The sequence below is a fragment of the Terriglobia bacterium genome (assembly GCA_020072645.1).
Lineage (GTDB): Bacteria > Acidobacteriota > Terriglobia > Terriglobales > Acidobacteriaceae > Angelobacter.
Genome location: JAIQGK010000008.1, coordinates 1 through 115343, shown reverse-complemented (window position 1 = coordinate 115343; position 115343 = coordinate 1). Strand labels below are relative to the sequence as shown.

General features: G+C 55.6%; 90 protein-coding genes. 50 read left to right on the top strand and 40 right to left on the bottom strand.

All coding sequences use genetic code 11. From position 1 onward, the window contains the following. Positions 1-26: 26 nt before the first annotated feature. The 4 genes from LAO76_12890 (at position 27) to LAO76_12875 (ending at position 10168) form a co-directional block, all read left to right on the top strand. Complete coding sequence (locus tag LAO76_12890; protein ID MBZ5491820.1) at positions 27-2324, top strand: hypothetical protein; 2298 nt, start codon at positions 27-29, stop codon at positions 2322-2324. A 719-nt stretch (positions 2325-3043) separates the two neighbouring features. Beyond that, complete coding sequence (locus tag LAO76_12885) at positions 3044-3772, top strand: sigma-70 family RNA polymerase sigma factor (protein ID MBZ5491819.1); 729 nt, start codon at positions 3044-3046, stop codon at positions 3770-3772. A 625-nt stretch (positions 3773-4397) separates the two neighbouring features. Then, a complete protein-coding gene (locus tag LAO76_12880; GenBank protein ID MBZ5491818.1) occupies positions 4398-6887 on the top strand; it encodes a fibronectin type III domain-containing protein in 2490 nt (829 codons plus the stop codon). A 770-nt stretch (positions 6888-7657) separates the two neighbouring features. After that, positions 7658-10168, top strand: coding sequence for a fibronectin type III domain-containing protein (locus LAO76_12875; protein MBZ5491817.1), 2511 nt, complete (start codon positions 7658-7660; stop codon positions 10166-10168). Between the two features lie 64 nt (positions 10169-10232). Here LAO76_12875 and LAO76_12870 read toward each other — a convergent pair whose 3' ends face one another. From LAO76_12870 to LAO76_12855, 4 genes are all read right to left on the bottom strand, one after another. Next, positions 10233-12599 carry a hypothetical protein gene (locus LAO76_12870; protein MBZ5491816.1) on the bottom strand — a complete coding sequence of 789 codons (2367 nt, stop codon included), beginning with the start codon at positions 12597-12599 and terminating at the stop codon, positions 10233-10235. A 101-nt stretch (positions 12600-12700) separates the two neighbouring features. Continuing rightward, entirely contained in the window at positions 12701-13501 is an 801-nt protein-coding gene (locus LAO76_12865) for a hypothetical protein (GenBank protein MBZ5491815.1), read from the bottom strand. A gap of 124 nt (positions 13502-13625) precedes the next feature. Beyond that, complete coding sequence (locus LAO76_12860; GenBank protein ID MBZ5491814.1) at positions 13626-14492, bottom strand: nucleoside 2-deoxyribosyltransferase domain-containing protein; 867 nt, start codon at positions 14490-14492, stop codon at positions 13626-13628. Between the two features lie 4 nt (positions 14493-14496). Beyond that, positions 14497-16857 carry a hypothetical protein gene (locus LAO76_12855; protein ID MBZ5491813.1) on the bottom strand — a complete coding sequence of 787 codons (2361 nt, stop codon included), beginning with the start codon at positions 16855-16857 and terminating at the stop codon, positions 14497-14499. Positions 16858-17830: 973 nt separating this feature from the next. Here LAO76_12855 and LAO76_12850 point away from each other — a divergent pair. Then, the gene (locus LAO76_12850; GenBank protein MBZ5491812.1) at positions 17831-18595 is read left to right on the top strand and encodes a M15 family metallopeptidase; all 765 of its coding nucleotides are present in this window, start codon (positions 17831-17833) and stop codon (positions 18593-18595) included. Positions 18596-18608: 13 nt separating this feature from the next. Here the strand turns inward: LAO76_12850 and LAO76_12845 are convergent, their stop codons facing one another. From LAO76_12845 to LAO76_12815, 7 genes are all read right to left on the bottom strand, one after another. Beyond that, positions 18609-19196, bottom strand: a complete 588-nt coding sequence (locus LAO76_12845) for a TMEM175 family protein (GenBank protein ID MBZ5491811.1) — start codon at positions 19194-19196, stop codon at positions 18609-18611. 106 nt (positions 19197-19302) lie between these two features. Then, positions 19303-19785 carry a GNAT family N-acetyltransferase gene (locus tag LAO76_12840; GenBank protein MBZ5491810.1) on the bottom strand — a complete coding sequence of 161 codons (483 nt, stop codon included), beginning with the start codon at positions 19783-19785 and terminating at the stop codon, positions 19303-19305. Between the two features lie 37 nt (positions 19786-19822). Beyond that, the gene (locus tag LAO76_12835; GenBank protein MBZ5491809.1) at positions 19823-21436 is read right to left on the bottom strand and encodes an SAM-dependent methyltransferase; all 1614 of its coding nucleotides are present in this window, start codon (positions 21434-21436) and stop codon (positions 19823-19825) included. 71 nt (positions 21437-21507) lie between these two features. After that, a complete protein-coding gene (locus tag LAO76_12830; protein MBZ5491808.1) occupies positions 21508-22035 on the bottom strand; it encodes a tail fiber protein in 528 nt (175 codons plus the stop codon). Positions 22036-22050: 15 nt separating this feature from the next. Beyond that, positions 22051-22548, bottom strand: a complete 498-nt coding sequence (locus LAO76_12825) for a tail fiber protein (GenBank protein MBZ5491807.1) — start codon at positions 22546-22548, stop codon at positions 22051-22053. Between the two features lie 68 nt (positions 22549-22616). Beyond that, positions 22617-23132 (bottom strand): tail fiber protein, encoded by a 516-nt coding sequence (locus LAO76_12820; protein ID MBZ5491806.1) that lies wholly within the window; start codon positions 23130-23132, stop codon positions 22617-22619. An 82-nt stretch (positions 23133-23214) separates the two neighbouring features. Continuing rightward, positions 23215-31812, bottom strand: a complete 8598-nt coding sequence (locus tag LAO76_12815) for a DUF11 domain-containing protein (GenBank protein ID MBZ5491805.1) — start codon at positions 31810-31812, stop codon at positions 23215-23217. A 434-nt stretch (positions 31813-32246) separates the two neighbouring features. On the opposite strand from LAO76_12815, the gene LAO76_12810 reads away from it, so the two are divergent. Then, entirely contained in the window at positions 32247-32816 is a 570-nt protein-coding gene (locus tag LAO76_12810; GenBank protein MBZ5491804.1) for a hypothetical protein, read from the top strand. Here the strand turns inward: LAO76_12810 and LAO76_12805 are convergent. From LAO76_12805 to argS, 5 genes are all read right to left on the bottom strand, one after another. Next, positions 32813-33472 (bottom strand): Ig-like domain-containing protein, encoded by a 660-nt coding sequence (locus tag LAO76_12805; GenBank protein ID MBZ5491803.1) that lies wholly within the window; start codon positions 33470-33472, stop codon positions 32813-32815. The genes LAO76_12810 and LAO76_12805 overlap by 4 nt on opposite strands. 164 nt (positions 33473-33636) lie before the next feature. Further along, complete coding sequence (locus LAO76_12800; GenBank protein ID MBZ5491802.1) at positions 33637-34110, bottom strand: GNAT family N-acetyltransferase; 474 nt, start codon at positions 34108-34110, stop codon at positions 33637-33639. Further along, a complete protein-coding gene (locus LAO76_12795; protein MBZ5491801.1) occupies positions 34110-34424 on the bottom strand; it encodes a hypothetical protein in 315 nt (104 codons plus the stop codon). Before LAO76_12795 ends, LAO76_12800 begins: the two co-directional genes overlap by 1 nt. Positions 34425-34464: 40 nt before the next feature. Continuing rightward, the gene (locus tag LAO76_12790; protein ID MBZ5491800.1) at positions 34465-35253 is read right to left on the bottom strand and encodes a hypothetical protein; all 789 of its coding nucleotides are present in this window, start codon (positions 35251-35253) and stop codon (positions 34465-34467) included. Between the two features lie 199 nt (positions 35254-35452). Continuing rightward, positions 35453-37468, bottom strand: a complete 2016-nt coding sequence (argS, locus tag LAO76_12785; protein MBZ5491799.1) for an arginine--tRNA ligase — start codon at positions 37466-37468, stop codon at positions 35453-35455. A gap of 188 nt (positions 37469-37656) precedes the next feature. On the opposite strand from argS, the gene larC reads away from it, so the two are divergent. Further along, positions 37657-39129 carry a nickel pincer cofactor biosynthesis protein LarC gene (gene larC, locus LAO76_12780; protein ID MBZ5491798.1) on the top strand — a complete coding sequence of 491 codons (1473 nt, stop codon included), beginning with the start codon at positions 37657-37659 and terminating at the stop codon, positions 39127-39129. Next, positions 39122-41218, top strand: a complete 2097-nt coding sequence (gene metG / locus LAO76_12775; protein ID MBZ5491797.1) for a methionine--tRNA ligase — start codon at positions 39122-39124, stop codon at positions 41216-41218. The genes larC and metG overlap by 8 nt, the downstream gene beginning before the upstream one ends. A 121-nt stretch (positions 41219-41339) precedes the next feature. Here metG and LAO76_12770 read toward each other — a convergent pair whose 3' ends face one another. Both LAO76_12770 and LAO76_12765 read right to left on the bottom strand, forming a co-directional pair. Continuing rightward, entirely contained in the window at positions 41340-42458 is a 1119-nt protein-coding gene (locus tag LAO76_12770; GenBank protein ID MBZ5491796.1) for a hypothetical protein, read from the bottom strand. Continuing rightward, positions 42448-42849, bottom strand: coding sequence for a hypothetical protein (locus LAO76_12765; protein ID MBZ5491795.1), 402 nt, complete (start codon positions 42847-42849; stop codon positions 42448-42450). The genes LAO76_12770 and LAO76_12765 overlap by 11 nt, the downstream gene beginning before the upstream one ends. Positions 42850-43079: 230 nt before the next feature. Between LAO76_12765 and LAO76_12760 the strand changes: the two genes are divergently transcribed. Then, a complete protein-coding gene (locus tag LAO76_12760) occupies positions 43080-43877 on the top strand; it encodes a TatD family hydrolase (protein ID MBZ5491794.1) in 798 nt (265 codons plus the stop codon). Positions 43878-43884: 7 nt separating this feature from the next. Here the strand turns inward: LAO76_12760 and LAO76_12755 are convergent, their stop codons facing one another. Then, positions 43885-46005: a prolyl oligopeptidase family serine peptidase gene (locus tag LAO76_12755; protein MBZ5491793.1), complete on the bottom strand. Its 2121-nt coding sequence runs from the start codon at positions 46003-46005 to the stop codon at positions 43885-43887. Between the two features lie 2 nt (positions 46006-46007). After that, entirely contained in the window at positions 46008-47018 is a 1011-nt protein-coding gene (locus tag LAO76_12750; protein ID MBZ5491792.1) for an MBL fold metallo-hydrolase, read from the bottom strand. A gap of 133 nt (positions 47019-47151) precedes the next feature. Here LAO76_12750 and LAO76_12745 point away from each other — a divergent pair, with 133 nt between their 5' ends. The 17 genes from LAO76_12745 (at position 47152) to LAO76_12665 (ending at position 66895) form a co-directional block, all read left to right on the top strand. Next, entirely contained in the window at positions 47152-47703 is a 552-nt protein-coding gene (locus tag LAO76_12745; GenBank protein MBZ5491791.1) for a sigma-70 family RNA polymerase sigma factor, read from the top strand. Further along, positions 47700-48509, top strand: a complete 810-nt coding sequence (locus LAO76_12740; protein MBZ5491790.1) for an anti-sigma factor — start codon at positions 47700-47702, stop codon at positions 48507-48509. Before LAO76_12745 ends, LAO76_12740 begins: the two co-directional genes overlap by 4 nt. A gap of 377 nt (positions 48510-48886) precedes the next feature. Continuing rightward, positions 48887-50002: a hypothetical protein gene (locus LAO76_12735; GenBank protein MBZ5491789.1), complete on the top strand. Its 1116-nt coding sequence runs from the start codon at positions 48887-48889 to the stop codon at positions 50000-50002. Between the two features lie 21 nt (positions 50003-50023). After that, complete coding sequence (locus LAO76_12730) at positions 50024-50764, top strand: TlpA family protein disulfide reductase (GenBank protein ID MBZ5491788.1); 741 nt, start codon at positions 50024-50026, stop codon at positions 50762-50764. A gap of 272 nt (positions 50765-51036) precedes the next feature. Continuing rightward, entirely contained in the window at positions 51037-51477 is a 441-nt protein-coding gene (gene argR / locus LAO76_12725; protein ID MBZ5491787.1) for an arginine repressor, read from the top strand. Further along, positions 51477-52523, top strand: coding sequence for an N-acetyl-gamma-glutamyl-phosphate reductase (gene argC / locus LAO76_12720; GenBank protein ID MBZ5491786.1), 1047 nt, complete (start codon positions 51477-51479; stop codon positions 52521-52523). Before argR ends, argC begins: the two co-directional genes overlap by 1 nt. Continuing rightward, positions 52520-53302, top strand: a complete 783-nt coding sequence (argB, locus tag LAO76_12715; GenBank protein MBZ5491785.1) for an acetylglutamate kinase — start codon at positions 52520-52522, stop codon at positions 53300-53302. The genes argC and argB overlap by 4 nt, the downstream gene beginning before the upstream one ends. Continuing rightward, the gene (locus LAO76_12710) at positions 53299-54537 is read left to right on the top strand and encodes an aspartate aminotransferase family protein (GenBank protein MBZ5491784.1); all 1239 of its coding nucleotides are present in this window, start codon (positions 53299-53301) and stop codon (positions 54535-54537) included. The genes argB and LAO76_12710 overlap by 4 nt, the downstream gene beginning before the upstream one ends. A 5-nt stretch (positions 54538-54542) precedes the next feature. Beyond that, positions 54543-55553: an ornithine carbamoyltransferase gene (argF, locus tag LAO76_12705; GenBank protein ID MBZ5491783.1), complete on the top strand. Its 1011-nt coding sequence runs from the start codon at positions 54543-54545 to the stop codon at positions 55551-55553. Between the two features lie 141 nt (positions 55554-55694). After that, positions 55695-56945, top strand: coding sequence for an argininosuccinate synthase (locus tag LAO76_12700; protein MBZ5491782.1), 1251 nt, complete (start codon positions 55695-55697; stop codon positions 56943-56945). A gap of 2 nt (positions 56946-56947) precedes the next feature. Further along, positions 56948-58345: an argininosuccinate lyase gene (gene argH, locus LAO76_12695; GenBank protein MBZ5491781.1), complete on the top strand. Its 1398-nt coding sequence runs from the start codon at positions 56948-56950 to the stop codon at positions 58343-58345. Continuing rightward, on the top strand, positions 58329-58847 hold the full coding sequence (locus LAO76_12690) for an N-acetyltransferase (GenBank protein MBZ5491780.1): 519 nt from the start codon (positions 58329-58331) through the stop codon (positions 58845-58847). The genes argH and LAO76_12690 overlap by 17 nt, the downstream gene beginning before the upstream one ends. Continuing rightward, positions 58844-60031, top strand: a complete 1188-nt coding sequence (argJ, locus tag LAO76_12685) for a bifunctional glutamate N-acetyltransferase/amino-acid acetyltransferase ArgJ (protein MBZ5491779.1) — start codon at positions 58844-58846, stop codon at positions 60029-60031. Before LAO76_12690 ends, argJ begins: the two co-directional genes overlap by 4 nt. 212 nt (positions 60032-60243) lie before the next feature. Further along, on the top strand, positions 60244-62772 hold the full coding sequence (locus LAO76_12680) for an AMP-binding protein (GenBank protein MBZ5491778.1): 2529 nt from the start codon (positions 60244-60246) through the stop codon (positions 62770-62772). Positions 62773-63066: 294 nt separating this feature from the next. Next, a complete protein-coding gene (locus LAO76_12675) occupies positions 63067-64248 on the top strand; it encodes a TIR domain-containing protein (protein ID MBZ5491777.1) in 1182 nt (393 codons plus the stop codon). A 618-nt stretch (positions 64249-64866) separates the two neighbouring features. Further along, on the top strand, positions 64867-65505 hold the full coding sequence (locus LAO76_12670; protein MBZ5491776.1) for a hypothetical protein: 639 nt from the start codon (positions 64867-64869) through the stop codon (positions 65503-65505). Between the two features lie 175 nt (positions 65506-65680). Continuing rightward, positions 65681-66895, top strand: coding sequence for an aminotransferase class V-fold PLP-dependent enzyme (locus LAO76_12665; protein MBZ5491775.1), 1215 nt, complete (start codon positions 65681-65683; stop codon positions 66893-66895). Between the two features lies 1 nt (position 66896). Here the strand turns inward: LAO76_12665 and LAO76_12660 are convergent, their stop codons facing one another. Further along, positions 66897-67307 carry a hypothetical protein gene (locus LAO76_12660; protein MBZ5491774.1) on the bottom strand — a complete coding sequence of 137 codons (411 nt, stop codon included), beginning with the start codon at positions 67305-67307 and terminating at the stop codon, positions 66897-66899. Between the two features lie 205 nt (positions 67308-67512). After that, a complete protein-coding gene (ligD, locus tag LAO76_12655) occupies positions 67513-68565 on the bottom strand; it encodes a non-homologous end-joining DNA ligase (protein MBZ5491773.1) in 1053 nt (350 codons plus the stop codon). A gap of 129 nt (positions 68566-68694) precedes the next feature. Here ligD and LAO76_12650 point away from each other — a divergent pair, with 129 nt between their 5' ends. From LAO76_12650 to LAO76_12635, 4 genes are all read left to right on the top strand, one after another. Beyond that, positions 68695-69510, top strand: a complete 816-nt coding sequence (locus LAO76_12650) for a nucleotidyltransferase family protein (protein MBZ5491772.1) — start codon at positions 68695-68697, stop codon at positions 69508-69510. Between the two features lie 46 nt (positions 69511-69556). After that, positions 69557-70264 (top strand): metallophosphoesterase, encoded by a 708-nt coding sequence (locus LAO76_12645; protein ID MBZ5491771.1) that lies wholly within the window; start codon positions 69557-69559, stop codon positions 70262-70264. Between the two features lie 213 nt (positions 70265-70477). Continuing rightward, complete coding sequence (locus LAO76_12640) at positions 70478-71401, top strand: KpsF/GutQ family sugar-phosphate isomerase (GenBank protein ID MBZ5491770.1); 924 nt, start codon at positions 70478-70480, stop codon at positions 71399-71401. A gap of 184 nt (positions 71402-71585) precedes the next feature. Beyond that, positions 71586-72209: an HAD hydrolase family protein gene (locus LAO76_12635; GenBank protein MBZ5491769.1), complete on the top strand. Its 624-nt coding sequence runs from the start codon at positions 71586-71588 to the stop codon at positions 72207-72209. A gap of 63 nt (positions 72210-72272) precedes the next feature. Here the strand turns inward: LAO76_12635 and LAO76_12630 are convergent, their stop codons facing one another. From LAO76_12630 to LAO76_12620, 3 genes are all read right to left on the bottom strand, one after another. Next, the gene (locus LAO76_12630; GenBank protein ID MBZ5491768.1) at positions 72273-74474 is read right to left on the bottom strand and encodes a prolyl oligopeptidase family serine peptidase; all 2202 of its coding nucleotides are present in this window, start codon (positions 74472-74474) and stop codon (positions 72273-72275) included. A gap of 54 nt (positions 74475-74528) precedes the next feature. Next, complete coding sequence (locus LAO76_12625) at positions 74529-74999, bottom strand: GAF domain-containing protein (protein MBZ5491767.1); 471 nt, start codon at positions 74997-74999, stop codon at positions 74529-74531. A gap of 141 nt (positions 75000-75140) precedes the next feature. Then, the gene (locus LAO76_12620) at positions 75141-75611 is read right to left on the bottom strand and encodes a GAF domain-containing protein (protein MBZ5491766.1); all 471 of its coding nucleotides are present in this window, start codon (positions 75609-75611) and stop codon (positions 75141-75143) included. A gap of 176 nt (positions 75612-75787) precedes the next feature. On the opposite strand from LAO76_12620, the gene LAO76_12615 reads away from it, so the two are divergent. Both LAO76_12615 and LAO76_12610 read left to right on the top strand, forming a co-directional pair. Beyond that, positions 75788-77326, top strand: coding sequence for an insulinase family protein (locus LAO76_12615; protein ID MBZ5491765.1), 1539 nt, complete (start codon positions 75788-75790; stop codon positions 77324-77326). Beyond that, entirely contained in the window at positions 77323-78840 is a 1518-nt protein-coding gene (locus tag LAO76_12610; protein MBZ5491764.1) for an insulinase family protein, read from the top strand. The genes LAO76_12615 and LAO76_12610 overlap by 4 nt, the downstream gene beginning before the upstream one ends. A 65-nt stretch (positions 78841-78905) precedes the next feature. Here LAO76_12610 and LAO76_12605 read toward each other — a convergent pair whose 3' ends face one another. Together LAO76_12605 and LAO76_12600 are read right to left on the bottom strand one after the other, a co-directional pair. Beyond that, positions 78906-80756 carry a hypothetical protein gene (locus tag LAO76_12605; GenBank protein MBZ5491763.1) on the bottom strand — a complete coding sequence of 617 codons (1851 nt, stop codon included), beginning with the start codon at positions 80754-80756 and terminating at the stop codon, positions 78906-78908. Positions 80757-81171: 415 nt separating this feature from the next. After that, positions 81172-81603: a BrxA/BrxB family bacilliredoxin gene (locus tag LAO76_12600; protein MBZ5491762.1), complete on the bottom strand. Its 432-nt coding sequence runs from the start codon at positions 81601-81603 to the stop codon at positions 81172-81174. A gap of 92 nt (positions 81604-81695) precedes the next feature. Here LAO76_12600 and LAO76_12595 point away from each other — a divergent pair, with 92 nt between their 5' ends. Beyond that, positions 81696-82760 carry a UDP-N-acetylmuramate dehydrogenase gene (locus tag LAO76_12595; GenBank protein MBZ5491761.1) on the top strand — a complete coding sequence of 355 codons (1065 nt, stop codon included), beginning with the start codon at positions 81696-81698 and terminating at the stop codon, positions 82758-82760. 81 nt (positions 82761-82841) lie between these two features. Here LAO76_12595 and LAO76_12590 read toward each other — a convergent pair whose 3' ends face one another. Continuing rightward, the gene (locus LAO76_12590) at positions 82842-84104 is read right to left on the bottom strand and encodes a DUF2891 domain-containing protein (GenBank protein MBZ5491760.1); all 1263 of its coding nucleotides are present in this window, start codon (positions 84102-84104) and stop codon (positions 82842-82844) included. Positions 84105-84329: 225 nt separating this feature from the next. Between LAO76_12590 and msrP the strand changes: the two genes are divergently transcribed. Beyond that, positions 84330-85298 carry a protein-methionine-sulfoxide reductase catalytic subunit MsrP gene (msrP, locus tag LAO76_12585; GenBank protein ID MBZ5491759.1) on the top strand — a complete coding sequence of 323 codons (969 nt, stop codon included), beginning with the start codon at positions 84330-84332 and terminating at the stop codon, positions 85296-85298. Then, a complete protein-coding gene (locus tag LAO76_12580) occupies positions 85298-85942 on the top strand; it encodes a sulfoxide reductase heme-binding subunit YedZ (protein ID MBZ5491758.1) in 645 nt (214 codons plus the stop codon). Before msrP ends, LAO76_12580 begins: the two co-directional genes overlap by 1 nt. Before the next feature lie 103 nt (positions 85943-86045). On the opposite strand, the gene LAO76_12575 is transcribed toward LAO76_12580, so the two are convergent. Then, positions 86046-87599 carry a TonB family protein gene (locus tag LAO76_12575; protein MBZ5491757.1) on the bottom strand — a complete coding sequence of 518 codons (1554 nt, stop codon included), beginning with the start codon at positions 87597-87599 and terminating at the stop codon, positions 86046-86048. Between the two features lie 309 nt (positions 87600-87908). Beyond that, positions 87909-88124, bottom strand: a complete 216-nt coding sequence (locus tag LAO76_12570; protein ID MBZ5491756.1) for a hypothetical protein — start codon at positions 88122-88124, stop codon at positions 87909-87911. Positions 88125-88795: 671 nt separating this feature from the next. On the opposite strand from LAO76_12570, the gene LAO76_12565 reads away from it, so the two are divergent. Further along, complete coding sequence (locus LAO76_12565) at positions 88796-92047, top strand: TonB-dependent receptor (protein MBZ5491755.1); 3252 nt, start codon at positions 88796-88798, stop codon at positions 92045-92047. 65 nt (positions 92048-92112) lie between these two features. Here LAO76_12565 and LAO76_12560 read toward each other — a convergent pair whose 3' ends face one another. Both LAO76_12560 and LAO76_12555 read right to left on the bottom strand, forming a co-directional pair. Then, positions 92113-93483: an MATE family efflux transporter gene (locus tag LAO76_12560; protein MBZ5491754.1), complete on the bottom strand. Its 1371-nt coding sequence runs from the start codon at positions 93481-93483 to the stop codon at positions 92113-92115. Positions 93484-93582: 99 nt separating this feature from the next. Next, positions 93583-93831, bottom strand: coding sequence for a hypothetical protein (locus LAO76_12555; protein MBZ5491753.1), 249 nt, complete (start codon positions 93829-93831; stop codon positions 93583-93585). A gap of 211 nt (positions 93832-94042) precedes the next feature. Between LAO76_12555 and LAO76_12550 the strand changes: the two genes are divergently transcribed. From LAO76_12550 to LAO76_12510, 9 genes are all read left to right on the top strand, one after another. Beyond that, positions 94043-94402 (top strand): hypothetical protein, encoded by a 360-nt coding sequence (locus LAO76_12550; GenBank protein MBZ5491752.1) that lies wholly within the window; start codon positions 94043-94045, stop codon positions 94400-94402. A 244-nt stretch (positions 94403-94646) separates the two neighbouring features. Beyond that, positions 94647-94988 carry a phosphoribosyl-AMP cyclohydrolase gene (gene hisI / locus LAO76_12545; protein MBZ5491751.1) on the top strand — a complete coding sequence of 114 codons (342 nt, stop codon included), beginning with the start codon at positions 94647-94649 and terminating at the stop codon, positions 94986-94988. Further along, positions 94985-95854: an ATP phosphoribosyltransferase gene (gene hisG, locus LAO76_12540; GenBank protein ID MBZ5491750.1), complete on the top strand. Its 870-nt coding sequence runs from the start codon at positions 94985-94987 to the stop codon at positions 95852-95854. The genes hisI and hisG overlap by 4 nt, the downstream gene beginning before the upstream one ends. After that, entirely contained in the window at positions 95854-97101 is a 1248-nt protein-coding gene (gene hisD, locus LAO76_12535) for a histidinol dehydrogenase (GenBank protein MBZ5491749.1), read from the top strand. The genes hisG and hisD overlap by 1 nt, the downstream gene beginning before the upstream one ends. Further along, entirely contained in the window at positions 97094-98164 is a 1071-nt protein-coding gene (hisC, locus tag LAO76_12530; protein ID MBZ5491748.1) for a histidinol-phosphate transaminase, read from the top strand. Before hisD ends, hisC begins: the two co-directional genes overlap by 8 nt. Beyond that, positions 98161-98748, top strand: a complete 588-nt coding sequence (hisB, locus tag LAO76_12525; GenBank protein MBZ5491747.1) for an imidazoleglycerol-phosphate dehydratase HisB — start codon at positions 98161-98163, stop codon at positions 98746-98748. Before hisC ends, hisB begins: the two co-directional genes overlap by 4 nt. After that, positions 98745-99332, top strand: coding sequence for an imidazole glycerol phosphate synthase subunit HisH (hisH, locus tag LAO76_12520; GenBank protein MBZ5491746.1), 588 nt, complete (start codon positions 98745-98747; stop codon positions 99330-99332). The genes hisB and hisH overlap by 4 nt, the downstream gene beginning before the upstream one ends. A gap of 7 nt (positions 99333-99339) precedes the next feature. Next, complete coding sequence (gene hisF / locus LAO76_12515) at positions 99340-100107, top strand: imidazole glycerol phosphate synthase subunit HisF (GenBank protein MBZ5491745.1); 768 nt, start codon at positions 99340-99342, stop codon at positions 100105-100107. Further along, positions 100101-100772, top strand: coding sequence for a 1-(5-phosphoribosyl)-5-[(5-phosphoribosylamino)methylideneamino] imidazole-4-carboxamide isomerase (locus LAO76_12510; GenBank protein ID MBZ5491744.1), 672 nt, complete (start codon positions 100101-100103; stop codon positions 100770-100772). Before hisF ends, LAO76_12510 begins: the two co-directional genes overlap by 7 nt. Before the next feature lie 47 nt (positions 100773-100819). Here LAO76_12510 and LAO76_12505 read toward each other — a convergent pair whose 3' ends face one another. Together LAO76_12505 and aroB are read right to left on the bottom strand one after the other, a co-directional pair. Continuing rightward, the gene (locus tag LAO76_12505) at positions 100820-101623 is read right to left on the bottom strand and encodes a ubiquinone/menaquinone biosynthesis methyltransferase (protein MBZ5491743.1); all 804 of its coding nucleotides are present in this window, start codon (positions 101621-101623) and stop codon (positions 100820-100822) included. Continuing rightward, the gene (gene aroB, locus LAO76_12500) at positions 101616-102710 is read right to left on the bottom strand and encodes a 3-dehydroquinate synthase (GenBank protein ID MBZ5491742.1); all 1095 of its coding nucleotides are present in this window, start codon (positions 102708-102710) and stop codon (positions 101616-101618) included. Before aroB ends, LAO76_12505 begins: the two co-directional genes overlap by 8 nt. 125 nt (positions 102711-102835) lie before the next feature. Here aroB and nadB point away from each other — a divergent pair, with 125 nt between their 5' ends. Together nadB and LAO76_12490 are read left to right on the top strand one after the other, a co-directional pair. Continuing rightward, positions 102836-104404 carry an L-aspartate oxidase gene (gene nadB, locus LAO76_12495; protein ID MBZ5491741.1) on the top strand — a complete coding sequence of 523 codons (1569 nt, stop codon included), beginning with the start codon at positions 102836-102838 and terminating at the stop codon, positions 104402-104404. 382 nt (positions 104405-104786) lie between these two features. Beyond that, the gene (locus LAO76_12490; protein ID MBZ5491740.1) at positions 104787-105167 is read left to right on the top strand and encodes a DUF4288 domain-containing protein; all 381 of its coding nucleotides are present in this window, start codon (positions 104787-104789) and stop codon (positions 105165-105167) included. Here LAO76_12490 and LAO76_12485 read toward each other — a convergent pair. Both LAO76_12485 and LAO76_12480 read right to left on the bottom strand, forming a co-directional pair. Then, a complete protein-coding gene (locus tag LAO76_12485) occupies positions 105164-106096 on the bottom strand; it encodes a TerC family protein (GenBank protein MBZ5491739.1) in 933 nt (310 codons plus the stop codon). The two genes, LAO76_12490 and LAO76_12485, sit on opposite strands and share 4 nt — an antisense overlap. Positions 106097-106099: 3 nt before the next feature. Beyond that, positions 106100-107560: a M20/M25/M40 family metallo-hydrolase gene (locus LAO76_12480; protein MBZ5491738.1), complete on the bottom strand. Its 1461-nt coding sequence runs from the start codon at positions 107558-107560 to the stop codon at positions 106100-106102. A 113-nt stretch (positions 107561-107673) separates the two neighbouring features. Here LAO76_12480 and LAO76_12475 point away from each other — a divergent pair, with 113 nt between their 5' ends. Further along, positions 107674-108492, top strand: coding sequence for a Rieske 2Fe-2S domain-containing protein (locus LAO76_12475; protein ID MBZ5491737.1), 819 nt, complete (start codon positions 107674-107676; stop codon positions 108490-108492). Positions 108493-108502: 10 nt separating this feature from the next. Here LAO76_12475 and LAO76_12470 read toward each other — a convergent pair whose 3' ends face one another. From LAO76_12470 to LAO76_12460, 3 genes are all read right to left on the bottom strand, one after another. Then, complete coding sequence (locus LAO76_12470) at positions 108503-109342, bottom strand: M28 family peptidase (protein ID MBZ5491736.1); 840 nt, start codon at positions 109340-109342, stop codon at positions 108503-108505. 253 nt (positions 109343-109595) lie between these two features. Then, complete coding sequence (tatC, locus tag LAO76_12465) at positions 109596-110438, bottom strand: twin-arginine translocase subunit TatC (GenBank protein ID MBZ5491735.1); 843 nt, start codon at positions 110436-110438, stop codon at positions 109596-109598. Continuing rightward, positions 110431-110745, bottom strand: coding sequence for a twin-arginine translocase TatA/TatE family subunit (locus LAO76_12460; GenBank protein ID MBZ5491734.1), 315 nt, complete (start codon positions 110743-110745; stop codon positions 110431-110433). The genes tatC and LAO76_12460 overlap by 8 nt, the downstream gene beginning before the upstream one ends. Positions 110746-111013: 268 nt before the next feature. On the opposite strand from LAO76_12460, the gene LAO76_12455 reads away from it, so the two are divergent. Further along, complete coding sequence (locus LAO76_12455; protein ID MBZ5491733.1) at positions 111014-112645, top strand: S41 family peptidase; 1632 nt, start codon at positions 111014-111016, stop codon at positions 112643-112645. A gap of 191 nt (positions 112646-112836) precedes the next feature. Continuing rightward, positions 112837-114663: a VCBS repeat-containing protein gene (locus LAO76_12450; GenBank protein ID MBZ5491732.1), complete on the top strand. Its 1827-nt coding sequence runs from the start codon at positions 112837-112839 to the stop codon at positions 114661-114663. Between the two features lie 542 nt (positions 114664-115205). Here LAO76_12450 and LAO76_12445 read toward each other — a convergent pair. Further along, positions 115206-115343, bottom strand: a 138-nt coding sequence (locus LAO76_12445; GenBank protein MBZ5491731.1) for an IS481 family transposase, incomplete at its 5' end; no start/stop codon positions are given.

The window sequence follows — 115343 nt, the reverse complement described above, 5'->3', positions numbered from 1 at the left end:
CAACCATACCGCCGGAGCCGGCGAAAATGCCTGCCTCTCAGGGAGGGGTAGCGCCTTTTGACATGACCGGTTTCATACAGTTCGCGTCAGTCGATGCGGTCTGTACGCCGAACAGCAATCCCTCCGTGACGAATCCGCCAATGCCTGCAGGGTGCAAATCGGCAGGCGGCTGGATTCAGCTCAACGGGCATGTGGTCCGTGTTCCGCAGAACACCATTCTTCAAATGCCGGCAAACACGCTGACTTGGGAAGAAGTGTTTGAATACAACCCTCTCGCCCCTGGAAGCGAGAGCGGCCTGGCAATGGCGGACACTGCGCGGCTCCCCGGGACATTTGAAGCGCATATCCAGGGGAACATTGTGAATGGAACTTACATTGCCGGACTCATCTTCATTGCGCAGCAATCCTTGAACTCGAGCCAGGGATTCATTGAGTCATTGGATTATGCCAACGGCATCATGGTGGTGAACGGCAACAAAATCCAAATCAACGACCCACTTGGCCGCTTCAGCATCGGCAAGTCTCCTGACGTGCGTTTCTCGATCGATGAAGATAATCCGACCGTTCGCGCGCAAACGGCGTTTCCCATGTGCATTCCACGGCAGGACCCCGCCACGGGCAACGATCCACTGTGCCCGCAAAAAAACCGTCCACGTGATGCATCGGGCAATCCGCTGATGAAATTCACCATGGATCCATACGGCTCTTCCGTTTCTGGTTTCAGTCAGCCAACAGACTCGTCGGTCTTCGCTCCCTTTGAAGTGGGTGACTACGTTACGTATGCGGGAACGCTAATGGATGTGAATGGAGCTCGCATCATCTCTGCACACACGGTTATCGACAATGTAGGAATCTATACCTCTCCTGGCAACGATCCTGCTTACATTGCAATTGATGTACTGCTGCAAGGCGCTCCGGGAGTTCCGAACCCCGCGTTTCCGCAGGAAGCAACATCAAAAGCCAGGGTAGAAGGGTTCACTACGGACTCCAGCCGTCCGGTGGACATTTTCGCCGTCGATCAGGATTGCAACGGCATAATTAAAGATAGAGCGCCCTGGGCTTTTGAATTTACGCCTGAAGCAGGACCACCCTTTGCCGGAGTGCAGGGACGATTCCGCTGGCTTCCGACAGGCGGAAATTTTCTCCCCCCTGCGCGCACCGTCGGCGTGCAGATTGATTATCCACCGCCGACAGTTTACAACCAGACTCTTGGAATCATCGCGGGGCGTTATCAGGCACCCAACTTCACCTTCATCTTTCCTGAAAATCTGGGCGTTGGCGATCCTCCCGTCCCGCTGGACTTCAGTGACATCACATTTCTGGTCAACGGTTCAGGACCATGGGGCAGCTTTGCCAACCAGCCGATTGGGCAGCTTAATCCCTGGCCCGGCGCTGCAGCGCCTGCTCTGACCTGCACAACCTGGCCCACAGGCACAGCTCCTCCGGCAAACCCGGTTGCGAGCTACACAACTGCTGCCAGTCCAATTGTGGCCGGCACTCAGGTGACGTTAACTGCGGCGGGCAGCACGCCGAGCGATGGACCGTACGCCTGGAAACAGATAGTGAACAGCGGCGATCCTGTAGTAACGCTCTCCACGCCGGGCGCAATGACTTCCACATTTACGGCGCCGACGGTCGCAGCGAATACTAACCTTACTTTCCAAGTCACTGTGGGAGGAGGAAACACCACGACACCGGAAACCGCCACGGTGAGCGTTCCTATTACTCCGCCTCCAGGGCCCGCAGTTCCGTCGGTCAGTGCCAGCTCAAGTCCCGCCAACCCGGTAGCGAGCTTTGCAACGGTAACACTCTCTGCCAGCGGCGTGGATCCGGCAAACGGAACCCTTACTTATACGTGGGTGGCTCCGCAAGGCATTACGCTTACGCCGGTCGCAGGAACTAACGGAGCACAACAGACCTTCAGTACGAGCGTGCCTGCCTTTACCAGTCCGCAAACATTCACATTCAGTGTGACTGCCACAAGTTCAGCCTCCGGGCTCGTGTCGCCGAGTGCCTCAGTCGGCGTGACCGTGAATACGGTGGTGGACTCCATCACGATAACCTCGGTGACGTATCGCACCGGCAAGGCGCAGCTCACGGTTAACGCAACCGATAACACGCCCAACGTCCAGCTGACATGCACACTGAATGTCACCGATCCCGCAACAGGCCAACCTTATACTGGGGTCATGGGGCCCACGAGCCCTCCTGTCCCTAACAATTACACAATCATCTTTACGGGTGTAACTCAGCCGACGCTGGTGACCATCACTTCCAATGCTGGAGGCAAGGCAACGTCTGGCGTAACGAAAGTAACGCAGTAGAACAGACGCGGGCTGCCGTGTCCGCACCAGCAGACCAACATGGGGTCTGCTGGAGACCCCGCGATTCGGCAGCCGCATTAGTATGTACAGTCACACGGCCACAGTGGATGTACTAAACAAATCCAAGCATTGCTAGAAGAGGAGGGATATATAGCCGACAAAAAACATAGACTAGTAGGCATGGACCAGGAAATCGCGAGAGCAACGTTTCCATGATTGCATTTTGTAAACTAAGGGCAACTAACACCTGCTTAGTCCGTGCGATTGCCAGCCTCGTTCAATACAACTTCGTAAGCTTACTAAGCCTGCCGAATCATATTTTGAGGGAGCCGGACAAAAACCGCAGTAGTAGAGGGAGAATAAACAAAATCGGTGCACCCAAAACAATGGTAATTTTTTTGTTACCAGTCCTGAAAGTGATTGCCCAAAGTGGGCTCAAGCCTTAATAAAAATAAACACTCAGAATTGTCTATTCTTGTTCTGAAAATGGAATAAAAAAATAAATTATCGTCAGGGTATATTTTTGGGGGAATGAGGCTGCACCACCCTCAACTTTCTGAAGCATTCTGTTGATCTTTTCTGTAAATAAAAACAGTGATCTTTTAATGTCGTGAAGCGATACTCCTTTCATAGACTTACGTCACCGATGAGATGAAAGCTATTGATCTTTCCGGAATCCATAGCCAGTGCCGGGCCAGAAGTAGGGATGTATTTACAGCATGGTCTCCCCAGGTGAAGTGTATCCTGCCCTTCAGGATAATTGCCCCACAGTACTTTTGGAAGTAGAACTCATCCGCCGCGTACAATCCGGCGAAACAGAGTTGCTGCCAGTTCTTCTGGCGACGCATCTTCCGCGAATCAAAGCAGTTGCTTTGGCCATCCTGCGCGACCACGCCGAAGCAGAAGACGTGATCCAGGACACCGCATTGAAGGTCATGCTCAATCTGAAGAACATCCGGTCGAGCGATTGTTTCGGTCACTGGGTCTTGCAAATCGCGCGGAATGCTGCGCGCACGCGGTTGCGAAAGAGCCGCAAGCATCTGCTCGAACCGCTTGAACCACACTATCAGCAGGAAGAAGGAGAATCAGGCATGCGCGAAGTGCTGGCCGATCCGCGCCCGGATCCATTGGCGTCAGTGGAAGAAGTGGAATTACACAGTGCGCTGCTGCATGCCGTTGCCAGCTTGCGAGACAACTATCGTGAAGTCTGGGAACTCGCAGGCGCAGGCGGATCAAGCATCGCCGAAGCTGCGCGTAAGCTTGGTATTACTGAAGCCAACGCGATGAGCCGTCTGCGTCGCGCGCGGCGCAAGTTGCGCGAATTTCTCGCTCCCATGCTGACGCATTGTGACGCGTGTCATTCTTTGCATCCGATCATGAAGCTGCAACAAGAGACTGGCTCTCCACTCAGCAGACGTCTCATCAAAGGCAACGTCACTGCGGCTTGATGCACCAGCGCAAGCGCGTGGTTCTTAGTACCAGACTATGGTTTTAAATACTCTCATCCAAGTGACCCAGTTTTATCTTTCGCGAGTCTTTTCCTATAGAAAGCAAAGTCACTGGTTCTTATTTTGTAGCACGGCACGCCGCGGAATAGAATCGGCGCAGCGCTACATAGTTGTTCGCGTACTGTTCACAAAGCAAGTCCACGAGCCGTGTGCAGTATGCGGGTGAGAGCTGTTTCTTCTCGATCTTCAGTTCGCCCCGGGATCTACCGCGCCGTCGGGCGGTGCGGTAGTGAACGGGGCGGAGATTAACCCGGCAAGTCGCAACGTGACGGAAGTGGCCTCTGCCGGTTTTGATCAAGCCCGAAGCAAGATCAAGACAAAACTCCTGCGGATCCGTTCTCCGGGAACGTGTAATGGTCCACTCTTTCCGGCGCAGCTCATCTTGAGCTGAGTGCCTGGATGGCTTGCACCACCGCGAAAGCATGCCGATGGCGTATTTGCGTCCGGAGGCGTGTGTCTCAAAATATATATCGTCAAGCGATATATAAGAACGGAAAAACTGCGGGGAAGAAATTTCACTCGCGTGTCTCCTTGGCCGAGGCCAGGAGATTGGAAGGGAATGCACATGAAAACAACGAGTTTCCAAGCTACATCGCAAAACGTACAGGGTGGTGTCAGGCAACATGCCCACTTCTGGATCGGCCTTGTGCTGATGTTATCTCTGGTGGCTGTTACAGCAAGCGCGCAGACTACAACCACCGTTCAATTTGCTTCAAGTATCACCGCGCCCGGCGGCGGAATTGTCCTGACCGGGACCGGCATCAACCCTGCAACCGGCCAGCATTTCCGCCATTTCTGGGGCGGCGATGAAATTCTGGGCCTCTGCCGCTACGATCCCGATCTGGATACCGCCGGCCCTTACACGGTGAACAGGAACACTTGCATCAATTTCATCGGCGCAACCCAGTTCAAGCCCGGCGAAATCGCGTTTGATCGCACCACAAACGACCTCTACATTCCGAACATTACGGCCACGGCAAGCGAGGCTGTTCGCATGCACTTCCTGCCCGGCTCTGACGCCGGTCACGGCGTTGTGGACCCGGTCAATATCGAGGTTCTGGTCAGCAGCCAATCAGGCGTCGGTTGCCAAACGAGTCTCGTGGGTCCGAATTCGGCGGCTTTGGGACCGGATGGCAATCTGTATTTGGCGTCGCTTCGGAGCGGCAATGTCGTTCGCATCCTCTCCCCGCAAACTAATCCGCTGCCCTGCAACAACGTCCAGAATGATGTGATCAACAGCCCTGATGGAAGGAAGAATTTTGGTCTCGGCTGGATCGGCCATGACCTGTACGGCGGTGACGGCTTCTCGGCCTTTGTTGTCCACAATGCCGATACGTGCTTTACAGCCGCCAACAACTTCAGCGTCTGCACAGGCCAGAACATCCTGGCGGGCCAAATCCCGACGCCGACAACAATGATCGGCGATCAGGCGTACCCGGACCTGAATGGTCAGAACCTCTACTACACCAATGGTTCCGTGATCAGCCGGGTATCGGTCACCCCCGCCGGGACTACCGTCAACGCGTCATACGCCACCAACTTCAATCTTGCCACCGGCTTTGGTCTGGACGTCTTTAATCCGACCGCCGAGGTGCTATTTGTAGGCGATGATCCCAGTGCCGGCAACATTCCCGGCTCCGGGCACTGGTGGCAGGTGCTGCCAAATCCCCCGCCGCCAGCTTTGCCTGGCGCTCCGATCAACGTCACGGCGACGGCTGGTAACGCACAGGCAACTGTAAGCTGGAATCCGGCTCCAGATGGGCAGAAGATTACCAGCTACACGGTGCACAACTCATTTGCTTCGAATGGCATTCTGGTACCGGACGTTACTGTAGGCCCGACTCCGGGCACAACCATTGTTCCTACTTCTGTGGTGGTTACGGGATTGACCAACGGAGTCACCTACCAATTTGAAGTGGCAGCCACTGACTCCGTGGGCACCGGACCGTTCTCTGCGCCCAGCAACAGCGTAACTCCGTTTGCTCCAACGGCGCCATCGGCTCCAACCAATGTCTCAGCCATTGCTGGCGATGCTTCGGCCCAGGTCGCCTGGACTGCTTCGGCTTCTGACGGAGGCTCAGCGATCACTGGATACACTGTGACCGCACGGGTGAACGGAGCCCCCTCCGGAATCACTGCCAGTGCCTGCGCTACCTGCACCGGCGCCGCCGTAACTGGTCTCACCAACGGGACCACGTATACATTCACTGTGCATGCAGCCAACGCGGTGGGCAACAGCGCTGAATCTGCGCCCTCTAATGCGGTGACACCGCAGATTAATGCCGTGCCGCAGGATGCATCCATTACTGACGTCGGGCCGGCATCGGTGAATTCCGGCGCCAATGCCAGCTACACAATCACAGTGAACAACAGCGCAACGTCAACCATTCCAGACGCGCTTGTCTCTGACACCTGGCCCACTACAGGCGGAGCTGCGCTTGTATCTGTGACTCCCAGCCAGGGCACCTGCACATCCGCGGCAGGTACCATCAATTGCAACCTGGGCGCGATTGCAGGGAGCAAAAGCGCAACCGTGACTCTGGTCCTGCGCCTGACGGCGCAGACCACGAACAAAGCCACCGTGTCAATGAGGGATGCAGCCGGTAGCCCGATCACTGATCCAACGCCGGCAGACGATACCGCTTCGGCCACGACATCCATTTCTGCTCCACAAACCACGACCGATGTTCAGGTCACTGGTTCGGCGCAGAATGGTGGTCCGGCTGTGAAATCAGCTGACACCCTGACGTGGCAGATCAAGAATTCCGGGAACCAAGTGGCTAATGCACTGAGCTTTACGATCACGATGTCTCCCGGTACGACGCTTGCATCTGTCAATACCAGTGTGGGAACCTGCACCGGTCCCGCTCTGGGCACCAGCGGCACCATCACGTGCAACGCGCCTTCACTGGCTGCGGCCGCAACGATGATCGTGACCGAAAACGTAAACGTGGTTCAGGCCGGTTCGCTTGCCACCACTGGGACCGCTAGTTTCAGCGGCACTGACACGAACCCCGCAAACAACTCGTTTACGGTAACTCTGAACGCTAAATAACGATTGATCTAAACACTGTAAGCGCAGCCAACGGGCTGCCGGATAATCGAACCTGGTATCCGGCAGCCCGAACTTTGTAGGCACATAGCAGTTTAAGACCTTGCCAAACAGGATCTTGTGCCAGCATTATCTCCAAATCAATCCTGGCTTCTGCCGCTCTATGGGTGATCGCTATGGCGCCGCGACTAAGTGAATTCGACCAAATAACCGATATTGCGTTTGCCCTTGTTTCAATTAAGCTCACCTGGGACTACAAAACTTAGACTGTCATCAGATATAGCTCTTAATACTGATCTAATCGTTTTTAGTGCTGGAAAAATAAAGTGTTTGACTATATAGTTCAAAGTAGAAGGATGCTCGGCTCTCGTGCCGAGGAGCTAGATTGGTTTCTACCTGAGAAAGTCAGGAACCATCGGAGCATCGCAACCAGCTAGTGCATCTTCCTTTGCACCGCCCGAAGCCGGTTACAAAACAAAGTTACCCAACTACCATCCGGTTCCTCAACGAACTTGAATGGTTGTGTGCGCTGGGTTAAGAAGCATGGCTGCCCGGAGCATGCTACAAGCAAATGCTTGCCATGTGCTGCAGAGCATGTGTGTCTTCAATCGAGTACTAAGGCTAGCTCGTAACTAGATCTTTATAAGAATAGTGCCGGCCAACGACATACGCGCGGCAACGGATAAGAGTGGGAGCAAGGCAAGTCAACATAACACAAAGCTTCAAGAAGCTCAGGCTCGTGGAACAAAACAACCTTAAAAAAGGAAATCTCCATGACAACAGAAAGTTGCTCAGTTGTGCTCCAGGGCGCAAACCTTCGTTCCAGGTCCAAGTTCGCTCACCCATGGCTCGTCTTCTTCTGTCTGGTGCTTCTTGCGGCCGCGACTGCTACAGCCCAGACGACAACGGTTCAATTTGCCGATAACGTTACTGCACCCGGCGGTGGCATTGTCCTGACAGGTTCCGGCATCAATCCTGCAACCGGCCAGCACTACCGCCACTTCTGGGGCGGTGATGAAATTCTTGGTCTTTGCCGGTACGATCCTGATCTGGATTCTGCGGGTCCATACACGGTGAATCGAAACACCTGCATCAATTTTGTCGGCTCCGTGCAGTTCAAGCCGGGAGCACTGGCGCTGGATACGACGACGAACACCATCTACGCTCCCAACATCACGGCCACAGCGGGCCAGGTAAATCGGATGCACTTCCACCCGGATTCTGACGGCGGCCACGGCATCGTGGATCCGCTCAACATCGAGGTCTTGCTTTCGGGTGGCGGTGGAGGAGGAGGTAAAAAGGGCACCACCGGCTGCTCGACAAGTCTGGTGGCCCCTGCATGGGCAGCGATTGGACCGGATGGTAATCTCTACGTGGCTTCACTGCGCAGCGGCGCCGTGGTCCGTGTGCTTTCTCCGCTAACGAATCCGCTGCCTTGCACGAACGTGCAGAATGATGTCATCAACAGCCCCGACGGAAAAAAGAACTTTGGTTTGGGCTGGATTGGTCACGACCTGTACGGCGGTGATGGATTTTCCGCCTGGGTACTTCACAACGCGGACCAGTGCTATACGGCAGGCAATAACTTCCAGGTTTGCACCGCGCTGAACATCCTTGCAGGACAGGTCCCCGTTCCGGTCGCCATGGTCGGCGATCAGCAATATCCGAACCTGGATGGCAAGAATCTCTACTACACCAATGGCGCAGTGGTCGATAAGGTCACTATCACGCCCGAAGGGACCGTCGTAAACACGTCATATGCGGTGAATTTCAATCTCGCTACAGGCCTGGGACTTGATGCGTTCAATCCAGCGGCTGAGGTTCTCTTTGTTGGCGACGATCCCAGCGCAGGCAATTCTCCCGGCTCCGGTCATTGGTGGGAAGTACTGCCGACCCCGCCGACGCTCCAGATTCCCGGCGCGCCTGTGAACGTAACCGCGACGACGGGCAATGCACAAGCAACCGTGAGCTGGCAACCAGCCGGGGATGGACAGCCGATCTCCAGCTATACCGTTCACAACTCGTCCGCTTCCAACGGCACTCTGGTTCCGGATGTCACTGTTGCACCGGATCCAGGAACAACCATTGTTCCGACTTCAGCGGTGGTGACCGGATTGATCAACGGAGTCACGTACCAGTTTGAAGTTGCGGCTACGAACTCCGCGGGTACAAGCGCATATTCGGCTCCCAGCAACAGTGTGACGCCATTTGCGCCAACCGCACCGGCGACCCCAACCAACGTCAGCGCTGTCGCAGGCGATTCTTCAGCCAGCATAGCCTGGACCGGCTCCGCCTCTGATGGCGGTTCGCCGATTACGGGTTACACGGTAACTGCTTTGGTCGGCGGGACACCGACAAGTATTAGTGTCAACGCCTGCGCGACCTGCACAGGAATCAACGTAGCAGGCCTGACCGACGGCACTACATACACTTTCACCGTTCACGCAACTAATGCTGTAGGTAACAGTCCTGAGTCGGCGCAGTCCAATGCGGTGACGCCGTCGCTCAGCGCTGCACCGCCGGACATCTCCGTCTCAGATGTTGGTCCAACATCAGTCAATTCCGGCGCCAACGCCACCTACACGATCAAGGTGAATAATACGACAACGACAACCATTCCCGCAGTAAGCCTGAACGACACCTGGCCCACCAGCGGAGCGACTTTCATCTCCGTCACCGCCAGCCAGGGCACGTGCTCATCTGCTGCGGGCAGCATCAGTTGCAATCTCGGCTCAATCGCCGGCAGCGGATCTGCCACGGTGACACTTGTGCTGCAATTGACGGCGCAAACCACCAACACCGCCAGCGGTTCCATGAAAGATGCCGCGGGTAACCCGCTCTCCGATCCGACTCCCGCGGACGATACCGCATCGTCCACAACTTCCATCTCTGCGCCTTCCACCACCACCGATATTCAGGTCACTGGCTCGGCACAGAATGGCGGTCCGGCGGTTGGAACGGCAGACACCTACACGTGGCAAATCAAGAACAACCAGAAGACAGTGGCCAATGCGGTCGTCTTTACCAACAATCTGCCACCGAGCCTGCAGTTCGCCTCTGCCAGTACGTCTCTCGGAACCTGCTCCACTCCTGATCCGGGCACAGCGGGTGGCACCATAACGTGCAATGCCTCTGCACTGAACGGAAGCTCCACAATGACAGTGACAATTAACGTAATCCCGACTCAGGCCGGCTCCATTGCCGATACCGGAGTCGCTAGTTTCAGCGGAACGGATACGAACCCTGCAAACAATTCGTTCACTGTAACCATCAACCCCAAGTAGCACAGTGAACATTGAGCGGGCTGCCGGAGATCTAACCCATCCGGCAGCCCGCGAACTCAAGTTCTTACCAATACTTTCCTATCTCATCCAGTGTGCATGATGGTAGAAAAGTCCTTTTCTTGTACAAGTCGATCAGCTTGCCAGATCCGATCGGACGGCCAGAAACCATAGCGGCAGTCCCGCCCCCCTCTTTCCACGCACTTTCCCACAGCATGGCAAGATAACGGCATGAATTCGCCATGACTTCAACTGTCTGGTTCTGGAACTGGTCCCACAACTTATTGGCGATGGCTTTGGGTTTGTCTTCAGGAGAAAACTCCTTGAACTGATTCACGATATCCTGCGGAGGCAGGATGTCGAAAGTCTTCAACATGAGCTCAACCGCCTTGTAGGCCGCATTTTTATGGCCACGAATGAGCGCGAGACCGTTTCGAGACACGGATTGCCTCAGCTTGTTCTGCATGTCGATGGCATGGTACTTGAACATGTCAGACTCGTAGGCCGCGTGTACCGCGTTCTGCCGGCTAATGCGGTTCTTTGGGGGCTCAGTCTCATTTGAGTGTGGGTCGATCATGGAATCTTCCGGATCACCATGGTGCAGGTAGGAGATGTGCAGCGGCTGGCCGGCGTCCCCCACGTAATGGGCAAGAATGCCAGCCGAGGCCACAAAGTGGATTTCGTCTCTCCTGCGTGCAAATTCGACCATGTTGCGGTAAATCTGCGCGATCCGGAACGGCAGCACACCATTGCTGTACTTTGCAGCACGCGCTTCCGACCTCACCCGTGGAGGGCGGTTCTTGAAAAGCTCGAAATGATGGAGCCATACGTCCGGGTCGACGTATCGAGTGTTGACGCTCCCATGAGGACCGCGGCAAAGGTCGAGCAGACTCTTGCTGTCGTCCGGCGGAGGCTCGTCAAGATCGGCGAAATGATTCGGGGCTTCCGGGTTCGCGCTACGCGGGCCTCTCAAGCCAAGTTTGGTTTGCCATACAAGGTCCGGCCAGTCAGCCAGAGGTACCAGGCTGCCATCCTCTTTTGTCGAGAGCCCGCGCATGTTTTTGTCGCTGATTGCATCAAGTTTGAATGTGATATTGCCAAGATTGGCCTGCATCAGCTTCTTCAAGTTGCGATCGGCGATGATCCCACAGGCAAGATTGGCGATGGTGTAGTGACCCACCGCTCCCCAGTATTCCGGAAGTTCAAAATCCCAGCTTCGGATCAGGTCCAGGTCCAGTTCATTGAGCACGGTACTGAGACAGGTCGCCATGGCATAACTCTGGCTTTTTTCACCGTTCGAACTGAAAACGTGTCCTCCCCATTGAACCGCCACAGGCCGGCGGTCAAGATTGTGCAGTGGGTCTTCGGAGTCAGGGTAGTCAAGAACAAAGGTTGCGCCGGAATCTCCGGGATTGGTTTGAAATGGCGCGTCTTCGCGCGGGCCAATCAGGAAGTCAGCCACATATTCAAATCCTCCCATGGCTTTGTAGCGGTAGAACATCGCGCAGATCACGCCGGCCATCAGTCCCGATGCGGCCCCATGGGCTTTCACCTTCGTGCCAATCAGTTCCAGGGTAAAATTGTCCGAGCTAAGATCAACCGCGGGACCAAGCGAGCCCACCTTGTAGACGTCGGGCCGCCACGTGGTCTTGTCCTCAAGTTTGACCAGTCCAATATCCATATGGAGATGGCTGTCACGACCCGGCCACCCGGGATACACCTCCTCGAACGGCTTTCGAGTTATCTGCTTCGACGAACTGGTACCAATCACTTTGGATTCACCCGCAACGATGGCCGAGACTGGCGTACCTCTATCGCCAGTCACGTGACGGCTGGTGAGAGCATAAGTACTGTGACCATCGGTGACCAGGCATCCAATGGTGGCAAATTGCTGCGCGCCCTGCTCCTCGATAATGAGCGGCAGTCCGCCTCCCAAGAATTGCCGGGGCGCGATCGGCGCCGCGGCGATGCGGGAGAGAGGCGTCTCCTGCTTGGGCGCTTCCACGATGCAGATCGGCACAAGGGTTCCATCCGGCATATACAGCCTTTTCGAAATCATGCCCGAAGGCTCGTGCTTTCCCTTCTTGTCGAAGTCGGAGAAGCTGAGCCATTTTTCGACGAATACAAGAAGGCATGGCCATGAGTATGGCCGAACCTCAGAATTGCGCAATGTCCGCGGACCGGTAGCCTTATGCTGATTGGGATCTCCTGGCCAGGGATCTGTCTTGCGGATGAGATATCTTCCGATTGCAGTTGCTACCACGCCAGCCTTGTTCATCAGGTGCCGGTGATAGAGGTCACGAGCTTTAAGCAGATCGACAAGGGAGAGAGTGTGAAAGTCGGGTTTATCGCCAAGAGGATGGGCGCCGTTTTTCTTGAAAGTTAAGAGTTTTTCCTTACGAACTTTCTGGGTTACTGTCGCTGTCGCGTTCATGTCAGACTCCTTCGTGTTCGGCCGTGAAAAGTGAACGATGCTCTTTTTGCCACCGGTTTTTTGGCCTTCATTGCACCGGCAATAAGGCGTCCATTTCGCGGCTAAAAACTTCCCCGCAGGATTCGCTCGTTGCGGTCGCGAATATCTTTTGGAACACCGGCCTCATACGCGCCAAGGAAGTTGGCCTCATCATCCGGCCCTTCATCGGGCACCTGCAGTGCCGTAAACCAACGGTTGAGAAGGCAGAACTGACCGATCAGCCAGGTCATCTCGACGATTTGCGAATCCACGAGTTGATCGTGCTGCGTGGCGTCGTATCCTGCCCATTTACGGATGAAATCACGATCAAAATCTGTCATCTCTGAAGCCGGCGCTTGCCCCGCGTTGTAGGCTCGCAGTACGGCTCTCAGGTTCTTGAACTCGCTGTCGGTCACCAAATGCGCGTCCTTGGCTACCTCCACGGCATAATCCAGGCAGGCATTTTCGCGTGCGGTGTAGAGTTCACGATGTTTTTCGTGTTCGTGAAGGTACAGCAGCTTGCGATGGCCTTCCTCCTCGCGGCCGAGAGTCTTGAACACGGTTATCCCTATGAAGGAATGATGGTTGATCGAATACCGGCTCCGGTTTTGCAGTGAAGTTCGGCTGATCATTAATTCCTTAAGGGGACGATCAAGAAAACCTGCGAACTGCTTGCCGTGATTGAAGAGATCAGTATCAAAAATGACAGAATTGGCATACGGCACTTCCGTGATGGCCAACTGGGGGCAATGTCCCATTACCTTCATCAGATTGCTGGGAAAATGTCCCCATGTAAGCTCACCCTGTTTGTAGGCCGCTGCGGTGTAGTCATCAACTTCATCGATTTGCAACGGCCTGATGCGTGTCCACGGTCCCTGTTTCATTGGAGCATCCTCCTATAGCTGCAGGAGACTGAGCGAGTCTGCATTCGAAAGCCCAGGCTCCCCGCGTGTCTGTGTTTGGTTCTATCTGGCAGCCAGAGATTGCTTTGGCCGCAAAGGCACTGTTTCAGGCGACTTTGCCCTTAACACATGCATCTGAAACATCGGCACCCTTTTTGTCCTTCTTAAGGTCCCAAAGCAACCAGTCATCATTGGCCACGAAATCCTGTTTTACGCGGTCCCATTTCTTGGGCAACTCAAGGTTCAGTTGAGCGAGAAATGGCAGCAAGGGTTTCTGCGGCGGCTGCTCGGACTCGTCGTCATCAATACGGATGTCCTCGGTCCATCCGAATTTGTCGCGGAACTGCGCGAAACCAAAGCCGTCAAAGAAATGCTCTCCTCCGATCAGCGGCATGTACCACAAACTGGGGCTTCCATCCGGATTCTCTTTAATCGGCACCTGGTTGGTGAGCGCCTGCAGCAGTTCCGTAGCTTTCTTGTCGTTGGCGAGATGTTTTCGCAGGTCCGCCAGTGCCGGAAACTCCACCCGGGGACTGACCAGGAGCACAGGCTTGCGCTGCTGGCGAGCCACGATGATCTCGTGCGGCGTTCCGACGCTGTAAACGTTCGTGGGACAGTACGACACGATAAAGTCACTGGTATCGACCATGCGAAGATCGATGTGCATTGCCGGCCAGAAGAACTCCGCCAGCGCCGATCGGGTCTGGGCTCCGTCACGTCCTTGCGCAAACGTCCAGTTCTTTCGTTGTTCGGTGGTGGTCTCACCCTCGCGGCCGTACTCATGCAGACCTCGGACCTCTGGTTTGAACCACGGGTCAAATACGGTTACGTCCATGGCTTTAAGAAAATCGCCCAGGCGATGCCGCCATCCGTGTTTTTTTTCTTCTTCACGGGAGGCGACAAAGTCCATCGGTCCCGAAAGATAAACTCTCGCATCTGAAAGTAGTCCGGTGTTTCCTGATTTAGGTGCCATGTTGTCAGCTCCATCTCTCGGCGACACGCTCACGTACCGCCTCAAAGTTGTCACGGATAAGGTTGTGATATTCGAGATACGCTGTGCGGAACTCAGCAAATGTCTTCTTATAACCTTCACCCGCTGTTGCCTGCGCAGCAATGCATAGCTCCAGCAGAGAAGACAGCCGTTGGCGTTTCTGGGTCAGTTGCTCCCGTAGCGAATCTGTTTTGCCGGAATCGGCCAGGTAACGCAACCAGCCATCGATCCTGGCGTGCGACTCGATCGCCCGGTTGAAAACGGCCAGGAAGGCTGATACAGCGGCGCTCCGTTGCGCCTGAAGGTCGCTGGTTTCCTGCTTGATTTTGGTGCGCAGAACACGCTCGGTCTCCGCGGTCCAGATGGCCGTGGCTGGGTTCTTCTTCTCTTTGGCAGCGTCAAACGTGGTATCGCTGATGATGTCGAAGAGTTGGTCGATCTCCACCGAGCCTGCCTGGCCCAGCAGGATGCCTGCTTTCCGAGCACGACGCTCGCAGTCCATGAATTCTTCCCAACTCAGCAGCGGACGCGCGCTGTCTGGCGTTCGAGTGATAATCTGACCTGTACCGGGTTCATAGATGAACTTCTCGCGTGGATGTGCCTTGTCCTTCGGCGTGCGGTGTCCAAGAAGGACCCAGGTGCTCTTGTGTCTTGTATCGGTGAGAAGAGACGGCATCTTGAGCCGCTCCGCTTCATCGATCATGAATTTGATCTTTTCATAAGGATCCAGGATTGCTCGCGGCGTCTTGTTCGTGTCGCGGTTGTCGCAGAATGCGTTCCACGGTTCCACGATCCCAATGGGCATGAGCAGCATCTGCGTGGGTATGTGGGGATTGCTAAGGATCTCGCTCCACACTTTTCGTGCTGTGAGGGCGTCGAGGCAGAGCCACATTCCCATTTTCAGGATGTCGACGGAGAGCGTGGTGTACACCGACTGGATTCGTTGGGCCGCGGTGGACGCCGTATAAACCGGATCCACTGGCCTCCCGTCCGTGACGATGATCCCTTTTGCATCGGCATAATCCGCAACATCATTCAGTTCATCCGGTTCCAGATACTCGAGTAGGTTGGGCAGCCATGAATCTTCAGCATCGTCAGCCACCGCAACGTAGCGCAGGCCCAGGGTCGCGGCAGCATCCACCACATGGTTAATGGTGGCAACGCGATCGTGCCCGGTGGGCTCAACATCCAGATAGAGCGCAATCAGCTTCCGGCTCTTGTCCAACTGAGGATCGATCTGGCACGCGGCGTTGATGGCGTGGACAATCTCACGCGTGGCCAAGCCGGTCACGTCGTACACAGCTCCGATGGCGGGCAGCACGAAGCCATCCGCTCCTTCAAGCCCTGAAACGGTCTTCCCCTTGGTTTTCTGTTCCTGCTCTTGATGGTAGCGGCTCAGTTGCAGGCGCAAGTCGCTGGCAAGCTCTTCAGGACTCGCCGGGCGGACCGCCGGTTTCAGCATGCCTCCGCGAATCGGCGCCAGGTCATCAATGGCTGCGGGATGAGGGAAGTTGCGGATCGGGATGGATTGCACTTCTTCTGATATGTTGGAACTGGTGGGAACAGACGCGGCAAATAATCGCGTCGCCATCGCCAGGAACGGAGGAATGGGCGAGACCGCCTGGCCAGGCACAATCAACTCGCCATCCAGACCGAAACCAAGGTCCATGGTGTGCAGGGCCTGCGCCTCCGGTGATTGCGCAATTCCCATAGTGTAGTAGTAGCCTGCATCCAGATCGCTGGCGCTAACAAAGTGCAGCGCGCCACACGGTTTTTTCTGCAATTCGGTAAAGCGCCTGGCGCCGCGCGGCCGCAGGGGGAATTGGCCATGTTTCACCATCGCCTCCCAGCCAATCGCCAGGAGGGCCCTGGCCTTGTCTGTCAACTGGAAGATGACACTCGTAAATGGCTCAACTACCAGCAGCGACTTCTGCAAACGGTCGATCACCGTGATCGCGAGAATGGACAGGCGCGAAAGCTCGTGCTCAGTGTCAATTTCCGCCGCCCAGCCGTCTTGCGGAGCAACGCCGACCGCTTTCTTGATTTCGGCGGCCAGCGTTCCGGCATTGGCGAACCCCAGCGCGCCGGCAACCTCGCCTTTGGTCAATGCTCCGCGCTGCAGGGCGCTGACCATCATCTGAAATTCGTCAGCGGTGGCGTCAACGCGAATCTTTTTTTCCGGCAGTTCAACATGGGTAGTGGCCCGCTCATCGCCAGGAGGCACGGGAGAAAAATGCAGCCGTCCTTGAAGTGCGTCAAGCACCAGGGCGGGATAGCGTTGGAATTGTTCTTGCGGCTGCGCGGAGGCAGCCACCGGCTCATTCAGCACATCCTGTGTCATTTTCATTGCATGCACCTCATATCCAGGCTCCGGCGCAACACTCAACCGGTCTGCGGCAATGAATGATTGCCGCTGTAACCCCGCGAAAAGGGCATTAACCATCAGATGGAAAAGCTAGCAATCGCTAGTTGTGATGGGTTCCTGTTTGATTGCAGAATCTTTCGGAGAAGCACATATACTTCGCCATTTAAGAAGAATTCGCGGCCTTAGCGTGTTAACAGAACAAAATGAGATTCTGACGCACTCTCAACAATTGAGAAGCCGCGCTTTCTATTCACTTAGATCACCCCGGAGACAGGATTGTTTCAATGGCCGATAATATATTTTCTCGCAGTGAATATTCTGATTTGGCACGTCGAGTCTGGTGAAGGACTTTCATAAGGTGCTGCTTGTTGTCATCTTCTTCTAGATGTCACTTATCTGAGAGCTCTTTAATCTATTAAGCTCTTCCGCATTTGTACTAGGCATTGCACACGTGCTTGGTAGGCCCCGCTGGAAAGGTTGAAGATTGACGCCGCGCCGACCGTCAATAAGTACCGTGGTAAGGTCGCCGGTCAAAACACCTGGCACAAGAATGGGCTGATCGCGAAGGTTGCGGTCCATTATTACGTGACATCATCGTTTTGCTGCGTGATACAGGAATGCGCCCAAAGAAAGAGCTATTTTCCATGCGGATTGAGAATCTGGATTGGAATCGCGGGTGATTTTGTGCCAGACAGTAAGACTCCGACCGGGCGCCGCTTCATTCCAATGAGTGACCGGGTACTCGATCTTCTGTTGGTGCGGTGTGCTGAGAGAGTCGACGGCCGGGTTTTCCCTGCGAACTCCGTCATAGGTCACATCACTATGATCGATAAACAGTTGCTTAGGGTGCCGCCCAGCGGCCGACACTAAGAAGGCACCAGTACAGTTGGATTCGTCCTTGCAATATGCTTCATTGACCGCTCTTCCACACGGGCGTGCTATAGTTCCTGGAACTATGCGCTTATTCCGTACCGTTTCCGCACTGGTTCTCTGGCTTTGTCTGCCGCTCGCCTTCAGTCAAACGATCCCTGCCAAAAACCAGGCCGCATCCGCTGCCGACCCCACTTTTCACATTAAGCCGCTACGTCCGGTCCAGGAACTGGAGCGGGAGGCGCGGGCGGCACAGCCTCCGCATGAGAATGGTAATTTCCGCAAGCCCGAACTGGTGGAACTGGTGAAACTCGATCCCACCATCAGGCTGGATATTCGGTACGCGACAACAAATAATTTTCTGAGCACGCCCATGTACTCTCAAGCACGGGCTTTTCTCCAGCGTCCGGCGGCTGAGGCCCTGCTGCGGGCACAAAAGGCGCTCAGGGAAAAAGGTTACGGACTGGAGATCCACGATGCTTATCGTCCCTGGTATGTGACAAAAATGTTCTGGGACGCTACGCCTGAAGATAAAAAGATTTTCGTCGCCGATCCCAAAGAAGGATCCAAGCACAACCGCGGCTGCGCCGTTGACCTGACTCTGTATGACCTGAAAACCGGCGCGGCAGTGAAAATGCCCAGCGGGTACGACGAAATGTCCGAACGCGCTTACGCCGACTATCCCGGTGGAACCGAAGATGAGAGGGCGCGACGCGCAATATTGCGCCAGGCAATGGAAAAAGAAGGTTTCACCGTCTATCCGCAGGAATGGTGGCACTTTGATTACAAAGATTGGAAGCAGTACCCGATTATGAACGTCCGATTTGAGGAGATTGGGAACCAGGATTAATAGCGCATGCTCATCAGACACTCGCGTTGTGTCCAATCGCTTTCTCAATGCGCCGGTCTGGAATGAGCCACATGACGGCCACCAGCGCATAACAAAGACATGCGAGCAATGGCCGCAAAAACGCCAGCGGGATTGCGCCGATGTAAACGACCATGGAGACCCTTCCCTTCCGGTCGCCACTAATTAATTTTGCCAGCACCGAGCCTGCCCCCTGATGAGCAATCAGCCGCTTCGTGAGGATAAAGTAAGCAATGGAAGCAAATAAAAGTACCGCGCCGTAGAGCGCCACTGGCCACGGCGCAAGAGGGTTCTCGCCCATCCAGGCGGTGGCAAACGGCGTCAATGAAAGCCAGAAGAGCAGATGCAAATTCGCCCACAAGACGCTTCCCGCAACGTGCTGCACTGCCTGCAAAAGGTGGTGATGATTGGTCCAGTAAATTCCAACATAGACAAAACTCAGGACGTAGCTGGAGAAAACGGGAATCAAAGGAATCAGCGCCTCCAGGCTCGTGCCATGCGGAGACTTCATCTCCAGCACCATGATCGTAATAATCACGGCGAATACGCCGTCACTGAAAGCCTCCATACGGCCTTTGGACATGTTGGTGCAGTACCTTTCCGCTGCGCTTCAGCCCCGCAGTGAATAACTTGTGAGCTGGAACGCGCCACATAGCGCCGCGAATCCCTGGATTTCAGTCGAACTGAACTTAGGTTCGTTCCGTTGCTTGCGGACGAAGCTCCATCTGCGTGTAAATCTGGTCTTGACCGGTCTTGATGAATCCCAGGCGCGTATACAGCCGCTGTGCCGGGTTCGTGTTAACGACCTGCAACTGCAACACTGCACCAGCGGCGCCGCAGTCCTTGATCAGATTGCGAATCAGCTCGCCGCCAATTCCCTGCCCGCGATGCTCAGGCAACAACGAAATATCGAGAAGCCGCCATGTATCGCGCTCGCGCTGGACGATCATGCGGCCAATTGGCTCATGGTCCTTTTCGATGATCTGATTTTCGGCAGTGGAATAGGTGGATTGATACCACTGTTGTTGCGCATTGAACTGCATGCGGAAGAAAGCTTCCTGCTGAACAGTATTCCAGCCAAAGCCGCGGATTTCTTCTATTCGAGTACTGACGTATAACCGGAAAAGGAAATCACGGTCATCTGGCATTGCCGGGCGCAATTGTGCCTTCATGAGCAAGATATCGCACGAAAACGTATGGATCGAAGATTCATAAGAGCTCCACTTCACCGGTTCTGACTTGATCTTCCAGTTTCCACCGGCTTTGTTTGGCAGGCTCAAAGCTGGGATCAAGGCTGCATGCTTCGCGCATCAGTTCCAGCGCTTCGCGAGAACGGTTTAACCCCAGACTGCACAGGCCCAGATTGTAACTGGTGGTGGCCGATGGCCCGAATAATTGCTGTGATTTCCTGAACATTGCATAAGCTTCAGAGAAGAACCGGAGTTCAAGCAAGATCACGCCACAGTAAAACGCCAAAACATTGTCATCGTGGTTTAGCGGATAATGGTTCTGCCATGTGTTGAGCACCGCGTCGCGCAAGTCGGTGCGCTCCCCAATTGCATTTCTTGCCTGCCGGGCGATGATCGGGAACAAACGCACAAGCATGACAGGGTCCCAACGCGTAAGACGAAGCAATGACAGTGCCTGAGGTAGCGAGATTTCCTCAAGGTAGGCATTCAGCCAGCTCATGATGGCAAACAGGTCGTCGGGGCCGAATGCCGTTAATGCTTCCTGATAGGCCTGGTGCGTGGCGGTGAAGTCGTCGCCTGGATTGCACTGGATGAACGCGCACAGATTCAGGCTGGTAAAGTGCTTGGACGGCACAAGGGCCTTGCCACCCTTCGCACAAAAATATTTGCCAATGGCATCAAAGTTCACTTGCTGGGAAAAACATCGCCCGCTCGCGTGAAAGTCCAATGAAGGCTCACGCGGAGCCAATGCAAGATCTTCTTCATGAGTGAACCCTTTGTCGGCGGCCAGAACAAGCATTCTGCCATCGCTGGAATCGCCAAGCCGTTGCAAAGTCTGGAGCGCAGTGGCAGGAAAAAGGACCGTAGCAGTTGAAAGCCGGGTGCGGTACTGCTCCAAAATTCCGCTCCAATCTTTATCTGGATAATGCCGCGGTGCGGTAGCGGAGTTTTGGTACGAAAAACGCAAGTCTTTGAAAGACTGAATCTGGCCATCTGCCGCGGCTGCGGTGGTCACCAGGATTTCATGGATATTCCCGTTCTCAATCGAAAATGCATCCTGGGGGAGACTATCGAAAACATAGTTGGCGATGACGACGAGCGGTCCCCTGCTTTCCCGCCGATATTCCTGCCCGGCCTGGAAGACTGCAAATTCGAGCACGCCGCTGCTGACAAATTCCTTCAGATAAGTATTTGCCCGCCACTCAGCGACGAGGCTTTCAGAAGTATCGGTCATGCAATAACGAACAAGATGGAAAGGAATGTTTTGGCCCTGCAATAAGGGAGCCAGCTTGCGCAGAAAGAGATAAGAAAATTTACCAGTACCGGCGCCGAGTTCCAGAATACGCAAAGGGTTCTCTGGCGAAAGTGACTGATAGCCGCGCTGCGCGGAGGACAAGCAATCCTGCACGAACGCCGCCACAATTCCAGCGAAGATTTCAGCGATGAACGGATTGTTGGTGATATAGCTGGGGACCAGGTCCTCATTCCAGGCCTTCAGCCCGCGTTGCGCGTAAAAGTCGCGCTGCAAGCCCCAAATAATCGACCGAGACAAAGAAACATTCTGTTCAAGCAAACGCCGGGTTTCAGTAGCGGCGTTTGCCGCCGCGGGAGGCGCTGTCTCTTGGTCCGGCATGGGGCAATATTAGCGCAAAAAGAGAGGGGCTCCAGGATAATCCATCCTGAAGCCCCCGAAAGAAAATGTGGTTAGGTGCGTGGCGGGAAGACTCCCTGCAACGCAATGCAGAAGTTCAAAGTGAGATACGGCATCATGTTGTTATGCGGCAGGTTGCCGCCAGCTATTGAGAGGGCCAGCGGGTTCATCTGCACGTCCTTGTTGTTGGAGCCTGGGGGAGAGTAGAGTGAGGGGCCTGTTTTCAGGCCAGAAGCCCAGGCATTGGTTGCTGGGCTACCTTGGCCGCCTCCGCTCGCCGCAAGGGCAGGATGATTGTGTGCGGGCATTTCCGTCTGGATGAGAGTTACATTCTGCTCTCCGGCTTGTTCGCCCAGGTCACGCAGGCTCAGGCCGGAGCCTTGACCTTGCTGCATGGGAGTATTGCCCTGCATGTCTGGCAGCGCGAATGTGCTCTTGCCGTCGCCGCCGTAAGTGGTGCCCAGAAGCGAGAACAGGGCGGTGTTCTGGCTGATTGGCAGGAGCTGGCCATTGCAGAATGCCCAGCCTTTGGGAGCAAAGTTAAAAGGGAAAATCCTGATCTCAGCTACAAAGGGGTCCATGGCTATCCTTCTCCTTTAGTTTTGCGAGGGGAATATCCCCTGAAGGGCAATGATGAAATTGAGCACGAGGTAGGGCGACATGTTCTCATGCGGCTGGCTGCCTCCGGTGTTGCCGACGCCCGCCGGATTCATGGCGGCGTTGGAGGAAGTAGCATAATACCCGGTGACGTGACCCCACAGATTGGCACCGGCGCCGGAAGCAGTAGGCGGATCAGTGTCATTGCCCGTGGGCGTATGCGTGTGCGCGGGAAGTTCGCTAATGGTAAGCGTGTGTGCCGTCTGTCCCCCCTGTTCTCCCAGCGTGAAGCCGCTGCCAAAGTGATTTGGGATGCGACCCTGAAGGTTAGGCAGGGCAAAGTTTACCCGCCCATCTCCTCCGTAGGTGGTACCCAGAAGCGAGAACAAGGCCTGGTTCTGGTTGATGGGCAGCAACTGGCCGTTGCAGAGCGCCCAGCCCTTGGGTGCAAAATTGAAGCTCACAATCTTGATTTCCGACAAAAAGGGTGTTGACATTTTCTCTCCTTGACGTTTTGCCGGGACCGCAGTCCCTTGGCCGCCAGACAACCTACAGCAACGTTACGTTACGTTTGGCTCGGAAAGATCCCAAACAAAGAAATGATGAAGTTGATCACCAAGTAAGGGACCATGTTGTCATGCGGTTGAGACCCGCCGGTCGATCCGATGGCGTTGGCTCCCATGGCGAGCGTGGGTGCGACGCTGGCGTAGGGTGGATTGGTGGCCAGCTGCGCCCAAACTCCGCCAGCAGGACCAGCTTGCCCGCCCGCTCCGGAGTTGCAAAGCGGCGGATGGCTGTGCGCCGGAATTTGCGATGTGGTGAGCGTGACTGCCTCTACGCCGGCCGCTTGCCCGATGATGTACGACGATCCGCCGCCGTTACCCATGTGGACCGGGACACGGCTCGCCAGGTTAGGAAGGTTGAAAGTTGTCTGTCCGTCACCGCCGTATGTTGTGCCGATCAAATTGAAGAGCACGTCATTTTCGGAGATGGCAAGCGTTTGTCCCTGGCAAAACGCCCAGCCTGCGGGAGCGAAGTTACCGGCAAACATCCGAATTTCGCCTACATAGGGTGTTCCCATTCTGCATTATCTCCTGTCTGTAAAACCGCTGTATGTATTGCGTGGCCCCGCAAGCCCTGCCCGGGCTTGCTGCGTTCTTTTTTTATTGCACGACTAAATTGAAACTGGTTGTAGCGGTAAATCCTGTGCTGGTTGCTGTTATGGTAACCGCAAAAGTCCCTGTCGGCGTGCCAGGAGTTGGCGGGGGGGCTGGTGGCGCTACTCCGCAGCCGGCTATCGCAAGCAGAAGCACCAAGCCGAGTATTATGAGCATGGATCGAAGCTTCACCCGTTTCCTGCGTTGCCCGAAGCCCGCCAGTACCATGCCGAACACAGGAAATACAAACATGGCGTACAGCGATTTTCTTCCGGCTGCGCCGGGACGCGCCGGAGCTAAGAGAGACGCGGTTCCCCTGGTGGTGAAGATTGAAACTGTCATGGCAGTGGGTCCGGGCGTGACTGCAGGATCAATCGAACCCGGACTGAAGTTGCAGGCGGAAGCAGCCGGCAGTCCGCTGCAGCTGAACGAAATCACGCCCAAAGTGGGATCGGGAGCGTCCACGTTGATCACCATGTTCGCGGTATTACCGTGAATTACGGTGACGCTGCCTGACTGAGGCGTCATTATAATTGGCGGCCCCAGTGAAACCGTATCCGTGGCCGTATTGTTTGTTGGATTCACGTCACCGCCGCCGGAAACCACGGCTTTGTTCGTGAACGTGTTTTGAATATTCTTGGGAATATTCACCGTCAAGGTGATTGCAGGATAGCTACTGCCCGAAGCCAGAGCGTCTGCTCGCGTGCAGGTAAGCGTAGCCAGAGTGCAGGTCCACCCAGTGCCGCTGAGAGCGGTTGGAACCGGCGGATTCGTTACTGCCGGCAAAGTATCAACCACGGTCACAGTACCCACTGTGGGTCCGAAGCCTACGTTGCTGACCGTGATTGTCCACACCGCGCCCGTCTGGCCGCGTGTGAAGGTACCAGAATGAGTCTTGGTGATAGCGAGATCCGGAGCAAACACGTCAATTGAAGCAGTAGCCTGATTGCCCGATCCCGCGTTGCTGGAAGTCACGGTTCCAGTGGTGTTCACTTTGTGGCCGCCAGTCGTGCCAACCACATTGACAGAGAAGGTACAAGAGCCGCCTGCCGCAATCGTGCCTCCGGAAAGGTTGACCACGGAGAAGCCGGAGACCGTTCCGGTTGTGATCGTGCCTGCGCCGCATGATCCGGTAAGTCCATTCGGGTTTGCTACCGCAAGACCTGCCGGCAGTGTATCGCCGAATCCGACTCCGGTCAGCGCCACGGTCGCGTTCGGATTAGTAATGGTGAAGCTCAGCGATGTCGAGCCGTTCAATTGAATGCTGGCCGCGCCAAACGCCTTCGCAATGCTCGGAGGTCCGATCACCGTGATGCTCGCCGTGTTGCTGGTCGCGCCAGCGCCGCTCTCAGTCGATGAGATAGGCCCGGTCGTATTGTTCTGCACTCCCGCTGCGATGCCCGTGACATTCAAGCTGATGGTGCATGAAGCGTTCGCAGCCAGAGTGCCGCCCGTCAAGCTGATTGAGCCCGATCCAGCGGCGGCGGTTACCGTGCCGCTGCAGGTAGTAGCCAATCCGTTCGGCGTGGCAACCTGCAAGCCTGCGGGCAGCGTGTCACTGAAAGCGACGCCGGTGAGCGCAAGCGATGTGTTCGGGTTATTGAGCGTGAAGGTCAGTGAGGTGTTTGCACCAACCAGAATGCTGGCCGCCCCAAACGCCTTGGTGATCGTCGGCGGCGTAGCTACAGTCAGATTGGCTGAGGCCGTGTTGCCCGTTCCGCCGTTGGTTGAAGTTACGTTGCCTGTGGTGTTGGTATAGCTGCCTGCCGCTGCGCCGGTTACAGTCACGCTGAACTGGCACTGGCTATTCGCGGCAATTGTGGCTCCGGATAAGGCGATACCAGTTGGAGCCGTCGTCGTCAGCGTTCCACCGCAAACTGTGGCAGAAGCATTGGCGACCGTCAGGCCTGTTGGCAGCGTGTCACTAAATGCCACGCCGGTCAGCGACACTGCGTTAGCTGTGGGATTCGTAATGGTGAAAGTCAGCGAAGTTGTGGCATTCAGGGCGATGTTGCTCGGGCTGAACACCTTGGCAATCGACGGCGGCGCAACGACATTGATGCTGGCTGAGGCCGTTCCGCCTGTGCCGCCTTCGGTCGAAGTCACGTTACCCGTGGTGTTGTTCTGTGTGCCGGCGGCAATGCCCGTCACGTTCACTGAGAACGTGCAGGAGCTGCTCGCCGCAATCGTTCCACCGCTCAGGCTAATCACGTTCGTTCCCGCAGTAGCAGTGATCGTGCCAGCACCGCAGGTTCCCGTGAGGCCGTTCGGGGTTGAGATCACCAGGCCCGCAGGCAGAGTGTCGCTAAACGCAACTCCGGTCAGGGCCGTGGTCGTGTTGTTGTTCTGGATGGTGAAGCTCAGGCTGGTCGAGCCATTCAGCGGAATGCTGGCCGCGCCGAACGCCTTGATAATGACCGGTGGACCGGTCACCGTGATTGATGCATTCGACGTATTGCCCGTGCCCGCCTCAGTTGAGGTTACCTGGACGCTGTTATTCTTCACGCCCGCGGTGGTGCCCTGCACATTGACTGAAACCGTGCAACTGGCGCTCGCCGCCAATGTCCCGGCGGAGAGACTGATGCTTCCCGATCCTGCAACTGCTGTGGCTGTTCCGCCGCAAGTGTTGTTCAAGGCGTTGGGCGTTGCCACTACCAATCCGGCCGGCAAATTGTCTGTAAAGGCAATCCCGGTAAGCGCCAGATTAGTGTTGGGGTTCTGGATGGTGAACGTCAGCGAAGTTGTTCCGTTCAAAGGAATGCTGGCCGCGCCAAAAACCTTGGTGATTGAAGGCGGCGTGGCTACGGTCAGATTGGCTGAAGCTGTATTGCCCGTTCCGCCGTTGGTGGAAGTTACATTTCCAGTGGTGTTGGTATAGCTACCCGAGGCTGCGCCCGTTACCGTCACAGAGAATTGGCACTGGCTGTTGGCAGCGATTGTGGCGCCCACCAAGGAGATACCTGTCGGAGCTGTGGTTGTCAGGGTTCCGCCGCAAACTGTGGCGGAAGCATTCGCCACCGTAAGACCTGTCGGCAGCGTGTCAGTAAACGCTACGCCGGTCAGGGCCACGGCATTGGCTGCTGGATTGGTGATGGTGAACGTCAGAGAAGTTGTGGCGTTCAGAGCGATGCCAGAGGGATTGAATACCTTGGCAATCGACGGTGGCGCAACGACATTGATGGAGGCCGAAGCTGTTCCGCCGGTTCCGCCCTCGGTTGAAGTTACGTTGCCCGTCGTGTTGTTCTGCAATCCTGCCGCAGTGCCTGTGACATTCACGGAGAATGTGCAGGAGCTGTTGGCGGCAATCGTTCCGCCGCTCAGGCTAATCACGTTCGTTCCCGCAGTGGCCGTGATCGTGCCGGCACCGCAGGTTCCCGTGAGGCCGTTCGGTGTCGATACCACCAGGCCCGCAGGCAACGTATCACTAAACGCGACTCCGGTCAGGGCCGTGGTCGTGTTGTTGTTCTGGACGGTGAAGCTCAAGCTGGTCGAGCCGTTCAGCGGAATTGAAGCCGCGCCGAACGCCTTGATAATGAGCGGCGCACCAACCACGGTAATCGAAGCGTTGGACGTATTCCCGGTTCCGCCTTCGGTCGAAGTCACCTGGACGCTGTTATTCTTCACGCCCGCAGTCGTTCCCTGGACATTGACTGAGACAGTGCAGCTTGCGCTCGCCGCCAATGTTCCAGCAGAGAGGCTGATGCTTCCCGATCCTGCGACCGCTGTTGCCGTGCCGCCGCAGGTATTGTTTAACGCGCTAGGCGTTGCCACTACCAAGCCAGCCGGCAGATTGTCAGTAAAGGCAATCCCGGTAAGCGCCAGATTAGTGTTGGGGTTCTGGATGGTGAACGTCAGTGAAGTTGTTCCGTTCAAAGGAATGCTGGCCGCGCCAAAAACCTTGGTGATTGAAGGCGGCGTGGCTACAGTCAAATTGGCTGAAGCGGTGTTGCCCGTTCCGCCATTGGTCGAACTCACGCTCCCGGTGGTATTGGTGTACTGTCCGGATGCTGCGCCCGTTACCGTCACAGAGAACTGGCACTGGCTGTTGGCAGCGATTGTGGCGCCCACCAAGGAGATACCTGTCGGAGCTGTGGTCGTCAGCGTTCCACCGCAAACCGTAGCGGAAGCATTCGCCACAGTCAGCCCTGTAGGCAGCGTGTCTGTGAACGCTACACCAAACAATGAATCAACGTTGGCTGCTGGATTCGTAATAGTGAACGTGAGTGAGGTGGTCGCGTTCAGCGCAATCGTCGAAGGATTAAATACTTTTGCGATTGACGGAGGCGCTTCCACATTCACGCTGGCAGAGGCTGTTCCGCCAGTTCCGCCTTCGGTCGAAGTCACATTGCCGGTTGTATTGGTCTGCTGTCCAGCCGCAATGCCGGTCACGTTCACTGAGAAAGTGCAGGAAGCGCTGGCGGCAATTGTTCCGCCGCTCAGACTGATCACGTTCGTTCCCGCTGTGGCCGTGATCGTGCCAACGCCGCAGGCGCCAGTAAGGCCGTTCGGCGTAGAAACAACCAGGCCTGCAGGCAGAGTGTCACTGAAAGCGACTCCGGTCAGCGCCACTGTGGTGTTGGGGTTCGTAATGGTGAAACTGAGTGAGGTTGAGCCGTTCAACGGAATGCTGGAAGCACCGAAAGCTTTCGCGATGGTCGGGGGAGCTACAACCGTAATTGAAGCATTGGATGTATTGCCCGTGCCGGCATTGGTCGAACTCGCCTGCACGCTATTGTTCTTTACGCCCGCGGTTGTTCCCTGGACGTTGACTGACACTGTGCAGCTTGTGCCCGGAGCGAGCGATGCGCCGCTCAAAGACACGGACGATGATCCAGCGACGGCGGTGGCCGTGCCACTGCAAGTGGTGTTCAGATTGTTCGGAGTGGCTACCACCAGGCCTGCCGGCAGGTTATCAGTAAAGGCAACGCCGTTCAGCGTCAGGTTCACGTTGGTGCTGCTCAGCGTAAACGTGAGTGAAGTAGTGCCGTTCAGCGGAATCGTCGCCGCGCCAAACGCTTTGGCGATGGTCGGCGGATTAATGACCGTAATATTTGCAGACGACGTATTGCCATTACCCGCGTCCGTGGAAAGAATCTGAACGCTGTTGGTGTAGTTGTTGTCCACCGTCCCGGTAATATTCACGGAAATCGTGCAAACTCCAACCGGCGTAAGGTTATTGCTGAAGCTGATGCTGCCTGATCCGGCCACGGCCGTAACCGTGCCTCCGCAGGTATTAGTTACGCCAGGGGTTGCAGCCACTTGCAATCCAACGGGCAGAGTGTCGGTAAAGCTACCGTTGATGGCCACAACGTTTGGATTGTTGATGCTGAAATTCACCGTGGTCGTGCCGTTGACTGGAATCGTGGCCGCGCCAAAGCTCTTGACGATTGATGGCGGCTCCAAAATCACAATGCCGACGTTGGCTGTTCCGCCGCTGGAAGCTCCCAATCCGGCCGTCGCAGTGTAAGTAAATGTGTTGACTGTGGGCGTGCTTGTGATTACGAACGTTCCGTTATAGCCGCCAACGCCTACTCCGGAAATCACAGCCGTTTCGCCCGTGGCGAATCCATGCGCGCCGACCGTTGTTATCGTGGCAGTCGTGCCCGCTTCTGTGGCACTCGAAATCAGGCTGTCCAGGGCCAGGGCCGTGCCCTGGTCCACGGTGGCGGTTGGATTGGCGCGTCCTGACGTGCCACCCGCATTGAAGGTTGCGGTGGCCTGGGCGCTCGCGTTCAACGTCTGCGAGAGCTGTCCAGCCGGAATCGTCCCCAGCGGCCCCGGCGCAAACGTGATTGGCAGTCCGACGATTTCGTTCAGGTTTCCAACCAATGCCGCGCCATTGCCATGGTTGTCCTTGCTCATGTCGCCCGTGAGCGTGGTGCTTCCATTGATCTTGATCTTCTCCTGGCTTGCCTGATGCGTCAGCACGATGAACGGGTCAAAGCAAACCGCGTTCGTATTAACCGGCGCCGGGCAGGTGCCGGCTGCGGTCACGATGGTGCTCGAAGGCACGTTCGTTCCCCACCAGTTGTTCGTCGCCGTTACCTGGTTCCCGCCTGTAGCGGCCGTAACGTTCACAAGATTACTGCTGGCGGGATTGTGCGTCGCGCTGTTTCCCGCAAAACGGCTGAAGTTGATCACAACCGGGCCAATGCCGGTGCCGCCGCCGGTAAAGACTCCGCCGCCGTCGCCCGCCGTGCTGTTCCCGGTGATCGTTACCTTGCTCAGCGTCATACCATCGGAAGCCTGGTTTGCAATGCCGCCGCCGCCCGCATTGTTGGCGGAAGGTCCTTCGTTTCCAGACGTGTTGTTGCTGATGATCGTTCCGCCATCGATTAGCAGCGTTGCCTGGTTGTTAATTCCGCCGCCCATGCCGGTAGCCGTATTCCCTGAGATGGAGCCCCCGGAAATGTGGCTTTGGGGCTGCGTGTGCTGGCCGGAGAAGAACAGTCCGCCGCCCGTAGGAGTTACGGCTCCGGCGGTGTGCGTGTGATTGGTCAGGACCTGGACGTTGCTCATCACAATGTGGGAGCGCGCGTCAATCACGCCGCCGCCGCCATCACCGCAGCAGACCGCCGTCGCGTTGGAAATCGCCGTGGCGTCGTTGTTCTGCACGATCACATTGGTTAAGGTGGCGAAGCCCGTTCCGTTCAGGGTGTTGAACATCGTAAAGCCGCCGCCTTGGCCATCCGTGACTGCGTTGTTCTGGATCGTCACGTTGGTCATGGTCAGGGTTGCATTGCCCGAGCCTGGTGTGCCGTTGCCGCCTGTATCGAAGTCGAAGGCTCCGCCAAATCCATCCTGGAGAGTGCAGCAATCGCCGCGGTTGTTTCCGTTCTGGATCGTCACGCCCGAAACGCTCACCGTAGCATTGGTAAAGGAATCAATGTCCTGGTTGAACGAGATGACCTTGTCCACGCTGGTGGCCAAGGTCGTTCCGCCCTGGATAATGGTTGTGGCCTGTCCCGCGCCGACGATGTTGACCGAATCCTGCACTTCCAGCGTTCCCTGCTGCGACGTGTGGTGGTCCGCCGCATTTCTGGGCCGGGTCAGCGTGTAGGTTCCCGCTGGAACGATGATCGTATCTGTGCCCGTAGCGGCATTCGCTTCAATGATCGCTTCGCGCAAGCTGCACTGGCCGGGCGTGGCGGCTGCGCATGCCCCCGCGCTCAGCGTGTCATTCGTCGTGTTCACCGTAAAGGTTGGGTCGGGCAGCGGCATCAGCACAGAAGGCGCGCTCTCGCCCTGGTGGATCGATAGTATGCCGGCGCGTCCGTCAATGTTGGTGCGCGCGGGAATCGCCACGAGCGGATTGCCTGAATACGGCCGAGAGGAAAGCACTGCCGGAGCAAACGTGGTCGCTCCCGCCTGCACGTCAGGGTGCTGAACCACAGTCAACAGTCCGGTTGAACCATTGAGCACCATCACGTCGTCCATCTGGTGGTCGGAAATTCTGGTGCGGAACAGCACCGGCGGCTGTCCGGCCGCGAATGTCGCTGCGGCATTGATGTCTTCTACGATCTTCCAGCCCGTGGCCGGAAAAACCCTGGACGGCAGCAGCGGGTTTGCTTCTGTGCGCCGCTTGCCGGATTGGCCCAGCGCCTTCAATTCATCGGCACTGTAAGCCCGTGGATCAAACTCGTTATGCGCGGCAATGTGGATCGTGCCGTCTGCAGTCAGCAGCGCCAGTTGCAGCGCCGGGTTGCGATCGATCACAAAAGTACCTACGGCCAGCGCGCTGGCTGTAATCGGCAATGAAACCTGTTGCAGCGTCATCGTCTGCGCGCGCAGGATCTGCACCTTGCCGCCGGCCAAAAACGCCAGATCGTTGCCGCCATCGCCAAAGTCACCGAAGGTCAGGTTGGAAGCCGCGCCGCCCAGGGGAAAGGCCGCTACCGGATCCAGTCCATCCTGGCTGCCGTTGAAAACGGCCAGTTCAGGGCCTGACGAACCGTTAATTCCCAATATCACCTGGCTAAAGGCATTGCCGCGGCCAAGGTTGCCGCCCAGCATCGCCGTAACGCCGCCAGGAAGATCGACTGCTTGTGGCGCTGCGAAATTGCCTTTGCCATCGCCGACAAAAACATAAAGCGCGCTGCCGCCTTTGGCCGCGATCACCAGATCATTGTGTCCGCTGGCGGTAAAATGTCCCACCGCCACAAAGTCTGGATTCATCGGCGTCGCCAGCGTGGAGCTCTGCGCCAAAAATGGCGCCGGGAACTGGCCATGCGCAATCGCCTGAAATGACGCATCGCTTTGCGGCGCAAACGCGTCCAGATTGCCGCGCTGAATGCTGAGGTGCCCACTGTAGCCCACAAGCAGGTCAGCGATACCATCCTCATCCACGTCGCCCGTGGTCAGCGATAAAGGCTGAGCCCCAGCCGGCGCTACAGCTGCATGCCCGTTCAGCAGCGCTGCGCCCGCAGACGCACCGCCTGCCTGCATGGGCAGCTGTTGCCTTTCACCGAGCCAGATTTTTGGCCCGGTCGGCTGTGCCTGCGGCACCTGGATGGGAGCGGCAAGAGCAACTGTTTGCAAAACAAAAACAACGATTACAGCAAGGATGGCAATAGAGCAGACGCGCAAACAAATCCCATGCTTCACGGGACGTTCTCCTGGCACACGCAGAGGTGTGGGTTAAAGGTGGCTGTTCAGGGGGTTACTTCTGTTAATCCGTCGTTAACAGTGACACAAAAAACCGCTTCAATTACCCATAGGGAGACTTTGTAAGTTGATCCTATCCACGTACTCTGCTGCCCAGCTGAATTTTTGTCAAGAGGAAAAGATACCTGTAAGGGCTGAAAGTAATGGTTTTAAGGGCAAATTTTGGCTCTGGGTTATGCAAAACATTTACCAGCGCGGCGGATTACCGCTGGTTTGAAAGATTGAAAATTCCCATTTAAAAAATCGGGTATTTAGGCTATAAACTAATTCCCCCAATCCTTTTTTCCGGTGCCCATCTTCCGGTTTCACAGTTTCCGGGTTCCCAGGTTAGACCAGCAAGAAGTTCGCTAACGTTCGCTAAGGAGAAGGTGAACATGGCAATTTCACGACGGATATTCTTAGGCAGTAGTGTGGCTACAGCTCTCGCGTGTGTTTCTGCGCCATTGGCGGCTCTGGCCGGCGGCGGCAGAGTTTTACCCCGCGAAAATGATTTGCCGAATAGAAATAGCGGTTCGACCGGCAATATCGCCCAAATCTCGGCAAAAATACCCGAAACGCTCGAACAGCGCTATGGCGGCATCGCCAATATTTCCCGCAACTCTTTTGCCGGAGCAATCGGCTCCGCGTTCAAACTCAGCAGCGCTTCCGGAAACACCGCGCCGTTTTGGCTCACGCTGCTTTCGGTAACCGAGCTGAGTGCGCCTGCGGCAATGAATCCTGCATCCATGGCGGTACCTCCTCCTGCAGCCGCCAGGCAGGCAATAAGTACTGACGCGTTCAATCTGGCATGGTTTGGCGGTCCGATTCACAACGTTCAACAGGGGACCTTTTTTGTTGAACACCCGCACCTTGGGCAATTTGCTTTATTTATTGTTCCTGCCGGACCGCAGCAGTACACGGCTATCGTCAATCGCTTGCAGACGAAAACTGTTTTGCCGGTTTAACGCATTCGCACCGAAATTCGTCCTTCCATGGTCTCGACTGGGCCGGCAGGAGGCGTTCGGCTCGTGCCGATGGGTTGTGGATATGGCACTTCCACGCGAATCAAAAATGGCGGAGCTGCACAGTCTGTAGTATTCACCGCTATCGTAGTCTTACCGGGAGCCACCGCTGTTACCAGACCCTCATTGCTCACAGTAGCTACCGTTGGATCATTGGAGAGATATGTCGTCTTCGTGGATCGACTGATGTTTATCTTATTTCCGTCATTGAAGAGCCCATAGGTAATAATTGGAGCGTCATCGCCGACACCGCTGAACTTAAGAATCGCAAGCTCTACCGTCAGAAATTGGGGAGCATCGGGTCTTTCCACATCCACCGAAACCGAGTCGGCATCCACATCAACTCCTGAAGCCGTTCCCGCTGCTGTTATGAGGTGCTTGCCAGGCAAGGCGTCCGGCGCCACCGAGACCGTGAACCGCAGAGGAGACGGTGTGGATTCGCCGAAACTCAAAGCCGCATCGCCCCAGACGGCCATGTTTTGTACGGAAGGATCTGCGGCCAGCGTCACCGTGATCGACTGCCCAGGCCTCACGACTGTCCCTTCAACTGGCGACGTAATCTGCAAGAGCGGCTGCTGAGCATGATCTGTTGCTTCCATCGGTAATCCGAGGAATAAGACTAGGCCGACTATCAGTAGCTTTTCTCCGCGCATCATTACTCTGGAAACTGAATGAGACAGCTTCCTTCATTGATTGTGCCCGCTAGAGTGCAACACTGGAAACGGCACTATTGGTCAAGGTCACGGGTAACGTGATCTATCGCTTAGCTTGCGCATTGCAGCAGCAGGTGAAAGCCCTCTTGCTGGATTACGGTGAACCCGAGCCGTTGAAAAAGCCGCAATGAAGGATTGAACGTTTCCACGTAGATGCTCATGGGTTTGCGGGCTTCTTTTGCTTCCGCCATGATCTGCCCCAGCAGAAAGGAGCCGGCGCCCCGGTTGCGATATTCCGGCAGGAGCGTAATGTCCAGGATGTGAAACTTCTCACCCGAGCGGTCTAGATACAAACGGCCGGCGTCAGTTCCTTCAAGGCAAATAACTTCGTGGGTGGCATGGGGATGCTGCGCCGCATAATGGTTTTTCTGCGCCTCGTACTGCATGCGCACAAACTGCTGCTTCTGCTCTACTGTCCACGGGACCTGCGCCAGTTCCTGCTCGCGCGTGCTGCCATACACTTTCAGCAGGAACTCATTGTCTGATTCCTGCACGGCGCGAAGTGTTATTTTGCCGGCGGCCATCACGATTTGCGAAAGCGATGGAATACCGCTTCATACATCGTTCCGTCTTGCTGATCGGCGGAAATCGGCGTGAGAAAGATTTCGATCTCGCCCAGCTTTTCATGTTCCAGGCGATGGGTGCGCTGGTCCAGCCGCGGCCGGAATGGACCGCGAAAAGAGAGTGAGAACAGCTCCATCTTCGGCGACTGGTTGGTCTCGACTACATCCGCCAGTTCGAGCGTGACCGGCTCATTATTGTCCTGATGGACTTTAAATTGACTGTGCAGATGCTCGCGGAAAAGCTTTGCGTTCAAATCGTCCAGAGGCGTGGGCATAGGGAACACACAGCCTATGCAACACGTTCGCCAGTGTCAACTACTGAGCGGCTTTCGCTAATTTAGCTGTGCCCGTTTTTGCCGCGACGCCCTGCCGAATGGTAAATGCGACTTCAGGATAAGTGGCCGCGACTTTCAAGTTTCCGCCGCGAGAAAGCGCAGCCGGAGCTTTCAGCCCCGCAACGCGATGCCCGGTCGCCTGATCGGTCAGAAAGAACATCAGCGTCGCATTATTCGATAGCGAACTCCACAGCGGATCGTTGGTGAAGTCAGGCAAGTCCATGACAAAACTTCCGTCCGCATCCACCGTTGCCTTGGTCACGGCAAGAGGAGAGATTGACAGGCCAGGAACGGAAAAGAATTTTCCCGCCCAGCGCACCACGTACATTGATTCCACTTGCAGCACCTGCCCGCCGGGAGGCAGCGCAACTTTTCCGCGCAATTCAACAGTCGGCAGCTTTTGGCACTGGAAGTCGCCCTGCCGTGTGCTGCTCGCCAGATCCTGGGACGTAAAGGTTATGAACTGGCAGCCCGGCGCGTAGGCAATGGCATTGAATGTCTTTGGCGTGCGCCCTGCGGAGTCGGCATGAATCACCAGTTTGTCACTGCCCGCCGCTGCCGCCGTCGATGACCAGCGCACACCTGACTCGTCAGTGAGAAAATAACGCACCTGAACGTCTTTGGCCGTGGTGGGCGGCGCAACCGAGATGGTGAAGATCGTATCCGCTGGATTGGATTGCGCTGCAGGAGTTCCAGTCTGAGCTGTGAGGGAACTTCCCGCAAGGGACAAAATAAAAACAAGAAGAAAACCGCGTGCTACTGCTGGCATATCCGTCAAAACCTCTGGCGACATTATCTCTCAAATAAAGATTTGCAACTCAGGAATTCTGCTCAAAAGGTACTTAGGAAGAGATGATTACGATTGCGGGTGGGGACACTTACACCTTATATAGGCACCTTTATATAATATAGGCACCTTTATATAGGGCGTTGACTCTCTTTAGCGACCTGTAGACGGCACTAAGCGCTTACATGACGCTCGGCGCGCCGATCCCCATCAACTCAAGGCTCTGAATCAGCGCACGACGCACTACTGCCGCAGTCGCCAGAAGAAAGCCTTTCTTTGCCTGGTCGTCTTCCGTGAGGATGTGGTGCTTGTGGTAGAAGTTGTTGAACTGCTGCGCCAGTTGGAACGCGAACTTGGCCGCATACGCGGGTTCAGTCGTAGAGATGCACTGCTCAATCATGCTGGAAAGCTGCCCGGCTCGCAGCCACAGCTCCCACAATTCGTCATCTTCTTTCAGAAAACGTAAATCAATCTTGCCGGCAAGAATCTCTTCCGCGCTGAGGCCGGCTTTGCGGAAGATATTTGTGGCGCGGACAATCGCGTACTGCGCATAAGGCCCGGTTTCACCCTCAAAGCTCAAAGCTTCCTTGAAGTCGAACGCGATCACCGATGTCTTGGTGAACTTCAGCATGAAGTAACGCAGCGCACCGATAGCAATCTGCGAAGCGATCTCATGCCGCTCCTGCTCGCTCATCTCCGCGTGTCTCGAGTCCACTTCCTTTTGTGCCGCCGCGATCAGAGAATCGAGCAAGTCATCCGCCTTTACGCCAAAGCCTTTGCGTCCTGAGACCTCGATATAGGAGCGCTTCTGGTCTTCTTCGGAAACGTCATAGCCCAATTCCATGGCGCAGCGCGGCGTGAGCGCCACCATTTCATAAGAAAAGTGGTGGTAGTCTTCCGCCTGCTCGGCGTAACCAAGTCCGCGAATCGCTTCAATTACGTTGTTCTGCGGATCAGCCTGGCGCGAGTCAATCACGTTATATATGGCATTCACGCCGCCAAAATGCGGATGCTCTTTTTCGCCCGACTCTGCCGATATCCAGACCTGACGGCCGTTGGGATAGCGATAGAAACGCTGGTAGCCGAAGTCGCGCCCCAGCAAACCGAACTTCCATAGATGGTAAGCAATGTCTTTGCCGACGTAAGTCACCGTGCCGTTGGAGCGCACGATTACCTTGGCGTCTTCGTCCGGGCCTTCTTTGTTCTGATCATCTTTGGCTTCAGGAGCATCTTTGTCCTCGGCTGCGGCTTGCCGTTTGGCGGTTTGCGGAGAGACCGCCCGCTTCATCACCCAGCAGCCTTTGTTCTTGCCTTCGGTCTCGAAATACAGCACGCCCTTCTGCTTTAACTGCTCAAACGCCGACTCCCAGAAATGCAGATGAAGAATCTCGCTCTCTTGCGGCAGAAAGTCATATTCAATGTCCAGCCGCTGCATGGTTTCCAGATGGCGGCGAATGATGGCGGTCGAAACCAGTTTTCCGATATCAGCCGCTTCATTCCCTCCGCGCTCAATATCGTGCAGCGTTTGCAGCCGAAGCTTCAGGTTCTCCTTGCTTTCCTCATACCACTGCGAAACGCGCGCGTAGAGGTCCCAACAGTAGTAGTCGAATGAACTGGGCGGCGGCCCGGCAGCCGCGATCAGCTTCTCAATCTCGCTCTTCCCTTTTTTCTCCAGATACAAAAATCCCACAACCACGTCCGCTACCTGAACGCCGGTGTTGTCGATATAGTTCTGCACATCCACCCGCGCGCCGGCAGCCTGAAGCAGGCGCACAAACGTATCCCCCAGAACGGCATTGCGCAGATGCCCGATGTGGGCCGCTTTGTTGGGATTGATGCTGGTGTGCTCGACAAGGATCTTTTTGCCGCTGGCGGAACCGGGCTGCGCTGCGCCGGGATCAAGCAGCAGTCGCGCGGCTTCCTGGCGGTTGATGCGCGCATTGATGTAGCCCGCACCGGCGACTTCAAATTTTTCAAAGCCCGGAACCTGTCCGAGCGCCGCAACAACCTCTTCCGCAATCTTGCGCGGCGGCTTGCGCAGCTTCTTGGCCAGCTCAAAGCTCAGCGGCAGCGCGTATTCTCCCAGTCCTACATTAGGAGGCTGGTCAACCACGATGCGAGGCAATTCAACATCATATTGCTGCTTCAAAAGGTCGCGAACCCGTTGGATAAGCTGCTGCTGTAGTTGCAGGTACAAGTGTTTGCCTTTGCCTGGATGTTCAGCGGTTGGGGCTCATTTCAAGCCGTAAGTTGCTGACAGAAAAGGTGATTATAGCAAACACAGGACTCTGGGCCGGTTTGACGGCAAGGCTTACTAAACCTATGATGAAAGTTTGCGCCTGATTGCGGGCGCCGGTCTGAAGTCTTGCTCAAATCGTTGCTTTTATGCGCATAGCCTACCTAGAGTGCTTTTCCGGAATCAGCGGCGACATGTTTCTGGGCGCCCTGCTTGACGCCGGAGTTCCGCCCGAGGTCTTTACCCGGACGGTGGAAGCCCTGGGCGTGGACGCGCGTCTGGAGATCGCGCGCGTTAACCGCAGCGGCATCAGCGCTACCAAGCTTGATGTAATCGCCGCCGGCGAAAAAGAGCTTCCGCGCGAAGAGTTCTGGCAAGAAGCAGTCAGCACTAAAGCACTCAGCACTCAGCCGTCAGCATTCGGTCCGGCAAAATCTTCGCCTGGGACACATTCGCATGGTCACGCAGAGGAACATTCGCATTCCCATGCCCACTCCCACAGCCATGATCACGAACACTTACATAGCGACGGGGAACTGCACAGCCATGCAAATGAGCACGGTGAGCACTCGCATTCCGAGATACCGCCGGGGGCGGCGGTGCCACATGAGCATGACCACAGCCACGACCACGCGCACTCGCATCGCGGACTGAAAGAAATTCGCCAGATCATTCAGGCTGCAAGCATCAGCCAATCGGCAAAAGATAGGGCGATCAGAATTTTTGAGGCGCTGGGCGCGGCGGAAGCCAAGGTCCACAACACTGACATTGAAAAGATCCATTTTCACGAAGTCGGCGCGATTGACGCCATCGTTGACATCGTCTGCGCTTCAGTCGGCGCGGAAGCGCTGGGCGTGGATGAATGGGTCTGCTCTCCGCTCAACGTCGGCGGCGGAACGGTGGTTTGCGCGCACGGCGCATTTCCCATTCCCGCGCCAGCGACACTGGAACTGCTGAAGCACGCTCCGGTCTATTCTGGAGAAATCCAGAAAGAGCTGGTCACGCCCACAGGCGCAGCCATCGTAAGCGTGCTGGCATCGCGCTTTTCACAGTTCCCTACAATGAAGACTGAAAAGATCGGCTATGGCGCGGGCACTCGCAACTTCAAGAACTCGCCCAACGTTCTTCGGCTGACCGTGGGTGATACGGCGGAGCAGCATGAGTCACCATTTCCCGTGGAAGAGATCACCATCCTTGAGGCCAATGTAGACGACATGACGCCGCAGGTCTTTGCCTATGTGATGGAGCAGGCGCTGCAGAACGGCGCGCTGGACGCGTTCGGCACTCCGGTGCAGATGAAGAAGAGCCGCCCCGGCATGCTGCTGACGGTGCTCTGCCGGACTGAAGACAGCCAGCGCCTTGTGAAATTTATTTTGGCTGAGACCACTACGCTCGGCGTAAGAATGCGGCGTGAAAGCCGCGCGGCGCTCACGCGTCGCCACGTGAGCGTAAGCACCAGGTGGGGCAATGTTCGCATGAAGCTGGCCAACCTGAACGGCAGTATCAGCAACTATGCTCCCGAATACGAAGATTGCCGCCAGATCGCTAAAGAAAAGAAAGTGCCATTAAAAACCGTGATGCAGGAAGCCATTAAAGTTTATCTGGAAAATACCAATGGATAAGGGCAGCCAGAAGTTTTACATTACAACGCCCATTTATTACGTGAACGCACGCCCGCACGTGGGGCATGCATACACCACGCTGGTGTGTGACGCCATTGCGCGCCGCAAGCGCATGCTGGGCTTTGACACCTACTTTCTTACCGGGACGGACGAGCACGGCCAGAAGATTGAGCGCTCCGCCCAGGCCGCGGGCAAGACGCCCAAGCAGTTCGCGGATGAGGTTTCCGACCTGTTCCGCTCGCTATTTGGAAAGATGAACATCTCCAACGACGATTTCATACGCACCACCGAGCCCCGCCACAAAGCCGGCGCGCAGGAGTTATGGAAGCGCATCCAGGAGAAAGGCCACATCTACAAGGGTACATATTCAGGGCAATATTGCGTCTTTGATGAGTTGTATGTTGATTCCGTAGGCCCCGGCGCTCCATGCCCTGAGTGCGGACGTCCCACCGAGACGGTGAGCGAAGAGAACTATTACTTTAAGCTTTCTGCGTTTGCTGACCAACTGCTTGCTCACTACCAGCAGAACCCGGGATTCATCCGCCCGGAAACGCGCCGCAACGAGGTCATTGCCTTTGTGAAGAGCGGCTTGCGCGATCTCTCTGTCAGCCGCAGCACTTTCAAGTGGGGTATTCCCGTCCCCGGCGATCCCAAGCATGTGATGTATGTCTGGCTGGACGCGCTGAGCAATTACTGCACCGCCGTTGGACTGGGATCGAAGGATGAAGCCGAGCAGAAAAAGTTTGAACGCTACTGGCCAGCCGACGTTCACATGATCGGCAAGGAAATCATCCGGTTCCATTGCGTTTACTGGCCCGCGTTTCTGCTGGCTGCCGGTTTGCCGCTCCCTAAATCGGTGATCGCTCACGGCTGGCTGCTGTTTGAAGAGAGCAAGATGTCGAAGTCGCGCGGAAATATTGTGCGCGCTGAAACTGTGATTGACGTAATGGGCAATGACGCGCTGCGTTATTTCCTGCTGCGTGAAGTGGTCTTTGGTCAGGACGGTGGGTTTAGCTTTGACGCGCTGGTGCAGCGCTACAACTCCGACCTGGCGAATGATCTCGGCAATCTTTCAAGTCGTACTTTAACCATGATCAACCGTTACTTTAACGGTTCAGTTCCCTATCCCTCACCCACCGTGGCGCGCAAAGCCACGGATGATGTGATCAAAGAGCACGCGCTCGCGGTAATCCAGGAATTTGGCTTGCTGTTCGATGACTATCAGTTCTCTCGCGCGCTTGAGTCGGCCTGGTCATTGATTGGCGCGGTCAACAAATATCTGGTCGATGAAGAGCCCTGGATCGTTGCCGAAAAAGAAGGTGAAGAGAACAAGTCGCGTCTGGCGACGATTCTTTATACGGCGGCGGAAGCGTTGCGCGTAGTTACGGCGCTGGTGCATCCGGTACTGCCGGAATCCACGGCAAAAATCTGGACACAGCTTGGGCTGGGCGAGATCAGCAAATTCAACCTTGGCGAACTTAAGTGGGCGCAGCTTCCGCTGGGCGGCAAGCTGGGCAAAGTGGAACCCGTGTTCCCGCGCGCCGACAAAACTTCAATCGAGAGGATGCAACAGATGGAACAGGAGCGCGCAACGCAGGCTTCTTCCACTACGTCATCATCAACCGCCAGAGCTGCAACCCCTGCACCCGCAGGAGAAGGCGCTCGCGCGGGACAACCCGCAACACAGGCCGCTCATGGCCCAACCGATGCCACGCCTGCGGCAAAAGCCGCGCCGCCCGCTGCTGCTGCGGCTGCCGATGGAAAAATTTCTATCGACGATTTCATGAAAGTGGAGCTTCGCGTTGGCCAGGTGAAAGCCGCGGAAAAAGTAAAAGGCGCTGACAAACTATTGCGACTTGAAGTCGATATAGGAACGGAAGTGCGTCAGCTTGTCGCGGGAATTGCTCTGGCTTACAAGCCCGAAGAACTGATTGGACGCAAAGTGGTGATCGTGGCTAACCTTCAGCCGCGCAAGCTGCGCGGGCTGGAATCCAATGGCATGATCGTGGCTGCGTCTGTCGGCGAAGATGGCAAGCCTGTGCTGGCTGGATTTCTGGAGGATGTGCCGGTAGGGGCAAAATTGAAATAAATTTTTGATAGCAAACGTGTGCTGCGATGATGTATCTATTGCTAGCTCAACTCGTTCGATAAAGGCTGTTATTGGAAGATCGCTAACCCATGATTTCGAGTTGGAGTAATCTGTCCATTTGTTAAGCACTCGCCGCATGCCTCGGCATTGCCCCTATCACACTTGCTACAGATTTGTTGATATATTCAATTCTTTTTGCCAAGCTTGGATGCAATGAAAATAGGTTAACAGTTGTTGATTTAGATAGAAACTGCAAGCCACGGATTAGGTCATCACCATTTCCATAGATGATTGCTTCAGTATCTGCCAATCTTTCAGCTAACCAGCGATCTCTGCGCAAACTCAGTAGCAATAATGCGAGAAACCCAACGCCAACAATAGACCCAACACTAGAAATCAATACATCTGTCCGCTGATCAGCAGATGAAAGAGCGGTATCAAGCTCCATTAGTGCTGAGTCTCGCTGAATGTCCAGAAAGGACTTGTTGAGATCTATGTCGGCATTTGGTGTCGCTTTTATCTTAGTTAGCGCCGTGCTGTAATCTAAATTTACTTGGGTTCTCGCCTTGTCAATCTCTTGTCTAGCATTACCGTATTGAACCTGCGCAACGACCATTAGTATTAAGGCTAAGGCTAATGCTAGTCCCCTGATCGGTATTGCGATTCGCGTCAAAACATGCCAAAAGACGCTTGCAAAGGCCCATGATTTAGCATCTCCGTGAGCTACGTGAGCTAATTCGTGTTGCATACATGCTCGGGCAGCAGCTTTATCAAAATTTGCGAGCTTAACGAATGAGAGTGGGATCTCAATCTCATTTCCATTCTTCGTAACATGAACACTTGGGCCACCGCTTAGTTTTCGCTGATTCACGTAAAAATAAACGGCCTCAGGCTTTATGCACATTCGTTGCATAAATGGGTGGCTCATTTCGGCGAGAAGGTCAGCCAAGACAGGAGGCACAATGACACATCCAGGTCTCGAACTTAGCGGCCTCCTTGCTGCCTTATATAACCGCATGAACCAAACAAACCCATATGAAATGAGACAGAGGCCCAGCAATGCGAAGCCTTTTTCAATTAGATTGCTTTTTTGATTTGAGATCGTGTAAAGGCTATATGGGATACTTCCGAAAGCTCCTAGAATATTGGTAAAAGTCAAAATGCGTGTTGCAATAGCATTTCTTTTAAGAGATTTGAGACCTTTTTTAAGATCTTCCTCAACCGATTTGTTAGGCCCCATTTATTTGTCCCTTTTTTGCAATGACTGCAGCATATTTGTCACCAATGAATTCGGCTTTGCTTTTCGGCAACCCAGCTCGGACTAGATCTTTCGTGAGCTTTTGTTTGAGTTCGGCGTCGTCCTTCTGCCGACTACCGGACCATGCAATAACGGTAGTCAAAAATCCGAAAGTGGCTGATAGCAATTTCACAAATTCAAGCACATCAGCTGCGGCACTCGCACTTAAGAATCCGAATTCTGCAGGGTTCGCTTTATCCGTTTGTTGGCTGTTTGCAATTATTCTTGTTGCACACTCTTCGGCGCCCAAATTATAAGCAATTAACTCTTCCGGTATTTCGGCTTCAATAATTGGACGCACGACTGCAATCAGGGTATTTGCGGTAATCTCCATGCTTATCCTTTCGGATAGTAAAAGAAGGGGGTGAGTGGAAGTATAGCTCAAAATTTATCGAAAGCAAGCTCATTCGGATTCATTCTTGTGCCAGACCAGCGATGAGAAATATCCGTAACTTATTTTGCCGATTCACGTTGGATAGGCTTCGATGTTCTTTTCCGTCTGTCGGCTAACTTGATGGCTACCTACTTTCACTGGCATCATTGATATTTGGATGCAAAAGGCCTATGTACATCGATTCACACGCCCACGTTGAAGGGCACAAATTCGATTCTGACCGCGCCGATATGCTGACCCGTGCTCGAGAAGCCGGGCTGGAGCGCATCCTCGCTATCGGCAGCGGTACTGGTCCGGGAACATACGACTGCGCGCTGAAGATTGCCGAGCAGCATGACTGGATTTTTGCCAGCACAGGATTGCATCCGCATGAAGCCAGCGTGGCGACGGAAGCTGATTACGCTGAGATGGCTCGTCTGGCAAAACATCCAAAGCTGATTGCCTGGGGCGAGATCGGCCTGGATTATTTTTATGACCACTCACCGCGCGACGTGCAGAAAGAAGTTTTCCGCCGCCAGATGGAACTAGCCGCAACGGCAAAGCTGCCGATCATCATCCATTGCCGACCGAGCAACAACAGTGAAAATGCATGGGATGACGCTCTGGAGATGCTGCGCCAACACTGGACGCCGAGCGGGTTACCGGGAATCCTGCACTGCTTTACCGGCGAATGGAAGCACGCGCAAGCCGCGCTGGATTTTGGCTTCTACATTTCTTTTGCCGGAAATGTCAGTTTTCCCAAAGCGGAAAACATTCGCGACGCCGCAAAACAAGTTCCGCTTGATCGCATGCTCATCGAGACTGACTCGCCCTATCTTGCGCCGGTGCCGCATCGTGGCAAGCGCAATGAGCCAAGCTTTGTGGTGAACACCGCCGAAGCAATTGCGCAGTTGCGCGGGATGACCAAAGAAGAAATCGGCAAGCAGACAGCCGAGAATTTTTATCGCCTTTTCCCAACCACCAAATAGGAAACAACTAATGTTGGGACGGCTCATTCAATCCCAACTGCCATGAAAGAAAAGCCATTTTGAGGGAGAGTTCATCCACAATCTGGCTGAAAGGCCGCCCACCGGAATGGCCAGCCTTGTTGTCATAGAGCAAAAGCACCGGTCGGCCTGACGCCGTGTCGGCCTGCATGCGCGCGGCCATTTTGCGTGCCTGCTCCGGAGGCACCCGGGTATCCGCATCACCACTCGTGAGCATGAATGCCGGATACTTTGTTCCCTTGGTCACATGCTGATACGGCGAATAGGCATAGAGAAACTTGAACTGCGCGGGATCAGCGGCGTTTCCGTACTCCAGCAACGCAGGCGGATTGTTGTTCCTGGTGAATTTGTAATAGCGCACCATATCGAGATCGGGATGATCGCAGATAACGGCGCGGAACAGCTCCGGACGCTGCGTGGTCACGGCCCCCATCAGAAGTCCGCCATTGCTTCCGCCCCAGATCGCCAGCTTTTCCGGGTTGGTGTATTTGTTGGCGATCAGCCATTCCGCCGCCGCAATGAAATCGTCAAAGACATTCTGTTTCTTTTCCAGCATTCCGGCTTTGTGCCAGGCTTCGCCAAATTCTGACCCGCCACGCAGGTTGGCTACAGCGTAAATGCCGCCCTGCTCCACCCACCATGCGGCGGAGTTGTTGAAGTTGGGCGTTAGGCTGACGTTGAAACCGCCATAACCGTAAAGGATGGTTGGTGTCTTGCCGTCAGGCTTGAGGCCTTTGCGATGCACCAGGAACATTGGGACACGCGTCCCGTCCTTTGACGTGTACCAGACCTGCTCCATCTCGTAGTCATCGGACTTGAACGGTATGGGATCACGGAACCACAGTTCACGCTTCCCTGACGAAGCCGCGTAACGATAGATGGACAGCGGCGTCGTATAGGACGAAAAAAAGAGAATGCCTTCGTCGCTCTCCGGGCGGCCAAAGATGCTGGCTGAGCCAGATGATGGCAGGGCCACCTCGCCCAGAGGCTTGCCTTGGAGCGAGAAAATCGCAATGCGCGACGTAACGTTGTGCAGGTAGGTGACAAACAGTTTGCTGCCAATAACGCTGAAATTTTGAATAGCGTCGTCAGTGGTGGGAACAAGCTCCTTCCATTTGTCGGGCTTCGGATCGCGCAGGTCAATCTTGATAATGCGTTTCCTCGGGGCCTGCCAATCCGTTTCCACAATCAATGAATCGCCGACAAATTGCGGGGTGAAGTGGCCGTCAAGGCCCGTAATGAGCGGGTGCACCGCACCCTTTTTCTCCAGGTTCTGGATGAACAGGTCATCCTTCGCCCAGCCTGCCGCCACGTGGATCAGCAGATAGCTTCCGTCGCGGGAAACTTCAGGAGAGATCCATGTATCGGGTCCGTAGTCTTCGCCGAACACCAGCGTGTCTTTCGCCGGATCGGAACCAAGAGCGTGATAGTAAATTCGTTTTCCAATGTCGCGCTTGCCCAGCGAATAATAGAAGCCGCTCAGGTCTTTCTTCCATGATGCGCCCAGGTACAGAGCCCGTGGCAGGATATCGGGCAGATCATGGCGAGTCTTCAAGTCCATGATGTGCAGTTCAATCTCGTCTTCTCCGCCGTGCCGCACGGAATAGAGCATCAGGCCTCCGCCTGTGGTGATGTCTTGAATGGCTACGCTGGTGGTATGGTCTGGGCTCATCGGAAGCGGATCGATCAGCAGTTCGTCTGGCCCATTTGGACCCTTGCGGCGGTAAATGCTCGGCAGGTCCTGGTCTGCTCCCTTCCTGGTAAAAAAATAATAGCCGCCTTCCTCGTCCGGAGCGCCCATTGTGTCATGGTGGAACATCTCCATGAGCCGTTTGTGTGCTGGCTGGCGCATGGGCAAGCCATCAAGAAGCGAATGCGTGTAAGCATTCTCCGCTGCCTCCCATTTTCGCGTCTCCTCACTGTCCTGATCTTCCAGCCAGCGATAAGGGTCCACAATCTCTACGCCGTGAATCGTCTCCTTCACGTTGTCCTGCCGCGCCGCGGGTGGAGCGGGCGTCTGGGCAAGCGCCATCCGCGCACCACAGCCGATAAAGAGACTAAGGAAAACAGCGAGACGTTTCACTTGGCGGCAGATGATCATGGAAATCATTCTTATTTTGCTGGCGCCGAGTTATCTGCCGCCGGTTGCGGCACTTTTTTCGTCCCTGCAAGTTCTGCCGCAGTCTGCATAATGTTGCGTTTGGAGAACGGCCCAAAGAATCCCCAGCATGTTGCTGTAGGAACTGATGGCTTCTTATCTGGCGATGCGGCGGGGCAATCTTTCCCATACTTTTCCTGCAGCTGCGGCAGTACCGCATCGACGAGCGCCTGGTCGGTCTTCCCCGCAGCCTGTGCCTTCGCCACTTCGTCACGCAACGCGACTAGATAGTCGTGGAAATCGCGAACATCGGCCACGGTGGCAACATCGCCATGCCCGGAGACAAACGTTCCCGCAGGATGGTCGGCCAGCAACTTCTCCAGCGTTTTCACCCAATCGCTAGTGGTGGCGTCAATCAGGTTCGGCAAATGCTTCTGCCAGACCAGATCGCCGGCAAAAACCACGTCGGCGTCCGGCACTGTCACCACGGAGTCGCCGCCGGTGTGGCCCAGCATGTAGCGGACTTGAACTTGCCGTGTGCCCAGATAAATATCCACGGCGTCACTGTAAGTTTCATCCGGCAGCACCAGCGCTTCCACCATGGCTTTTTGCTCCGGCTTTGGATTGGGGCCGAAAAACTTCAGATTCTCCGTCCGCAGCCAGCCACGCAAGTTGCGCTGCGCAAGGATCGTCGCTCCGGCTTGGGCAAATACGGCATTTCCGCCGGTGTGGTCCAGATGGTAATGCGTGTTCACCACAAAGCGAATCGGCAGGTTCGTGATCTTGCGGATTTCTGCCAGCAGATCGCGCGCCGGGGCAACGTCTTCAAACGTATCCACCACCACCACGCCATTGTTGCCGATAATAAATCCGGCATTGCTGCCGGCTTTTCCGCCGTCCGTGCCAATAGCGGCATAAATACCGTCTCCCACTTTCTTCACGGTAAAATCGGCGGAGTCAGCGAAAGCAGCGATCGAGCAAAAGGAAAAAAGAGCCAATAAAAGAACAGTTGTTCTGGTACGCATGCCGAGGATGTTAACATCCCTCGCCCTGCAAAAACAGATTTGTTACGATGGGGTTGCGGCCCTAACGGCAGCTTCCCGGGCCAGAATGCAATCCAATCGGCTTCAGAATCCGTACTCCTATGAAAGCGAGAGAATGCGCGTGAGCGGCACGCAGGCGCCAAACCATAAGGACGACGCGGCCTTGATCGCCCGCATTCGCGTGGGGGACCAGAGCGCCATGGCCGATCTTTATGACCGCTACTCCGGAGTGGTGTATGGGGTCGCGCTTCGCGTACTCACCAGTACCGCCTCCGCTGAGGACGTGGTGCAGGAAGTGTTTCTCCAGTTGTGGCGCAACCCGCAGGCCTTTGACGCTGATCGTGGACGCCTTGCGCCGTGGCTTGCGGTAATCGCCCGCAACCGCGCTATCGACCTTTTGCGTAAACGCCCCCCGGAAGATGACATTGACGAAATGCCAATCTCCACCGGAGTCGATCTGGAGGATGCGGCTTCCCAGAAACTTGTGGTCGATAAAATCCGTGGCGTTCTGGGCGGCCTGCCGCAAGACCAGCGCAAAGCGTTGGAAATGGCATTTTTTGAGGGCATGACTCATTCGGAAATTGCCGGAAAAACCGGCGATCCACTGGGAACGGTCAAGACGCGCATCCGCACCGGCCTGCTGGCTTTGAGAAAAGTATTGGCATGAACGCGCATCCACAATTCGCTGAAGCGCTGGCGCTTTACGCCATGGGCGCGCTCGATAACCCGCAGGATCTGGCCGCCGTGCAAGCCCATCTGGGGACGTGTGGCGATTGCCGTCGCGAACTGGAAGCTTTGCGCGCGGATACGGCGCTTCTTGCCCTCTCAGCCACCGGGCCGCAGCCTCCCGCGCGTTCACGCGATCGGCTACTGAAAGCTGTGGCGGCGGAGCCGCGTGTGGAAAGAAGAAACCAGCAGCGCTATGCTCTTGGCCATTTGCGCCGCCGCTGGGTCACCATTGCCCCGGTCATGATGATGCTGATCCTGGCGGTCTTCAGTATTTTGTTGTGGCGCGACCTTCGCAATACCCGCCAAGCTCTCAGGCACACGCATGCGCAGTTGGAACAGATCCAGTCGGATTTGGCGCGGACGAATACAGAACTTGCTGAAGCCAAGATGGTCCGTGATCTGCTCCACGCCCCAGACGCATGGCCCCTGACTCTGGTCAGCAAAAAGACGCCGCCTCAGCCGCAGATCAAGACTGTATATTCCAAGCAGCAGGGCGCATTGCTGCTGATGGCCAACAATCTGACTCCGCTGCCGGAAAACAAAATCTACCAGGTCTGGTTGCTCCCCGCCGATGGCGGAGCGCCAATGTCTGCCGGATGGTTCAAAGCCGACAGCAAGGGCAATGGCATGATGTTCCACAAAATGTCGACTGGGGTAATTGCAAAAGGCTTTGCCGTGACCATTGAGAACGCAGGCGGCAGCCAGACTCCCACCATGCCCATTGTGATGGAGCCCGCAGGCTAAACCCAGCCCGAATTAGCCACATTTTCGGGCGTTTATCTTCCTACGTCTCTGCCGCCGTTTCTCGTCAATTGCCATCCTGAGCGAGTATGCGGGAGCTGTGCGACGGAGGGCGAGTCGAAGGACCCCGAGAATATTCCTGCCATACAGATTCAAGGCGTTCTCTTAAATGTATTTTTCATCGCCAGCCGTTGCAGCCGCGACATAACATCAATCCAGGTAGCTCTCGGTAGAACTACGTGACGCAAATGGCAGGGGAGATTGGGCAAAGACATCCTCTTCGTCCCACCCACATGCACATCCGTCCCACTCTGGCTCACGTTCTTGAGGGACCACAGTCAATACTCTGACTGCGCGCACCTTCCTCTTCAGGAGATCACGTGACCACAAAGCATGGTTTGCTGGTACGTCTTATCACCTTGTCTTTCGCCGGCCTTCTTTTCATCGCGAATATCAAAGCGTATGCGCAGGACGCTGCTGCGCAGACCAAAGGTGAAATTGAGCGCCTGCAGCAATCGTTGAAAGCGCGGCCCATTCAAAGCCCTGATCTCGCCGACCTTGGCAAAAGGATTGAGCAGCGCCTCCAGGAAGCTGATTCCGCACGCTCTGCCGGCCACTTGTACCTGAGCTTGGAAAATCTGGGGCAGGCGGAAGACTATTTTCAGGCCGTAAGAACAATTGAAGCCAAAGCTGACGCCGTCAAGGACAACTTGCCCGCCTTTGAAGCCGAATGGGGCAAAGCCAGCCTGGAATATGCTGCGCTGGATAAACAAGCGCGGCAGCGTAATTGGAACCGGTTCCCGGCGGCGGTCCGCGCACTCTCAGAATCCGCGCAAGGCCGCACGATTCCTTTGCTGGAAGGCAGTCGCGGCTTTGCCACGTCCACCAAGCCGCAAGACGGCCTGGCGTATATGGGTGAGGCGAAAGGAGAAGCGGCGTACGCCGCTTTTCTCTATGGCCTGAGCATTGCACGGAAAGGCTCCCCGTTTCCACTGCGTTCGGTGCTGCCTGAGTTGGAAGCGCTTCAGGAAAAAACAAACGCCGCTTTCCAGCCGCCGCGCTCCATTGATATGCATCCGCGCTTTATCAACCTCAACGCCACGCTTAAGTTCGCACGGGAACTTGATTCATCCAAGGCATACGCTGGCGCGCTCTATCAATATCTGGAAGCTGTGCGGAATTTCGGCATGCTCGACCCTGTTGTCCCTGACGATGCCAAACAGTCTGCGCTACGCAGTCAGGTGGCGGAAGAGCTGAAGAAAGTCTCGGCATCGAAGCGCGATGACTCAATCGCCCAGGCATTTCTGGAGCGTGCCCAGGGATGGCTCAACAAACCGGACAGCGCTGCGCCGTCCCCGGACGAATGGCGAGCCGTTCAGGTCATCCTGCAGCAGGTGTTGCCCGCGTATTACGCTGCGCTCAAGCCGGCAGCGCCACTGCAACAACGAGCGGCCAGGACCGCCACGCTCACTCTGGTCCGCTGGCCTTACACTTGAAACATCTCCGACCCAGCAAGTTTGCTGGCCCAGGAAGTTGCGGCAAAGTACGCCGGAAAAGTCACGTTCGTCAGCGAAAACTTTGGCGATTCCAAACTGGCCGACCGCTTCGGCGTAAAAGGCTATCCCGCAATATTTTTGGATGATGTCCTGATCGCCGCGCCGCGCGACTTCGGCTACTTCGGCGAAAAAGAAGGTACAGGTCGTTACGCACCGTGGCGCAACGCGGACAACCAGGCAAAATTCAAGCATGACCTGACCCGGATGATTGATCTGATTCTCGCGGGTAAAAAAGACGTCGTTAGCCGCGAGCGTGCGGGAACCAGCACAAGCATGGCCGCTATCGCTTCGCTGCCCAAATTCACGCTGACTGATCTTGGTGGCAAGCCGCTCACCGCTGAAGATGCCGCCGGACGCGTTGTGCTCGTGGAATTCTGGGCCACGTGGTGCCCGCCCTGCCGCTCAACGCTGGAATGGCTGGGTGACCTGAAAAAGAAATACGGCGATGACGTGGCCATTCTGGCGTTCGCGGTTGAATCGCCGGAAGACAAAGTCCGGGAAACCGTGAATGCGCTCAGTCCCGACCTGCATTGGGCCATCACCGACGCCGCCACAGCCCAGGCCTTTGGCGATATCACCGCTGTCCCAACCATGTTCTTGTTTGATAGATCCGGCAAGACCGCCAGCGTGATGTACGGCGCGCCGCCCGACCTGCACCAGCAAGCGGAGAAGATCCTGGACGGACTGATCAAACAACCTTAACCACACAGGACACGAAGGCAAATTTCAGCAGAAGCGATTCTGCTGGATGAAGCAGGGCCGGTAGCTCTCCGGTTGCCGCCCTGTTTCATATTCACCTTTGTGTTCCGTAGCCTGCCGCTGCGATAGACACGTTTTCCGATCACGGCGATCGCCAGATCACCAGATCTCCTTTGTGTTCCTTCGTGTCCTTTGTGGTTAAGTCTTTTCTTTTTCTATTGACACATCCATATTTCTCCATGCATATTTATACATCGCACTGCATAATTATTCGTATGACGAAACTGGCCAGACAGCAATTGATTGTCGAGCTCGTGCATGAAGGCCCCTTGCCGAATCAGCAGGAGCTGGTGAAGGTGCTTGCGCGCAGGGGCTTCCCCGTGACGCAGGCCACGCTTTCGCGCGACATCAATGAGCTGCGGCTGGTGCGGACGCCTGAAGGCTACACGCTCCCGAGTGGCGATGCCGGCCCTGATCCCACGCCCGCGGTTTCCCGCGTGGTGCGGGAATTTGTGGTGGAAGTGCGGCGCGCGCAAAACCTGCTGGTCATCAAGACCGTCTCCGGCGCTGCCCAGCCGGTCGCACTCGGTGTGGATTCTGAAGGCTGGGACGAAGTTGTGGGCACCGTCGCCGGCGACGACACGGTGCTCATCATCACGCCCGACAATAAAAGTGCCAAAAAGTTACAGACGCGCCTTGAGGACATGCGCGCCTGATGCCGCAAACAATCCAGCCCGCGGTTGTTGGCGCAACCGGCTATGCCGGTTTTGAATTGGCGCGTCTTCTCGCCCGCCATCCTTACGCAAAAAAGCCCGTTCTCTTTACCCGCAACGTTGAGGCCAGCACAACGGCAAAGCTCGATGAGCTTTATCCCCACGTCAGCGGCAATGGCGGATATCCGCTTGAGCCGTTTCGCTGGGAAACCCTCAAGGCGAAAAGCGTGAACATTCTTTTTCTGGCCACGCCGCATGAAGTTTCACGCGAGTGGGTTCCTGAGGCGGTGGCCCAGGGCGTTCACGTGATCGATCTGAGCGGCGCGTGGCGGCTGGAGACGCCTGAATACCGCGCGATCTACGATTTCAACGATGAGAATCCTGCGCTGGCTGATAAAGTCATGGCGCAGGCAGTGTACGGAATCCCGGAGCTGCATCGCGCCGAGTTGAAGGAAGCCGCGCTGGTCGCCAATGCCGGCTGTTATGCCACATCCATCATCCTGGCGCTGGCGCCGCTGGTCCGCGCAGGATTGGTTGACCTGAACCACGGGATCGTTTGCGACTCCAAATCCGGAGTTTCCGGCGCGGGCAAACAGCCCACGCAGAAAACACATTTTGTTGAAGTGGCGGAGAACCTTTCCGCCTACTCGGTATTCAATCATCGGCACACCGGAGAAATTCTGGAGCAGCTTGGAATACTGCCGGAACAGCTCATCTTCACGCCGCACCTGCTGCCCATCCCGCGCGGAATTCTGTCTACGATTTACGTGCGCCTGAATTCGGTGATGGCCGCCGACGCCGTTGAAGCCTGCATGCGCAAGTTTTATGACGATTCCACTTTTGTGCGCATCTTCCCTGCCGGCAAGCTGCCGCAGATTCAATATTCACTGCACACCAATTACTGCGACGTTGGTTTCACGCTTGCCCCGGACGGCAAGCGGCTGGTTATCGTCTCCTGTCTCGACAATTTGGTAAAAGGCGCGGCGGGACAAGCGGTACAAAACATGAACGTAATGTTTGGCTGGAATGAAGAGGAGGGCCTGAAATGAAGATTGTAGTCAAGCTCGGCGGCGCCACTCTGGAAGACGCCGCGCTGCTGCATCGCGCCGTGCTGTCGGTGAAACAACTGGCCGCGGAACATCAAGTCGCCGTGGTCCACGGCGGCGGCGCTGCTCTTACACGCATGCTGGCCCAGATGGGCAAGCAGAGCGAATTCATTGACGGGCTTCGAGTGACCGACGCCGAAACCCGCGACTTTGCCGTGATGGTCCTGGCCGGGCACATGAATAAAAAACTTGTCGCCGCGTTGGGCAGCGTGGGGCAAGCGGCTATGGGCCTGTGCGGTGGCGACGGCCACGCATTCCGCGCGCGCAAAAAGATGACCAACGGCCACGATCTGGGGTTCGTCGGCGAGATCTCCTCGGTCGATCCGCGCTGGATTGAGACCATCTGGCAGCAGGGCTGCATTCCCGTGATCTCAAGCGTTGCCCTGGGTAGTGACGGCCAGTATTACAACATCAATGCGGACCAGATGGCTTCTGCCTGCGCCGTGGCTTGCCACGCCAACGCATTGATCTTTCTCACCGATGTTCAGGGCGTAAAAGATGCTGATGGGCTGGTGATTCGCTGGCTCGACCTCGGTACCGCCGCTGCATTGACCCAGAGCGCAGTCATCGCAGGCGGCATGTTGCCAAAGCTTCAGGCTTGCAAAGACGCACTGCTGCATGGCGTGAATCGCGTGCGCATATTGCCCGCGGCGGAAGTGGAAGCGCTGCCGGAATTTTATTTTGCCAAGATTGACTCAGGGACGGAGGTGCTGGTCGCGTGAACCTGGAGCAGGTAACCAAACTGGAATCTAAACTGCTGGTCTCAACCTACGATCGCTATCCCGTCCTCCTGCATAAAGGTCAGGGAGTGTACCTCTACGACAACAAGGGCCGCAAATACCTTGACCTGCTCAGCGGTATTGGCGTGAATGCGCTGGGCTATGCACATCCGGCGCTCACCAAGACGATTGCAAAGCAGGCGAAGCTGCTGGTCCACACTTCCAACCTCTTTTATCACGAGTATCAGGGCCGGTTGGCCGCTGCGCTGACCAAGATTTCCGGCATGGACCGCGCGTTCTTTACCAACAGCGGGACGGAGGCCTGGGAAGGCGCATTGAAGCTGGCGCGCGCTTATGCGAAAGCAAACTGTGCCGAAGGCAAAGAACCAAAGTGGCGGATTCTGGCCCTGGAACATGCTTTCCACGGACGGACGTTCGGCGCGCTGGCGACAACGCACAAGGAAAAATATCGCGCGCCGTTTGCGCCAGTCGTGCCCGGAGTGGAATTTGTCCGCTTCAATGACGTTGCTGATCTGGAAAGTAAATTTGATTCCACCGTCTGCGCCATTGGATTTGAATTTGTGCAAGGCGAAGGCGGCATTCGTCCGGTGAGCCAGCAATTTGCTGACGCCGCACACAAACTTGCCCGCAAATACAACGCGCTGCTGATCGCCGATGAAATCCAGAGCGGCATGGGACGCACCGGCCGCTGGTTCGCGTATCAAAATTACGGTATCCAGCCTGACTTGGTCACTGTGGCCAAGCCGATCGCCGGCGGTCTACCGCTGGGAGCGCTGCTGGCGACGGAAAAAGTTTCTGCATGCATACACCCCGGCATGCACGGCACAACTTTCGGCGGTGGTCCGCTGGCCTGCGCCGTCGCACTGCAACTGATCACCATCCTGGAAAAAGAAAAGATGCTCAAGCACATCCGAAAGGTCGGTGATTACTTCATTGAGCAACTGCAAAAGCTGCAGAAGAAACACAGTGCGGTTATTGAGGTCCGCGGCCAGGGAGTGATGATCGGCATGGAGCTTGAATCTGCGGACGCAGCCAAACAGGTTTTTCAACAAATGCTGAAGCTCGGCACAATTGTGAATCGCACGGATGAAACCGTCATACGATTCCTGCCGCCGTTCATCATCAAGAAACAACACATTGACACAGCCGTACAGCAGCTTGATCAGGTATTGGCAAAAAGCGCAAAGACAGCGGCCACCGCCGGGAGGAACAAATAAACATGATGCCAGCCAGGATGTACGACCTTACAGCCATGAAAGCGCCAGTGGAGCAGCCCGTGCTCTGCCGCGATCTGGTGTCTTGCCAGGACTTTTCTCCAGAAGAGACGAAGTCAATGTTTGAGCTGACGCACATCATCAAGCATCGCCCTGCCGATTTCCGTGGCGCGCTGGCGGGCAAGCAACTGGTGTTGTTCTTTGAAAAAGCTTCCTTGCGTACACGCCTGACGTTTGAAGCCGGCATGGCCAGCCTGGGCGGCACGTCCCTCTTCATGGACCAGACACGCTCACTTCTGGGCGAACGCGAGCCCGTCTGTGACATCGCGCGCAACGTTGAGCGCTGGGTGGACGCCGTTGTGCTTCGCACGTTTGAGCATAAGACCATCGTTGATATGGCGCGGCACACATGCATTCCCGTGATCAATGCTCTAAGCGACTATGAACATCCTTGCCAGGCCTTTGCCGACTTCTTCACTTTAGAAGAAAAGTTTGGGGACTTGAGCAAAGTGCATCTGGCGTATGTTGGCGATGGCAACAACGTGGCGCATTCGCTCATGCTGGCCGCTGCAGCGCTGGGTACGAGCATTTCCGTGGCGACGCCAAAAGGCTATGAGCCACTACCTGAAGTCACTGCCGCCGCCAAGAAGATTGGCCGAGGCACCGGCGCCATTATCGACATTACGAATGATGCCGTGAAAGCGGTCACGGGCGCCAACGCCATTTACACCGATGTCTGGGCCAGCATGGGCCATGAAAAAGAAGCAGCCGCGCGCGCCAGGATCTTCGCGTCGTATCAGGTGAATGAAGAGCTGTTCTCGCATGCCGCGCCACACGCGGTGTTTATGCACTGCCTGCCGGCGCATCGCGGCCAAGAAGTTACGGCGGGCGTGATTGATTCACCACGGTCCATTGTTTTTGACCAGGCGGAGAACCGCATGCACATACAGAAAGCGATCTTACTATTACTACTGGGCAGCGGTATGCGCACCTCACCCACAAGGAGCAATCATGCGTGAAAGGTTGAGGCGCAAGGAGGCGTGAGCGATCCCGCATGCTGGGATGAGAGCCTCCTGCCGAAATCCTGAGCGGAGCGCCGCTAGGCGCGTAGTCGAAGGATCAGTTGTAACGATAACTAAGAGGTTTTATGAGGAGCATTCATGCGTGAAAAGGTAGTACTGGCATATTCCGGGGGGCTCGATACCTCCATCATCATTCCGTGGCTTAAGGAAAACTATAACTGTGACGTGATCGCCATGATTGCCGACGTGGGCCAGGGCGAGGACATTGACGCCGTGGTGGAAAAGGCCCATAAGACCGGCGCGGCAAAGGTGATCGTAAAAGACCTGCGCGATGAGTTTCTGCGTGACTACGTTTTTCCGGCCCTGCGCGCAGGCGCGGAGTATGAGCACAAATATCTTCTGGGAACGTCACTGGCAAGACCGGTGATCGCCAAGCACCAGGTAGAAGTTGCCCTGAAAGAAAACGCCACTACGCTGGCGCATGGCTGCACCGGCAAGGGAAATGATCAAGTCCGGTTTGAACACGCTTTCCAGGCTCTGGCGCCAGATTTGAAAGTAATTGCGCCATGGCGGGAATGGACGCTGAAGTCGCGCGAAGACTGCCTGGACTATGCAGAAGCGCGCGGAATCTCCGTAACAGCGAGCCGTGAGAAGATCCACAGCCGCGATCGCAACATATGGCACCTTAGCCATGAAGGCGGCGAACTGGAGGATCCTGCCAACGCGCCCTTTGAATCCACATGGCAGCTCACGCGCTCACCACAGGAAGCTCCCGACCGCGAAGAGACAGTCACTATCGGCTTTGAAGCGGGAACCCCCATCAGCGTGAATGGCCTAAGGCTTGAACCATTGCCGCTGGTGGAACTGCTGAATGAAATTGGCGGACGCAACGCCATTGGCCGCATTGATCTGGTGGAAAACCGCTTTGTCGGCATCAAGTCACGCGGATGCTATGAGACTCCCGGCGGAACGCTGTTGCTAACCGCGCATCGCGAACTGGAAGCGCTTTGCCTGGAGCGCGAAGTCATGCACTTCAAGCAGCTCATGGCGCTCAAATATGCTGAGATCGTCTATTACGGGCTGTGGTTCACGCCATTGCGTGAAGCCCTTGAGGCTTTCGTCGAGGAGACGCAGAAAGAAGTCAGCGGCACGGTAACGCTGAAGCTCTATAAAGGCAATGTCACGATTGGCGGACGCGAATCGGAGTATTCGCTCTACCGCACCGATCTCTCGTCATTCACCATGAGCGAGAGCTACGATCAGAAGGATGCGGAAGGCTTCATCCGTATCCTGGGCCTGCCTGCACGGTCGCGAGCACGGCTCAGGCAGAAACAGACTCCCCAGGACGCGCGGGTTTCGCGCGTTGGGGCGGAGGAGATCGCGAAGTGAAGATGTGGTCAGGCCGGTTCCGGCAGCCGCTGGACCCGCATTTCGAAGAGTGGCAGAGGTCGTTTCCGTTCGACCAGAAGCTGCTGCGCTATGAACTTGCGGCCAGCCGCGCGCACGCGCAGGCTTTGAAAGCCGCGGGCATTGTTACGCCCGCTGAATTCGGGCTGATAGCTGCGGCACTGGAAGAAATTGGCAAGACCAGTGAACAGCAGGCCGGATACTTCGATGATCCTGAAGCTGAAGATGTACATCACTTCGTTGAAAAAAAACTGGTAGGGCTCATCGGCGAAGCCGGCAAGAAGTTGCACAGCGGACGCAGCCGTAACGAGCAAATCGCAACTGACCTGCGCTTGTTCGTGCGTGATTCAGTAGATAACCTACGCGGATTGCTGAGCGATCTGCTGGAGGCACTGCTGGAGCGTGCCGATGATGCGAAGACGCTGGTGATGCCTGCCTATACGCATCTACAGCGGGCGGAGCCTGTGCTGGCTTCGCATTGGCTGCTGGCGTATTTTGAAATGCTCTTCCGTGACGGTGAGCGCCTGCTGGATTGCCGCGAGCGGGCCAACGAATGCCCGCTGGGTTCAGGCGCGGTCGCCGGAGCGACGCTGCCGCTCGACCGTGAACTGGTGAGTCGGGCGCTAGGATTTACGCGTCCCACGGCCAACAGCATGGACGCAACCAGTGATCGCGACTTTGCTGTCGAATTGGTCAACACGCTTTCTCTGCTGGGCGTGCATCTTAGCCGCTGGGCGGAGGAGTTTATCCTGTTTGCCACGCGGGAATATTCGTTCATTACTCTGCCTGAGGCTTACTCCACAGGCAGCAGCGCGATGCCGCAGAAGCAGAATCCGGACGCGCTGGAGCTGATTCGTGGGAAATCTGCGCGGATCATCGGCAATCAGGTGGCGCTGCTTACCGCCATCAAAGGCCTGCCTCTTGCCTACAACAAAGACATGCAGGAAACGCAAGAGCCGCTGTTTGAGGCCGTGGCCACTGCGGGACACTGTCTGAAAGTCGCCGCGGGCTTCATGCGACAGGTGAAGTTCAATCAGGAGCGCATGCAGTCCGCGTGCGAGAGCGGCTTCATGAATGCGATGGCTGCAGCCACGTACCTGGTGAAGCGTGGCGTGCCTTTCCGCCAGGCACATGAGATTGTTGCCAAGGCAGTGCAGAAGTGCGTGCTGCAGGATTGCGAACTGGAGCAACTATCGTTGGATCAACTGCGCGAATTCAGTTCCGCTTTCGACGCCGACATTTACGAGCAGCTCACGGTAGAAAATGTTCTGGCCTGTCATGATGTTGCCGGTGGGACAGCGCCCCATCGCGTGCAGCAGTCACTTAAAGCAGCCCGGGAAAAGCTTGCCACCATGCAGGAGGCACATGGTACGCACGCGTAACGCTATTCTGCCCGACGTGGAGCAAATTCACGCGATCATCCGTGCGTATTCCGGCAACGGTACGCTGCTGCCGCGTACCTTGGCGGAGTTGAGGGAAAACGTTCGGGACTTCGTCGTCGCGGAGGATGACGGTAGGATTGTGGGCTGCGGCGCTCTGCATCTTTACGGCATGCACCTGGCGGAGATTCGCTCCATCGCCGTAACGCCCTCCACCAAAGGCCTGGGCGCGGGACGGAAGCTGGTGGAGGCGCTGCTCAAGGAAGCCGAGCGGCATGAGGTCACGTGTGTCTGCCTGTTTACCCGCATCCCGGAATTTTTTGCCCACATGGGATTCAGCCTGGCCAAACGCGACGATCTGCCGGACAAGATATACAAAGACTGCGTGCATTGTCCCGCGTTCAATGCATGCGACGAGATCGCCATGTACCGCGGCGAGATTCCCAAACACAGCGGAGTGCGCGACTTGCAGATACCAAAACCGCTGGTTAAGCTGACCGTGTGATCACGAACCCGCCCCAGGGATTTCTTTTTTCCGCATGCACCGCCGGCATCAAAGCCAGCGGCAAACCCGATTTAGCCCTGGCCTTGGCTCCCGACGGCGCTTCCGCCGCCGCCATATTCACGCGCAATCAGATCGTTGCCGCGCCTGTAACAGTTGGACGCGAGCATCTTCGTCGGGGACAGGGGCTGATGCGGGCGCTCATCGTGAATGCCGGCAATGCTAACTGCGCCACGGGCAAGCAAGGCCTGAAGGCCGCCAACAGCGTATGCATCGGAGTGGCAAAACAACTCCAGGTCAGTCCGCACCGCGTATTCCCTTCCTCCACGGGGATTATCGGTGTGCAATTGCCGCTGGAAAAGATCCACGCCGCGATTCCGTCGCTGGTCAGTACGGCTTCCCCCGACCCGGATGCGTTCGATCAGTTCGCCAACGCTATCCTTACCACGGACACGCACAAGAAAGTAGCGTCGCAGTCCATAACCTTCAATCAAATTCCGGTGGTGCTGGCGGGAGTGGCCAAGGGCGCTGGCATGATCCATCCCAACATGGCGACCATGCTGGTTTATCTGTTCACCGATCTGGCAGCGAGTCCCCGCGAGTTGCAAACCTGCCTGAAAGAAGCGGCCGATCAGAGCTTCAACAATATTTCCATCGATGGTGACACTTCAACGAATGACACGGCGCTGCTGCTGGGCAGTGGCAAGAGCGGCGTGCAGTTCAAATCTGTCCGCAATGAATTTCAGGCCGCGCTGACGAAAGTATGCCGCTCGCTGGCAGCGCAGATCGTGGCTGATGGTGAGGGCGTAAAGCACGTGGTGCGCCTGAACATCGAACAGGCGCGGTCGCGGAGTGAAGCGCGGCAGATCGGACGCGCGATAGCCAATTCTCCTCTGGTAAAAACGGCCTGGGCCGGCGCCGATCCCAACTGGGGACGCATTCTGTCGGCAATCGGCTATTCCGGAGTCAAGATCAATCCCGAGCGGATCAATATCTATCTGGGCGAACAGCAGATTTGTCGCCACGGCGCTGCGTGCTCTTTCAACCATGATCAGGCGCATGCTTATATGTCAGAGCCGGTGTATGAAATCCGCATTGCGCTGGGCGCCGGGAATGCGGCACTGGAGTTTCTTTCCTGCGATCTAACGGCGGAGTATGTGCGCATTAACGCGGATTACAGTACATAGCAGTCAGCCATCAGCCAAGCCTTTTCACCGCAAGGGACGCGAAGGACGCAAAGGAAGAAGTAAGTTCCGGATTTCCAATTACCTTGGCGACCTTTGCGCCCGTTGCGGTTGAGCTTTTTGGCTAATTGCCAGTTGCCAATTGCTTTCTTCCTGCAGGCTGCCGCGCTTTGCCGCTTTGCGTAGTGTGGGCTGAATCGGTATTTTAGAGATAGATGCCACAGACCCTAGCCGAATATCCGCAACTGCACCTGGCGCGCGGAAGCGAGATTGCGTACGTACATCGTCGCGGATTTCGTACCTTGCGCTGGACCTATGGTCAGCTTGCCGAATTGGCGTTTCGCTTTGCGCACGAACTTGAAGCAAGAGGGATTGGCAAGGACGACCGCGTTCTGTTGTGGGGTGATAACTGCGCGGAATGGGTTGGGGCATTCTTTGGCTGCATGCTGCGCGGCGCAGTAGCTGTTCCAATGGACCGGATTGCCGCGCCTGATTTTGCTCAGCGCGTAATGTCTGATGTGGATGCCAAGCTGATCGTCTGCACCAACTCTTTGACGATCCATGCTGCGGGCCGTCCTTCTCTTGAGCTTGAAAACTTAAGTGAGTCTCTGGCGCAGCGATCACCCGCACCTTACGCTCCCATAAAGATCAGCCGGGATGATACAGCGCAGATAGTCTTCACATCGGGTACTACTGCTGAACCGCGGGGCGTGGTGCTGACGCATGGAAACATTCTGGCCAGCGTTGATCCAATTGAACGCGAGTTTCCCAAATATCGCTGGTCCGAACGGCTATTTCATCCCATACGATTTCTTGAGCTACTCCCGCTTAGCCATGTCTTCGGTCAATTCATGGGAATGTTCATTCCATCGCTGCTTGGCGGCACCGTGCATTTCCAGGACAGCTTTAAACCTACTGATATTGTCACGACCATCAAGACCGAGCGCATTTCAGTACTGGTGGCTGTGCCGCGCGTAGTGGAGTCGCTAAAGAACAAGCTGCGCGATGACATGGGCGCGTATATCGACAAAAACTGGGAGTGCGCGGAGAATGAGCGCTTCCTGAAACGGTGGTGGCGATTCAGAAAAATCCGCCGGCTATTCGGGTGGAAGTTCTGGGCCATTATTTCCGGGGGCGCGGCGCTCGACCAGAACACTGAAGAATTCTGGCGACGTCTAGGCTATGTGGTGGTGCAAGGCTATGGGCTTACGGAAACAAGCTCCCTGATCAGCCTGAACCATCCTTTCAAAGTCGGACGCAGATCGATTGGGAAAGTCCTCCCTGGCCGCGAGATGAAGCTTGATCCCGAAACCGGTGAGATCCTTGTACGCGGAGAAAACGTGGCGCGCCAATACTGGCAAGGGAAAGGATTGAAGCCAGTGACAGGCGAAGAAGGCTGGTTCCGTACTGGCGATCTGGGCGCGATGGACGAAGAAGGCAATCTTTATTTCAAAGGCCGCAGCAAAAACGTGATCGTAACGCCCGCGGGTTTAAAGATTTATCCGGAAGACCTGGAACAGGCCCTGCGCAAACAGCCACAAGTGCGCGACGTGGTGGTCGTGGGTGTGGCTGCGGGAGGAAATGCAGAAGCCTGCGCCGTGCTGCTGCTCAAAAATGGCGACTCCGGCAGCACCGCTGTAACAAATGCCAACCAGACGCTGGCTGATTTCCAGAAGATACGCCGGTGGATGGTATGGCCCGATGACGATTTTCCGCGCACGTCCACGCAGAAGCCAAAGCTGGAATTAATTCGCAAAGCGGCGGAGAGCCAGGTCAATGGCAATCCCACATCAGGATCGCCAAAGAGCAGCCACTCCGGAGATGGAACGCTGGAAGAGCTAATCGGCAATATTGCCGGCCATCGGGTTGAACTCAAGCCGGGGGCTCATCTGGAAAATGATCTGAACCTGAGTTCACTGGACCGCGTGGAGTTAATGGCGGCGATTGAAAGCCGTTATCAGGTTGATCTGGGCGATCGCGAATTTTCCCAGGTAAACACGGTTGCTGACCTGGAGAATCTGCTGCAGAAGTCGGCGCCGGAAGCCAGGGCGAATAACTATCCCTATTCGCGCTGGGCGCAAAACCGTCTGGTGCGATGGATTCGTGTGCTGGGCTATAACTGCGTAACGCTGCCTTACATCATGGTGATGGCGCGGCCAAAGATAATAGGTCGCGAGCGATTAAAAGATTTTCACGGGCCTGCGCTGATTATTTCCAATCACATTGCGCAGATTGATATTGGATTCCTGATGGCGGCGCTGCCCATGCATCTGCGTAACCGGCTGGGTGTGGCCATGCAGGGCGAGATGCTGCGCGCCATGCGCAATCCACCCAAGGAGTGGTTCTTTTTAAAGCGTTGGTGGGAGCAGTTGCGGTACGCGCTGATCGCGATGTTCTTTAATGTCTTTTCGCTGCCGCAACGGGCAAAATATCGTGAGAGCTTCCGGTTTGCCGGAGAGCTGGTGGATCGTGGCTACAGCGTGGTCATTTTTCCTGAAGGACGCCGCACGGAAACCGGTGAGATGTCGCCATTCCGCAGCGGGATCGGATTGCTGGCAACGCACCTGAACCTGCCGATTATTCCCATGCGCATTGACGGGCTGTTTCCTTTCAAAATTGCCAAAAAACATTATGCGCCGCCGCATGCAGTGCAGGTGCGGATCGGCGAACCGGTAAGGTTTGAGCCGACAGCCGATCCGGAGGAAATTGCGAGGGAGTTGCAGAGAATCGTTGAGAAACTGTAGGCAAAAGCAAAAAACTTCCTACCGCTGATTAACGCGGATTGTCGCGGATTTAGAAAGGCAAACCTTACCACTGATTAACACGGATAGCCGCGAGATCGGCAGAGGAGTTTATTGCGTTGTTGAAGAAGCGCGGTATTGAATACGATCTTTGCGTCGCGCCTCCGGCGCTGGCTTCATGTAGCGAGGTGATCCCACGCCTCTGCCGGATCAGGAGGCCCCGCTCTCTGCCAACACTGGGCGAAAAGTGGCACCGACTTCAATCCCATGCCGGAATTACCGTATGCTGTTTGTGTTATGGCAGATGATAAATCCGCGTTCGTTGCGCCCCGCGGGGAAGTATTCATAAGTTACAGCTGGGACAGCGATGAGCATATAAAGGCGGTTCGTGAGTTCGCGGATCGTCTTAGATCCGAAGGAATCGATGCCATCATTGACCAATATGAAGAGTCCCCCCCAGAGGGCTGGCCGAGATGGATGGACAAAAAAATCCGTGATTCACGGTTCGTCCTGGTGGTCTCTACGGAAGAGTACTACAGGGGGGTAATGGGTGAAGCTGCACCGAAGACGCGGCTTGGGGTTCGATGGGAAGGTGGCTTAATCTACCAACACCTTTACAACGAGGGCATAAACCAGAAGTTCATTCCCGTATTGCTTCGAGCCAATGATAAGCAATTCATCCCTACGCCTATTCAGTCTGCGACTCACTATCGAGTAGACACATCCGAGGGATATGACAAGCTCTACGCTCGGCTCTTGAACAGACCAACTGCAAAGAAGCCGTGGTTGGGGCCGATACGGCCGCTGCCTAAGAAAGATGTCAAGACCGACCTGTCCATGTATATGACAGGCCCGATCAACGTGGATCTGTGGAACGAGGCTAAGTGGCAGGGAACTTTTATGTTCATGTTCGAAAGTAATCCACCAGTATTGGGCTTTGCATTCAGGAATGAGAAGGCTGCACGTCAGATTTTCGAAGAATGGCACAAGCGATATGGTCAAGATGATGAGTTCGAAGAACTGCGTATCTCGATCATTGAAGGTAAGATCAAAGGAGAACGGCCCGGGTACACGGTGCACGTTAGTGTTGATTTCGAGAACACCGTGAAAAGGTACAGAGCTGCCGGACTCTCGATTGACGTTGAAAATTCGCTATTCGCGATGATTAGCCGCATAAATCGGATGAACCCGGCACCTGGCTCCAAAAACTTAGAATATTTCAAAGAGGCGTATCGGCATTACAAGACGTACACCTTGGCTCCAGGAGTACTGTCTTCAGATGATTCCTCCGTGAAACCGATGCTGGAACTGGGGATTTTCAAAAACACGATCCATTTCCGGCAGGCTGGTGACATTGACCCAAAGCACGACCCGGACGCAGTAGTTCTCGGAATGGGCAGTGTTGAACGTTCTTTCACACCATTTGGGAAACGACAGCACAGGCAACAGAGAAGCAGGCGAGTGAACAAGAAGAAGTGAACGGCGCGAGCAGTGATCTGCAGAAACTTTGAATCGTTGGACCTGATGCGCGAAATACGTCCCAAGCAAACAGACCGAGTTTTCTCCAACCCTACCTCCGCACCGTTCTGCCACAGCAACTGCACTCGTGTATGGATCCTTGGACGACGAGCTTAGTGTTTTAATGCGCGCGAAAATTGCTTGCATTGCATAACATATTCGTGTAATATTCGCGTTGAATATCCAGTTCACACCCGGCCTTTGGGCCGGGTGTTCGTGTTTTTGGGCTACGGCCCATCAGCCGATGGCTGAGAGGTCGCGGAAGACGTAAGGCGATTTATTCCCTGTCAACCAGGAGCACAGGCAAGAGTGCCTGTGCCACAAAGCTCAGGATTGAATTTGGGATTGGAATTGGGTTTGGGATTGGGTGGCCCTTGGGTGGCCCAAGGGTGGCCCAAGCGTCGCCCAAGGGCCACGCAGGGGCCATGCGAGCGTCGAATGGAAGAAGTGCCTTTGTTTGCAACAAAAGGCGGAAAAAGGCGGGTGGGGGTAGAAGAAATCGGGTGATCCGGTGATCGGGACATCGGGTGATCGGAAACAGTCCTAATGAGCTTGATTGGATGACCATAAGGAGGCGGTATGCCAAGAGCAAAAGAGAGCGGTGCTAATGGGTATAGCGACGAAGAATGGGAAGTGTATCTGAAGGCCAAGACCACTGAGGACTACTGGGCCGTGGACAGGATGCGGGACGAGCGCCGACGGCGGGAGGAGCAAGAAGAACTTAAGGAACAGTGGCCCTCAACCGAGGCTGCGCGGCTGTTTACGCAACTGGGGGAGACGTTTACGGCATGCCAGAAGCTGCTGGAGAAAAATCCGGCAATAGGGGCGGCGGCCAAGCTGGCTGACGGCGAGCGGCACGATGTGTTCACGATGCTGCGGGACAACCTAGAGAAGGCGAACCGTGCGCCGCGATGCGAGTATCCCAAAAGCGGCGGTAAGGCCTGCCGGGCGCCGAAGGTGCGAGGGCAGAAGTATTGCAACATGCACCTGGCGATGGAGGCTGCGCGTCCGACGAAGTTCAGCCTGCCGGCGCTGGACGACGCGAATTCAATCCAGGTGGCGCTTAACAAGACAGCGCAAGGCCTAGTGGATGGCACACTGAACGAAAAAGTGGCCACAAAGCTGGCCTACGTTCTACAAGTGGCGATGAGCAACGTGGACAAGGTAGATTTTGAGCCGGAAGAAGAAGATATGGAGGAAGTGGAAGAAATCGGGTGATCACAAGTGAAAATTGTGCACAGGCAAGAGTGCCTGTGCCACACAGGCGCGTTTTTTCATCTGCAATCGAGATTGATCTAAACTGTTTTAATAAAAGCTGCGCGATGTTAACAGGCGCAGCAAGAACTTTCCGAACCACGAAGCACCCAAGCGGTTTGGAGCGGAGCGACACGAAATGACGATTCATACCGGACGCCATTTTCTACAGATTCCCGGACCAACCAACGTTCCTGACCGTGTTCTGCGCGCGATGGACCGCCCTGTGATTGATCATCGAGGACAGGAGTTTGCGCAGCTGGGCGCTGAAGTGCTTGAAGGAGTGAAATCGATCTTCAAGACCAAAGGACCGGTCGTAATTTATCCTGCGTCTGGCTCCGGTGCGTGGGAAGCGGCGATTGTGAACACGCTCTCTCCGGGTGATCGAGTGCTGATGTTTGAAACCGGGCACTTTTCCAATCTGTGGCGTGATGTCGCCGTACGGCATGGGCTGGTCGTTGATTATGTACCGGGAAATTGGCGGCGCGGCGCGCCGCCGGAGGACGCCGAACATCGGCTGAAAGAAGACAAGCAGCACGCGATCAAAGCCGTGATGGTTGTGCACAATGAAACTTCCACCGGAGTAGCCAGCCGCATTGCCGAGATTCGCAAAGCCATGGATCGAGCGCAGCATCCGGCGCTGCTCATGGTGGATACGATTTCATCGTTAGGCTCGATGGATTACCGGCACGATGAATGGGGCGTGGACGTAACCGTGGGTGGATCGCAAAAAGGGCTGATGCTTCCGCCGGGGCTGAGCTTTAACGCAATTTCAGAAAAGGCGCTGGCGGCGAATAAGTCGGCCAAAATGGGACGCTATTACTGGGACTGGCAGGAGATGCTCAAGCCCAATCGGTCAGGCTTCTTTCCTTACACACCGGCGACAAATCTTTTGTGGGGGCTGCGGGAAGCGCTGGCCATGCTGCATGAAGAAGGACTGGACAATGTGTTTCGCCGGCATGACCGCCATGCAAAAGCTACGCGTGCGGCCGTGGAAGCGTGGGGGCTGGAAGTATGGTGCGAAGAGCCTAAGGAATATTCCAGTTCGCTTACGGCAGTTGCCATGCCGCTGGGCCATGATGCGGACAAGCTACGGGAACTTATTCTAGACACCTTTGATATGTCACTTGGCACGGGGCTGGCGAAGCTGGGTGGCAAGGTGTTTCGCATCGGGCACCTGGGACACTTCAACGACCTTATGCTGGCAGGCACGCTCAGCGGCGTTGAGATGGGGTTGCGGCTGGCAAAGGTCCCACACAAGCCGGGCGGGATTAATGCCGCGCTGGAGCATCTGGCGGCAAGCCATCAGCGCGCGACAGCCGGAGCGCAGGTGGCGGAAGCGACGCTTCGCTAGATCAGCGTTGTTCGTCTTTTAGGTTGCGAAAGCCGGCGCGGTGATCACGGATGAGCCGGTCGAGCCGCGATTGCAGCAGCGTTACGGCGTCATACAAGGTCTGGATGCCGCCGCTTTCCCAGTTTACGTCCTCATGCTCCATATCAATGGAAAGGTCGCGCATCATCTGCGCGAAACGGCGGATTCGCTCGGCGGCCAGGAACGATGCCAGCAGCTCTTTGCGCCCGGGCTGGGCATGGTGCAGCTCGCTGGCCGTCCATGAAGTCATGCGGATTTCGTCAAGAGCATGGCGAAACTCCTGCAAGGCCGCATCGTCGGAAATGGTGCCACTTTTCAAGTCGCGCTCAAGCAGGCGCAGCTCTGAAGTCAGGGTACGCAACCGGGACGCGATCTGAAAGCCCTTTTCAGCCATTTTCCCCACCCCTATTTTGATGCCAATGAGTTCCGGATTGCTCTATGTTTCCGCGCGAACATGGTCACTGTAGCTGGATTCAAGTGGGCGAGCCTGGATTTGTCCTTAAGTAATGCGGAGCGGGGACGAATGGGGCAAACACCAAGGAATACCGGCTGAAAGCAGGCGATTTCAGGCCGTTAATAAAAGTGCGACCAGTAAGGGACTAGCGGGCGCGGGCTTTCCGCTTAACTGGTTTGGTGGCGGTCTTGGAAGCAGTTTTTCCAGCAGGCCGAGCAGATTGGAACCCTTTAAGCTTCGCCTTTGCCGCTGAAGCTGCCGGTTGAGGGCCATTCTGTCCCAGGGCCGTCAGGGGAGGCAGCTTTTGCTTGAGCTTCAGAACGGGCTCAAAAAGATCGCCCGACTTTTCTACCCGCTGCAAAACCTGATCTGAAGTAAAAACCAGCAACTCTGGATCGGCTTTTTTCAAGCAGTTTTCCACCTCTTTCCATGTAACCGGCGTGGATACAGTTGGCTGGTCTTTAGCGCGTAACGAATAAACGTTGACTGTAGTCTTGTAATCGTCGTTCTGGCTCCAGTCAACAAAGACCTTATTCACGCGCAGGGCTTTTTTCATATCGGAAACCACAAGATCGGGGTGGCGCTCTTCCAGCAGCTGCGCAATCGCCCTGGCAAAAGGCTTGGTTTGCGCATAAGAAACGGCAGTGTTCAAGGGGACATAAATCTGAAGGCCCTTGGAACCAGATGTCTTGGCAAAAGCCTGCAGGCCGAACTGCTCAAAAATCTCACGCACCCACAGGCCCACCTGGCAGCACTGTACAATGTTGGCCGGCGGGCCCGGATCAAGGTCGAAGGCGATCACTGTGGGACGATTTGTATCAGGCGCGCGCGAAAGCGAAGTATGCAATTCGAGGTCGGCCAGATTGGCGAGCCAAACCAGCGTTGGCAGATCGGCGACAACACAGTAGTCCATAAAGCGATTATTGCCTTCGCTCCAGACCCTGGCGGTCTTCATCCAGGGGGGACGGTAGCTGGGACAGTTTTTCTCATAAAAAAACATCCCCTCAACACCGTTGGGATAGCGCTTGAGCGTTAGAGCGCGGTCGGCCAGATGAGGCAGCAGCACAGGCGCAATGCGGACGTAATAATCGATGACCTGGCCTTTGGTGAAACCAGCTTTGGGATAAAGGACCTTATCCAGATTCGACAGCTTGATTTGCCGGCCCTCTATCTCGATTACGGACTCTTTCCTGGCCATGGAAACTCCAGTACCACTTCCATATTAGATGCTTAGCGGGCAAATGCTGTTCCAGACCCCTTACCTTCCAAGGTGCATTTTTCAGGGTAGTTCAACAACGTGACAACGCGAAAGGCCATCTAATCCGTGATGCCTGACGACCGGGAAATAGCGCTGCCGGTAAGCTCTTCGACTCCTCCGGTATTTTGCAAGCAGCAGGAATCTCTGTTTCGCGAAATAATCCAATTGCTGGAGGGCAATCACGTTCCCTTCGTAATATCCGGGGCCTTTGCTTTGCATGAGCATACTGGAATCTGGCGCGACACCAAGGACCTGGACCTTTTTCTTCCCGCGCAGGAAGTAGGGCGCGCGCTAACGCTGCTGGAAAAAGATGGCTTTGAAACCGAAGTCCTGGATTCCGTGTGGCTGGCCAAAGCCAAACGCGACGGCTTTTTTGTTGACCTGATCACGGGTATGAGCAACGCGGTGTTGCGAGTGGATTATTCATGGATTCGGCACGCCAGCCGCTCAGAAGTATTTGGGCTTTCCGTGCGGGTGCTGGCGCCGGAAGAGTTGATTGCGTCAAAACTTTTTGTCACGCGTCGCGAACGCTTTGACGGCGCGGACATTTGCCACGTGATCTACGGTACCAAGGGCAAGTTTAACTGGCAGCGGCTGATTAGCCTTATTGGCGATCACTGGGAAATGCTGTTCTGGAGCTTGGTGCTCTACCATTATATTTATCCGGCAAATTCCGATTATGTGCCTCCGGAAATATGGAAAGAATTGGTGCAGCGATTCAGCGTTGAGCTGGCGCACCCGAATACAGGGGCAAACTTTCGCGGCAGCCTGATTGACGACAAGATGTTTGCCATTGACGTGGCCGAGTGGGGGAAGCGCAATATCCTGGAAGAGCTTCGCGAAAAAGCCGAACTGATCCATCGGGAGAAAAAAGAAGCGGCCTAGAAGGTGGCGATATTCAACTGTCACTTCAAATAATTTTCACTAAGCTATGAGAATTGCAGCCACAGCAGACTTGCACTTTACGCCGCAGAGCTATGACCGCATACGCGAGCCACTGTCGCGTGTGCGCGACGAGGCTGACCTGCTGGTGATTGCCGGCGATCTTACCAATTACGGCAAGCCGGAAGAGATGCATTCTCTCCTGAATGGACTGGTGCGGTTGCGTATTCCCATTGTGGCCGTGCTGGGCAATCACGATTACGAGAGCGGCCAGGAAACGGAACTGATCAAGATGATGACCACCGAGGGCATCAAAGTGCTGGATGGCAGCAGCTATGAACGAGATGGCGTGGGATTTGCCGGCGCCAAAGGCTTTCCCGGAGGGTTTGGCCGCGGCATGCTGACAGCTTTCGGCGAAAAAGAGATTAAAGCGTTTGTCCAGGCGAGCCTGGACGAAACGCTCAAATTGGAGCGCGCGCTTACCATGCTACGCACGCCGAAGATTGTGATTGTCACCCACTATGCTCCAATCTGCGAAACCGTGGAGGGCGAACGTCAGGAAATTTTTCCATTCCTGGGCAGCTCGCGTCTGGCTGAAGTAATTGATCGCCATCAAGCAGTGGTTGCATTCCATGGCCATGCGCACCATGGCAAACCCGATGGCAAAACCATTGGTGGCGTCCCAGTCCACAATGTTGCGTTGTCAATTTTGATGGCGCAGAATCCGCCGTGCCCGTATCGTGTGGTGGAAGTATAGCGTCCAGCAATTAACAAATAGCAATTGGCAAAGGTTATCGAGGGGGACATTCGGCTTTTGCCTGAATGCTAATTGCTATTCTGCCAATTGCTTGAGCGGCGATTTTTCGCCGCGAACTGCTACTATTATTCTCGAGTGAAATCCACTGGATCCAACGTAGTGCGCATTGAGGCGGAAGCGCTGCGCGAATTGGCCGAACGCATTGACGGGCCAATGGCGCAGGACTTTGTCCGGGCCGTGGAATGCCTGGATTCCTGCGGTGGACGTGTGGTTGCGACGGGTATGGGCAAGAGCGGAATCATTGCGAGGAAAATTGCCGCCACGCTCAGCTCTACCGGCACGCCGGCGCTTTATCTGCATCCGGCAGAGGCCGTACACGGCGACCTGGGAATGCTGGTCCGCGGCGATGTGGTCCTGGCGCTTTCTTCAAGCGGCGAGACGGAAGAAATCCTGCAATTGCTGGTCACGATCCGCAGGATCGGCAGCAAGCTGATTACGATCACGGGCGACAGGCTTTATCCGGAAAACTCACATAAACCGGCTTCAATCAAAAAATCAACGCTGGCGCAGGCGGCGGATGTGGCTCTGGATTGTTCCATCGACCAGGAAGCATGTTCGCTGGGACTCGCGCCTACGGCGTCAACCACGGCAATGCTGGCGCTGGGCGATGCGCTGGCGGTCGCGCTCTCAGAAAAACGTGGCTTCAAAGAAGAAGATTTTGCGCATTTGCATCCCGGCGGCAAGCTGGGTAAAAAGTTGGCGCGCGTTTCACAGCTAATGCACAGCGGCGCTGCGGTGCCGCGCGTCGAGCGGTCCACCAGGATGGTGGATGTGATTTATGAGATGTCGCGCAAGGGTCTGGGCATTACAACCGTGATGGAAGACAACAAACTGCTGGGCGTGATCAGCGATGGCGATCTGCGCCGGCTACTGGAGAAACGCAAAGACGTGCTTAGTATGACCGCCGGCGATTGCGTGACGGCCAACCCGAAGACGATTCGCCCAGAAGAATTCGCGATGACGGCGTTGAACATCATGGAGCAGAAAAAAATTACGTCGCTGGTGGTGACGCAGGCAGACGGGACGGTGGAAGGAATTATTCATCTGCATGATTTGTGGGGGACACAGATGGTGTAAAAACAGCCATTAGCTCTTAGCCATTGGCTTTTAGCTTTGTATCGCAGGTTTAGCGTGATTGGCTAAAGGCTAAGAGCTAAGGGCTGGCGGAGAAAGCAGATGTGGACTGTCCATAGTGGCAATTGGTAATTGGTAGTCGGTGTTTAGCCCACTGCGTTTGCTAAATACCAAGTACTAAATACCAATGACCGAATCTCTCGATCGCGCAAAGAAAATCAAAGTAATTCTCTTCGACGTGGATGGCGTTCTTACTGACGGATCCATATGGCTCTTCCCCGCTCCGGCATCGGGGCCGCGCAGCACGGACGCGCATGCGGAGAAACATGCCGACAAGCCCGGTTTCGCCATCATCAGCCAGAACATGATTGAAGCAAAAGGTTTCAACGCGCATGACGGCACAGCTATCTCACTGGCGCGGCTGGGCGGATTGAAGACCGGGATGGTGACAAAGCGCATTTCAGAGACAGTGGCATTGCGGGCCCGCGATTTGAAGATCGATTACCTTTATCAGGGCGCGCAGAACAAATCAGACATTCTGGACAAGATTCTGGCGGAAAGCGGCTTTCAAGAAGAACAAATTGCCTATGTGGGAGACGACGTAATCGATCTGCCGATCATGCGGCGCTGCGGACTGGCGATCGCCGTGGCCAATGCGCGTCCGCAGGTGAAGGCGATGGCGCATCATGAGACTTTGTCCGTGGGTGGCCATGGCGCGGCGCGGGATGCGGTGGAGTACGTTCTTGAGGCGCAAGGGACACTGGAGAAGGTGATTGATGCCTATATCCATGCGCGGACGTCGATCAAGTGATGTTTTAATTGCATACCGAGAAACCGCTGCTAGCGAACTTTCGATACAACTCTGCGTTCTTCGTCAATGCTGGCTGCCTTGAGTCGCGTCCCGCAGCTTCCTATCAAAAAACTCTGCTGTGGCCTTGTATCCCTTCACCCAAGTACGCCAGAGCAGGAAATCATGGATCTCGTCGGGAAAAATAATTTGTTCGATGTCAACGTTCTGCTGACGAAGGCGCTGAATGAGATCCGTAGTTTGGGAGAAAGGCACATTGCGGTCATCGTCGCCATGCATGAAGAGCACAGGAGACTTCCATGTCGTGGCCGATGCAACGGGTGACGAATCAAACGCCAGCTTGGCGGCTTCTTTGGCGTCCGGCGCGTCACCGCCACGGCCACCGAGAAACGCTGACCAGTCATGCACGCCGTGGAAATCCACGCCGGCGGCAAAGATATCAGAGTTGCGCGCAAGGGCCAGTGCCGTAATCAGGCCGCCGTAAGAGCCTCCCCAGATGCCGATGTGCTTGCGGTCAACATACGGCAGGCTTTGCAGATATCGCGCGCCAGCCACCACGTCCTTGTACTCAGAGGAGCCGCGCCAGCCGCCATTGGCAGGCTCACGGAAGGCGCGTCCATACATGATGCCCAGACGGTAATTGACTGAGAGCACCACGTATCCGCGGCTGGCCAGGTACTGATTTTCCGCGTACGCGTTGTGGTAGTAGTACGAATAGTGGAAGCCGGGCATCATCTGCCGTGGCGGTCCGCCGTGAACGTGGATCACTGCGGGGCCAGGCTGGGTGCGATTGCGTGGAACAAAAAGCGTTCCGTGAATTTCCAGCCCGTCTTCGCTTTTGAACGTGACAGTCTGCGGCTCAACCAGTTGGTCCGAAGGAAAATCTTTGGGCAGCGCGCTGGCGGCGATCATCTCACGATGGATGATGGGCTGGGAAAATCCCTGACTGTCTGTTTTCCCTTGCTCTATCACCACTCGATACGGCATTGCTGGCGAAGTAGCGGTCGAACCGAAGCAGACGATCGTTTTGCCGTCCGCAAGCATTAAGGGATGCCACTCGATAGTTTTGCCAGTAGTAAGCGGCAGCCGTCGCAGGTCCAGCTTATTGCGCCGGTTAAGGTCTTGCAGAATTGACATGGAAATATGCCGCCGCTCCACATCTCCATCGTTCGAGCTATAAAGAATGGTGGTTTTGTCAGGAGTCAGCTCAACATCTTCCGCCTCGTAATTGCCGGGAGTCAGAAGCCTTGGCGCGCCGCCAGTCGCAGAAATTGCATACAGATGGTTCCACCCATCCTGCTCCGAACAGAAAACAATTTTCCCGCCTTCAGCAAACTTCAATGACTCCGCCGCAAACGGCGGCAGCGAATCGTTCATCTCCTTGCCGCTGTGCCACAGCTCATGCGCTTCGGCCGTTGCAGCGTCGGCCAGCCAGATGGCCCACGGATGCGGACGAACAGGAATTAGCGGCAAATGGTTTTCTGCTCCCGGCGTGCGAATGAAAACGATCTGACGACCATCAGGAGACCATCGCGGCGCAAAGTCTCGATCAACGCTGGGCGCAACGTAACGCACGCGCTGCTCAGCCATGTCAAAGATCGCGATGAACGCATGATCTTTTCGGCCAGTCCTGAACGCCAGATGTTTTCCATCAGGCGACCACTGCGGTTCGCTTTCTTCGCCGCGCAATTCGGTGAGCTGGTGCGCAGGCTTGTCGGCGGCAATATTGGCCATCCACAAATGGTTCTTCGGCCCCACCCAAACGGCGGTCAGTCCGTCAGGAGAAAGCCGGATATCCTCGCAGTCCTCTTCCCCGCAGCCCATATCGCCCAGCAGTCGCGGCTTGCCTGTTTCCACTTCGGCGGCCCACACCTGCTGCTTGGGCTCTTTCGTTTCAGTCGTGGGATTTGCCACGTGGCCTTCGCTGCTCACTTCCGACCCACGAGCATAGACAACGGTCTTGCCGTCCGGCGTAAGCTTCACGGCAAAAATATCCTGGCCATCGTCACCCTGATAGTGCGTAACCTGCCGCCCGGCGAAGTCAGGCGCGTCCGCCACCCATATGTTGCGTTCACCCCGGCTGTCAAACACCCAGGCAATGCGATTCGCTTTTGCTGCCGACGTCAGCGCAGTCGGGAACGGCGAACCCATCACCTGTTCCAGCGTGAAGCCGGATTTAGTAGAGCTGGGCTTAGTAGAACTGGAGTTTTGCGCGATGGAAGAACTTGCAAAGAACAGAACGAGCAGCAGGATTCGAAGGAATTTCATACGCGCGACATCATAGCAGCCTGCTTGAAATATTTCGCCCGGCCAGGCGTGACCTCAGCGCGGCTTTTCCAGATAACCGCTTACCAGCGCCGCGCACGCTTCCACAAACTTCTGTTCGTCAAAGTTGAAGGTTTCGGCAAAATAGCTATTGATGTCGATTTCGCCGTAAAGCGCGCCGCGCGTAAAGATCGGCGTCACAATCTCCGACTTCACCAGCGCCGACGAAGCCTTATAGCGCGGATCGTTCGCCGCATTGTTTACCACTACGGTTTTTTTCGTCGTGGCTGCGTCGCCGCACAGGCCTTTATCCAGAGAAACGCTCTCATGGGGATCAAAGCTGCCCACATGCGGCCCCAGCTTCAGGCTGCCGGGGCGTGTTTTATCCACCAGGTAAAATCCCACCCAGTTATAGCGCGTCATGGTGTCATGCAGGCGCTGGACGATCGCCTCCATCAACGCATCCACCGTGCGCGCTGACTGCGCTACATAGCCGAAGTCTTTAAGCAATTCCTGGTGCTTGGACATTTCTATGGCATGGGCTGCGCGGACTTATGCCCAGCCCTGCTGCCTTTATATAGTCAGCCGCCGTGGCAGGCAATGTCATTGTGTGTTCATCTGCCGGTACGAAAGCAGCAGCCCAGCCAGCAAGCGGACACCGACTTGAGACTACCGTTTCTTCTCCAGATACTTGCCTACGAGCTGCGCCACGTCTTCCGCAAAGGCCTGCTCCGCTTTGGTGAACGTATTGGCAAAATAGCTTTCAATATCGAGCTCAGCCAGCAGCTCATTTTTAGCCAGAATCGGGACCACCAGGTTCGCCTTCACAATTTCCGATCCGGAAAGATAACGCGGATCGCTGGCCACGTCATTCACCACAACGGTCTTTTTGGTGGTGGCCGCCGCGCCGCACAATCCTTTATTGATGGGGATACGCACGTTGGGGCTGAAGCTGCCCACATAAGGGCCCACCACCAGCACCCCGGGATCGGCCTTATCTACCAGATAAAACCCCACCCAGTTGTAACGTGAAAACTCATCATGCAGGCGCTGTGATATATGGGTCATCAGCGCTGTTGCGTTCGCCGCGGTTTCAGCAAATAGTCGGAACTCCTGGAGCAGTTCCTGGTGTTTTGACATCTTAGTTTTTCCTGGGCGTGCAAAAAAGATTGCCCCAGTTATACATTTAGAGCTGCCACGCAGCAATGTTATTTTGCGTTGCGCATTTAATCTGGTAATGGTTGCTGGCTCACTTCTCTCTCCGTTGCGCGTCCAATTTGAAAACATCCGCGTCACCCTTTACCCTTGAGACAGCTATGAAGATTCCTTGTTTGCGCAACCTCGCAATTGTCGTTGGATTTATCTCGATCGCTCTCACCCTTAACGCCCAGGACATTGCTTCCTTTGAAAAACGGATCACCGTCAAGAAGCTGGCCAATGGCCTGACCATCGTGCTCATGGAACGCCCTGAAGCGCCGGTGTTTTCCTTCTACACGCGCGTTGACGCCGGCTCCGTGCAGGAAGTCCCGGGCATCACCGGCCTGGCGCACATGTTTGAGCACATGGCCTTCAAGGGCACGCATGAGATCGGCACCACAAACTGGCCCGCGGAAAAAGCCGCGCTGGAAAAAGTGGAAACCACGTATGCCGCTTATTTGCATGAGAAGTTGAAGGAAGTTGGGCGCGACGAAAAGAAGGTGGCGGAGCTTGAAAAAGCCTGGCAGGCAGCCGTGGATGCCGCCGAAAAGTTTGTAGTCCCCAATGAGTTTGGTGAGATCGTGGAAAGCCAGGGCGGAGTCGGTCTCAATGCATCCACTGACCGCGACGAGACGACATACTTCTATTCGTTTCCAGAAAATCGCCTTGAGTTGTGGGCTTACCTGGAGTCAGAGCGCTTTCTGGAGCCGGTGATGCGCGAGTTTTATAAGGAGCGCGACGTCGTCTATGAAGAACGGCGCATGAGCGTTGATAGCTCGCCGCAGGGCCGGCTGATTGAGCAGTTTCTGCGCGCGGCATTCATCGCGCATCCTTACGGACGCCCCGTAGTTGGCTGGCCTTCTGATCTGCGCGCCTTCTCCGCCACTGACGCCATTAATTTCTTTAAGAAGTATTACGTTCCCGCAAACATGGTGGTCACGGTGGTGGGCGACCTGAAGGCCGCGGAGGCCATGCCGATCATCGAGAAATACTTTGGCCGCATCCCCGCGCGCCCCGCGCCAGATCCGCTGCGCACCCAAGAACCTCCGCAACAGGCCATGCGGACCGTCTTAATTCATGACCGCAGCCAGCCGATTTATGTTGAAGGCTACCACCGCGGAGACTATCGCGATCCTGACGATCCTGTGTATGACGTGCTGGCCGACTTGCTTTCCAAAGGCCGCACTTCCCGGCTCTATCGTTCCCTGGTGCGCGACAAACGGATTGCCATTGCCGCGCAGGGCGGTTCGTTCCCCGGCAATAAATATCCCAGCCTGTTTTTCTTTTTTGCGGCGCCCAGCCAGGGCCACACTGCTGAAGAAATGGCCGCGCCTATCCATGAAGAGATTGAAAAGCTGAAAACGCAGGATGTCTCCGACGAAGAATTGCAGTCGATCAAGACGCGCGCCAAGGCTGACCTGATTCGCGGCCTGGGCAACGATCAGGGTTTGGCCTTCCAACTGGGTGAGTACCAGGCGCTCTATGGTGACTGGCGCGAGCTCTTCCGCCAGATTGATGAGATCGACAAAGTCACCAAAGCCGATATTCGCCGCGTCGCCAATAAGACATTTCGTGATGACAATCGCACCGTTGCAACCATGGAAACGGAAGCGGAAAAACCAAAGCCGACAGAGCCGGCCAAAGGAGAGCAGAAATGAACAAGGTGAAATTCTTGCTCTTCATAACAATAATTTTCGCAATGAACGGGCTGGCTCTTAACGCGGGTGCCCAGGCCCGGAAACCCATTCCGCCAAAAGTCCCACAGGCAACAGCCAAGCCTTCTGCCGCGCCGGCCACATCATGGCAAAAAGTTCCCATTCCGCCGCTGCATCAATTCAAGCCGCAGGAGCCGCGCCGTGTGGAACTGCCCAACGGAATGGTGATCTTCCTGCAGGAAGACCACGAACTGCCGCTGATTGATGGCACCATCCGCATCCGTGGCGGATCGCGTGAAGAGCCGGCGGACAAGATCGGCATGATCTCCCTTTATGCCGATGTGTGGCGCACGGGCGGCACCAAAAGCAAAACCGGTGACGAGCTTGACGATTTTCTTGAGGCCCATGCCGCGCGCGTTGAAGCTTCAGACAGCGCGGACTCGACCTTTCTTTCCTGGTCATCGCTGAAGGAAAATTATGATCAGGTCTTCCCCGTCGTGCTGGATCTTCTGGAAAACCCGGAGTTTCGCCAGGACAAAATTGATCTTGCGAAGCAACAGTTTTTCAGCCTGATCTCGCGCCGCAATGACGATCTCGACGAAATCGCCGGCCGCGAATCTGCCAAGCTGGCATATGGCCCGGACAATCCTTATTCCCGCACGGCTGAGTATGACACCGTGGCGGCCATCACGCGTGAAGACTTGATGCAATGGCACAAGCGCACCATCGCGCCCAATAACATGATCTTGGGTCTTGCCGGTGATTTTGATTCCGCCGCCATGGAACAAAAGTTGCGTCAGGCTTTTGGCAACATGCCCAAAGGCGAGCCATTTGTCCCCGCGAAGATTACTTTTCACGGCCCCACACCGGGAATTTATTTTGTAGAAAAAAATGATGTCAACCAGAGTTCCATTGAGATGGTTGACCTCGGCATTGATCGCCGCAATCCCGATTACTACGCTATTGATGTCATGAATGAGTTATTTGGCGGCGGATTCTCTTCCCGCCTGTTCGTGAATATTCGCACCAAGCTTGGGCTGGCTTACTCCGTGGGCGGTGGCGTAGGGACGGCATTTGATCATTCCGGGATTACCCGCTTTGCCATGGGGACCAAAAGCGCAACAACCGCCGCCGGAATCGATGCGCTGCGCAAGGAGATGGAAAAGCTCATTACCGGCACAGTCCAGCCGATTGAAATGAAAAAAGCCAAAGACGCCATTTTGAATTCCTTCATCTTTGAGTTTGATTCCAAGCAGAAAGTCCTGGCAGAGCGTATGCGCTATGAGTTCTATGGCTTCCCGCCGGACTTCCTGGAGCAGTTCCGCGCGGGAATTGAAAAGGTCACGCCCGCTGACGTTGATCGCGTGGCCCGCAAATATCTCCACCCGGAAAAGATGGCGGTGCTGGTAGTCGGCAACGCCAAGGATTTTGACCGCCAGCTCTCAACCTTTGGCAAGGTGAATATGATCGATATCAGCATTCCGCCGCCCAAGAAGGCGGAGAAGCCGGGAAAGTAGGCCACGTTAAAGAACGTAAAGGGCTGGGCTCCAGCCCTTCTTCCCAAGTGAATCCTTTCCTGAGGTTAATCCCCTGATCCCGAGCCTGCAGCTTTCTTCATGGCTTTGCGCTTCGCCGCTGCTTCCTTCTTCGCTTCTGCTGCCTGCTCCAGATGCTTGCCCACACCTTTGGTGTGAGGATTCGGCTTCAGTAGGGGAAGAGCGCCGCCACTCGCTATCCAAAAGAGCCGTTCCGCATAAGCCGGACGAAAATCTTCAAAGTATCTTTGCTGCCAGTTCGGGTCCTGGCGCGGATCGTAGTCGTCCGTTTTGTGACCGGCATTAATCCAGCGGGAACGATAGTGCTCAAAAATGTCCATCACGTGGGCTGCATATGCCTTCGCCACTTCCGGGTCGCCTTCAATAATTAGCATGTTTTCGTCATTATTGGAGGAAGCTCGGAAGCCTAAGTTGTGGCTTCCGGTAATGACGGCGCATTTGGAACCGAACGGATCAATAACTATGGTTTTGTCGTGAATGATTGCATGCCCATACTTGTAAATCTCCTCACGCCATGCTTCGAAATTCTTGAAAATTCCCTGCGGCGAGGAAATCATGGCGTCCTCTGACACACCGGAAGTCAAAATGGAGAGGTCAAATTCCTTCGTCAGGTCGGGATCGCTGACTGCGCCGCGAACAAAGAGCTCTGGCTTTGCCGCCGCAGCCTTCGCCAGTTCCTTGAGGAAATGGAAGCTGCCTTCGCTTCCTGCCTTTCCTGGCATAAAGGCCAGGAACAAAACTGACTGCTGCGCCTTGTGTATCAGGTCATAGACCCGCTGCATGTCCACCGGGGTTGGCGGCGCAGTTTTGGCTCCCGACTTCATCGCCCCGTGAGTATTGGGAGAATACCAGACAGTAACGGTTGATTTGTTCTCTTGCGGGAGGGGGTCTCGCGGCGTGGCGCAGGCAGTGCGCAGTACCTGGCCCTGAATCCCCTTCATCGGAGCAGGCTGCTTGGGCACTCCCGCTGCCAGCGCATCCGTTTTTAAATCTTTCCAATATTGCAAATAGTCGGACGCCAGGCGGTCATCCTCGATGAGGATCGCATTGTTGCTCTGAGTACAAAGACCACTCGCCGTCCAATTGGTGCTCCCCGTAAGGACGGCTTTTGCGTTTCCCACCTTGTCGCAATAGACAAAGAACTTGTTGTGTCCGATGTGTCCAGACGGCATATAGCGGCGAATGATCTCCTTGGCGTTCTTCAACTTCTTCACACCAGGCTGGTTCTTGCCGTCATAGATGACAACCTTCTTCTTGTTTTGTTGCTTTTCGTCATTGTCGTTCGAAAGAATGAGATGCAGGTCTTTACATTCAGTCAGACGGTCAATAAGCTGCGGGTCAGTCATTTCATAGAGCGAGGCCCAACAGGAACCACCGTCTCTTTTGGCGCGATCAAGAAGTTGCGTCAGTGCTTCATATAATTGGCCGCATAGCGACTTCCTTAAATCATCCTTAGGATCATTGATCTTCTGTTCGATCTTGGCAAAATCCGGCTTCTTCTTGGCAGGGTTCCACAGATCGTCAGCCGTGTGCTGGGTTCCCAGAATGCCCCGGTTGAAGTAAACCTGCACCTTGTCATACTTGCCGGACACGACGACCCAATCCGTCTCTGCCACTGCGAGGCTGGTAAGCGGCTGTCGCGGAGCGCGCATGGGTATCACTTTATACTTGTAAGTGCCGCCTCTTTTCGCGTAGACATCGCGCCAGTTGTATTTGCGAATCGGTTGGTCTTCACAGGTAACCTTCAGCCGCTTGCCGCTACTGTCTCTATCGAACGCAGGCAACGCTTGGCCATTAGGATCGCCACCCTTCTCGATCCTGTAGACAGCGAAGCCCCCACAGCCCGCGATTGGTTGCGCGCCAAAATTCCAAGCCACGTGTACATAATCATTATTAGCTATGGCAATTGCTTTAATTTCATTTTGATAAGTAGACAAAACGGCCCCTTTCAGTCCTGATCTGAGATTTGAGTCCGCCTAATTTGTTTGTACAGACAGGAAAGTGCGCGAATTATATGCCGGAATCATTTCTTAAAGTGTCCATTCTTGCAACAGACAGCCAAAATAAGAGATTTTTATAAATTAGAACTAGGCAGCGATACCCCACTCTCTCTGCCCTAACTACTTGTGCGCATTGATTCCCAAGACAATCTGGAAGAGTGCGGCTTGCCCCTGTAATCACAACCACATGGCCTAGCAAAGCCTGATTTTCATCTCTGCTTTTTGCCTCCCCAAAAACACAAAGGGCACGCATTTGCGTGCCCCTGTTTTACTAAGTACCAATTACTAAGTACTAATTGCTGACTGCTTCCTTCGCGCAATGCTTCTCAAAAGCCTGCTTCAGCCGGGTGGCAATCGTATTCGGATCGCTCGTCTCAATGTCGTGGCGCTGCATCATGTAGACAAGTTGTCCATCGCGCATCAAGGCAATTGAAGGCGAACTTGGCGGAAAACCTGTGAAATGGCTGCGGGCCGCGTCGGTCGCTTCGCGGTCCTGTCCGGCAAAGACGGTGATCATACGGTCCGGACGGACGCCGCTCTGAATCGCCGCGCGCACGCCGGGACGCATTCTGCCTGCCGCGCATCCGCAGATGGAGTTCACCACTACCATCACGGTGCCTTTCTGGTTGATGGCATTTTCCACGTCGGCCGCGGTCCGCGCTTCTTGAATGCCGCCTGCTGTCAGCTCCTGGCGCATGGGCGCCACCATTCCCTCTGGATACATTTCTCTTTCCTCCCGATCTGATCTGCTCTCTATTCTACCAATTAAAAACTCTTTTCCATAACGGCCTTGTGCTGTAATCTGTTACGAATCTTTTGAGGACCCAGGAAAACATCCCCCTTGCACCGTTGACCACTTTTCACGTCGGTGGCCCGGCGCGTTACTTTGTAGACGCCCATTCGGAACATGAAGTTTCCGAAGCGGTGGCCTTCGCCTTCGCGCAGAAGCTACCACTTTTTGTCCTGGGCGGCGGCAGCAACCTTGTTGTTGCCGATAGCGGCTGGCCCGGCCTGGTCCTGAAAATATCTCTGGCGGGCGTGGAGTTTGAGGGTGACCTCCAGAAGATGCTCTTCCACGCCTCCGCCGGTGAAAACTGGGACTCGCTTGTGGCGCTCGCCATCAGCAAAAATTGCGGCGGCATTGAATGCCTGAGCGGAATTCCCGGGACGGTGGGCGGCACGCCGGTCCAGAATGTGGGCGCTTACGGGCAGGAAGTATCTGAAACCATCACCCACGTGCGCGCGCTGGAGATCGCTACCGGCACGGTGCTAGACCTCAGCAAAGCCGACTGCGGCTTTTCCTATCGCTCCAGCATTTTCAACGGCGCGCGCCGGGGCGAGTTCATTGTGCTGGAAGTTTCTTACCGACTTTGCCGCAACGTTGAACCAAAAATCGAATACGCTGACGTAAAAAACTTTTTCGCAGCCAGTAACGTTGAAAAACCCACGCTGCACCAAGTGCGCGATGCAGTGCGTTCCATCCGCCAGAGCAAGGCCATGCTTCTGGTTGAAGGCGACGAAGATTGCCGCAGCGCCGGATCATTCTTCAAGAACCCCATCGTCAGCGCCGCTGAAGGGAGCCGCATTCAGGCACTGGCGGAGAAGCGCGCTCCCGGCAAGACCATGCCCCGCTATCCCGCCGCCGATGGTCGGGTAAAACTCGCAGCCGCGTGGCTGGTGGAGCAGTCAGAATTTTCCAAAGGCTATTCGCTGGGCCCGGTCGGCATTTCGCGCAAACATACTCTGGCACTCGTGAACCGCGGCGGCGCAACGGCAAAAGACATTCTCGCCCTCAAAGACCAAATCGAGAAAAAGGTATTCGAAATCTGGGGAGTGCGGTTGCAGCCGGAGCCGGTGTTTGTGGGGTTTGACCGACAGTAATCGCCTGCACTAGGGGGTTGGCAAGGTCGAACAGGGCCTCAGGTCGGCGAAATCTGAAATCGTTACAGCCCACGATCAAGTTCATTTGGCGATGCCGCGCCGAGTGACGAGATACACGGCGAAGCTGCCCAGCCAGTGTCCGCCTTCGTAGTGCTCGCCGGTGACAGCAGCCAGACCGGCGCTGCGGTGCGCTGCGGCGCAGGCCGCGAGCGATTTCAGGCGCGGATCGTTCGCTGGAAGTCCTGAGGCTATTCCCTCGAGCATCCACGCCCGGCTCAGGTTCAGGCCGTCGATGTGACCCAGCTTGGGGTCGGATGGGTCGGTGGATTTCTGGGTCGGCAGCCAACCGGCGGAGCCGTCGCGAGGAATTTGCGGAAGAAATGTGTGCAGCCAGGAGGCAAAATCCGGCGGAGAGAGCACGCGGCGCATGAGATCGGCTTCAGCCAGGCAGGGAGAAAGAAAATCTTCGCCGGAAGGCTCGTAGGAAAGAGGGCAGTTCTTATCTGCGAGATAAAATTGACGCGCCTTGGCGAGAAGCAGCTTTGTGAAATCCTGATCATCGACGCGGCGCGCGTAATCGATCATCAGGCCCATGGCGAATGCAGTCTGGTTGTGCTCTCCGATCCGCACCGGGTAAGAGAGCTTGGGCAGCCAGACCTTGAGGCGATCCACGGCGCTTTGCTCCAGTGGAAGCAGGTTGACATAGAGCGCGTGGACCGTCAGGTTCTTCGGATCATCTGCCGCCCAATCGCGCAGTTCCACAGCAAGCTGCAGCAACCAGGCTAGGCCGTATGGCCGCTCAAAGCTGGCACGGCCCTCAGCTTGCAGGTATGAGGCCTCCGTGCGCAGGTTCTCTGCCGTCAGGCTCTGCTGCAACGCTGCGCGCGCCTGGAGCGCGAAAGGCGCGTCAGGAAAGGTGCGGGCCAGGCGCACGAGAAGCCAATGTCCGTGGACCGAGGAGTGCCAGTCGTAACAGCCGTAGAAAGAAGGCGTGAGTTTACGAGGCGGTGCGACATCGGCATCACTATTCATCGAATGCGCGATCTTATTGGGATACTCCTTGTGCACGCAGTCGAGCGCGAGTTGCGCGAAGCGGGAAGCGGCTTCGATATCAAAGCCGCTCTGCGAAGATGGACGCCCCTGCTCTACCCCAATCCGCGCAAAATCGGCGCGGCTCGGGGGCCCCTGCTCTACCCCAATCCGCGCAAAATCGGCGCGGCTTGGGGGCCCCTGCTCTACCCCAATCCGCGCAAAATCGGCGCGGCTTGGGGGCCCCTGCTGGCCAGACAAGCGTGTGGCCGCGACCAATAAGAGAAGGAAGAGTAGAAGTCTCGGATTTTCCATGTACGGGGCTAGCTTAGCAGCTTCAAGGGATTCTCTCATCGCCATGGACCTGAAGATGGAACGTCCAATATCTCAGCAACTTGCACTCTTTGCGTGCCTCAAAAATCCAAGCGCTCCCCAAATTCGTACTCCAAATGTATCTTTCTGCAAGCCAGATCATCTCAAAGTAAGTGCCGGATATCGGTGGCGGGGCAGTAAAATAGAAGCAAGGGTGCACGGAATAATATGCTGATCAAGAAACCAACTGACATACCGTCCTCAGAGATCACTCCCAAATCGACCTACCTGACCCGGCGCAAGTTTATTGCTGGTGCGGCGGCAGCGAGTGCGGCGCTGGCAGGCGGCTTTTACCTGCGCGACCACATGAGCGCATCTGAGACCGTCCATGCCGACGGCCAAAAACTCAGCGGCATTGTGAAAAGCAAGCTCAGCACCTCAGAGACTCCCACATCATTCAAGGACATTACGAATTACAACAATTACTACGAATTCAGCACGGACAAATACGAGCCGAACGGGCTAGCAAAAAACTTTCGTACGCGCCCATGGATCGTCGCAATTGATGGCATGGTGAAGAAGCCCAAGAAGCTGGATATTGACGCCATCATGAAGCTTGCGCCGTTGGAAGAGCGCATCTATCGCCATCGCTGCGTTGAAGGCTGGTCCATGATTATTCCCTGGGTCGGATTCCCGCTCAGCGCGTTGATCAAAGCCGCAGATCCGCTCCCCAGCGCAAAGTTTGTCGCGTTTCAGACCGTTCTCGCTCCCGATCAGATGCCCAACCAGAAGCGCAGTGGCGTGCTGGACTGGCCTTATGTTGAAGGCCTGCGCATGGATGAGGCCATGCATCCGCTGTCCATCATGGCCGTCGGCCTGTACGACGAAGTTCTTCCCAACGTCGATGGCGCCCCCCTGCGTTTGGTGGTGCCGTGGAAATACGGATTCAAGGGCATCAAGGCGATCGTAAAGATCAGTTTTACTGACTCCATGCCGCCGACAACGTGGAACAGGATGGCTCCCGATGAATACGGCTTTTATTCCAACGTGAATCCGCAGAAAGACCATCCGCGCTGGAGCCAGGCAAGTGAGCGCCGGATTGGCGAATTTCGCAAGCGCCCCACGCTCATGTTCAATGGCTATGCTGATCAGGTCGCAAGCCTCTACTCGGGCATGGACCTGCAAAAAAATTACTGATGAAATCGCTGCCGGAAAAGTTTATTCGAGCATTGAAAGCGCCGGTGTTTCTCCTCTGCCTGGGGCCGGCCTTTGTGCTTACATGGAAAGGCTTTCATGACGGCCTGGGCGCGAATCCCATTGATGTAATCACGCGGACCACCGGCAGGTGGACGCTCACGTTCCTGCTGATCACGCTCAGCGTTACGCCGGTTCGCAAACTCAGCGGCCTGACTTGGCTGATCCGCTTCCGCCGAATGCTGGGGCTATTCGCGTTCTTTTACGGTTCACTGCATTTGATGACGTACATTTGGCTCGACAAGTTTTTTGACGTCCATGCAATGCTCCACGATATTGCCAAGCGCCGATTCATCACCGCAGGCGTGACGGCATGGATCCTGATGTTGCCGCTCGCACTCACCTCCACAAAGGGCTGGATTCGCCGCATGGGCGGCAAGCGCTGGCAAAAGCTGCACCGCCTTATCTACTTCAGCGCGGCTGCGGGCGTGATCCATTTCATCTGGCTGGTCAAGGCAGACTTGCGCCGACCTTTGACCTACGGCGCGGTACTCGCGATCCTGCTCTCTTATCGACTCGTCATCTGGGTGGTATCGCGCATACGTGCGCGCCGTGCCGTGGCGACCCAGCAGACGGCCCGCGCCTAGGCAACATCCTGAAAGCAACCGCGTGCAACGATTCCCAGAAACGCCAAAGGCGCATCCTGAATCGCTCTCAAGATGCGCCTCGGTACGTTGAATCAGGTATTGATCAGCGGAAATTCAGCCTGATCGTGGTTGATTGTTCAATCGGCTGGCCGTTGAGCTTGGCCGGCTTGAACAGGTAACCCATGACCGCCTGAATCGCGGCATCTTTGAAAACGGGCTGTCCGCTCATAAATTTCGGATTGTATGGCTTGCCATCCTTTCCTACCGTAACTAACACAACGGCAGGGCCGGTGATGCCACGGGCTTTGGCAATGGCCGGATAAACGAGTGGGCCGGTCCTGAGCACCTGAAGAGGCTCAAGCTGCGATTGCTCAATCGCAGCCGCCGAAGGCGCCGAGGATGCTACAGGCCGCGCCAGACTGGATAAAGGCGCTGCCGAATTCGTGGTGTCCGCGGTGAAAGAAGGGGCTACATCCGGGGCTGCTGTCACCGTGTTCTGCTTCGCGATCCTGGACGTTCCGGTGCTGCCAAGAGTAGCGACCGACGCCGGCTTCTCCGTGACAACAGGTTTTTCTGCCGGCGATGAATTCTTCTCGGCAACCGTCTTGGCCGATGGTTTCTCCGCTACAGACTTTGCAGCCGGAGGCATCGAAATTGTGCTTGGCGTAGCGGCCGCAGCCGTCGCGCCGGAAGCGGGCTGTCCCGTACCGGATGGCGGCACAATGGCCGGAGGCACATTCGCGGCTTCCTGCGTCTGCTGCGGCGCGGCGGTTTTGGGCTTTTGCATTTTCAGGAAGGCAAACGTGGCCGCAGCGGCAATCACCAGCACCGCAACCACGCCAATCATCATGAATCGGCTTCCGGATTTTTTATCCTCTGCCGCCACTGAATCAAACGTGCCAAAATTTGCTCGCGGTGCGGCTTCAAAGCGCTTCTCTTCTTTTTTGGGCGGCGTGGCAAGCGGAACCACTTCCAGAGGCGCACTCTTGATAGGCTCCGCTTTGGCAGGGGCCGTGGCGGCCGCGCGCGGGGCTGAAGACGAAGGCTTGATCACCACGGCCGGAGGAGTTGCCTGTACGGGCGGCTGCACTGGCGTGGGCGCCGGGACTGCCACGGGTTTGGCCGTGATTGCCGGCACTGGCTGCCGCGGAGCTTCCACCTGCGGATTCTCCTCGCGGGCGCGACGCTCCTTTTGCAGCAGCGCGGAAATCTGATCGGCCATGGTTTTAAGCACGGCCACATGCGTAATGGTAAAAGCGTGCGGCGTAGGCGCAAATGCCGCCAATACGCCAACCACCCGGCTGTCTTCACGGATCGGCGTCACTACCATGGAGCGTATTCCCAGTGCGCGGATCGCGGCCGTGTCGACGCGCGTATCCGTCTCACAATCGTCGCAACGCAACTCTTTGCCGGTTTGAATGCAGAGTCCGGTAAAGGTCCCATTGACGCGCAACGCCGCACCGACCTCCGGCGCGCTGGCCCCGCTACGTGCGCGGCATACGATCTCATCGGCGTTGCCTTCGCTTAGTGCGATGGCCACTCCGGAAGCGTTGGTAAAGGCTTGGGCGCGTTGCGCCACTACCGCCAGATCGTCCGGCGAGGCGCCACGGCCTCTCTTGCTCGCGGTGCTGTTAGCAGTATCTGCTTGGGTTGCCATGTGTACGCCGTCCCTCAAACTTCTATTTTTTCTTTTTAATTTGAACTCGCTGTGTTGCCCCGGAAAATATTTCTGTCGAAGCGTTCAAAGAGCGATTCGAATCAAATCCGCTCCATGCGCTTCTGCACGTTCACACATCCCGCCCCGGCTGACGCCGATGGCCCGATCACCGCTCTGCCGTATCCTGGGACCAAAAACCAACCGGGCCGCGAACGTAAGACGTGAGCGCTTTGCCGGTTACGCGTTGCGTGGGGGACTCGCTTTGGGAGCGAGGGAATGGACGCGTGTACGGCGACGAGCGGCCGGTCTTTACGGCCAAACCCGTTTGGTTTTGTCTCCGCCGTTGCTGGATGTTTGCACTGCCACCGGACGTGCCGCTTCCGGAACGCCCTGGGCGCTGCCGCCTTCCAGGATTCGCGCTGCTACTCGCAGGGCTTCAATCTCGGCATTCAAGCCTGAGATTTGCGCCTGGAAAATGGCGATTTGGTTTTCTTTCTCTTTTATCGCGTCATATATATTGTTCATGGTTTTACAGGCCTCAGGCGCGAATATAGCAACAACTGTTCGAATGTCAATCGGTACCCAGGTACACACGTTCAGTTATATACCTTAAGAATCAACACATTAGTACATGTCCGCAGGTCATTTAGCTTCTGCTGTGTTTTCCAAGATATACCCCCGAAATCCGGCAAAATCCGATGAAACCCAGAGTCACACGGCCGAACCCGGATAGCTAACGCGGGTATTTCCCATTATGGAACTGGCTGTTACCTTCGTAACCTCACATGCACTATGAATGCACCCCGGCACGAACTATGCGACGGCGCAAAACTTTCCGTTGGACAATGCCGCGCGATGACATTCGCTTAACCGGCATTGTCTGAGTGGCCACAAAACATGTGGCGCCTCGCTCGATATTCAGTAATACGGATTTCTGGATAGTTATCGAGAGTTAAATTTCGTGATGAAAAGCAATCCACTACCGATTTCGTCAGAAGGCATTTATTTTCACTAGACGTATTACCAAAAGGGTTTAAAATTCTCCGCGTCTCTCGGTTCTTGCATTCAGCGATGCTGGAGTGCGCTGTTGCTCTAACCATGGAGAGGGAGATGAAGAAGCTAGATCAAGGAGATCCTCGATGAAGCGTCTGCAACAGTTCTGTACGATCGCATTCTTATGTTGCTGTTTGCCATTTATGGCAAATGCACAGAGCGCATCCAGCGCACAAATTTCGGGTACCGTGGTTGACCCGCAGGGAGCGGTCGTTCCGGGCGCCAAGGTGACCGCAACCAACCAGGCAACGGGCACAGGCCGATCAGCAACAACCACCTCGACCGGTAACTATGTGATTCCCAACCTTCAACCTGGCACTTATGACGTGGCCGTTGACGCAAAAGGGTTTGCGCCGGGTTCAACAAAAAATATCGTTCTGAATTTGGGCGACCAGAGAGACCTCGGCTTCAAGTTAAACGTGGCAGGATCAACAGAAAGCGTGGAAGTGACCACGCAAGCCCCTCTAATCGAAACCACCAAGACTGATGTCTCCACCAATATCACGAACCTGGATATGGAACGACTGCCTACACTGGCTGGCGCCGGCGGCACAGTGAATGATTACGCCCAGCTCGCGCTTACGGCCCCTGGCGTAAAGTCTGATACCAGCGGCTTGACCACCGATCTTATCTCTCCCGGCTCCATCAACAATCGCGGCAATCTTTACAACGTAGATGGCGCCAACATAACTGACCAACTGGTTTCCGGCCGTGATAGCACAGGCGCATCCATTGACGAGGTGCAGGAATTTCAGGTTCTGACCAACAACTACAACGCGGAATACGGCCAGGCCACCGGCCTGGTAATGAATGTTGTAACGAAGTCCGGCACTAACAGTATTCACGGCGATGGTCACATGTATTTCCGCGGACGAAACCTGGCCGCATCTGATCCCTTTTATAATGTGGGAATTCTTGGCGACCCGCGCTGCCCCGATCCGACATCGATCGAGGGTTGTCCGCGCGCCCCTTTCCACCGCAAGGAAGGTGGTTTCACTTTAGGCGGTCCCTTCAAGAAGGATAAACTTTTCTGGTTTACCAGCTATGAGCTAAGCCGCCAAGCTGTCCCGCTCACGTTAACTCCCCCCCCTGAACTTGGGGGCAACGTTACGGTTCAGTCGCCAGTCAATAACCTGCTCTATTCTGCAAAGATCGATTACCACATCACAGACAAGCACTTATTGACAGCGCGCTATGCAGTGGACCGCCTTCGGGAAGCAAACGTTATCGTCCAAACGGGAACTAACATCACGCCAGATGGCCTCACCAGCAGCACGATTAACAATGCCAGCGTCAATGTAGGCTTGGTTTCTTCGCTCTCGTCCAACCTGACGAACGAAGCCCGGTTTGTTTTTTACCGTTTTGTCACCGCGACATCTGACGCCAGCAGCGCTCCCGGAATCATCCACACCGATCTTGGAGATGCGACGACCGGCGCAGATTTCTGCTGCCCCCAGGGTGGCCTGCAAAAGCGGTATCAATATATTGACAACTTGACCTGGGTCCACGGGAACCACACATGGAAAACCGGGTTCAACATCAGCTACTATCCCTGGAACTCGCTTTTCCCGCAGTTTCACTTTGGACAATACACCGCCAGCGGGACTGGGACCCCAACGGACCCCTTCGTTCCGACCAGTTTGACGATTGCGTTTGGCCCGGGAGAAGTCACCTCCAAGGACAACATCTACGGGTTCTACATCCAGGACACATGGAAGATCAGCCGCAAGCTGACCATGAACGCCGGATTGCGATATGACTTTGAAGCCGGCGCATTTAAAGGCGGCAAAATTCCCGGTCCGAACGGCACCTGTTTCCAGGGTAACGGTCTGATTTCGGCCTGTTCATCTGACGGAAACAACTGGCAGCCCCGGTTGGGTTTCACCTACGCTCCGTGGGACAAGACACTGTTCCGTTTGTCCTTTGCCGAGACAACAATGCTCGCCTTCAACAACGTAGTGCTGGATTCACTTAACTTCGATGGCACGACATTGAATACGGTTACCATCGACAACTCTACACCCGCGGGGGCTGCAGCACTGGCCGCCTTCCCCAATCTTCCGAGCCCCGCATTACTGGCGCCCTTTGCTCCTCAACTGAGCGGTCCTTTCGGCCGCGTAAGGCCCATCTCACCCGACCTAAAAAACCCGGAAATGCGTTCCGTGAACTTTGGTATTGAGCACCAATTCACCAACACCCTGAAGGCGGGGGTTCAGTACATCGGTCAGTTTGGTTTCGGCCTCTTTGGTGAGCGTGATTTTAACGCGCCAACATTGAATGCCGATCCAAACCATCCCGGTTTCTTTTTCTACAGCCCCGCGCGGCCGAATACACAATTTGCCGCTGTCCGCACAAATGAGAACTCGCGCACCTCGCACTACAACGGCATGCTTGTAAGCGTGGAAAAGAACATGTCCAGGCATATACAGTTCAATGCCAGCTATACCTGGTCACATGCTCTTACCTCAGGCGAAGACTTTTTTGGTCTTTCAGAACCGGGTGATTTCGTTAATACCCGGCCCGAGCTGGGGCCTGCGTTTAACGACATCCGCCACGCTGTGAACATGGGTGTGGTTCTGGATTCCGGCAAGATGACTTCCAACCACTTCGCCGGCGTTTTTGCCAATAACCTTGGATTGAGCTGGGTCGGCCAGCTGCAATCGGGACGGCCTTATCCGCTTTCGACAGGTACTGCTCCATTCGGCGGCAGCGCCAGATTTTTTGGCGCCGGCAGCGAAACGCAGCAGCGGCCCAACGTAGCGGCAGACGGAACCGTTAACACGTCTGGTATCGCTTCCTTCGATGGCGGTAACGCACTGTTTGGCCCCGGCGCGGTAGCGGCATGTATCGCCGGAGGGTTCCCAGCGGCGCAATGCCAGTCGATTCAAAATGCATTTGCACCGCCGGCGGGCGTAACTTTCACCGGCGCAGTGGATGCCGTTACGGGCGACGCTGTCACTTTCTCAAAAGTTAACGGCGACGTGGGCAGAGACGCCGCACGGGGATCACCGTTCTATAAGTTCGACGCTTCCCTGCACAAGTCGATTAACATGCCCAAGTACGAAAACATCAAGGTGGAACTCCGGTTTGATGCTTTCAACGTGTTCAACCACACCAATGCAACTTTGTTCAACACGAATGACGTACTTAACGTCTTGGGCCCATCTGTCACCAATGCCGGATCGCCTGGCGCGACCGTCAATCCTGATTTCTTCACCTGCACTGGCTGCATGCGGCCCAACGGCACTTACGTTGGAACTAACGGAAAGACCTTGACCCTGGCTGATCTGCAAAAAGGCGGCAGAATCCTCTCGTCGCCGTTTAATGGTCTTGGCGATCCGGGGTCTGATGACGGACCGCGCAAACTCCAACTCTCATTCCACGTTCGCTTCTAACCGCGTACGTGTACAAACCAACAGGCGGGCCTCCGGGCCTGCTTTTTTATGCCGACAGCTATCGGTCACACTCCGGTCGCTGTTGATCTTGTCAGGGTTAGTCGTTTAATCTCGGCTTGCCACACAGCCAACAGGACGCTCCCAATCAATACGAGCGCCAGACACAACCCCAGCCACATGCCCACTGCTCCCATTTTCATCTTGAAGCACAGGAACGCGCCCAGCGGAAGGCCTATTACCCAGTAGCCGACAAAATTAGCGAGCATAGGAATACGGGTGTTACCAGCGCCTCTGAGCGCTCCCGTCGCAACAACCTGTAGTCCATCGAATAACTGGAACACCGCCGCCACCAGCAGCAACGTGGCCCCGGCATTGACCACGGCGGCTTCCGGCGTATATGCGCGAGCAATCGGCCTGGCAAACAAGAACAGCGCCAGCCCTGAGCACGACATGAAAAGTGCGCCAAAGAAGATTGCCATCCATCCGGCGCGGGCGGCCGCGTGCGCATCCTGTGCGCCCATGGCGTGGCCCACCCGCACAGCCGCGGCGGAGCATATTCCTAGCGGAACCATATAAGTGAAGCTCGCAACATTGAGGGCAATCTGGTGTCCGGCAAGCTGCACCGCGCCAAGTTTGCCGATCAGAAAAGTTGCCATGGCAAAAGCGCCGACCTCAAGTAATAGCTGCGCCGCTGCCGGAAGTCCCAGCCGCAGCAGCACGCGTATCCGATTGAGTTCAAAACGCCGTGAAGCGCTCCACAGCCCGCTGGATCGTTTGCGATCGTAATACACCGCTGCAATCGCCAGCACCACGACCATATATGCCCGAGAGATGCACGTGGACCATCCGCTGCCGGCCACACCAAAGGCCCGCGCTCCAAGATGCCCGTAAACCAGCACCCAGTTCCCCGCCAGGTTCACCAGGTTCGCCGATACCAGGGCAAATACCACGGGCTTAACAATGTGCATGGACTGCAGGTAGCGTCGCAAGGCAAAGTAGAGAGCAAGCGGCAGCGTGCTCCAGACCAGCGCTTTAAGAAATGGGACCGTCGTACTGACCAGTGATGGCGCAAGTCCTAAATGGCCGAACAGTGGCAGAAATATCAATACCGAGGCCATTAAAATGGGAGACAGAATGCATGCCAGATAAAGCGAGTTCCACATGGTGCGGTGGCACTCTTCCAGACGACGTGCGCCATACGCCTGCGCCACCAAAGTGTCCATACCCAGCATTACACCGCTGCCAAAAATTCCAATCGTGTAAAAAAGCGTGCTGCCGAGGCTGACCGCGCCAATGGCGGTCGCGCTATCCGGCAGCCGACCCACCATTACGGTGTCAGTAAATGCCATGGCCAGCCATCCCAGCTCAGTAAGGGCAAGCGGCGCTGCCAGCCGCAACATGGGACGAAATTCCTGGCCTATCTCACGCGTTTCCACTGGATGATTTAAACACACCTTTTCCATTGCACACGGAAGGCCATATTTTGCGAAATAGGGGTAAAGAGGCAGGGAGATGCCGGGGCTGCCTAGCTGGGATCAGTTGACGATGAACGGCTCCGCGTCAGGATAATCTTCAAGGATGGCGTGATAACCGGAAGTGATACGTGTAGGATTTTTGACCGCCCGACGCAGCTCAAAACGGACATCGTGGTTGCACTTCCTGCAAATGGGGAACCGCTGGTCCTGGAGGAGAGTGGCCTCATGCATTAGACGGTGCGAATCGTGCGTAACCCGGTAAATTCCACTTTCAGGCACCAGATCTCCCGGTCGATATTTCTTTCGCACAGTGCTTCCTTGAGTGGATTCGATCCGCTGCTTTCGGAATCGTTGTAGATATTAAAAGATTTCCAATAATCGTGACAAGGCCCATGTACCAATGACATATGCGTCCAGAGTCTCTGCTATTTTATTTACCCGAAATTCAGCGGACTGGGCTTTTCAAAATCAAATGCTGGGGTATAATCCGGAAAAATCAGCACAACCTGACCCAACATTCATGGCCAAAATTCTGTCGGTTTCTTCCAGTGAAGTCCTCAATACAACTCGCCAACTGCTGTTGGAACATAAAGGATTCATTGTTTGCTCCGCGCTGACTTTGGCGCAGGTTGAAGCCCTGGGTAAGACCAGTGAAAAAGTGGACTTGGCCCTTATTTGCCACGGTTTCCGCGGAGTGGAGAAGCGCAAAATTGCCCACGCCGTGAACCACTACTATCCCGGCTTGCCGATTCTGGAAATGTGCTTCCATTCGCCGGAGATTCCCGGCGCGGACTTTATCTTGAGTGATGCTCCTCACGAATTGATCGCCGCTATTGGTCTTGTGCTGGAAGGACGGCGGGTCCGCGGATATACGGAATAGCCCTCGGGTTAGCCGCTCGCGCCTACTTTTGCGATTGACATCTCCAAGGCAGGTTCGCTAGCATAACCGCTCATGGTTTCCCTGTCACATCGCCATCATCACCACCATTACACGGCGAGCGTGTCGGCGGAGGCCTGTAGAAGTTAAATACAGCGCACTTATAAAGATCAAAGGCCCGCCGGCTCAAACAAATCGGCGGGCTTTTTGTTTTGCTTCCTGTTAAAGCATGAACTTGTGAGGATATATGCAGATTGATTTTGACAAAATGGATGGCCTGGCCCCCGCCATTGTGCAGGAAGACTCCACGGGCGAGGTACTGATGGTGGGATTTATGAATTCTGAAGCTTACGCACGAACCGTGGAAACCGGCTATGTGACGTTTTATTCCCGTACCCGGCAAAAGCTGTGGATGAAAGGCGAGACCTCCGGCAACCGGCTCCGCATAGTTTCTGCATTGACGGATTGCGATCGCGATACACTGCTGTTCCGTGTGCAGGTGGAAGGCGACGGTCTGGTATGCCACACCGGCACAAAGTCATGCTTTACTGAGCCGATTGCAGTCAACACCGTGGAGGCGCCGCGATGAAGCTGCGCGTCGGGTTACCCAAGGGAAGTTTGCAGGAATCAACCATCGCCCTGTTCAAGCGCGCGGGCCTAAACGTTTACACCAGCAGCCGTTCGTATTTTGCCGCCACTGACGATCCGGAAATTGAGTGCATGCTGATCCGCGCCCAGGAAATGGCACGCTACGTTGATCACGGCGCGCTCGACTGCGGCCTTACCGGCAAGGACTGGGTGGTGGAAAGCGGCCTGGAGTTGCAAACCGCCGCCGAACTGACCTACGCAAAGCAGGGCCTCGGCAAAGTGCGCTGGGTGCTCGCCGTGCCGGAAGATTCAGCATTCAAGAAAGCCGAGGACCTGGCGGGAAAGATTATCGCCACCGAACTGGTAAATGTGACTCGTAATTTCTTTGCAGGCCGCAATGTTCCGGTGAAGGTTGAATTTTCCTGGGGCGCGACCGAAGTAAAGCCGCCCACGCTGGCCGACGCCATCGTTGAAATCACAGAAACCGGCAGCTCTCTCCGCGCCAACCGCCTGCGCATCATCGAAACCATTATGGAGTCCAGCACGCAACTCATCGCCAACAAAGCGGCATGGGCAAGTGACGAGAAACGCCACAAGATTGAAAATCTTGCCCTGATGCTCTCCGGCGCCATCTATGCCCAGGGCCGCGTTGGACTGATGCTCAACGTTCGCAAACAGGACCTGCCGGGCGTCCTGGCCGTGCTGCCTGCGTTGCAGAAGCCAACCATTTCCACCCTGAGCGATGGCGAGTGGGTGGCGGTGAATACAATCATTGAGGAATCCACCGCGTGGAAAATCATGCCTCAACTCAAAGCCGCCAAAGCCGAAGGTATTGTTGAGTATCCATTGAATAAGGTGGTGCTGTAATGCGGACGCTGCGTGGCCGCAAAGCCGAGGCTTTTGTTCGAGCACTGGAACAGCGCGGCGCAACCGACCTGGCTCGCGTGGAGCAAAAGGTGGCGCGCATCGTGGTCGATGTGCGCAAAAACGGAGACAAGGCTTTGCGACGCTATGCCGAAAAACTAGACGGCTTGCAAGCCAAGCAGCCGCTCCGCGTTGCAGATGCAGAACTCGAGCAAGCATGGAGCGCGGTTCCCGAAGTCTTCAAACAAGCGTTGAAGGTCGCAGCCGACAATATACGGCAATATTGCGAATGGCAAAAGCCGCAGCAGTGGCGCAACGCCATAGCGCCGGGAATCAACGTCGGGCAGGTCGTGAGACCATTACAGTCTGCCGGCTGCTACGTTCCTGGCGGGCGCTATCCTCTGCCTTCAACCATGCTCATGACGGTGATCCCCGCACAGGTGGCGGGCGTTCGGGAAATTCGCATTGTATCTCCCCGCCCGGCCCCAGAGACCCTGGCGACCGCGCATTTCCTCGGCGTGCACGAGTTCTACAGAATCGGCGGAGCACAAGCGATTGCCGCATTGGCCTATGGAACAACAAGTATCCAAAAGGTCGACAAGATCGTGGGGCCGGGAAACCTGTTTGTGACCGCCGCAAAGAAGCTCGTTGCCTTTGATTGCGGCATCGACTTTCTTGCCGGACCGACAGAGATTGTGATTGTGAGCGAACGCGGCGAACCACGATTCATCGCCGCTGATCTGGTCGCCCAGGCAGAACACGACCCCGACACGCTGGCCGTGTTCATCACATCTTCTGCCACGCTGTCGGAAAAGGTCGCTACCGAAGCAAAGCTAGCCGCGACACAAAATGAACTCGCGAAAGTTTCTCTCAAAGAAAACGGCGCAATTCTGCTGGCCGAATCCCACGAACAAGCTCTGGAATTTGCCAACCGCATTGCCGCCGAGCACATTACCGTGAATGAAGAAGACCTTGCGCATATCAACAATGCGGGGTCGATCTTCATCGGGGACTATTCCCCGCAGGCAGCGGGCGACTACGCTTCCGGACCTAACCATGTGCTTCCCACCGGCGGTGTGGCGCGTTTTCGGGGTGGACTTGGAGTGCAGGATTTTGTTAAGACCATCTCTGTCCAGCAGCTTTCACGCGATGGGCTGGACCGTATCGCTTCCGCGGTGATCACGCTGGCGGAAGCAGAGGGCCTGAAAGCCCACGCAGAATCTATTCGAGTGAGGTCAGCAAATGCTTAAGGCGCGCCAGTGCGTCCGCGAGATGCGCGAATACCATTCTCCACTCAGCAGTCCCACAACTGAACTTCGCCTGGACATGAATGAGAGCACTACGGGCTGCTCGCCGCGCGTCCTTGCCAAACTGAACAGCATGGATGCGCGCACGCTGGCGCTGTATCCGCGCCGTGAGGCCGGAGAAAAGCTGGTGGCAGATTTTCTGGGCGTTGCGCCACAGCAGCTTCTGCTCACCAATGGCGCGGACGAGGCCATTGATCTTCTTTGTCGCGCCTATCTTGAGCCGCAGGATGAGATCGTCATCGTGGTCCCGACGTTCGCCATGTATGACGTGTTTTCCCAGATGGAACATGCGAAGGCCGTTCGTGTGCCGGCAGGCCCGGATTTCAGTTTCCCTCTGGAGCGCGTGCTGAATGCTCTGACGGCCAAGACGCGGATCGTCGTCATCTGCAATCCCAACAATCCCACGGGCGTCGACGTGCCGCGCTCAGCGATTATGCAAATCAGCCAGGCAGCGCCTGATGCGGCAATCCTGCTGGACGAAGCGTACTTTGATTTCTATGGCCAGACCATGCTCGACCAAGTTGGCAAGCTGCCCAACTTGTTCATTGCCCGAACATTTTCTAAGGCTTACGGACTGGCGGGCATCCGGCTGGGCGCGATGGTAGGCGATGTGGAACAGATATCGGTATTGCGGCGCATGGCTTCTCCCTTCAACGTGAATGCGTTCGCCATTGAGTGTCTGGCTGAAGCGCTGGCAGACCGCCAGTTTGTAGCCGACTACGTTACGCAGGTCATCGCCAGCCGGGAATGGCTGCACAAGGAACTGGAAAAGCTCAGCTTCAAGTGCTGGCCCAGCCATGGCAACTTTATCCTCTGCCGTTTGGGCGAAGAGAAAAAGTCCATTCTTGACGCTTTGCGCGCGCGCGGCATTTCGTTGCGTGACCGCCCAGATTGCGAAGGCTGCGTGCGCATCACCATTGGCAAGCAGCAAGAGATGGAACGGCTGATGGCCGAACTCAAGCAGATATTGTCTAAACTTCCCACGGCGAATCAGGCAGCGCGATGAGAAAAGCGTCGATCACGCGTTTGACTACAGAAACGCAGATCAAACTCGCGCTGACCATTGAGGGCGGCGGCCGTTATGAAGTTTCCACCGGAATCCGATTTCTGGATCACATGCTGGAACTCTTTGCCCGCCATGGAGCTTTCGACCTGAAGCTGAAAGCCACCGGAGACCTCGACGTGGACCAGCATCACACTGTGGAAGACGTGGGCATTGCTCTGGGTGAAGCGTTTGATAAGGCGCTGGGCGATAAGCGCGGCATCATGCGCGCAGGATATTTTCTGATGCCGATGGATGAAACGCTCGGTCTCGCCGCGATCGACTTCAGCGGTCGTGCCGCCGCAGTAGTAGATACTCGTGTAAAAACGCGGGTGGTGGGCGATCTGCAGTCGGAACTGGTTTACGATTTCTTTGAAGGCTTTGCTCGTGGCGCGCGCGCCAATGTCCACCTCAAGATAGTCTATGGACGTTCCAACCATCACAAGATTGAAGCGCTCTTCAAGGCCTTTGCCCGAGCATTGCGCGTGGCCTGCTCACGCGATAAGCAACTGGCCAGAATGCTGCCGAGCACCAAGGGCCTTCTATGATCGCGATTGTGGATTACGGCGCGGGCAATATTAGCTCGGTGAAAAAGGCGCTGGAACATCTTGGCGAGGACGCGCAGGTGACCTCCGATCCTTTAGTGATCACCGCCGCGCAGAAACTTGTTATGCCGGGCGTCGGCCACTTCAGCCGATGCCAATCGCTCAATGAATACCTGCGGGCGCCAGTGCTTGATGTCATCAAGAGCGGTAAACCGTTTCTGGGAATCTGCGTCGGCATGCAGTGGCTGTTTGCGGGCAGCGCGGAAGCACCGGAAACACCTGGGGCCGCTCTCTTCGCGGGCGAATGCTCGCGCTTCCCTGCTTCAGTAAAGTCGCCTCATGTCGGCTGGAACCAATTAGAGGTCCGACCGGGGGCGCGCCTGCTCCAGGGCGTGAACAGCGGAGCGTTTGTGTATTACACCCATTCTTACCGTTCTCCCGTGATCGCCGAGACTACGGCATGCACAAATTATGGCGGAGCATTTTCTGCTGCCGTGGAGCGCGAGAATGTCTTTGGTGTGCAGTTTCATCCGGAAAAATCCGCTGCAGCAGGTTTGAAAATCCTGGAGAATTTCTGTGCCTTGTAATGCACGCCTGGCCAAGCGCATCATCGCCTGTCTTGATGTGGATGCCGGACGCGTCGTGAAGGGCATACAGTTTCAGCAGCTGCGCGATGCTGGTGATCCCGCCGAGTTGGCGGTTGCGCACGCCTCGGCTGGGGCCGACGAGATTGTGCTGCTCGATATTACCGCCACTAACGAAGGCCGCAAGACCTTGGCAGAAACTGTTCGTCGGACGGCCCGCGATCTCTTTGTGCCGTTTACCGTTGGCGGCGGCATTCGAACGCTGCAAGATGCTGCCCAGGTCTTTGACGCCGGCGCGGACAAAGTCAGCATCAACTCCGCAGCGCTCGCGAATCCAGCGCTGATCAGCGAGATTGCAGGGCGCTTTGGCTCGCAGGCGGTGATTGTTGCCATTGATGCGCGGCGCGGAACGGGTCCGGCAGATAGAGCTGAGGTCTTTGTCTCCGGCGGACGCACTGCAACGGGCAAGAAAGCGCTGCAGTGGGCACGCGAAGCCGAAGAGCGTGGCGCGGGCGAAATCCTTCTCACTTCAATGGACCGCGACGGCACCGGCCTGGGCTTTGACTGCGAGCTTACATCGGCTGTTGCTTCATCTGTTTCGATTCCGGTGATCGCCTCCGGCGGCGCGGGCAACGCACAGCATTTCGTCGATGTCTTTTCCGCTGGCCATGCCGACGCAGCATTGGCGGCCTCAATTTTTCATTTTGCTACCCACGGCATTGGTGAACTCAAGGAGACGCTTCTTCGCTCAGGCATTCCCATGAGGTGGCCGTGCTGATTCCTTCCATTGATCTAATGGGCGGCAAAATCGTGCAACTTGTCCAGGGAGAAAAGAAAGCCCTGGAGTTTGACGACTTTGAATATTGGATTGAGCGCTTCTCCACGTTTCCTCTTGTCCAGTTGATTGACCTTGACGCTGCCATGGGCCACGGAAGCAACCGTGAATTGATTGCAGCAATTTGCAAACGCCTTCCCTGCCAGACAGGCGGGGGCATTCGCGACGTTGCGCGCGCCGGCGAACTGTTGGCTCTGGGCGCGAAGCGCGTAATTTTTGGTTCGGCGCTGCTGAAAGACGGCGCAATTAATACTTCATTGGCAGACGAAGCGGCTGAGACTCTGGGCACAGAACATCTCACCTTTGCCATCGATTCACGCCAGGGCAAGGTCGCTATCAAGGGCTGGAAGGAGAGCACGGCAATCGACCCGAAAGACATGGTCCGCGCTCTCGACCCTTATTGCAGCGCTTTTCTTTATACGCACATTGATACGGAAGGAACCTTGGCAGGGTTTCCCATTGAAATAGCGCGCGAATTAGCCGGCCTCACCAAGAATAAAATGATCGTGGCCGGTGGCATCCGCTCTCGCGCTGAAGTGGACCAACTGGATGCTATCGGCGTGGATGCGGTAGTGGGCATGGCGATTTACACGGGAGCGATGCAGTAAAAGTCTTACCACTGATGAACACTGATTACACGGATCAGGAATTGCAGCTACTTCACTGCTCGATATAAACCTGCAATCGCAAATGTATATGGCGTCCAACTCACATCCCTGAAACCGACGGATTCCATGCGCTGGAGCATTTCCTGCGGCGCAGGAAATTTCTGGACGGAAGCGGGAAGGTATTCGTAGGGGCCGCGCACGCCGGAAATCATCGTCCCGATCTTTGGTAAGACCTTGCGGAAATAGAACCCATAAAGTTTGCCCAGCAGGCCGCCGGGCTCGCTGAAATCCAATATGCCGATTTCACCTCGCGGCTTAAGCACGCGGAATATTTCATGTAGACCGGCGTCGTAATTCGCCAGGTTGCGGAAGCCGAAAGAAGAAACGACGAGATCTACACTGTTATCGGCCAGTGGAAGATGGAGAGCATCGGCCTCTACCGGCTGGATTTTTTTTGCATTGAACTTGGCCAGGCCGTGTTGCAGCATCTGGTGGGAGAAATCGAGCGCCAGAATTGCGGCGCTACTTTCCTGCCGCGAAGCCACGGCGCGCATGGCCACCGACATATCGCCCGTGCCCGCGCAGAGATCAAGCACGCGGGCATCGCTGCGCGAAAGAATGTGGCTGAAAATGCGGGCTGTGCGCCGCCACCAGAGACGGTCGACATTCATGGAAAGAACGTGGTTGAGAAGATCATAACGCGGAGCGATTTCATCAAACATCTGCCGCACGGCATGCGCGGCGGAACGCTCGTCGGATGTTCCCGCAGGCGTAGTTCCGCGCACGCCGCTGGAGGGCTTCTCGGGCGGCTTGTTAGGATCAATAGTGGAGGTCTTGACCTGCTCAGGCATGATTTCTGATCAACTCCACGGCATTGCGCACGATACTGGGCGACACGTCACTTGAGATTTTTACTTTACCGATCTTTTGCGGAAGAACAAAATGTACCGCGCCCGCCACGGTCTTTTTGTCTGCGCCCAGGCGGCTTAAAATGCTCTGAGCATCACGCGTCACTGGGGGTAAAGGTCCATACAGCCGCGTGGCATTGGTAATCCTCTCTGCCGTTTCGGCGTTGCATGCTCCAGATTCGCGCGCAATTGCGGCCGCCGCGATCATGCCCCAGGCCACGGCTTCGCCATGCAGAAAGTGCGAATAATCCGTGGCAGCTTCCAGGGCGTGGCCAATGGTATGGCCGAAGTTCAGGATGCGGCGCAGGCCTGACTCTTTTTCATCGGCGGAAACAACGTCGGCTTTCACTCGGATGGAATCGCCGATCACGCGTTGCAATGTCCGTGAATCACGGCCCAGAATTTTATTGGGATTGCGCTCCATAAGATCAAACAGATGGCTATCGCGAATCACACCGCACTTGAGTGATTCGAAGAGGCCAGAGCGGAATTCACGGTCATTGAGCGTCGACAAGAGATCAGGATCAACCAGGACGGTGCTGGGTTGATGGAAGGAGCCAACCAGATTTTTGCCGCCGCGCAAATTCACGCCGGTTTTGCCGCCGATGCTGGCATCCACCTGCGCGACCACCGTGGTTGGAATCTGGACGACGGGAATCCCGCGCATAAAAATTGCGGCGAGAAAACCAGCGCTGTCACCCACAACCCCGCCGCCGAGGGCCACCAGCAGCGATTTGCGATCGGCTTTGGCATCCACCAGGCTTTCCGCGAGTTGTTCCACTGTGTGCAGCCGCTTGGCCGGTTCGCCATCATGCATTTCCAGAACTTCATAGGGCAGGTGGGCATCGCGCAACGATTTTTCCAGCGCCTCGCCCCAGTGGCGACGCACGTTGGGTGACGTAATGACGAACACGCGGCTGCCAGAGGAAGGCAACACGCGCCGCACCTCGCGCCCCGCACGGCGCAGCAGGCCTGCGCCCACCTGGACGACATAGCCATTCGGTTTCGTTCTTACGCGGATCTTTTGCACTTGATTTGATGATAAATGATCTCGTTAGCAAAGTGCCCTAGCCGAGATCAGCGCTTTTCGAAATCCAGCGCATGGACCACGCGAACATCCAAGGGCTCCTTTCCTTCTGATACCATTTCCGCTACATGAAAAAACCTCCTTCCCAGGTGGACTTCATTGTTGTCGGAGCCGGCGTGGCCGGTCTGCGCGCGGCCATTGCTTTGGCTGAAGCCGGCAAAGTGCTGGTGCTGGCCAAGCAGGAGCTTACGGAATCCGCCACGCAATATGCGCAGGGCGGAATCGCGGTCGCCCTGAGCGACGAAGATGAAATCAGTCTGCATCTGCAAGACACGATCAACGCCGGCGACGGACTCGTAAACGTGGAGGCAGCGCACGTTTTGGTGGAAGAAGGGCCGGAGCGTATCCAGGAGTTGATCGACTGGGGAACGCAGTTTGACCGCAAAGGAACAAAGCTGACGTTCACGCGCGAAGCGGCGCACAGCCGTGACCGCATCCTGCATGCGCATGGCGACTCTACCGGGCGCGAGATTGGGCGGGCCCTCTATGCCAAAGCCTCTACGCTCAAAAATATTTCATTCTCAGAATTTGAATTCACGGCCATGCTCTGCATGGATTCAGGCCGTGTGACTGGAGTAGGCCTGATCTCCGACGCCGGAGAAATGCACACCGTAACCAGCGGAGCAGTGTTGCTAGCCACGGGCGGGGCCGGCCATGTTTACAGCAACACCACGAATCCCGCGGTCGCTACCGCGGACGGGGTTGCCATTGCGTATCGCGCTGGAGCGGAAATCAGTGACATGGAGTTTGTGCAGTTCCATCCCACGGCGCTCTACGTAAACAATGCGCCGCGATTCCTGCTTTCAGAAGCCCTGCGCGGTGAAGGGGCTGTGCTGCGCAATTCTGAACTGCATAGGTTTATGCCGAAATACCATGAGGCGGGCGAACTGGCGCCACGCGACGTGGTAGCGCGGGCCATCGCGCATGAACTGGAGGTCTGCCGACTAAAAGAACCGGTGGTCTATCTGGACCTGACGCACCGGAAGGCCGACCACATCAGGGCACGCTTTCCACGCATTTATGAAACCTGCCTTAAATACAATGTGGACCTCACAGTTGATCAAGTGCCGATACGACCCGCCGCGCATTACCTGATGGGCGGAATCCGCACCGATCTTGATGGACGCAGCAGCCTGCCTGGACTCTATGCCGCGGGCGAAGCTGCCTGTACGGGCGTTCATGGGGCCAACCGGCTCGCGAGCAATTCCCTGCTGGAAGGCCTGGTTTTCGGGGCGCGCGCCGCAAGCGCAATGATCAAGGAAGCGAAGCACGCTCACCATCCATCGGGGGCGCACACTGAACCGCTGAAGAATGGTGGCTCCACAACCGACGCGGAACCTTTCATTCAAAGTGTTCAGCAGCTTATGTGGAACAAGGTTGGAATCGTGCGTTCACGCCAGAGCTTGACCGAGGCGATACAGCAACTTCAAGCGTCAGCCCAGCAGTTGCCGCCACAGACCTCGCGGCGCAACTGCGAAGCCAGAAATATCCATACCGCAGCGCTGCTGATTGCGCGGTCCGCGCTGGCCCGGCTGGAAAGCCGGGGAGCGCATTACCGCATCGACTATCCTGAGCATGATGACCCAAGGTTTAAAAAGCATTCCATCGTAGGCGAAAAAGGCGTCCGGTTCGTCTAGGCGGGAAAAAGCCCTCCCCAAAACCAAAGGGCCATGGTTTCCCATGGCCCTCACCAGATTTGGAGAGTAGCGCTAATGATGAACATATCGTCTCACGATTAATCGCGGTGCTTCAAGTTACTTTTTGTCAGCCCCCGTTGGTTTCCGTGATCCCCCTCCGAACGGTAAATTTCACTCTGAGGTCATTCAAGAATCTAATTAAATAAAACCAAGAATAAATTTTTTTTCAGAAACCTCTATTTTTAGCCACCCTGACATACCCTTAATTTGAGTAAGGCCAAATCCTTGGGGATGTTTGACTGTACTCCACTGGGTTTGAGGGAATCTGCCGGGCAAGTGTTTGTTCCGAATGGCTCCGCGCAAACTGTTGAAAAGGAAGAACATGCCCTATTCATCGCAGACGGCTGACCGCTGGTACATAGCTGAACTCACAGAAGAAGTCACCCTTGAAGGGGACCCCCAGAACCTGGTCCACAAAAAGACGCGTGTAATTTTTGCCGATTCCCCGCAGGACGCCTACGAAAAGGCGCTCTCCATGATCACTGAGCATGAAATCAGCTATATCAATGAGCACCACAAGACCATTCGCACGCGCTTTTGGGGACTGCGCGAATTAAACCTTTCGAATGAAGACATGGACCGGGCCGGCATGCTGCCGAAAGACCGTATTGGCACAGCGCGCCGCAGAAATTCAACCGGCCTCTCACCAGAACAGCAGTTTGCCCTGCTGATGTCGCTTAAGCCCGGGGCCCTTCCAAACTAGGGCTTGGCTGGCGAATCAGACTCTTGGGGCTTTGGAAACAGAACTGAGGCCAGCACTGAAAGGCCCAGCACACCCCCCACCACCGCCAATGCCGCCCACGTAGGGACGTGATACCTTTCCGGCAACAGCATCTTGGCGCCAATAAAAATCAAGACCACAGACAGCCCGTAGTTCAGGTAGTGGAAAAGCTTCATCATCCCGGCCAGAGCAAAATACATGGAACGAAGGCCCAGAATGGCGAATACGTTGGACGTATAAACAATAAACGGGTCGCGAGTGATGGCCAGGATGGCCGGAATCGAGTCTGTGGCGAAGAGAATGTCAGTGGTTTCTACGACCAGAAGGACCACGAAGAGTGGCGTAAACAGGACCCTGCCTTGGCGCAGGACAAAAAAACTTTTCCCCTCATAGCTATCCGTGAGCGGCAGGAAGCGCCGGCAGAATTTCAAGACAATGTTGCGCGAGGGATCCTGCTCCTCGTCGCCACCACGCATCAATTGAAAGCCCGTCCAGATCAGGAAGACGCCGAAGGCATAGAGAATCCAGTGGAAGCGCTGCACAAGGGCCACACCGGCTCCGATGAAAAGCCCGCGCATGACCAATGCTCCAATGATTCCCCAGAACAGCACGGTCTTTTCTTCTTCAGGCGGGACTTTAAAGTAAGCAAACAGCAGAATGAAAACAAATAAATTATCGACGCTGAGAGCTTCCTCCAGAACGTAGCCTGTCAAGAACTCCAAAGATTTGGTCGCGCCCAGCCATTGATGGACAAAGACGGCAAACGCCATGGCCAGGCCGATCCAAAAGGCGCTCATGAGCAAGGCTTGTTTGAAGGGCACGGCGCGATGCTTGCGGCTTACGACCGTGAGATCGAGAACCAGCAGAAGGAGGATTGCGGCATTAAAGACGACCCAGAACCAGATGTGCATGATTTAGCGTGGCCGTCCACGTTTCCCGCTGACCCAGGATTCCCAAAGCTCAAACGCTTTTAACTGATCGTCAAGATGCGTTTCCTGAATGAGCGCTTCAATCTGCTTTCGGTCCTGGCGCGGCCCCAGACGCTCCGTATCGTCGGCAAGGGCAAAGGTGAGATATGCGGCAATGGCTATGTGCTTTCTCAGTTGCGGTAAATCGACTTTGTCATACGTATCAGATGAAGCATGGTAATTGATCAGATAATTGGCTTCTTCCTGGTTGGCCACCAGATTGGGGACGCCTTCCAGCAGAAAATCCATATTGTCGGTACCGACAAAAGCGTCAGTGGTAAGAGTGGTGGCGCCAAACTGTTTAATCGGCTCGAGCAAGCGCGTTACCGGATCCATCAGGTCTTTCCGCCCGCCAAGAGAAAAGCCTGTGGTCTTGCCCGTGCCTTCATCCCAGGTAAGCATAGCCACGGTATTGTCCAACTCAGATTTGTGCGTGACGGTATAGGCAAACGAGCCGACATTGATCTCCTCTTCCCCGGTAAAAAGAACAAAACGGATGGTACGGCGGGGTTGCAGCCCGGCGGCTTTGATAGCGCGCAACGCCTCAATGACCAGCGCTGAGTTGCAGCCATTATCGAGCGCTCCGGTTCCCAGTTCCCATGAGTCAAGGTGCGCGCCAATCACAACAAACTCATTCGGCCTTTCCCTGCCACGGATTTCCGCCACCACGTTATGCGGCGTAATGGCTCCGCCAACATGATTGGGAATGGAATACCTGAGCCGCACTTTTTGTCCGGCCTGGAGCAACCGCGCAATACGCTCACCATCTTCCCGAGCAAGAAGTATTTGCGGATAATTCTTGATGTGATCATCAAAGCTGCCGATATGCCGGTACAGCAAGTCCTGATCACGAGTGGAAATAAATGCAATCGCAACCGCGCCAGCTTTCCGCGCCGCGCTCAGCTTATCAGCCTGAGTAAGATATTCCTCAAAGAGGTCATCCCAGGTCTTCATGGTCCTGGAGTGGACCAGCGCAACAGTACCGCGAAGATCGCCCACTTTCTGAAAATCTTCCCTCTTGCCAAAGCCAACATCTACCACCGGAAGGCCGTCCGCCGGAGAGGTCGTGGGTGCCGTCCAGGTAAGGGACACGGCACGGACATGAAATCGCACAGGACTAACCACATCCACCTGCGTATCACCTTCCGTCCACGATGCCGCCATCTGGGCGGGCTCCAGGTGAACATTTTCTCCACCGGCAGCTTTGAAGGTCGCAAGACCCCATTGTTCAGCGCGGTCCATGGCTGGAGTACCGGGCACGCGTCCACCGATTTCGTCCGTCAGCACACGCAGGTTCTTTTCCAGCGTGGGCGAGAGCTGCCCCTCAGCAATTAGCTTCTCCGCCGGCGTTTGGGCGAACACATAAGACGAAAGCAACAGCACAATAAGCGCGCTGAGGTTTTTCATGCAGGCGATTATATCGGGTCAAAGCAGTGTGCCAGAAAGATACATCGGCTAGGGGCGGGTGCGGGCATCCTTCAGAGGGGACCAGAGTATCCCATTAGCAGGGGGTAAATACGATGCGATCTAAAGCGTCCATTCAAAGTCATCCAATCCATCCCATGCTCGTAGGATTTCCGATCGCGCTATGGGTCGCCGGGTTCATCTTCGATTTGCTAGGCACCCGAGGTTCAAATGCGGCGCTTTGGGCCGCGGGATTTTACTCAGTGATTGGAGGCTGCGTAGGAGCAGTGCTGGCCGCAACGGCGGGAGTGATTGATTTTCTTTACACCGTTCCGCCAGAATCCAGCGCGAAGAACCGCGGCCTGCTGCATGGCAGCCTGAATAGTCTTGTCCTGTTGCTCTTTATTTATGTGGCATACCGGCTGGGTTCGCCTTCAGCAACGCCGGATGGCGCAACTTTATTGCTGATGGGAATCGGGGTTGCGATACTGGCGGTGTCCGGTTGGCTGGGCGGAACGCTGGTTTATCGCAACCAGATTGGGATTGACCGGCGCTATGCCAGCGCAGGCAAGTTGAAGACGCGCACCATTGAATCCTGGAGCAAGCCAGTCTGCAACCAAAGCGAGTTAGGCGATGGCCAGGTGCTGCTGGCAACCGTAGGCACGGAACGCGTGGTTGTTGGGCGATGTGCAGAAGGGCTGTTTGCTTTTAGCGACCATTGCACTCACCGGGGCGGACCGCTTTCTGATGGCGCTCTAGTGGGCTGCACCGTACAGTGCCCGTGGCATGGCTCGCAGTTCGACGTCCGCACTGGAAGAGTGGTGGCCGGGCCGGCGCAGGAGAAGATCAAGATTTACTCGATCAAGATCTCAGGTGGCGAGGTGTATGTCCAGCCACCAGAGCCGATGGAAATTAAACCGCGGAAGGTAGCGTAGTTCTCCTAATTTATGAAGGCGCCTTTTGCGGCGACGCTGGCGGCGGATTGTCGCCCATGCCGTTGATCAGCCGGATGGTTTCCAGGATCACGTCTCCGCTGATCTTTAAGCTTTCCAAACTCAATTTGTCCACCGTGTCCTGGACTGTGTGATGGAAACTGTTGTTATAGCCATAGTCGATGTCGATGACATCCAGAACCGGCATGCCAGCGCGGGAGAACGGGATGTGGTCATCTTCGACTTCGGTTGTGGAGGCAAAAAAATGTGATTGATAGCCTAGGCGGGTCGCCGCCTGAAGCAAGATATCCTCAAGCCACGGAGTTGAGTTCGTATCGCGGCAGATATCAAGATCAGCGTCGCCTATCATGTCCGCCAGCACAAACGCTTTTACCTTCTTGCTGGTGCCATCGTCCTGCAGCTTCTTAGCCAAATGGCGGCTGCCCCAGAGGGCGTCATTGGTGTGCCACTGGCGGGTGAATGATTCTTCACCGTCAAGGAAAGCGATCCAGATGCTGTAGCCTTCCAGCTTTTTGCCGCGAAGCTGGTCAGCGATGGCCAGCAGGAGAGCGCTGGTGGCGGCGCCGTCATTGGCGCCGACGAACGGTGTGTTGCGCAGCCAGTAGTTTGTTTCATAGTGCGAACCCAACACGATAATGCCGTCTTTTGAACCCGGAAATTTGGCGACGATGTTAGTCATCGGCATTTTGCCGGCGGAAGTTTCAGCGACAAACGAATCCTCTTCCACCTGAACGCCCTTGAGTTTCCCTTTGATATAGTTGCGTACCTGCTCGATGGGCTTGCTGCTGTCCCAGCGCGGGCCAAAGGAGACAATCTCTTTGGTGTACTGCATAGCCCGAGCGCCATCGATATGCAACGCCGGCCCTACGGGTTCTACCGCTTTGGCAGGAGAGCTTGCCGCTGGCTGACTGGCTGATTGCGGCACGGAAGCTTCATTGGCCGAAGCCGCTTTGTCGTTGGAACATCCCACCCCGGCGAGTGAAAGCACCAGGATAAAAGCAGCACTTATTCTTAGACACGAGATCACGCCTGCGCTCCTTGCCGCACAGATTCCAAAAAGCCACGACCTTCATTCTACGGGGCGTTTAGAGCGATCTACCATCTTCCCTGTCTTTTTCCTTGCGCTTTTCTGCGCGCTTGCGGCGCTGCCTGGGGTGGACCAGCCACACAAGCCCAATGCTGCCGATATAGAGAATTACCATGGGAGCAGCGTAGATGGTGAGGTTCATGATGTCGGTAGTCGGGCTGAGGATGGCTGCCAGGGTAACGCAGATCAGCACGGCCCCCCGAATATGCTTGAAAAGGAACTTGGCGTTCACTACACCCATCATCCCAGCAAAGCCGAGCACAATGGGCATCTCAAAGATGATGGCCAGGCCCAGAATGATGGTCAGAAACAGCTTGGTATAGGCGTCAATGGTGATGGTGGCCCGGAAATTTCCGCCGTAGCTGCCGATGAGAAAATCCATGGCGACCGGAAAGATAACCTTGTATCCGAAGAAGCCGCCAGCCAGAAAGAGTCCCACAGAAAGCATAAGAAATGGCACGACAAAGCGCTTCTCATGCCGGTAAAGTCCTGGCGAGATAAAGCTCCAGACCTGGTACAAGATCACAGGAGAAGCCAGAAAAATGCCAGCCATCAGTCCGACCTTCAAGTAGAGGTTGAATGGATCGGTAGGGCTGAGGTAGGCCAGGTGCGGATCAATGTTGTATTTCTTGAAAACAACCAGGATCGGCTTTTCAATAACCGGATAGATTTTGTCCTGGGCAAAATACCAGCAGACACCGAAACCAACGGCCACGGCCGCGGCGGAACGGATAATGCATTTGCGCAGTTCTTCCAAATGCTGGAAGAGGCTCATTGAGCCCATCTGCCGCAATTCCCGCTCAATTTCCTTATGTTCGGGTTCTGCCACTAAATCAGACATCGGTATCCTGCGCGACTGTATTCTTCATGCGCTCTGTCAGGCGGTTGAGTGCGCCCTGTATGGAGAGGTCCTCATCGCTGGAGATTTTGGCGATCTCCGGCTCCAGGTGCTTACGGGGGTCTGCTTCGTCAAGTTCCAGCTTGCGGATTTCTTCATGGATCTGGCCCTGGAATTCATTGCTGGCCTTTTTGAATTCGGCCATGAATTTACCCCAGGTGCGGGCGAGTTCCGGCAACTTCTTGGGCCCAAACAGGATGAGCGCCAAAAGCATAATAAAAAAGATCTCGCCAGAAAAACCAAAGTCCATAGTGTTATTGCTTCATAATACCGCAGCTTTTCTTAAAAAATATCGGGATTTTACATTAACTTTTCCAATTGAAAATGTTCCGCAGCTTTGTGGCAAGAACGAGCATCTCACATAGGTACGGAACTGCGTGTATTACCGTGGTTTCACAGTAGCCTGTTGCCAAGGCCCATTACGGGACGAAATGCATGTAAACTCGTGAAGGGATGAGTGTTATACTGGCTTTAGTTTTCCGCAATTTGGATGAGGCTTAGCGGCCGAGGGATTTTTCATGTCTCGTGGAACAAACCGTTCTCTTTTCTTCGTTCTCCTAATCATTGTCACCTGCGGCTTTCTGGGATCCGCCGCATTCAGCCAGAGAGGCAACTCATCTGCAGTAGGCGCCTCGGACAATGATGTCCGCGACGGCCTTAAGCAGTTTTCAGAAGTCTATAACCTCGTGGAACAGAATTATGCGGAGCCGGTAAATCCCGACAAGGCGATTTACAACGGCGCCATCCCCGGCATGCTGCACGTGCTGGATCCGCACTCGAATTTCTTCGATCCCAAGTCATACTCGCTGCTGAGGGAAGAGCAGAGCGGCAAGTATTACGGCGTGGGTATGCAGATTGCCCCGCGCAACAACAAGATCATCGTTGTGGCCCCGTTCGCGGGAACACCCGCATACAAAGCTGGGCTGCGTCCGGGCGATGTGATTATTGCCGTCGACGCCAAGGCCACGGACAACATGAGCGTGAGCGATGTGGCCGACCTGCTGAAGGGCCCCAAAGGCACCAACGTACATATTTCAATCCTGCGCGAGAGCAACGAAAAGCCGCTAGAGTTCAATGTGATTCGCGACGAGATTCCGCGCAACAGCGTTGATTTGAAATTCATGGTGCGGCCGGGCATCGGCTACATGCACATTTCGGCCTTCAATGAGACCACGGAACAAGAAGTGGAAGACGCGCTGCAAGGCTTTGGCGATCTGAAAGGCCTGATCCTCGATCTTCGCGGCAATCCGGGCGGACTGCTGAATGAGGGTGTAGGCGTGGCCGACAAATTCCTGAAGAAGGGACAGGTCATCGTCTCACATCATGGCCGCAGCTCACCGGAAAAAATGTACAAAGCAGCACACGGCAATGGCGGGAAAGATTATCCGCTGGTAGTGCTGGTGAATCGTGGCACGGCTTCAGCGGCGGAGATTGTTTCCGGCGCGATACAAGATCATGATCGTGGATTGATTGTCGGTGAAGTGACATTCGGCAAAGGCCTGGTACAGACCGTGTATCCGCTGTCTGAAAACACCGGTCTGGCGCTGACCACGGCCAAGTATTACACGCCAAGCGGCCGCCTGATCCAGCGCGATTACACTGGCGTTTCTCTTTACGATTATTACTACTCCCGCGAGCAGGAAGATAATCCGAACAACAACGCCAACACCAACACGAACACGCCTTCCAAGGAAGTGAAACTCACCGACAGCGGGCGCACCATGTTTGGCGGCGGCGGCATCACTCCTGACGTAAAAGTGAAGCCGTTCAAGACCACGCATTTTGAGGATTCACTGCTGGTGAAATACGCGTTCTTCAATTTTGCCAAGCACTACCTGGCCAACCGCCATGTGGACAAGAATTTTGAAGTCACCGACGCGGTGATGCAGGAATTCCGCAAATTCCTGGACTCGCAGAAGATTCCATATACTGAAGCCGACTTGAATGAAGGCTCAGACTACATCAAGTCCAGCATCAAGACGGAACTCTTTATTTCAGAGTTTGGACAGGAAGAAGGGCTGCGAGTGCGCGCGGAGAACGATCCGCAAGTGATCGCGGCGCTGAACCAACTGCCGAAAGCCAAAGAGCTGGCGGACAATGCCAGAAAGATTGTGGCCCAGCGCGCAGCCGCACAACAGCAAAATCGATAAGAACCGCTTAACGGAAACTAAGGCCCGCCACGAAAACTGGCGGGCCTTTTACTTTGTGCTTATCTGCCAGATTATTGTTTCGCGTATTAAAGCCAGGACTAAGTAATTTTGTTGGTTGATTCAGCAGCAACTCTGTTTACCAATTAGTACATCCCACCACACGAGTTGTTACGCAACTCGGAGTAAGACCCATGAAATACCACCTGGTTGTTGCGTTTTTCCTGTTCGCTTCCCTCAGTTGTTTTAGCCAGAGTTTTAGCACACAAAGTTACCCAACCGGCGGGTTGGCCGGCCAGATCATCGCCGCTGATTTTAATGGCGACCATATTCCTGACGTCGCCACGGTAAACGGCGACACTAACACAGTCTCTATTCTGATCAACAACGGTGATGGCACTTTCCGCCCGCACCTGGATTTCGCTACCGGCCCTGGGCCTAATGGCCTGGCCGCGGTGGATTGGAACAAGGATGGAAAAATGGACCTGGTGGTCTCCAACGGTGGAGCGGCCGCCGCCTCACAGAGCGTCTCTATCCTGCTGGGCAATGGGGACGGCACGTTCCAGCCGCACCATGACATTATCGGAGCGCCCCACGCAAACTCCATTGCGGTAGGCGACTTCAATGGTGACGGCAATCCGGACATCGCGACTTCCAGCAATTCTCCGGTGAACGCTGTGCTTGTGACTTTGGGAAACGGCAGAGGCGGAATGCTGGGGCTGTTTCAGGACACGGGCAATATTGGAATTAATCCCAGGCCGCCCAACGACAATCCTTTTCTGCTTTCGAAAATCGTCCGGGCCGACTTCAATCACGATGGCAAGGACGATCTTTACTACATCGAGTGCTGCAACACGTTTGTGATCGTGCCGCAAGGCGCATTCGGTGTGCTGGTGAGTAATGGTGATGGCTCATTCAGCGACCATCCAATCAGCGGGCCGATCGTTCCGCCAACAGACCTGATTGCGGTGGACATTAATCAAGACGGCCTTACTGACGCGATCATGCCCTTTGACGGCTGCCATGAACCCTGTACAGGCGTGAGCGTGGCCATTAACAAGGGCGATGGCACTTTTGGGGGCGGCGCCGGATTTCAAGTGGATGTGGAGAACCCAGGTTTTCTTGTGGGAGGCGCGGCGTTCGACGTGGATGGCGACGGCCACAAGGACTTTGTGCTAGTGGGCAACGATACAAATGATCCCGCATTTAATCCCGATCATATGACCCTGATCATCCAGAAACAGAATGCGGATGGAACGTTCGCGGCTCCGCCACAGTTCGCGGGCGGTCCTTCTCAATTGATCCCGGTGACTTTGAACGCCCCGATTGTGGAGAATCCTTCTGTTGCGGTCGCCGACTTCAATCATGACGGCAAGCCTGACCTGGCGATGGTAAGCAGGTTCGGCGGGCCGGTGTTCGTCGTGCTCAATACAACTCCGCCGAGCGCGTGCAAGGTCAGCACGGTCAATCACACGGTCACGGTCTGTCATCCCGCTGACGGAGCGGTAGGACTTTCACCGGCTCATATTGTTTCTCGCTTTACATCTTCGACCGCTCCCAGCGTGAGCCAGATCTATCTCGATAACAAGCTGGTGTTCCAAGTCACCGGCGGCAGTATCGATAAGAACCTCACGCTTGCGCCGGGGGAACACAAACTGGAAGTCAAGTCGTGGACCAAGGGACAGCCCTTTCACAATGACTTTTTCCTGTCCACGCCCAGGTCAATTCCTGCGACAGTGCCGCCTTGTTCAGAGAGCACAAATTTCGCGGTAAACATCTGCTCTCCTGGACAAAAAGCGGCGGTGGATGCGCCAGTGCACGTTGTGGCAGCAGCCAAGTCCGCCGCGCCGATTACAACCATGCAGATCTATCTTGATTTCAAGGAGGTGTTCCATTCACCCAACAGCACATTGATTGAGACTGATGTGCCAATGGGCTCAGGATCACATTTGATTGTGGTGAAAGCCTGGGACAGCACCGGCAGGAACTTCTCCAGCAGCAGAAGCATTACTGTGCCATAGAGGTTAAAAAACAGAACGTTCAATAACAAAAAGCCCGCCAGAAAAATGGCGGGCTTTTTGTTGCCCAGCAATTCGACGGTAGCTGGACTTTCTCTTTTTTATGAGAAATAGTTCTTGCGGCGGGAAGTCAGCGGCTGCTTGTAATGCCGCTCCAGGACAGCAAAAAAAGCAGTGAGGGCGAGCGAGAGGGCCACAAAAACTGCAGCCGACAAGATTTCGTGTTCCGCCATCCAATGCGCCATGCCATAAGCGTAGAACGCTTCCCCGCCGGGCTTCCAGTCACAGGGGTAATTAGGGATTCTAAGGTTCCTAAGTGATTGAGAAAACGGGAGCAAACGCCAGCTGTTTGCCCCATGCCTTTTTGGACGGAGTGTGAAAGGATGGGACAGTTTGACGCTCGCGATTCAAGAGCGGCGGCGTTTGGGTTTATTGTCGCTCCGCTGCGCTGCGCTCCGGCCTGCGGCAGCAAGGAATAGGTTCTGTTCGTTAGCCACCCAGCGCTTACCCCTTCAGCGCGCGAGCGCGCCTCGGGCCGCGCTGGGCTAACTGTGGAGTCTCAAGAGGTTGTTCCGATCGAGGCCGGAGCGGCTGATAGGTGGAACATGGTTGAGGCTACCATGAGGACGGTGCCAGTTGTAATGGTGAAGCCAGGGAAGAAGATGTTCGTGACGGTGTTGCGA

Bases quoted from the DNA above. Each gene is read 5' to 3' on its own strand.
- LAO76_12890 (MBZ5491820.1), top strand. From the start codon at position 27: ATGCCTGCCTCTCAGGGAGGGGTAGCGCCTTTTGACATGACCGGTTTC.
- LAO76_12885 (MBZ5491819.1), top strand. From the start codon at position 3,044: ATGGTCTCCCCAGGTGAAGTGTATCCTGCCCTTCAGGATAATTGCCCC.
- LAO76_12880 (MBZ5491818.1), top strand. From the start codon at position 4,398: ATGAAAACAACGAGTTTCCAAGCTACATCGCAAAACGTACAGGGTGGT.
- LAO76_12875 (MBZ5491817.1), top strand. From the start codon at position 7,658: ATGACAACAGAAAGTTGCTCAGTTGTGCTCCAGGGCGCAAACCTTCGT.
- LAO76_12870 (MBZ5491816.1), bottom strand. From the start codon at position 12,599: ATGAACGCGACAGCGACAGTAACCCAGAAAGTTCGTAAGGAAAAACTC.
- LAO76_12865 (MBZ5491815.1), bottom strand. From the start codon at position 13,501: ATGAAACAGGGACCGTGGACACGCATCAGGCCGTTGCAAATCGATGAA.
- LAO76_12860 (MBZ5491814.1), bottom strand. From the start codon at position 14,492: ATGGCACCTAAATCAGGAAACACCGGACTACTTTCAGATGCGAGAGTT.
- LAO76_12855 (MBZ5491813.1), bottom strand. From the start codon at position 16,857: ATGAAAATGACACAGGATGTGCTGAATGAGCCGGTGGCTGCCTCCGCG.
- LAO76_12850 (MBZ5491812.1), top strand. From the start codon at position 17,831: ATGCGCTTATTCCGTACCGTTTCCGCACTGGTTCTCTGGCTTTGTCTG.
- LAO76_12845 (MBZ5491811.1), bottom strand. From the start codon at position 19,196: ATGTCCAAAGGCCGTATGGAGGCTTTCAGTGACGGCGTATTCGCCGTG.
- LAO76_12840 (MBZ5491810.1), bottom strand. From the start codon at position 19,785: ATGAAGGCACAATTGCGCCCGGCAATGCCAGATGACCGTGATTTCCTT.
- LAO76_12835 (MBZ5491809.1), bottom strand. From the start codon at position 21,436: ATGCCGGACCAAGAGACAGCGCCTCCCGCGGCGGCAAACGCCGCTACT.
- LAO76_12830 (MBZ5491808.1), bottom strand. From the start codon at position 22,035: ATGGACCCCTTTGTAGCTGAGATCAGGATTTTCCCTTTTAACTTTGCT.
- LAO76_12825 (MBZ5491807.1), bottom strand. From the start codon at position 22,548: ATGTCAACACCCTTTTTGTCGGAAATCAAGATTGTGAGCTTCAATTTT.
- LAO76_12820 (MBZ5491806.1), bottom strand. From the start codon at position 23,132: ATGGGAACACCCTATGTAGGCGAAATTCGGATGTTTGCCGGTAACTTC.
- LAO76_12810 (MBZ5491804.1), top strand. From the start codon at position 32,247: ATGGCAATTTCACGACGGATATTCTTAGGCAGTAGTGTGGCTACAGCT.
- LAO76_12805 (MBZ5491803.1), bottom strand. From the start codon at position 33,472: ATGGAAGCAACAGATCATGCTCAGCAGCCGCTCTTGCAGATTACGTCG.
- LAO76_12800 (MBZ5491802.1), bottom strand. From the start codon at position 34,110: ATGGCCGCCGGCAAAATAACACTTCGCGCCGTGCAGGAATCAGACAAT.
- LAO76_12795 (MBZ5491801.1), bottom strand. From the start codon at position 34,424: ATGCCCACGCCTCTGGACGATTTGAACGCAAAGCTTTTCCGCGAGCAT.
- LAO76_12790 (MBZ5491800.1), bottom strand. From the start codon at position 35,253: ATGCCAGCAGTAGCACGCGGTTTTCTTCTTGTTTTTATTTTGTCCCTT.
- larC (MBZ5491798.1), top strand. From the start codon at position 37,657: ATGCGCATAGCCTACCTAGAGTGCTTTTCCGGAATCAGCGGCGACATG.
- metG (MBZ5491797.1), top strand. From the start codon at position 39,122: ATGGATAAGGGCAGCCAGAAGTTTTACATTACAACGCCCATTTATTAC.
- LAO76_12770 (MBZ5491796.1), bottom strand. From the start codon at position 42,458: ATGGGGCCTAACAAATCGGTTGAGGAAGATCTTAAAAAAGGTCTCAAA.
- LAO76_12765 (MBZ5491795.1), bottom strand. From the start codon at position 42,849: ATGGAGATTACCGCAAATACCCTGATTGCAGTCGTGCGTCCAATTATT.
- LAO76_12760 (MBZ5491794.1), top strand. From the start codon at position 43,080: ATGTACATCGATTCACACGCCCACGTTGAAGGGCACAAATTCGATTCT.
- LAO76_12755 (MBZ5491793.1), bottom strand. From the start codon at position 46,005: ATGATTTCCATGATCATCTGCCGCCAAGTGAAACGTCTCGCTGTTTTC.
- LAO76_12750 (MBZ5491792.1), bottom strand. From the start codon at position 47,018: ATGCGTACCAGAACAACTGTTCTTTTATTGGCTCTTTTTTCCTTTTGC.
- LAO76_12745 (MBZ5491791.1), top strand. From the start codon at position 47,152: ATGCGCGTGAGCGGCACGCAGGCGCCAAACCATAAGGACGACGCGGCC.
- LAO76_12740 (MBZ5491790.1), top strand. From the start codon at position 47,700: ATGAACGCGCATCCACAATTCGCTGAAGCGCTGGCGCTTTACGCCATG.
- argR (MBZ5491787.1), top strand. From the start codon at position 51,037: ATGACGAAACTGGCCAGACAGCAATTGATTGTCGAGCTCGTGCATGAA.
- argC (MBZ5491786.1), top strand. From the start codon at position 51,477: ATGCCGCAAACAATCCAGCCCGCGGTTGTTGGCGCAACCGGCTATGCC.
- argB (MBZ5491785.1), top strand. From the start codon at position 52,520: ATGAAGATTGTAGTCAAGCTCGGCGGCGCCACTCTGGAAGACGCCGCG.
- argF (MBZ5491783.1), top strand. From the start codon at position 54,543: ATGCCAGCCAGGATGTACGACCTTACAGCCATGAAAGCGCCAGTGGAG.
- LAO76_12700 (MBZ5491782.1), top strand. From the start codon at position 55,695: ATGCGTGAAAAGGTAGTACTGGCATATTCCGGGGGGCTCGATACCTCC.
- argH (MBZ5491781.1), top strand. From the start codon at position 56,948: ATGTGGTCAGGCCGGTTCCGGCAGCCGCTGGACCCGCATTTCGAAGAG.
- LAO76_12690 (MBZ5491780.1), top strand. From the start codon at position 58,329: ATGGTACGCACGCGTAACGCTATTCTGCCCGACGTGGAGCAAATTCAC.
- LAO76_12680 (MBZ5491778.1), top strand. From the start codon at position 60,244: ATGCCACAGACCCTAGCCGAATATCCGCAACTGCACCTGGCGCGCGGA.
- LAO76_12675 (MBZ5491777.1), top strand. From the start codon at position 63,067: ATGGCAGATGATAAATCCGCGTTCGTTGCGCCCCGCGGGGAAGTATTC.
- LAO76_12670 (MBZ5491776.1), top strand. From the start codon at position 64,867: ATGCCAAGAGCAAAAGAGAGCGGTGCTAATGGGTATAGCGACGAAGAA.
- LAO76_12665 (MBZ5491775.1), top strand. From the start codon at position 65,681: ATGACGATTCATACCGGACGCCATTTTCTACAGATTCCCGGACCAACC.
- LAO76_12660 (MBZ5491774.1), bottom strand. From the start codon at position 67,307: ATGGCTGAAAAGGGCTTTCAGATCGCGTCCCGGTTGCGTACCCTGACT.
- ligD (MBZ5491773.1), bottom strand. From the start codon at position 68,565: ATGGCCAGGAAAGAGTCCGTAATCGAGATAGAGGGCCGGCAAATCAAG.
- LAO76_12650 (MBZ5491772.1), top strand. From the start codon at position 68,695: ATGCCTGACGACCGGGAAATAGCGCTGCCGGTAAGCTCTTCGACTCCT.
- LAO76_12645 (MBZ5491771.1), top strand. From the start codon at position 69,557: ATGAGAATTGCAGCCACAGCAGACTTGCACTTTACGCCGCAGAGCTAT.
- LAO76_12640 (MBZ5491770.1), top strand. From the start codon at position 70,478: ATGGCGCAGGACTTTGTCCGGGCCGTGGAATGCCTGGATTCCTGCGGT.
- LAO76_12635 (MBZ5491769.1), top strand. From the start codon at position 71,586: ATGACCGAATCTCTCGATCGCGCAAAGAAAATCAAAGTAATTCTCTTC.
- LAO76_12630 (MBZ5491768.1), bottom strand. From the start codon at position 74,474: ATGAAATTCCTTCGAATCCTGCTGCTCGTTCTGTTCTTTGCAAGTTCT.
- LAO76_12625 (MBZ5491767.1), bottom strand. From the start codon at position 74,999: ATGTCCAAGCACCAGGAATTGCTTAAAGACTTCGGCTATGTAGCGCAG.
- LAO76_12620 (MBZ5491766.1), bottom strand. From the start codon at position 75,611: ATGTCAAAACACCAGGAACTGCTCCAGGAGTTCCGACTATTTGCTGAA.
- LAO76_12615 (MBZ5491765.1), top strand. From the start codon at position 75,788: ATGAAGATTCCTTGTTTGCGCAACCTCGCAATTGTCGTTGGATTTATC.
- LAO76_12610 (MBZ5491764.1), top strand. From the start codon at position 77,323: ATGAACAAGGTGAAATTCTTGCTCTTCATAACAATAATTTTCGCAATG.
- LAO76_12600 (MBZ5491762.1), bottom strand. From the start codon at position 81,603: ATGTATCCAGAGGGAATGGTGGCGCCCATGCGCCAGGAGCTGACAGCA.
- LAO76_12590 (MBZ5491760.1), bottom strand. From the start codon at position 84,104: ATGGAAAATCCGAGACTTCTACTCTTCCTTCTCTTATTGGTCGCGGCC.
- msrP (MBZ5491759.1), top strand. From the start codon at position 84,330: ATGCTGATCAAGAAACCAACTGACATACCGTCCTCAGAGATCACTCCC.
- LAO76_12580 (MBZ5491758.1), top strand. From the start codon at position 85,298: ATGAAATCGCTGCCGGAAAAGTTTATTCGAGCATTGAAAGCGCCGGTG.
- LAO76_12575 (MBZ5491757.1), bottom strand. From the start codon at position 87,599: ATGGCAACCCAAGCAGATACTGCTAACAGCACCGCGAGCAAGAGAGGC.
- LAO76_12570 (MBZ5491756.1), bottom strand. From the start codon at position 88,124: ATGAACAATATATATGACGCGATAAAAGAGAAAGAAAACCAAATCGCC.
- LAO76_12565 (MBZ5491755.1), top strand. From the start codon at position 88,796: ATGGCAAATGCACAGAGCGCATCCAGCGCACAAATTTCGGGTACCGTG.
- LAO76_12550 (MBZ5491752.1), top strand. From the start codon at position 94,043: ATGGCCAAAATTCTGTCGGTTTCTTCCAGTGAAGTCCTCAATACAACT.
- hisI (MBZ5491751.1), top strand. From the start codon at position 94,647: ATGCAGATTGATTTTGACAAAATGGATGGCCTGGCCCCCGCCATTGTG.
- hisG (MBZ5491750.1), top strand. From the start codon at position 94,985: ATGAAGCTGCGCGTCGGGTTACCCAAGGGAAGTTTGCAGGAATCAACC.
- hisD (MBZ5491749.1), top strand. From the start codon at position 95,854: ATGCGGACGCTGCGTGGCCGCAAAGCCGAGGCTTTTGTTCGAGCACTG.
- hisC (MBZ5491748.1), top strand. From the start codon at position 97,094: ATGCTTAAGGCGCGCCAGTGCGTCCGCGAGATGCGCGAATACCATTCT.
- hisB (MBZ5491747.1), top strand. From the start codon at position 98,161: ATGAGAAAAGCGTCGATCACGCGTTTGACTACAGAAACGCAGATCAAA.
- hisH (MBZ5491746.1), top strand. From the start codon at position 98,745: ATGATCGCGATTGTGGATTACGGCGCGGGCAATATTAGCTCGGTGAAA.
- LAO76_12505 (MBZ5491743.1), bottom strand. From the start codon at position 101,623: ATGCCTGAGCAGGTCAAGACCTCCACTATTGATCCTAACAAGCCGCCC.
- nadB (MBZ5491741.1), top strand. From the start codon at position 102,836: ATGAAAAAACCTCCTTCCCAGGTGGACTTCATTGTTGTCGGAGCCGGC.
- LAO76_12490 (MBZ5491740.1), top strand. From the start codon at position 104,787: ATGCCCTATTCATCGCAGACGGCTGACCGCTGGTACATAGCTGAACTC.
- LAO76_12485 (MBZ5491739.1), bottom strand. From the start codon at position 106,096: ATGCACATCTGGTTCTGGGTCGTCTTTAATGCCGCAATCCTCCTTCTG.
- LAO76_12480 (MBZ5491738.1), bottom strand. From the start codon at position 107,560: ATGAAAAACCTCAGCGCGCTTATTGTGCTGTTGCTTTCGTCTTATGTG.
- LAO76_12475 (MBZ5491737.1), top strand. From the start codon at position 107,674: ATGCGATCTAAAGCGTCCATTCAAAGTCATCCAATCCATCCCATGCTC.
- LAO76_12470 (MBZ5491736.1), bottom strand. From the start codon at position 109,342: ATGCAGTACACCAAAGAGATTGTCTCCTTTGGCCCGCGCTGGGACAGC.
- tatC (MBZ5491735.1), bottom strand. From the start codon at position 110,438: ATGTCTGATTTAGTGGCAGAACCCGAACATAAGGAAATTGAGCGGGAA.
- LAO76_12460 (MBZ5491734.1), bottom strand. From the start codon at position 110,745: ATGGACTTTGGTTTTTCTGGCGAGATCTTTTTTATTATGCTTTTGGCG.
- LAO76_12455 (MBZ5491733.1), top strand. From the start codon at position 111,014: ATGTCTCGTGGAACAAACCGTTCTCTTTTCTTCGTTCTCCTAATCATT.
- LAO76_12450 (MBZ5491732.1), top strand. From the start codon at position 112,837: ATGAAATACCACCTGGTTGTTGCGTTTTTCCTGTTCGCTTCCCTCAGT.